The 115,343-nt window shown below is 65.8% G+C and carries 81 protein-coding genes, 1 tRNA gene and 4 pseudogenes (2 of these 86 only partly in view); 46 read left to right on the top strand and 40 right to left on the bottom strand.

The annotated features are described in order from the left end of the window. The 3 genes from ACCQ15_RS15745 to ACCQ15_RS15735 form a co-directional block, all read right to left on the bottom strand. Positions 1 to 303, bottom strand: partial view of a phosphocholine-specific phospholipase C gene (locus tag ACCQ15_RS15745; protein WP_122272446.1) — the start only. 1,845 nt of this gene lie to the left of the window's left edge; the window shows 303 of its 2,148 coding nt (coding positions 1–303); its start codon is at positions 301 to 303; its stop codon lies off the left edge, out of view. A 74-nt stretch (positions 304 to 377) separates the two neighbouring features. Further along, positions 378 to 2,834 (bottom strand): TonB-dependent receptor domain-containing protein, encoded by a 2,457-nt coding sequence (locus ACCQ15_RS15740; RefSeq protein ID WP_372380767.1) that lies wholly within the window; start codon positions 2,832 to 2,834, stop codon positions 378 to 380. 414 nt (positions 2,835 to 3,248) lie between these two features. Further along, positions 3,249 to 4,487: an MFS transporter gene (locus ACCQ15_RS15735; protein WP_303401156.1), complete on the bottom strand. Its 1,239-nt coding sequence runs from the start codon at positions 4,485 to 4,487 to the stop codon at positions 3,249 to 3,251. 475 nt (positions 4,488 to 4,962) lie between these two features. Here ACCQ15_RS15735 and ACCQ15_RS15730 point away from each other — a divergent pair, with 475 nt between their 5' ends. Continuing rightward, the gene (locus tag ACCQ15_RS15730) at positions 4,963 to 5,256 is read left to right on the top strand and encodes an FmdB family zinc ribbon protein (RefSeq protein WP_008578079.1); all 294 of its coding nucleotides are present in this window, start codon (positions 4,963 to 4,965) and stop codon (positions 5,254 to 5,256) included. Between the two features lie 469 nt (positions 5,257 to 5,725). Here the strand turns inward: ACCQ15_RS15730 and ACCQ15_RS15725 are convergent, their stop codons facing one another. After that, the gene (locus tag ACCQ15_RS15725; protein WP_046935335.1) at positions 5,726 to 6,493 is read right to left on the bottom strand and encodes a DUF3011 domain-containing protein; all 768 of its coding nucleotides are present in this window, start codon (positions 6,491 to 6,493) and stop codon (positions 5,726 to 5,728) included. Positions 6,494 to 6,650: 157 nt separating this feature from the next. Here ACCQ15_RS15725 and aspS point away from each other — a divergent pair, with 157 nt between their 5' ends. The 17 genes and pseudogenes from aspS to queE all read left to right on the top strand — a co-directional run bounded on the left by aspS (position 6,651) and on the right by queE (position 23,232). Further along, on the top strand, positions 6,651 to 8,417 hold the full coding sequence (gene aspS / locus ACCQ15_RS15720; RefSeq protein ID WP_014090809.1) for an aspartate--tRNA ligase: 1,767 nt from the start codon (positions 6,651 to 6,653) through the stop codon (positions 8,415 to 8,417). Positions 8,418 to 8,859: 442 nt separating this feature from the next. Beyond that, complete coding sequence (locus ACCQ15_RS15715) at positions 8,860 to 9,387, top strand: GNAT family N-acetyltransferase (RefSeq protein WP_122272452.1); 528 nt, start codon at positions 8,860 to 8,862, stop codon at positions 9,385 to 9,387. A 95-nt stretch (positions 9,388 to 9,482) separates the two neighbouring features. After that, positions 9,483 to 10,159, top strand: a pseudogene (locus tag ACCQ15_RS15710) (alpha/beta hydrolase). Between the two features lie 89 nt (positions 10,160 to 10,248). Then, on the top strand, positions 10,249 to 10,977 hold the full coding sequence (locus ACCQ15_RS15705; protein ID WP_372380766.1) for a YebC/PmpR family DNA-binding transcriptional regulator: 729 nt from the start codon (positions 10,249 to 10,251) through the stop codon (positions 10,975 to 10,977). A gap of 113 nt (positions 10,978 to 11,090) precedes the next feature. Further along, a complete protein-coding gene (ruvC, locus tag ACCQ15_RS15700) occupies positions 11,091 to 11,615 on the top strand; it encodes a crossover junction endodeoxyribonuclease RuvC (protein ID WP_011348275.1) in 525 nt (174 codons plus the stop codon). Between the two features lie 157 nt (positions 11,616 to 11,772). Continuing rightward, positions 11,773 to 12,357, top strand: a complete 585-nt coding sequence (ruvA, locus tag ACCQ15_RS15695) for a Holliday junction branch migration protein RuvA (protein WP_008578070.1) — start codon at positions 11,773 to 11,775, stop codon at positions 12,355 to 12,357. 196 nt (positions 12,358 to 12,553) lie between these two features. Then, positions 12,554 to 14,458 carry a potassium transporter Kup gene (locus ACCQ15_RS15690; protein WP_372380765.1) on the top strand — a complete coding sequence of 635 codons (1,905 nt, stop codon included), beginning with the start codon at positions 12,554 to 12,556 and terminating at the stop codon, positions 14,456 to 14,458. 2 nt (positions 14,459 to 14,460) lie between these two features. Next, on the top strand, positions 14,461 to 15,579 hold the full coding sequence (locus ACCQ15_RS15685) for an SMI1/KNR4 family protein (RefSeq protein ID WP_122272453.1): 1,119 nt from the start codon (positions 14,461 to 14,463) through the stop codon (positions 15,577 to 15,579). Positions 15,580 to 15,618: 39 nt separating this feature from the next. Continuing rightward, entirely contained in the window at positions 15,619 to 16,659 is a 1,041-nt protein-coding gene (ruvB, locus tag ACCQ15_RS15680; protein ID WP_031423772.1) for a Holliday junction branch migration DNA helicase RuvB, read from the top strand. Between the two features lie 52 nt (positions 16,660 to 16,711). Next, positions 16,712 to 17,170 (top strand): tol-pal system-associated acyl-CoA thioesterase, encoded by a 459-nt coding sequence (gene ybgC / locus ACCQ15_RS15675; protein ID WP_372380764.1) that lies wholly within the window; start codon positions 16,712 to 16,714, stop codon positions 17,168 to 17,170. 11 nt (positions 17,171 to 17,181) lie between these two features. Continuing rightward, a complete protein-coding gene (gene tolQ, locus ACCQ15_RS15670) occupies positions 17,182 to 17,961 on the top strand; it encodes a protein TolQ (RefSeq protein WP_008578063.1) in 780 nt (259 codons plus the stop codon). 157 nt (positions 17,962 to 18,118) lie between these two features. Then, positions 18,119 to 18,568 (top strand): protein TolR, encoded by a 450-nt coding sequence (gene tolR, locus ACCQ15_RS15665; RefSeq protein WP_005913652.1) that lies wholly within the window; start codon positions 18,119 to 18,121, stop codon positions 18,566 to 18,568. Continuing rightward, complete coding sequence (gene tolA, locus ACCQ15_RS15660; protein WP_218557174.1) at positions 18,558 to 19,598, top strand: cell envelope integrity protein TolA; 1,041 nt, start codon at positions 18,558 to 18,560, stop codon at positions 19,596 to 19,598. Before tolR ends, tolA begins: the two co-directional genes overlap by 11 nt. 188 nt (positions 19,599 to 19,786) lie before the next feature. Beyond that, positions 19,787 to 21,106, top strand: coding sequence for a Tol-Pal system beta propeller repeat protein TolB (gene tolB, locus ACCQ15_RS15655; RefSeq protein ID WP_280300573.1), 1,320 nt, complete (start codon positions 19,787 to 19,789; stop codon positions 21,104 to 21,106). 57 nt (positions 21,107 to 21,163) lie between these two features. Next, a complete protein-coding gene (pal, locus tag ACCQ15_RS15650; RefSeq protein WP_003482562.1) occupies positions 21,164 to 21,682 on the top strand; it encodes a peptidoglycan-associated lipoprotein Pal in 519 nt (172 codons plus the stop codon). A 6-nt stretch (positions 21,683 to 21,688) separates the two neighbouring features. Next, positions 21,689 to 22,507, top strand: coding sequence for a tol-pal system protein YbgF (gene ybgF, locus ACCQ15_RS15645; RefSeq protein ID WP_007971751.1), 819 nt, complete (start codon positions 21,689 to 21,691; stop codon positions 22,505 to 22,507). 41 nt (positions 22,508 to 22,548) lie between these two features. After that, a complete protein-coding gene (gene queE, locus ACCQ15_RS15640; protein WP_218491572.1) occupies positions 22,549 to 23,232 on the top strand; it encodes a 7-carboxy-7-deazaguanine synthase QueE in 684 nt (227 codons plus the stop codon). A gap of 250 nt (positions 23,233 to 23,482) precedes the next feature. On the opposite strand, the gene ACCQ15_RS15635 is transcribed toward queE, so the two are convergent. Together ACCQ15_RS15635 and queC are read right to left on the bottom strand one after the other, a co-directional pair. Next, positions 23,483 to 23,558 (bottom strand) — tRNA-Lys (locus ACCQ15_RS15635). Positions 23,559 to 23,606: 48 nt separating this feature from the next. Then, complete coding sequence (gene queC / locus ACCQ15_RS15630; protein ID WP_280300553.1) at positions 23,607 to 24,281, bottom strand: 7-cyano-7-deazaguanine synthase QueC; 675 nt, start codon at positions 24,279 to 24,281, stop codon at positions 23,607 to 23,609. Between the two features lie 276 nt (positions 24,282 to 24,557). Here queC and ACCQ15_RS15625 point away from each other — a divergent pair, with 276 nt between their 5' ends. Together ACCQ15_RS15625 and ACCQ15_RS15620 are read left to right on the top strand one after the other, a co-directional pair. Beyond that, complete coding sequence (locus ACCQ15_RS15625; RefSeq protein ID WP_280300550.1) at positions 24,558 to 25,565, top strand: sensor histidine kinase; 1,008 nt, start codon at positions 24,558 to 24,560, stop codon at positions 25,563 to 25,565. Next, the gene (locus ACCQ15_RS15620) at positions 25,562 to 25,921 is read left to right on the top strand and encodes a response regulator (protein ID WP_008578055.1); all 360 of its coding nucleotides are present in this window, start codon (positions 25,562 to 25,564) and stop codon (positions 25,919 to 25,921) included. Before ACCQ15_RS15625 ends, ACCQ15_RS15620 begins: the two co-directional genes overlap by 4 nt. Before the next feature lie 269 nt (positions 25,922 to 26,190). Here the strand turns inward: ACCQ15_RS15620 and ACCQ15_RS15615 are convergent, their stop codons facing one another. Next, positions 26,191 to 27,093, bottom strand: a complete 903-nt coding sequence (locus ACCQ15_RS15615; RefSeq protein WP_338334214.1) for a LysR family transcriptional regulator ArgP — start codon at positions 27,091 to 27,093, stop codon at positions 26,191 to 26,193. A gap of 101 nt (positions 27,094 to 27,194) precedes the next feature. On the opposite strand from ACCQ15_RS15615, the gene ACCQ15_RS15610 reads away from it, so the two are divergent. Beyond that, on the top strand, positions 27,195 to 27,821 hold the full coding sequence (locus ACCQ15_RS15610; RefSeq protein ID WP_372380763.1) for a LysE/ArgO family amino acid transporter: 627 nt from the start codon (positions 27,195 to 27,197) through the stop codon (positions 27,819 to 27,821). 359 nt (positions 27,822 to 28,180) lie between these two features. On the opposite strand, the gene ACCQ15_RS15605 is transcribed toward ACCQ15_RS15610, so the two are convergent. Together ACCQ15_RS15605 and ACCQ15_RS15600 are read right to left on the bottom strand one after the other, a co-directional pair. After that, the gene (locus ACCQ15_RS15605) at positions 28,181 to 30,349 is read right to left on the bottom strand and encodes a methyl-accepting chemotaxis protein (protein ID WP_372380762.1); all 2,169 of its coding nucleotides are present in this window, start codon (positions 30,347 to 30,349) and stop codon (positions 28,181 to 28,183) included. A gap of 514 nt (positions 30,350 to 30,863) precedes the next feature. After that, positions 30,864 to 31,070 carry a hypothetical protein gene (locus tag ACCQ15_RS15600; RefSeq protein ID WP_008578051.1) on the bottom strand — a complete coding sequence of 69 codons (207 nt, stop codon included), beginning with the start codon at positions 31,068 to 31,070 and terminating at the stop codon, positions 30,864 to 30,866. 232 nt (positions 31,071 to 31,302) lie between these two features. Here ACCQ15_RS15600 and ACCQ15_RS15595 point away from each other — a divergent pair, with 232 nt between their 5' ends. Beyond that, entirely contained in the window at positions 31,303 to 32,013 is a 711-nt protein-coding gene (locus ACCQ15_RS15595) for an rRNA pseudouridine synthase (protein ID WP_372380761.1), read from the top strand. Positions 32,014 to 32,908: 895 nt separating this feature from the next. Here the strand turns inward: ACCQ15_RS15595 and ACCQ15_RS15590 are convergent. The 4 genes from ACCQ15_RS15590 to recQ form a co-directional block, all read right to left on the bottom strand. Then, on the bottom strand, positions 32,909 to 33,619 hold the full coding sequence (locus tag ACCQ15_RS15590) for a hypothetical protein (protein ID WP_372380760.1): 711 nt from the start codon (positions 33,617 to 33,619) through the stop codon (positions 32,909 to 32,911). A gap of 218 nt (positions 33,620 to 33,837) precedes the next feature. Beyond that, entirely contained in the window at positions 33,838 to 34,242 is a 405-nt protein-coding gene (locus ACCQ15_RS15585; RefSeq protein WP_008578047.1) for a response regulator, read from the bottom strand. A 78-nt stretch (positions 34,243 to 34,320) separates the two neighbouring features. Continuing rightward, positions 34,321 to 34,818 (bottom strand): hypothetical protein, encoded by a 498-nt coding sequence (locus ACCQ15_RS15580; RefSeq protein ID WP_372380759.1) that lies wholly within the window; start codon positions 34,816 to 34,818, stop codon positions 34,321 to 34,323. Positions 34,819 to 34,956: 138 nt separating this feature from the next. After that, positions 34,957 to 36,753 carry a DNA helicase RecQ gene (gene recQ, locus ACCQ15_RS15575; RefSeq protein ID WP_071118513.1) on the bottom strand — a complete coding sequence of 599 codons (1,797 nt, stop codon included), beginning with the start codon at positions 36,751 to 36,753 and terminating at the stop codon, positions 34,957 to 34,959. A gap of 408 nt (positions 36,754 to 37,161) precedes the next feature. On the opposite strand from recQ, the gene ACCQ15_RS15570 reads away from it, so the two are divergent. Together ACCQ15_RS15570 and ACCQ15_RS15565 are read left to right on the top strand one after the other, a co-directional pair. Next, on the top strand, positions 37,162 to 37,395 hold the full coding sequence (locus tag ACCQ15_RS15570; RefSeq protein ID WP_218491579.1) for a hypothetical protein: 234 nt from the start codon (positions 37,162 to 37,164) through the stop codon (positions 37,393 to 37,395). Between the two features lie 257 nt (positions 37,396 to 37,652). Beyond that, positions 37,653 to 38,015: a hypothetical protein gene (locus tag ACCQ15_RS15565; RefSeq protein ID WP_277574669.1), complete on the top strand. Its 363-nt coding sequence runs from the start codon at positions 37,653 to 37,655 to the stop codon at positions 38,013 to 38,015. Between the two features lie 305 nt (positions 38,016 to 38,320). On the opposite strand, the gene ACCQ15_RS15560 is transcribed toward ACCQ15_RS15565, so the two are convergent. After that, on the bottom strand, positions 38,321 to 38,869 hold the full coding sequence (locus ACCQ15_RS15560; protein ID WP_003482535.1) for a Dps family protein: 549 nt from the start codon (positions 38,867 to 38,869) through the stop codon (positions 38,321 to 38,323). 102 nt (positions 38,870 to 38,971) lie between these two features. Between ACCQ15_RS15560 and hrpA the strand changes: the two genes are divergently transcribed. Beyond that, the gene (gene hrpA, locus ACCQ15_RS15555) at positions 38,972 to 43,081 is read left to right on the top strand and encodes an ATP-dependent RNA helicase HrpA (protein WP_372380758.1); all 4,110 of its coding nucleotides are present in this window, start codon (positions 38,972 to 38,974) and stop codon (positions 43,079 to 43,081) included. Between the two features lie 215 nt (positions 43,082 to 43,296). Here hrpA and ACCQ15_RS15550 read toward each other — a convergent pair whose 3' ends face one another. The 9 genes from ACCQ15_RS15550 to pqqA form a co-directional block, all read right to left on the bottom strand. Beyond that, positions 43,297 to 45,933, bottom strand: coding sequence for a TonB-dependent receptor (locus ACCQ15_RS15550; RefSeq protein WP_014090794.1), 2,637 nt, complete (start codon positions 45,931 to 45,933; stop codon positions 43,297 to 43,299). A 102-nt stretch (positions 45,934 to 46,035) separates the two neighbouring features. Beyond that, positions 46,036 to 47,070 carry a glucokinase family protein gene (locus tag ACCQ15_RS15545; protein ID WP_372380757.1) on the bottom strand — a complete coding sequence of 345 codons (1,035 nt, stop codon included), beginning with the start codon at positions 47,068 to 47,070 and terminating at the stop codon, positions 46,036 to 46,038. A 292-nt stretch (positions 47,071 to 47,362) separates the two neighbouring features. Further along, positions 47,363 to 48,877: a PhoPQ-activated pathogenicity-related family protein gene (locus tag ACCQ15_RS15540; RefSeq protein WP_372380756.1), complete on the bottom strand. Its 1,515-nt coding sequence runs from the start codon at positions 48,875 to 48,877 to the stop codon at positions 47,363 to 47,365. A 428-nt stretch (positions 48,878 to 49,305) separates the two neighbouring features. Beyond that, positions 49,306 to 49,818, bottom strand: coding sequence for a hypothetical protein (locus tag ACCQ15_RS15535; RefSeq protein WP_014090790.1), 513 nt, complete (start codon positions 49,816 to 49,818; stop codon positions 49,306 to 49,308). Positions 49,819 to 49,880: 62 nt separating this feature from the next. Next, the gene (gene pqqE, locus ACCQ15_RS15530; protein ID WP_008575225.1) at positions 49,881 to 50,999 is read right to left on the bottom strand and encodes a pyrroloquinoline quinone biosynthesis protein PqqE; all 1,119 of its coding nucleotides are present in this window, start codon (positions 50,997 to 50,999) and stop codon (positions 49,881 to 49,883) included. Continuing rightward, positions 50,996 to 51,274 carry a pyrroloquinoline quinone biosynthesis peptide chaperone PqqD gene (gene pqqD, locus ACCQ15_RS15525; RefSeq protein ID WP_372380755.1) on the bottom strand — a complete coding sequence of 93 codons (279 nt, stop codon included), beginning with the start codon at positions 51,272 to 51,274 and terminating at the stop codon, positions 50,996 to 50,998. The genes pqqE and pqqD overlap by 4 nt, the downstream gene beginning before the upstream one ends. After that, positions 51,271 to 52,023, bottom strand: coding sequence for a pyrroloquinoline-quinone synthase PqqC (gene pqqC, locus ACCQ15_RS15520; RefSeq protein WP_014090788.1), 753 nt, complete (start codon positions 52,021 to 52,023; stop codon positions 51,271 to 51,273). Before pqqC ends, pqqD begins: the two co-directional genes overlap by 4 nt. Then, positions 52,020 to 52,919: a pyrroloquinoline quinone biosynthesis protein PqqB gene (pqqB, locus tag ACCQ15_RS15515; RefSeq protein WP_014090787.1), complete on the bottom strand. Its 900-nt coding sequence runs from the start codon at positions 52,917 to 52,919 to the stop codon at positions 52,020 to 52,022. Before pqqB ends, pqqC begins: the two co-directional genes overlap by 4 nt. A gap of 82 nt (positions 52,920 to 53,001) precedes the next feature. Continuing rightward, positions 53,002 to 53,082, bottom strand: a complete 81-nt coding sequence (gene pqqA / locus ACCQ15_RS15510; protein ID WP_002812057.1) for a pyrroloquinoline quinone precursor peptide PqqA — start codon at positions 53,080 to 53,082, stop codon at positions 53,002 to 53,004. Positions 53,083 to 53,373: 291 nt separating this feature from the next. Between pqqA and ACCQ15_RS15505 the strand changes: the two genes are divergently transcribed. Next, positions 53,374 to 55,560, top strand: a complete 2,187-nt coding sequence (locus tag ACCQ15_RS15505) for a RelA/SpoT family protein (protein WP_014090786.1) — start codon at positions 53,374 to 53,376, stop codon at positions 55,558 to 55,560. Positions 55,561 to 55,848: 288 nt separating this feature from the next. After that, positions 55,849 to 57,293, top strand: a pseudogene (locus ACCQ15_RS15500) (hypothetical protein). Positions 57,294 to 57,648: 355 nt separating this feature from the next. Here the strand turns inward: ACCQ15_RS15500 and ACCQ15_RS15495 are convergent. Continuing rightward, complete coding sequence (locus tag ACCQ15_RS15495; protein ID WP_372380754.1) at positions 57,649 to 59,733, bottom strand: glycosyltransferase; 2,085 nt, start codon at positions 59,731 to 59,733, stop codon at positions 57,649 to 57,651. A gap of 237 nt (positions 59,734 to 59,970) precedes the next feature. On the opposite strand from ACCQ15_RS15495, the gene mrcB reads away from it, so the two are divergent. The 6 genes and pseudogenes from mrcB to ACCQ15_RS15465 all read left to right on the top strand — a co-directional run. Next, positions 59,971 to 62,415: a penicillin-binding protein 1B gene (gene mrcB / locus ACCQ15_RS15490; protein ID WP_372380753.1), complete on the top strand. Its 2,445-nt coding sequence runs from the start codon at positions 59,971 to 59,973 to the stop codon at positions 62,413 to 62,415. Positions 62,416 to 62,428: 13 nt separating this feature from the next. Beyond that, positions 62,429 to 62,953, top strand: coding sequence for a hypothetical protein (locus ACCQ15_RS15485; RefSeq protein ID WP_008575203.1), 525 nt, complete (start codon positions 62,429 to 62,431; stop codon positions 62,951 to 62,953). A 270-nt stretch (positions 62,954 to 63,223) separates the two neighbouring features. Next, positions 63,224 to 65,212, top strand: coding sequence for a DNA repair helicase YoaA (yoaA, locus tag ACCQ15_RS15480; RefSeq protein WP_372380752.1), 1,989 nt, complete (start codon positions 63,224 to 63,226; stop codon positions 65,210 to 65,212). A 164-nt stretch (positions 65,213 to 65,376) separates the two neighbouring features. Beyond that, complete coding sequence (gene tsaB / locus ACCQ15_RS15475) at positions 65,377 to 66,096, top strand: tRNA (adenosine(37)-N6)-threonylcarbamoyltransferase complex dimerization subunit type 1 TsaB (RefSeq protein WP_372380751.1); 720 nt, start codon at positions 65,377 to 65,379, stop codon at positions 66,094 to 66,096. Continuing rightward, a pseudogene (locus ACCQ15_RS15470) lies at positions 66,093 to 66,449 on the top strand (ADP-ribosylglycohydrolase family protein); the annotation flags it as partial. The gene tsaB and the pseudogene ACCQ15_RS15470, both read left to right, overlap by 4 nt. Before the next feature lie 270 nt (positions 66,450 to 66,719). Further along, positions 66,720 to 67,277, top strand: a pseudogene (locus ACCQ15_RS15465) (ADP-ribosylglycohydrolase family protein); the annotation flags it as partial. Between the two features lie 341 nt (positions 67,278 to 67,618). Here the strand turns inward: ACCQ15_RS15465 and ACCQ15_RS15460 are convergent. Next, a complete protein-coding gene (locus ACCQ15_RS15460) occupies positions 67,619 to 68,494 on the bottom strand; it encodes an energy transducer TonB (protein ID WP_008575185.1) in 876 nt (291 codons plus the stop codon). Beyond that, positions 68,491 to 69,441, bottom strand: coding sequence for a glutathione synthase (gene gshB / locus ACCQ15_RS15455; RefSeq protein ID WP_008575184.1), 951 nt, complete (start codon positions 69,439 to 69,441; stop codon positions 68,491 to 68,493). Before gshB ends, ACCQ15_RS15460 begins: the two co-directional genes overlap by 4 nt. A gap of 236 nt (positions 69,442 to 69,677) precedes the next feature. On the opposite strand from gshB, the gene pilG reads away from it, so the two are divergent. The 8 genes from pilG to ACCQ15_RS15415 all read left to right on the top strand — a co-directional run bounded on the left by pilG (position 69,678) and on the right by ACCQ15_RS15415 (position 82,954). Then, positions 69,678 to 70,079: a twitching motility response regulator PilG gene (gene pilG, locus ACCQ15_RS15450; protein ID WP_005913706.1), complete on the top strand. Its 402-nt coding sequence runs from the start codon at positions 69,678 to 69,680 to the stop codon at positions 70,077 to 70,079. Between the two features lie 17 nt (positions 70,080 to 70,096). Then, positions 70,097 to 70,459, top strand: a complete 363-nt coding sequence (locus ACCQ15_RS15445; protein WP_005913708.1) for a response regulator — start codon at positions 70,097 to 70,099, stop codon at positions 70,457 to 70,459. Next, entirely contained in the window at positions 70,459 to 70,989 is a 531-nt protein-coding gene (locus ACCQ15_RS15440; RefSeq protein WP_003482487.1) for a chemotaxis protein CheW, read from the top strand. Before ACCQ15_RS15445 ends, ACCQ15_RS15440 begins: the two co-directional genes overlap by 1 nt. Positions 70,990 to 71,028: 39 nt before the next feature. Next, positions 71,029 to 73,065, top strand: a complete 2,037-nt coding sequence (locus ACCQ15_RS15435) for a methyl-accepting chemotaxis protein (protein WP_008575181.1) — start codon at positions 71,029 to 71,031, stop codon at positions 73,063 to 73,065. Positions 73,066 to 73,178: 113 nt separating this feature from the next. Further along, positions 73,179 to 80,396, top strand: coding sequence for a hybrid sensor histidine kinase/response regulator (locus tag ACCQ15_RS15430; RefSeq protein ID WP_372380750.1), 7,218 nt, complete (start codon positions 73,179 to 73,181; stop codon positions 80,394 to 80,396). A 7-nt stretch (positions 80,397 to 80,403) separates the two neighbouring features. Continuing rightward, a complete protein-coding gene (locus ACCQ15_RS15425; protein ID WP_031423728.1) occupies positions 80,404 to 81,591 on the top strand; it encodes a chemotaxis protein CheB in 1,188 nt (395 codons plus the stop codon). A 33-nt stretch (positions 81,592 to 81,624) separates the two neighbouring features. Continuing rightward, a complete protein-coding gene (locus ACCQ15_RS15420; RefSeq protein WP_008575177.1) occupies positions 81,625 to 82,101 on the top strand; it encodes a chemotaxis protein CheW in 477 nt (158 codons plus the stop codon). A 229-nt stretch (positions 82,102 to 82,330) separates the two neighbouring features. Next, positions 82,331 to 82,954 carry a GNAT family N-acetyltransferase gene (locus ACCQ15_RS15415; protein WP_372380749.1) on the top strand — a complete coding sequence of 208 codons (624 nt, stop codon included), beginning with the start codon at positions 82,331 to 82,333 and terminating at the stop codon, positions 82,952 to 82,954. Here ACCQ15_RS15415 and ACCQ15_RS15410 read toward each other — a convergent pair. After that, positions 82,922 to 83,080: a hypothetical protein gene (locus tag ACCQ15_RS15410; RefSeq protein ID WP_372380748.1), complete on the bottom strand. Its 159-nt coding sequence runs from the start codon at positions 83,078 to 83,080 to the stop codon at positions 82,922 to 82,924. The genes ACCQ15_RS15415 and ACCQ15_RS15410 overlap by 33 nt on opposite strands. Positions 83,081 to 83,406: 326 nt before the next feature. Here ACCQ15_RS15410 and ACCQ15_RS15405 point away from each other — a divergent pair, with 326 nt between their 5' ends. Beyond that, positions 83,407 to 84,471: a glycosylasparaginase gene (locus ACCQ15_RS15405; protein WP_011348236.1), complete on the top strand. Its 1,065-nt coding sequence runs from the start codon at positions 83,407 to 83,409 to the stop codon at positions 84,469 to 84,471. Beyond that, on the top strand, positions 84,468 to 85,199 hold the full coding sequence (locus ACCQ15_RS15400; RefSeq protein ID WP_372380747.1) for a copper homeostasis protein CutC: 732 nt from the start codon (positions 84,468 to 84,470) through the stop codon (positions 85,197 to 85,199). Before ACCQ15_RS15405 ends, ACCQ15_RS15400 begins: the two co-directional genes overlap by 4 nt. Positions 85,200 to 85,300: 101 nt before the next feature. On the opposite strand, the gene xopL is transcribed toward ACCQ15_RS15400, so the two are convergent. Next, entirely contained in the window at positions 85,301 to 87,013 is a 1,713-nt protein-coding gene (gene xopL / locus ACCQ15_RS15395; RefSeq protein WP_372381571.1) for a type III secretion system leucine-rich repeat domain-containing effector XopL, read from the bottom strand. Between the two features lie 355 nt (positions 87,014 to 87,368). Next, complete coding sequence (locus ACCQ15_RS15390; RefSeq protein WP_014090770.1) at positions 87,369 to 88,529, bottom strand: sialidase family protein; 1,161 nt, start codon at positions 88,527 to 88,529, stop codon at positions 87,369 to 87,371. A 394-nt stretch (positions 88,530 to 88,923) separates the two neighbouring features. Here ACCQ15_RS15390 and ACCQ15_RS15385 point away from each other — a divergent pair, with 394 nt between their 5' ends. Beyond that, entirely contained in the window at positions 88,924 to 89,253 is a 330-nt protein-coding gene (locus ACCQ15_RS15385) for a RebB family R body protein (protein ID WP_372380746.1), read from the top strand. A gap of 57 nt (positions 89,254 to 89,310) precedes the next feature. Here the strand turns inward: ACCQ15_RS15385 and ACCQ15_RS15380 are convergent, their stop codons facing one another. Next, positions 89,311 to 89,511, bottom strand: a complete 201-nt coding sequence (locus tag ACCQ15_RS15380) for a hypothetical protein (RefSeq protein WP_008572048.1) — start codon at positions 89,509 to 89,511, stop codon at positions 89,311 to 89,313. Positions 89,512 to 90,017: 506 nt separating this feature from the next. Here ACCQ15_RS15380 and xopK point away from each other — a divergent pair. Then, positions 90,018 to 92,687: a type III secretion system effector XopK gene (gene xopK, locus ACCQ15_RS15375; RefSeq protein WP_372381570.1), complete on the top strand. Its 2,670-nt coding sequence runs from the start codon at positions 90,018 to 90,020 to the stop codon at positions 92,685 to 92,687. A gap of 46 nt (positions 92,688 to 92,733) precedes the next feature. Here the strand turns inward: xopK and ACCQ15_RS15370 are convergent, their stop codons facing one another. The 9 genes from ACCQ15_RS15370 to ACCQ15_RS15330 form a co-directional block, all read right to left on the bottom strand. Next, positions 92,734 to 94,569 carry a glycoside hydrolase family 35 protein gene (locus tag ACCQ15_RS15370; RefSeq protein WP_372380745.1) on the bottom strand — a complete coding sequence of 612 codons (1,836 nt, stop codon included), beginning with the start codon at positions 94,567 to 94,569 and terminating at the stop codon, positions 92,734 to 92,736. Positions 94,570 to 94,880: 311 nt separating this feature from the next. Then, positions 94,881 to 97,223 carry a GH92 family glycosyl hydrolase gene (locus ACCQ15_RS15365; protein WP_372380744.1) on the bottom strand — a complete coding sequence of 781 codons (2,343 nt, stop codon included), beginning with the start codon at positions 97,221 to 97,223 and terminating at the stop codon, positions 94,881 to 94,883. A 106-nt stretch (positions 97,224 to 97,329) separates the two neighbouring features. Beyond that, entirely contained in the window at positions 97,330 to 98,793 is a 1,464-nt protein-coding gene (locus ACCQ15_RS15360) for a glycoside hydrolase family 125 protein (RefSeq protein WP_008572053.1), read from the bottom strand. A gap of 476 nt (positions 98,794 to 99,269) precedes the next feature. Continuing rightward, positions 99,270 to 101,939: a glycoside hydrolase family 3 C-terminal domain-containing protein gene (locus ACCQ15_RS15355; protein WP_122272477.1), complete on the bottom strand. Its 2,670-nt coding sequence runs from the start codon at positions 101,937 to 101,939 to the stop codon at positions 99,270 to 99,272. A gap of 209 nt (positions 101,940 to 102,148) precedes the next feature. After that, a complete protein-coding gene (locus ACCQ15_RS15350) occupies positions 102,149 to 104,830 on the bottom strand; it encodes a beta-mannosidase (RefSeq protein ID WP_372380743.1) in 2,682 nt (893 codons plus the stop codon). 21 nt (positions 104,831 to 104,851) lie between these two features. Further along, positions 104,852 to 107,302, bottom strand: coding sequence for a family 20 glycosylhydrolase (locus ACCQ15_RS15345; protein ID WP_031423703.1), 2,451 nt, complete (start codon positions 107,300 to 107,302; stop codon positions 104,852 to 104,854). 257 nt (positions 107,303 to 107,559) lie between these two features. Beyond that, positions 107,560 to 108,627: a glycosyl hydrolase family 18 protein gene (locus ACCQ15_RS15340; protein ID WP_017155577.1), complete on the bottom strand. Its 1,068-nt coding sequence runs from the start codon at positions 108,625 to 108,627 to the stop codon at positions 107,560 to 107,562. 3 nt (positions 108,628 to 108,630) lie between these two features. Next, positions 108,631 to 110,316 carry an alpha-L-fucosidase gene (locus tag ACCQ15_RS15335; protein WP_372380742.1) on the bottom strand — a complete coding sequence of 562 codons (1,686 nt, stop codon included), beginning with the start codon at positions 110,314 to 110,316 and terminating at the stop codon, positions 108,631 to 108,633. A 208-nt stretch (positions 110,317 to 110,524) separates the two neighbouring features. Beyond that, positions 110,525 to 113,197, bottom strand: coding sequence for a TonB-dependent receptor (locus tag ACCQ15_RS15330; protein ID WP_014090757.1), 2,673 nt, complete (start codon positions 113,195 to 113,197; stop codon positions 110,525 to 110,527). 720 nt (positions 113,198 to 113,917) lie between these two features. Here ACCQ15_RS15330 and ACCQ15_RS15325 point away from each other — a divergent pair. Then, a complete protein-coding gene (locus ACCQ15_RS15325; protein WP_372381569.1) occupies positions 113,918 to 114,916 on the top strand; it encodes a glucokinase family protein in 999 nt (332 codons plus the stop codon). A gap of 142 nt (positions 114,917 to 115,058) precedes the next feature. Here the strand turns inward: ACCQ15_RS15325 and ACCQ15_RS15320 are convergent, their stop codons facing one another. Beyond that, positions 115,059 to 115,343, bottom strand: partial view of a 16S rRNA (uracil(1498)-N(3))-methyltransferase gene (locus ACCQ15_RS15320; RefSeq protein WP_008572062.1) — the final stretch only. It continues 450 nt past the right edge of the window; 285 of the gene's 735 nt are visible here — the last part of the coding sequence; its start codon lies off the right edge, out of view; its stop codon occupies positions 115,059 to 115,061.

Raw genomic sequence — 115,343 nt, 5'->3', positions numbered from 1 at the left:
CGTCAACCACTGGCGGCCGTCCTCGCTGGGTTGCAGCCACACCGTGCGCGCCGGTGCGCCCGGCAAGGGGGGCGCAGGGATCGGGAAACGGTCGCCGAAACCCCGCACGCCGGGCAGCGCGCCGAAGTAATGATCGAACGCGCGGTTTTCCTGCATCAGGATCACCACATGCCGAAGGTCCTCCAGCGTGCCGCTGCGCCGGTCCGGCGCGATGGCTGCGGCGCGCGCGATGCTGGGCAGCAACGCGGCCGCGCCGCTGGTGAGGCCGGCTTGCAGCAGGCGGCGTCGGGGCAGATCGATCATGTGGGCTCATCGCATCGGAAGGACTGCCCGCGCCGGTGCCTGGTGCGGGCATCGCATAGCATGGCAGTTCGCCGTTACAGGTCCAGCGTCAGGGTCAGGCCGACGGTGCGCGGGGCGGCAATGAAGGCACTGTCGCTACCGTCCACACCTTCCAGATAGCGCTTGTCGGTGAGGTTGCTGACGTTGAGCGCGAGCTGCAGGCCTTTGAGCTGCGAGGTCAGTTGCGAAAGTTCCACACCCAGATTGGCATCGAAGGTGGTCACGCCATCGAGTGCGGCGCGGTTGGATGCGTCTAGGTAGCGCTTGCCCAGGTAGCGTCCGGACACACCGAAGCGCCATGCCTGGCCGCGCCAGTCGGCCGACACCACCAGCGTATTGCGCGGTTGGCCGATCACCTGCGCACCGGGCGTGATCTCCAAGGCGGTATCGCGCGCGGCATCGCCGCTGCCGAGATAATCGGCCTTGTTGTAGGTGTAGGCGCCATTGATGCGCCAGCCGTTGTCCCAGCCGTAGCCCAGCGCTGCTTCCACGCCGCGCGCATGCACACCGCCGAAGTTTTCGTACACGCCATCGGTTTCGCCCAGGTAGTCGATACCGGTGACGAAGTTGGCCGGCACGTACACGATGCGGTTGTCGAAGCGGATGTCGTACAGCGTGACGCTGCCGGTCAACGGCCAGCGGCTGACACGCAGGCCGAGTTCGATGTTGTCGGCGGTTTCCGGTTTCACCCTACTCAGCGCCACCGGGTCGGTTTCGCCCAGCACGCCGGACGCAATCGCGGCGAAGTTCTGCGAGTAGCCGGCAAAGGCCTCCAGGCCCTGCACCGGTGTGGTCCAGGTCAGGCCGGCCGACAGCAGCGGGTCGGACCGCGAATCCGATTGCACATGCTGCGCATCGCCGATGCGGCGGTCGCGGGTCTGGTCGACAAAGAACTGCTTGACGCCCACGCGCCATGCGAATGCGCCGTAACGCATCACGTCTTCGACGTAATACATCTGCTCGTCGGTCTGGTAGTTGTCCTTGAACTGCACCCAGTACGGCTGATGATCGAAGCTGATGTTGGTGCCGACGTTGAGCAGGCGGTGCCAGTCGCGGGTGACGCTGCGTTCAACGCGTTCCAGCCAGGCACCGGCACGCACGGTGTTGTCGATGGCGCCGAGATCGGTGCGCCATTCCACATCGGCCATCGCGCCGGCGCGGTGATTGTCGTAGTGGCTATGTCGATACGATTGCACCGGCACCGAACCGGCCGGATAGCAGGCCGGATTGGATTCGGCCGGCACCGCGTCGCTGCCGGCGCAACCGGCCAACATGGTGGTAGCCGCGCCGCCGGGGGTGAGGTAATACAGTTTGCCCAGATCGCTGCCGCCATACACGGTGTTGCCGCCACGCGCTTCGGATTCGGGTGCGCCGGCGCCATCGTTGCTGACATCCACCAGATACGGCGGAATCCAGTCGCCGCGCCCCTGCATGCGGTGCGCATAGCCGGTCAGCGTGGTCTTGAAACCATTGCCGCCATCCAAGGCGCCACGCAGGTAGCCGAACGTATTCTTGCGCAAGGCACGCGAGCCGGAGCGGTAGTTCTGGTCCAGGTACGGAATGCCGGTGAGCGTGCCGGTCAACAGGTCGTGCTCCGGGTCGCGCGCGAATTGCTCCGGGGTCACGCTGGTGTATTCGGATTCGTCGGCATCGTCGTAGGATGCGTATCCGCTGAGCGTCCACTGATTCAGCACGCTGACGAATTTGCCGGCCAGGTGATCGCGGCTGGTGTGCCCGCTGCCGTCGATCCAGTCGTCATTGCGTGCCGACGAGCCACTGACCCAGGCACGCGTATTGCCGCCGATTAGGCCGGTGTCGTAGCGCGCGTAGTACTTGCGCGCCTGGTTATCGCCAATGCCGCCGATCACGCGCACACGCTGCGTTTCCAGCGGTTCGCTGGTGAGGTAATTCAAGGTGCCGCCCAGGGCTTCGTTGGAGCGCGAGGCGATGTCGGCGGTGCCCTGGCTCACTTCCACCGTTTCCAGATCCGGCATGTCGATAAAGCGATTGGCCTTGGAGCCGCCGCCGTATGCCGAGCCGCCATTGGGTACGCCGTCGATGGTGGTGCCGATCTGCTGCGTGTCGCGATTGCTGACGAAGCCGCGCATGCTGATCTGCGTGCCCCAATCCGAGGAGCCGAAGGCATCGCCTTCGGTCACCACCACGCCGGGCAGTTCGTTGAGCGCATCGTTGACGCTGCCGAGCACGAACTGGCGGTCCAGCATCTCCTTGCTGACGGTGGTCTTGGAATAGGTCATTGCCTGGCCGACCACCTGCACCTGATCCAGCGTCGATACTTGCTCGTCGGTGACGGCCGGGTCGGACGTTGCGCCGTCGGGAACCTGCTGTGCATACGCCGGTAGGGTGAGCGGAACCAGCAGTAACGCCAGCGTGGCAGGACGGCGCACGCGCAAGGAGGACATCGAATCCATTGAAATCCACAGCGGGGTAGGGGGTCTGGAAAGACTGCCGCGCTTGCGTTGCGTGATCATGACCGCGCTACAGGCGAGGTCGCGATCACGCGCCGGATGTATGCAGCCTCATAGCCAGAGCGAAGACTTGGTTAGCTTGTTTAGCTTGGTTAGCGGCGTTCGGATGCTTCCAGCCGAGCTGACGAGATCTTGGGCCAAGCGGGATGTGGGTTGGTCAACGGGCTGGGTCAAACGCGGAGTCGGTCGATAGCGCGATGCCTCACCGCTTCTGGACACGCCGTGAGCCCATCCCTTGGGGACTCGATGGCGGCATCCATGCCGCCATCGGTCCCGCAATCGGCGAAGCCACCGCACCAGGCAGCGAGCGAAGTTTCGAGATCCAGCACAACCGCGCTGGCCGCAGTCGCAGGTGTGCAGTCCGCTGATCGAATTGTTCGACCATCCTAAAGCCAGCGCGAGAGAGCACGGTCAGCGTTACTTGGTTCGCGGTGGCGTTTCGGTCTGCTGTGTTTCCGGCATCAACTCCAGTGCCGACGGCGTGGTGCGCAGCATCGGGCGGAAGGCGATCGGATGGGGGCGGCGGCGGGTGAAGCGCAGCAGCCGCGACAACGTGAAGCCCGCCAGGGCCAACAACATCACCGCGAAATACACCGGCAACGCGGCCGGGCCGAACTTCTGCATTGCGCCGCCGGCCAATGCAGGGCCGATCGCCGCACCCACGCCATGCACCAGCAACAAGCTGCTGCTGCCGGAAAGCAGGTCTTCGCGCGGCAGGTAATCGAGCATGTGCGCCACCGCGAACGGGTACAGCGAAAACGCCAACCCGCCATAGACGAAGAACAGCACGAACAACACGGTGGTCTGTGTCTGCACCATCGGCAACGCGGCAGCGGTCGCGATGCCGGCGGCCAGCACGCTCACGGTCACCAGGCCGATGCGGCGGTCATGCCCGTCGCTGATGCGCCCGATCGGCCACTGCAGCACCGCACCGCCCACGATGGCGGTGAGCATGAACATCGCCACGCCGTCGGAATCCAGCCCGATGCGGTTGGCATATACCGGCAGCAAGCCCCAGAACGCACCCATCGCCAGGCCGGAAAGGCCGGCGCCAATCGTGGCCACCGGCGCCAGGGCATACAGCGTGACCAACCGCAGGCGCGATACATGCGGCACCTCGGGCGGGATCAGCCGCGTGGTCATCACCGGCATCACCGCTGCACAGAACAGGATCGCCGTCAGCGTGAACATCGCCGGTGCGCCTGCATCGCCGATGGTGAGCAGGACCTGGCCCAGTGCCAGCGCCGACAGATTGATCGCCATGTAGACCGAAAACACCCGGCTGCGCCGGCGCGCGTCGGGCTCGGCGTTGAGCCAGCTTTCGATCACGGTGTACAGGCCGACCAACGCCACGCCGGTCACCAGGCGCAGCACGCCCCAGCCCCAGGCGTTCAACCAGATCGGATGCAGCAACACCGCAATGGCTGCCAGCGCCGCATAAAACGCAAACGCGCGGATATGCCCGATGCGGCGAATCAGCGGCGGTGCAAAGAAGGTGCCCAGAAAGAAGCCGGCGAAGTAGCCGGACATGATCAACCCCAACGCCCGCGCATCGAAGCCGGCCTGATCGCCACGCACGGCGAGCAGCGTGCCGAGCAACCCGCTACCGGTGAGTAGCAGGGCAACGCCCAGCAATAAGGCAGTCAACCGCAACATGGATGCGGCCCTCGTGGGGGAAAAGGCGCGTCGATCACGTGTTCGAGTGTAACAGCCTGGTCGGTGCGGCTCGATCGGCGCCGTTGGCGCGTGCGCGTTTTTCGGCGATTGTGCGTGAGGATGTGATTGCCGCGGGGGGTGTTTTGCGATTGCTCGCGCGTTGCGTTGCTTGGATACGCAACCCATGCATGTGTCGATCGCATGGCGTGCACGCAGAGGTGTTGTGCGCTGCGCTCGCCCCACGCTGCCGACAGCCACGCCTGCGCAGGGTGGGGCGGCATTGCGTCGGTGCGCGCAGCCCATCGGCATGTGCCGGGCGTCGAAGCGGCCACTGCACATTGCCGCCGTCGCCTGGCGCCGGCCATGTAGACGCATCACCGGCCGCCTGCTGCCCGCGCAGGCGGCGCGCTGCCCTTGCCAGCCCGCATGCGTCTAGAATTTGCGCCCCTTGCGACGTCTTCAGCTGATCCCTGCCATGCCCATCTACGGTTTCCAGTGCACTACCTGCGGCCACGCATTCGACCGCCTGCAGAAAATGGCCGACCCCGATCCGCAAACCTGCCCGGCCTGCGCCGCTGCCACGATCAAGCGCCAGGTCACCGCGCCGTCGTTCCGCCTGTCCGGCAGCGGCTGGTACGAGACCGACTTCAAGTCGGCCGGCGAGAAAAAGAAGAACCTCACCGAAAGCAGCAGCGCCGGCGGCGATGCCAAACCGGCGGCAACCGCGGAGAGCAAGCCGGCCGCCAAGCCCGCGTCCGATCCGGCATAAGTGGCCGCGGCGTGCAGGTTGCGCCGCACAGCGCGGTTGCGCGTTGCAACGACTCCACGTCGAGCACCGTGCTGCCGGCTGTGTCGCGGAGGATTGCATGGGTGCTTGCCGCCAACCCGGACGGCTGTGCCATCCCACCGCCGTTCGCCGCGGCCAGGACTGCGTTCCCCGGTAGCGCCCGGCATGCGCGGTGGACGATCTCGCTGGCCGGGCCGGTGTCGATACACCCACGTCAGCCGGGCCAAGTGCAGTCCCGGCAAACTGTGGTGAAGCATGGCGGGTAGCCGCGAGGCTGCAAGGCTAAGACGCACGCGTTGCGCGTGCGGTTTGCCGCCCTTCTATGGATCGCCCCGACTGAAGTTGACAGCCGCATCCGCCTGGATGCGTGCCGTGGTCCAGAACGCTGGCGCCGGTGTCTCGCCGACGCGCGCAGGCCAATCTCACCCAGCCAGCCTGCGCGGCCAGTGCATCAACGCGCCTCGAAACGCGCCCGGCAGCCGTCGTTGACCCACACCGTGGCGCGACGATCGTCGTAGCCCCAGGTGCGACCTTCCGCACAGCGGGTGTCCGACAGCTGGCGGGTCAGCACCGGGCGGCCATAGCGGCCATCCCAGGCGCAGGTGCGCAGGCGCCGGTCGTCGCTGGCGCAGGTGATCGCATAGCCGTTGCCGGGGCGGTCATCGCGGCCGCCATAGCCGCCGTCCCAGCCACCGCCACCGCGGGCCTGCGCGAATTCGCCCCGGCAGCCGTCGTCCACCCAGATCCGGCCGCCTTCCTGGCGCCAGTTGCGGCCTTCCACGCAGGGCGTGTTGGAGAGTTGGCGCACCAAATTGGCGCGGCGCCAGCCGGTATCGCAGATGTTCTGGCGCTGATCGTTGCTCTCGCAGCGCACCGTTCCAGCGATCCCGCCAACGCCGCCGGGGCCATAGCCGCCGCCCCAGCCGCCACCGCTGCGGGCGTCGACGAAACGGCCGCGACAGCCATTGTCCACCCAGATCCGGCCGCGCTCGCTGCCCCAGTTGCGGCCTTCGATGCAGCGCGTGCCGGAGATGTTTTCCACCAGCACCGCGCGGCCGCGGAACGGCGTATCGCACTCGCGGCGGCGGTTGTCGTTGCTGGAACAGGTGATGCTGGGGCCATTCCAGCCACGCTCCTGGGCGCTGGCAGTGACGCTGGCAAATGCGCCGGTGAGGGTGATCAGGCCGAAGCCCGAGAGCAGCAGGGCAGTGCGCAGCATCGTGTCGTCCTTGGTGCAGGAGGGGCGTGGCGCCTATTCAGCCGGGCACCGACTTAAGCGCCCATGAGCGCCCGCGCATTTGCTCCTGCCGCTCGCCGGCCCCAGAATATCCGGCTTTCCGGCGCTGTCCTGCGTCGGGTTTTCAGCGGAGCTTTCGATGCGTACCCACTTCTGCGGCCTGGTCGACGAGACCTTGATCGGCCAAACCGTCACTCTCGCCGGCTGGACCGACGTGGCCCGCAACCTGGGCGGGGTGTGCTTCATCGACCTGCGCGACCACGAAGGCATCGTGCAGGTGACGGTGGAGCCGGTGGCCGGCGACGACGCCAGCGCAGAGCTGTTCAAGGTGGCCGCCAGCCTGGGCTACGAGGACGTGTTGCAGGTGGAAGGTGTGGTGCGCGCGCGTCATGCGGTCAACGACAAGCTGCGCAGCGGCAAGGTGGAAGTGATCGCCACGCGCATCAGCATCCTCAACAAGGCCGCGCCACTGCCGTTCCACGCGCACGAAAACCCGGGCGAAGAAACCCGCCTGAAGTACCGCTACCTGGACCTGCGCCGGCCGGAAATGCAGCGCATGCAGCGCACCCGCATCAAGCTGGTGCAGGCGCTGCGCCGGCATCTGGATGCGCGCGATTTCCAGGACATCGAAACCCCGATCCTGACCAAGGCCACCCCGGAAGGCGCGCGCGACTTCCTGGTGCCTGCGCGCATGCATCCGGGCGAGTTCTACGCCTTGCCGCAGAGCCCGCAGCTGTTCAAGCAGATCCTGATGGTGGCCGGCTTCGACCGTTACTACCAGATCGCGCGCTGCTTCCGCGACGAAGCGCTGCGTGCCGACCGCCAGCTGGAATTCACCCAGCTCGACATGGAATTCGCCTTCGTGCGCGAGCGCGACGTGCAGGATTTCGTCGAAGACATGATCCGCGCCATTTTCAAGGAAGTGGTGGATGTCGACCTAGCGGCGCAGTTCCCACGCATGACCTGGGCCGAGGCGATGCGCCGCTTTGGGTCGGACAAGCCGGACCTGCGTATCGCGCTGGAACTGGTCGACGTGGCCGAGCTGGTCAAGGCCAGCCAATTCCCGGTGTTCACCGCTGCCGCCGACGATGCCGATGGCCGCGTTGCCGCGCTGCGCATTCCCGGTGGCGCCAGCCTGTCGCGCAAGCAGATCGACGAATACGCAGCGCACGCCGCCAAATACGGCGCCAAGGGTCTGGCCTACATCAAGCTGTCGGAGACCGGCGAGGTCAGTTCGCCGATCGCCAAGTTCTTCAGCGAAGAATCCTTCGCCGCGCTGCTCAAGCATGTCGGCGCCAGCAATGGCGACATCGTGTTCTTCGGTGCCGGCGGCTACACCAGGGTGTCCGACTTCATGGGCGCGCTGCGCCTGAAGGCCGGCAAGGACTTCAACCTGGTCGCCGACGGCTGGGCGCCGCTGTGGGTCACCGACTTCCCGATGTTCGAATGGGACGAGGAGGCGCAGCGTTACGTCGCGTTGCATCACCCCTTCACCGCACCGGCGGTGGACGATATTGCCGACCTGCGCGCCAACGCCCGCACCGCGGTCTCGCGCGGTTACGACATGGTGCTCAACGGCAACGAAATCGGCGGCGGCTCGATCCGTATCCACCGCCCGGACATGCAGAGCGCCGTGTTCGAACTGCTCGGCATCGGCGCCGAAGAAGCGCGCGCCAAGTTCGGCTTCCTGCTGGACGCGTTGAACTACGGCGCGCCGCCGCATGGCGGCATTGCCTTCGGTATCGACCGCATCGCCGCGCTGATGGCCGGTACCGAGTCGATTCGCGACGTGATCCCGTTCCCCAAGACCACCGGCGCGCAGGATCTGATGACCGACGCCCCGTCACCGATCGCTGCCGACCAGCTCGCCGAAGTGCACGTGCAGGTGCGCCCGAAGCAGGTCTGACCCGTCATCGAACACACGGCCACGCCCATTGCGTGGCCGTGCTGTTCATGCGCAGCGGGCAGCTGGCGCAAGGCGTTGCTGGCCGATCTGCGCTGACGCAACGCGCGTATCGAACAGCTGCATGCGCAGCATGGCGTGCGTAACTAACTGCCAAGCAATCGCGCACCGCGACTTTCCGTCACCCTGAGTGCTTGTCAGCAACTGCACCCAAGCTCTAGCGGGTGACGCAGCGCGTTTTTTGCATGCCGCTCCGATACGCGCGGCAATTCCAACGCACGCGGCAACCAGGCCTCTGGGTGGTAAGACCACCAGCCGGGCAGACGCATCTGATGCCCGACCCGCAGGCGCTCGACAACTCCCCATTCCCCATTTCCGATTCCCCACTTGCAGCAACGCCGCAGCATGCGAGAAGCTGCCGCGTCGACTTGCCAGAGGGACCCGCATGACCCGCATTCGCCGCGCCACGCCGGACGATGCCGAAGCGCTGTCGCTTCTGGCCGCGCAGACCTTTACCGAAACCTTCGGGCACCTGTATCCGGAAGAGGACCTGCGCGGTTTTCTGGAAGAGACCTATGCCGTGGGGCGCGCGCGCACCGTGCTGTCGCATCCGGATTACGCGATCTGGCTGCTGGAGATGGACAACCTGCTGGTCGGCCACGCGGCCGCCGGCCCCTGCGGGCTGCCGCACGATCAGGTGCGTCCCGGCGATGGGGAGCTGAAGCGGCTGTATCTGCTGAAGGACTATCAGAACAGCGGCTGGGGCAGCCGATTGTTCGAAACTGCGCTGCAATGGTTGGAGCGCGATGGCCCACGCACCTTGTGGATCGGCGTGTGGTCGGAGAATTTCGGCGCGCAACGCTTCTACGCCCGCTATGGTTTCGAAAAGGTGGGCGAATACGATTTTCCGGTGGGCAAGATCGTCGACCGCGAATACATCCTGCGGCGCAGCCCGGTGCTGGCAGCGGACTGATCGCACCCGTGCTGCCGCCCGTTGCGGTTGCGCGTTCGCTTGGCGTCAGCGCGCAACGGACACGCAGTTGATGCCCTCTGCAGGTAACCATCTCAGTGTCCAGCGCATCCTCCATCGGCCCGGCGGCGCCGCGGCGCAGTCCGCGCGACGGTACGCGCGCTGCGACCGCCGACGTGCTGCTGGTGCACGGCATCTGGAACACCGCGCACTGGCTGCTGCCATTGGCGCGGCGGATGCGTGCCAACGGGCTGGCGCCTGCGCTGTTCGGTTACGCCAGCGTGCTCGGCGGCCCCGCGCATGCGGTGCCGCGTCTGATCGAGCGCCTGCGCGCCAGCCGCGCGCAGCTGGTGATCTGTCATAGCCTGGGTGGGCTGATGGCCCTGCAGGCATTGCAGGATGCCCCCGACCTGCCGGTGCGTCGCGTGGTCTGCCTGGGCTCGCCGTTGTGCGGCAGCGCCGCCGCGCGCGGGCTGGCGCAACGTGGCGGGCTATGGGCGCTGGGCCGCAGCGCCGCGATCTGCAACAGGGCTTTGTGCGCTGGGACGGCCAGGCCGAGATCGGTCAGGTGGCCGGGAACGTGGCGCGTGGGATCGGCCGCTGGCTCGCCCCGCTCGACGGCGGCTCGGACGGCACCGTGGCGCTGGCCGAAACCCGCCTGCCCGGGCTGCGCGATCATTGCGTGGTGCAGGCAAGCCACAGCGGCCTGTTGCGCTCGCCCGAAGCCGCCGCACAGGCGCTGGCCTTTCTGCGCACCGGCCGCTTCAAGTCGTAAACATGCGCAGGCGGATGTCGCTGCCCCGGTGAGGGCGGGCAATCAGGTAAAATCCGCGCCCTGTCATTGAAGCCAGTCTGGAACCACCCATGGGTAGAGGTCCCTCGATCGAAGGCCGCAAGAACGCCTCCGACGCCAAGCGCGGCAAGATGTTTACCAAGATCATCCGCGAGATCAGCGTGGCGGCCCGCGCCGGCGGCGGCGACCCGTCCAATAATCCGCGGCTGCGGACGGCCATGGACAAGGGCCTGTCGTCGAACATGTCCAAGGACGTGATGGAGCGCGCCATCAAGAAGTCCACCGGCGAGCTGGAAGGGGTGGAATACGAAGAAGTGCGCTACGAGGGCTACGCGCCTGGTGGCGTGGCGGTGATCGTGGACTGCCTGACCGACAACCGCGTGCGCACCGTGGCCGACGTGCGCCATGCCTTCAGCAAATGCGGCGGCAACATGGGCACCGAGGGCTCGGTGGCCTTCATGTTCAAGCGCCTGGGCGTGCTGAGCTTCGCTGCCGGCATCGATGAAGACACCCTCACCGATGCCGCCATCGAAGCCGGCGCCGACGATGTGGTGGTGTATCCGGAAGACGGCGCCATCGATGTGCTGACCGCCCCGGACGCCTTCGCCCAGGTCAGGGACGCCCTGGTCGCTGCCGGGCTGGAACCGGCGCACGCCGAAATCACCTTCCGCGCCGACAACGACATCGCCGTGGACGGCGAGACCGCCGTGCAGGTCCGCAAGCTGCTGGACATGCTCGAAGACCTGGACGACGTACAGGACGTGTATTCGAACGTCGAACAAGCGGCGCTTGGCGCGTAAATGAAGATGGGGATGGCGGGATTGGGCATTCGGGATTCGCAACAGCGAAGCGACCGCTGCATTGTGTGCGTTGCGCCAATCCCCAATCCCCAATCCCCAATCCCGGCTTCCAGATGACCCGCATCCTGGGCATCGATCCCGGTTCGCAGCGCACCGGCATCGGCATCATCGATATCGACGAGGACGGTCGCAGCCGGCATGTGCACCACGCGCCGCTGATGCTGCTGGGGGAGGGTGATTTCTCCCAACGGCTCAAGCGGCTGCTGCAGGGGCTGGGCGAGCTGATCGAGACCTACCGGCCGGATGAGGTGGCGATCGAAAGGGTGTTCATGGGCAAGAGCGCCGCTTCGGCGCTCAAGCTCGGCCACGCGCGCGGCGCGGCGATCTGCGCGGTGGTCATGCGCGACCTGCCGGTGCACGAGTACGCTGCCACCGAAGTCAAGCTGGCGTTGGTCGGCAAGGGCGGCGCGGACAAGGTGCAGGTCCAGCACATGGTCGGCATCATGCTCAACCTGAAAGGCAAGCTGCAGCCCGACGCCGCCGACGCATTGGCGGTCGCCATCACTCACGCCCACGTGCGCGCCACCGCGCAACGCCTGGGCGTCAATACCCAACAGGCCTGGAGCCGCAAGAAATGATAATCGGGATTCGGGATTTGGGATTGGGGATTCGCAACCGCGAGTCCGCGCGCGCTGTGCCGCTTCGTCGGGCTGGGACCGTTGTTGACGGCAGCGAGGGTTCTTGCCAATCCCCAATCTCGAATCCCCAATCCCGGCACCACAACGGCGGTGCCCAATGATCGGCCGTCTGCGCGGGATCCTGGCCTACAAGCAGCCGCCGTGGCTGGTGATCGACGTGGGCGGGGTGGGGTATGAGCTGGAGGCGCCGATGAGCACCTTCTACGATCTGCCCGATGTCGGTCGCGACGTGATCCTGTTCACCCATTACGCGCAGAAGGAAGACAGCGTCGCGCTGTACGGTTTCCTGCGCGAAGGCGAGCGGCGGTTGTTCCGCGATGTGCAGAAGGTCACCGGTATCGGCGCCAAGATTGCGCTGGCGGTGTTGTCCGGGGTCAGCGTGGACGAGTTCGCCCGCCTGATCACCAGTGGCGACATCACCGCGCTGACGCGCATTCCCGGGATCGGCAAGAAGACCGCCGAGCGCATGGTGGTGGAACTGCGCGACCGCGCGGCCGATTTCAGCAGCGGCGCCCCGATCACCGGCCAGTTGGGGCCCGACGCCGTTTCCGAAGCCACCGTGGCCTTGCAACAGCTGGGCTACAAGCCGGCCGAGGCCGCCCGCATGGCGCGCGACGCCGGTGCAGAAGGTGACGAGGTCGCCACGGTCATCCGCAAGGCACTGCAAGCCGCGCTGCGCTGAGCGCGGCCACGAACCATCGCCTGGCCGCAAAGCGGGCGCGGCCGGCACTCGGCATCGACAGGGGCGGCCCGTACACTGCGCATCCTTGCCCGCGGCCAGCCCGTACCTTGGGTGTCTGTGACGTCAGTGCAGGCACCTTCGACAGGTGCTGGCTCCCTCATCATCTTCACGCTGTCTGGCGAAAACTGCCCACCTCATGTCCCACACCCCCAAATCAGCCGGCTCCAGCCACGCGCCCGCCAACAGCCAGGCCGCCCTGGTCATCGGCGCGATCGGCGTCGTCTTCGGCGATATCGGTACCAGCCCGCTGTATACGCTTAAGGAAGCGTTTTCGCCGCACTACGGGCTGACCCCGGACCACGACACCGTGCTGGGCATCCTGTCGCTGGTGTTCTGGGCGCTGATGCTGGTGGTCACGCTCAAGTACGTCACCGTGATCATGCGCGCCGACAACGACGGCGAGGGCGGCATCATGGCGCTGACCGCGCTGGCGCAACGCACCCTGCCGGGCGGTTCGCGCTCGATGTACGTGGTCGGCATCCTCGGCATCTTCGGTGCCTCGCTGTTCTTTGGCGACGGCGTCATCACCCCGGCGATTTCGGTGCTGTCGGCGGTGGAGGGCCTGGAGGTGGCTGCGCCCAGGCTGGAGCCGTTCGTGGTGCCGATCACCTTGGTGGTACTGGGCATGCTGTTCCTTGCGCAGCGCTTCGGTACCGAACGTGTCGGCAAGGCATTCGGGCCGATCACACTGCTCTGGTTCTTCGCGTTGGGCGCGATCGGCGTCTACAACATGGCCCGCGCACCGGAAGTGCTGCATGCGCTGAATCCGTGGTGGGGCGTGCGCTTCTTCGCGCAACACAACTGGCATGCGGTGTTCGTGCTGGGCGCAGTGGTGCTGGCAGTGACCGGTGGCGAAGCGCTGTACGCGGACATGGGCCATTTCGGCGCCAAGGCGATCCGCCGCTCGTGGCAGTTCGTGGTCCTGCCGATGCTGACCTTGACCTACCTAGGGCAGGGCGCGCTGATGCTGCGCAATCCGGCCGCGGTCAGCAACCCGTTCTACGAGGCGGTGCCCGAGTGGGCGCTGTACCCCATGATCGTGCTCGCCACTGCAGCCACGGTGATTGCCTCGCAGGCGCTGATCACCGGCGCCTATTCGGTGGCCAGCCAGGCCATGCAGCTCGGCTACATCCCGCGCATGCACATTCGCCATACCTCGCACTCCACCATCGGCCAGATCTATGTGCCGGCGGTGAACTGGTGCCTGCTGGCGCTGGTGGCGGTGGCCGTGATCGGTTTCGGCGACTCGGCCTCGTTGGCCACCGCGTACGGCGTTTCGGTGACCGGCACCATGCTGATCACCACCGTGTTGATGATCATCTACGCGCGTGCCAACCCGCGCGTGCCGGCGCCGCTGCTGTGGTTGTTCGCGCTGGTGTTCCTGGCCGTGGACTGCGCGTTCTTCTACGCCAACATCATCAAGTTCCTGGACGGCGCCTGGTTCCCGTTGTTGCTGGGTCTGATCCTGTTCACCCTGATGCGTACCTGGCGCCGCGGCCGCAAGCTGCTGCACGACGAGATCCGCAAGGACGGTATCAAGCTGGACACCTTCCTGCCCGGGTTGATGCTGGCGCCGCCGGTGCGCGTGCCCGGCACGGCGGTGTTCCTGACCGCCGACCCGATGGTGGTGCCGCACGCGCTGATGCATAACCTCAAGCACAACAAGGTGCTGCACGAGCGCAACGTGTTCCTGACCGTGGAAACCCTGCAGGTGCCGTACGCGGCCGCCGGGAAACGGCTCAAGATCGACGCGATCGGCGACGAGTTCTACCGCGTGCATGTGCGCTTCGGTTTCATGGAGACCCCGGACGTGCCGCTGGCGCTGATGCGCTCCTGCGATCAGGGCGGGATCTATTTCGATCCGATGGACACCACCTATTTCGCCAGCCGCGAAACCATCGTGGCCAGCGCCAATCGCGGCATGCCGATCTGGCGCGACAAGTTGTTCGCCCTGATGCATCGCAATGCCGCCCCGGCCACCGGATTCTTCCGCATCCCCGGTAACCGCCTGGTCGAGTTGGGCGCGCAAGTGGAAATCTGAGCGTGGCCGCGCTCAAGTGGATGGTCTACGGGCGCTCACCGAGCCTGGACACCTTCTGGGATGACGCACTCAACCTCGGGCGCGTGCCGGCCACCGAGGCCGCGATCGCGGCGGCGCAAACGCGGCTCGGTGTCCGCCTGCCGGCCTGGCTGCGTGAGTTGTACGCACGCTACGACGGCGGCGCGGTGCAGATGGCGCGTGGTCAGTCCCTGGATGAGCCTGGCAACTGGCTCAAGGCCGAATGGCTGTTCCCGCGCGCGCGCCTGCTCGGCAGTGCGGAGCTGTTTTCCTTTGCGCAAGTGCGTGCCCGCGAGGAGTACCGCGACGACGCGTTTGCCGGGCTTGCTGCCGGTGGCGATGATCGCCATCTGATCGTCATCGCGGCCGATGACCGTTCGCCGAGCCGGGCGCTGTGCCTGGACTACTCCGCATCCGGTGCCGAGCCTACCCTGGTCTACGTCGATGCGGGCGACAAGCGCCGGTTGGCGGTGTTCGCCAACGTGGAGGACCTGCTGGCGCAGTTGGTCGATGTCCACTATTGGTCCCCCGCGTTGCAGGCCAAGCACGACGCAGATGTGGTGCAGTGGCAGCCGCAGCCGCCGGCATTGACCACGTTCTGGAGCGGCGCCGATGGGCGGAACGACGGCGGAGCCGCAGCGGACGCCGATGCCTTCGCTGAGGCCGAAGCACGCCTGGGCGTGCGCCTGCCGGCATTGTTCAAGCGTCTCTACAGTGTCCAGGACGGGGGCGATACCGGCTGGTGCTGGGTGCCGCGTACCCGTTTTCCGTCCGATCACTACGTGGATTGGGAATGCGTGCTGGTGGATCGCGATCTATCGCCGCTGGCGCAGATCCGCAGCGTGCTGGATTTTGCCGACGCCTTCGAAGACCGGAGTGACTTCCGCGCTGCGGCCTGCCTGCACGCCGGCCTGGATCAGGTGCTGGTGCTGTCTTGCCATAACGTCGATAGCCTGCTGTGCCTGGACTACCGCGCGCGCGGCCCGCAATGCGAGCCGGAGGTCGTCTATTTCGAAAACTGGGAAGGGCTGGTGCCGACCTGGCGCGCCGCGCGCTTCGATGCCTTCTTCGCAGTGCTGCGCCAGGCCGAGCTTGATGTCTAGATGTTGGGCCATCCGCGCGCGGCATGAGAAGATGGCCGGATGACTGAGCAGCGCATCATCGCCAGCAGCTCCACCCGCGAAGACGACGCCGCCGATGCGAGCATTCGTCCCAAGCGCCTGGCCGATTATCTCGGTCAGCAGCCGGTGCGCGAGCAGATGGAGATCTACATCCAGGCCGCCAAGGCGCGTGGCGAGGCGATGGATCATGTGCTGATCTTCGGGCCGCCCGGGCTCGGCAAGACCACGCTGAGTCACGTCATCGCCAACGAGCTGGGCGTGAGCCTGCGCGTGACCTCTGGCCCGGTGATCGAAAAGGCCGGCGATCTGGCGGCGTTGCTCACCAACCTGCAGCCGCACGATGTGTTGTTCATCGACGAAATCCATCGCCTTTCGCCGGTGGTGGAAGAAGTGCTGTACCCGGCGATGGAAGATTTTCAGATCGACATCATGATCGGCGACGGCCCGGCCGCGCGCTCGATCAAGATCGACCTGCCGCCGTTCACCCTGATCGGTGCCACCACCCGTGCCGGCCTGCTCACCGCGCCCTTGCGCGACCGCTTCGGCATCGTGCAGCGGCTGGAATTCTATTCCCCGCAGGAATTGACCCGCATCGTGATTCGCTCGGCGGCCATTCTGGGCATCGACTGCACGCCCGAAGGCGCGGCGGAAATCGCACGCCGCGCGCGCGGCACCCCGCGTATCGCCAACCGGCTGCTGCGTCGCGTGCGCGACTACGCCCAGGTCAAGGCGGCCGGGCATATCGATCTGCCGGTGGCGCAGGCGGCCATGCAGATGCTGAAAGTGGATCCGGAAGGCTTTGACGAGCTCGACCGTCGCATGTTGCGCACCATCGTCGAACACTTCGATGGCGGCCCGGTCGGCGTGGAATCGCTGGCCGCCTCGCTGTCGGAGGAGCGCGGCACGCTGGAAGACGTCATCGAGCCGTACCTGATCCAGCAGGGCTTTCTGATCCGCACTGCGCGCGGCCGCATGGTTACGCCCAAGGCCTATCTGCATCTGGGCCTGAAGGTGCCGCGCGAGCGCACCCCGGGCATCGGCGAACCGGGAGACCTGTTTTGACGACGCTCTGCTGGTCGCCAACCTGGGCCGTCACGACCGAAATTCCGTGCCCATGACCATCGAATCCCCATTCTCCAATCCCCAATCCCTGCCGGTATTCAGTTGGCCGACACGCGTCTACTGGGAAGATACCGACGCCGGCGGGGTGGTCTACCACGCGCGCTACGTGGCCTTCATGGAACGCGCGCGCACGGAGTGGATGCGCGCGCTCGGCTACGGGCAGGAGCGTATGCGCCAGGAGCACGACCTGGTGTTTGCGGTCCGCGCGATGCAACTGGATTTCCTCAAGCCGGCCCGGCTCGACGACGCGCTGTCAGTGTCGGCGGTGTTGCTGCGATGCAGACGGGCCAGCCTGCTGTTCGCGCAATCGGTCCGTCGCGAAGGCGAAGTGCTGCTGACCGCCGAGGTGCGTATTGCCGCGCTCGGTACCAGCGACTTCCGTCCGCGTGGCATGGACGATGCGCTGTATGACGTGTTGAAAGCTCTAGAAACCCCAGAATTCGATTACTGAGGAACGAACGGATGTCGATTGCATTGCTCCTGGCCCTGCAGGACACGGTAGTGGAAGCACTGCCGCAGGACGTCGCCGCTGCCGCGGCGCAGACCGCCAGCGTGGCGCACAACAGCAGCATCAACTATGTAGACCTGATCCTGCGCGCCAGTATCCCGGTCAAGATCATCGTGCTGCTGCTGCTGATCGGCTCGTTCATCAGCTGGGTGATCATTTTCCGCAAGGCGCGTGCGTTCAAGCTGGCCAATCGCGAGGCCGACGAGTTCGAGAACCGCTTCTGGTCCGGTGCGGACCTGGCCAAGCTGTACGCCTCGGCCACCGACCGCAACCGCACCGTAGGCGGTCTGGAATCGATGTTCGAAAGCGGCTTCCGCGAGTTCTCGCGTCTACGCGACCGCCGCCGTCTGGATGCGCGCGTGCAGCTGGAAGGCGCGCAGCGTGCCATGCGTACCGCGTTCACGCGCGAAGTCGACCAGCTCGAGCGCAACCTCGAACTGCTGGCCAACATCGGCTCCACTGCGCCGTACGTCGGCCTGGTCGGCACCGTGTTCGGCATCATGGTGACCATGCACGACATGGTCAGCAGCGGCGAGCAGGCCGGTATCGCCGCGGTGGCGCCGGGTATCTCCGAAGCGTTGTTCGCCACCGCCATCGGTCTGTTCGTGGCGATTCCGGCCGTGTGGGCCTACAACCGCTTCACCACCCGCGTGGAACGGCTGTCGGTGCGCTATGAGACCTTCGCCGACGAGTTCAGCTCCATCCTGCAGCGCCAGGCCGGCGCGGACGAGTGATGCGCGCTGCCGGCATGCCCCCGCATGGCGTGACGCGGGAAGTGTCCGGCAGGGCCAGTCGCGTCGGTGCGCAGTGCCACGTGCAGGTGTCCCTTTTCGGGGCATCGTGCAAGCGCACTACCAGCCGGCGCCGAGGACTAATTAGGAACGTTTCGCGATGATCTCCGGTATTTCCCGTCGTAAGAAGCGCAAGCTCAAATCCGACATCAACGTCGTGCCGTATATCGACGTGATGCTGGTGCTGCTGATCATCTTCATGGTCACCGCACCGTTGCTGACCCTGAGTACCGACGTCAGCCTGCCCAGCTCGCGCGCCAAGGCGCTGGAAAGCAAGCAGGACCCGGTCGTGGTGGTGGTCGCTGCCGATGGCAAATTGGCGCTGCAGCTGCCCAAGGGCAAGCCGCAGGCGATGGACGTGGCTGCGCTGCAGGCACAGCTTGCTGCCATCGTGGCGCAGGACAAGGACGCACGTGTGGTGGTGGCCGGCGATCGCGCCGCGCCGTACCAGAAGATCATGGATGCCATCGACGTGCTCAAGCAGGCCAAGGTCGAGAAAGTGGGCCTGATTTCCGACTCCGGCGGCACCGCAGGCAGCGATGCACGCTGACGCACTCCCCACGCAGACGGCGCGCGATGACGGCTGGTTTCGACCGGTCGTCCTGGCATTGGTCGTGCACGTCCTGGTCGCGCTGGTGTTTATCGCCGGCTGGCTGTGGTCGCCCGAACGCTCGGTGGAGCCGGCGGCCGGCGACCCCAGCATGGAGGCCTCGCTGGACGTGTCGGCTGCCGAGGCGCGGGTTGCGCGCCAGGCACTGAAGGCCACGCCGGTCGAAACGCCGCCCCCGCCTGCGCCGTTGCCCGAGCCCGCGCCGGAAGACAGCGTGCCACCGCCGCAGCCGATCCCCGAGCCGCGCCCGCAGGATGCGCCCACGCCGCAGCAGGCGCAGGCACAGGAGCGCATAGCCCAGCCCGACAAGGTCGACCAGGAGCGGGTGGATGCACTGGCCATTTCCGCCGAAAAGGCCAAGCAGGAACAGGAAGCCAAGCGTCGCCAGGAGCAGATCGACCTGACCGAGCGGAAACGCCAGGAAGAGGCCGAGCAGAAACTGCGCCTTGCCAAGCAGCAGGAAGAGGCCGACGCCAAGAAGAAACAGGCGGCCGCACAGCAGGCGGCGGAAGAAGCCGAACGCCAGAAGAAGATCGCCGATATCCGTCGTCAGCGCGCGCAAGCCGATAAGGAGATGGCGCTGGCCGAACAGAAGTTGCGCCAGGTCGCCGCCGCACGTGCGCAGCAGGCCTCCGCGGCCGCGGCGAGCAGCGCGCAACCGACCGCAGGGCAGGGCGGTACCAGTACCGACCTGTCGGCCAAATACGCCGCGGCGATTCAACAGAAAGTGTTGGCGCAGTGGGTGCGTCCGCCGTCGGTGCCGCCAGGCCAGAAATGCACCATCAACATCCGCCAGTTGCCGGGCGGCAGCGTGATGGAGGCCAAGGTGGCGCCGGGCTGCCCCTACGACGAGGCTGGCCAGCGTTCGATCGAAGCGGCCGTGTTGAGCGCCCAGCCCTTGCCTTACCGCGGGTTCGAGTCGGTGTTCCAGCGCAACCTGACCTTTGTGTTCACTGCGCAGGATCAGTAATCGTTGTCTGGCTGCGGCGGCCACTGGCGCCGCAGCCTGGTGCCACCCCGCGTGATCGCCCATGGGGCTGTCCATGTCGCTACACCATCGCTCGCTCCGTTTTCACGTCAACTCATTCACGATTGCGAGTATGTTCACTCGTTGATTGCTATCCCTTGCACACTTTTCCTGCCCGATCCGAGCCGTCCATGAAAAAACCGCTGCGTTGGCTAGCCGCCTTGACCGCCCTGTTGTTGCCGCTGAGCGCACTCGCGCAGCAGCAAGGTCTCACCATCGATATCGTCGGCGGTAGCGCGTCTGCCACGCCGATCGCTGTCATTCCGATGCCGTATCAGGGCTCGGGCACCGCGCCGCAGACCGACGTGTCCGCCGTGGTCGGCGCCGACCTGGATCGTTCCGGGCAGTTCCGCACGTTGCCGGCCGCGCAGATCGTCGAAAAGCCGACCCGTGGCACCGAGGTGCAGTTCCAGACCTGGCGCGCCCTCAAGCAGAACTACATCGTGGTCGGCCGCGTCATGGACGCCGGCGAAGGCGCATACCGGGTCGAATACGAGTTGTTCGACGTGGCCAAGGGCGAGCGCATGCTGGGCCTGGCGATGACGGCGCGTGCCAATGCAATGCGCGATGTTTCGCACCAGATGGCCGATGCCATCTACGAGAAAATCACAGGCGTGCGCGGTGCCTTCTGGACCCGCATTGCCTATGTGACTGCCAGCGGCAAGGGCGGCGCCATGCGTTATGCGCTGATGGTGGCCGACTCGGACGGCTACAACCCGCAGACCATCGTGCGTTCGGCCGAGCCGCTGCTGTCGCCCAACTGGAGCCCGGACGGCAAGAAGCTGGCATATGTGAGCTTCGAGCGCGGCAACTCGTCGATCTACCTGCAGGACATCGCCACCGGTGCACGCGAACTGGTGTCCAGCTTCCGTGGCATCAACGGCGCGCCGTCGTTCTCGCCGGACGGGCGTCGCCTGGCGCTGGCGCTGTCGCGCAGCGGTAACCCGGAAATCTACGTGATGGACCTGGGGAGCAAGCAGCTCACCCAGCTCACCAACCACTTCGGCATCGACACCGAGCCGACCTGGGCACCGGATGGCGGCAGCATCTACTTCACCTCCGATCGCGGTGGTCGTCCGCAGATCTACCAGGTGGCAGCCAGCGGCGGCAGCGCCAACCGCGTCACCTTCCAGGGCAACTACAACGCCACCGCCAGCGTGTCGTTCGACGGCAAGAAGATTGCCGTGGCTCAGGGCAGCGGCAACACCTACCGCATCGCGATGATGGACCGTAGCCTGGGTTCGCCTAGCTGGAGCACCCTGTCGCCGGGGTCGCTGGACGAATCGCCGAGCTTTGCGCCTAACGCCAGCATGGTGTTGTACGCCGCACGCGAAGGCGGCCGTGGCGTGCTGTACGCGGTCTCCTCCGACGCTCGGGTCCGCCAGCGCCTGGTGCTGGCCGACGGCGATGTGAGAGAACCCGCATGGGGGCCTTACCGAACCGCGCATTAATGTTAATATTTCGCTGCGTTAAACCACTCATTGGCCCAGAGCCTCCATAGGTACCCCATGAACAAGTCCACCCGCGTCTTGCTTGTCTCCCTGCTGTCCGTTGCTGTGCTGGCTGGTTGCTCGAAGAAGGTGAAGGAAACTCCGCCTCCTGCGACCGATACCACCGCTGGTTCCTCGGTTCCCACCGGCCCGTCCACCTCTGGCCTGTACGGCCCGGGCGACCTGGATACCGATGCCTGCCTGCGTCAGCGCGTTGTTTACTTCGATCTGGATCAGGACTCCCTGAAGCCGGAATTCCAGGCCATCATGGCTTGCCACGCCAAGTACCTGCGTGACCGTCCTTCCTCGCGCATCACCCTGCAGGGCAATGCGGACGAGCGTGGTTCGCGTGAGTACAACATGGGCCTGGGCGAGCGTCGCGGCAATGCCGTGTCGTCCTCGCTGCAGGCTGCCGGCGGCTCGGCCAGCCAGCTGACCGTCGTCAGCTACGGCGAAGAGCGTCCGGTCTGCACCGAGTCGAACGAGTCCTGCTGGTCGCAGAACCGCCGCGTCGAAATCGTGTACACGGCTCAGTAAGAAGCGATGCGCTTTCGAGTGACATCCCTGTTCGTCGCGGCGGCCCTCGTGGTCGCCGCGCCGGCATACGCCCAGCGAGCCAGTCTCGCTGATCGTGTGGCCGTGCTCGAGCAGCAGCAGGCCAATAGTCAGGCCAACAACGATCTCCTCAATCAGCTGCAGCAGGCGCGTTCGGACCTGCAGGCATTGCGGTCGACCGTCGAACAGCTGCAGCACGACAATGAGCAACTCAAGCAGCAGTCCAAGGACCAATATCTGGACCTGGATGGACGCTTGAACCGGTTGGAAGGCGCAGGTGGCGCAACACCGCCATTGCCCCCAGCGACCGGCAGCGTGACCCCGGCCCCGGCACCTGCCGCGCGGCCCGCAGCGGCGGCAACTTCCGAGAAGCCGCCCACCGTCCATGGCGACCCAGGCACCCTGGCCGTCAGCAACGACGAACGTACGGCCTACAACGTGGCCTTCGATGCATTGAAGAACGGCAAGTACGACGATGCGTCGCAGCTGTTCCTGAGCTTTCTGGAGCTCTATCCCAACGGCGTGTATACCCCCAATGCCTTGTATTGGCTGGGCGAGAGCTATTACGCCACCCGTAATTTCCAGCTTGCCGAGGCGCAGTTCCGTGATCTCGTCAGCCGCTATCCCACGCATGACAAGGCCGCCGGCGGCTTGTTGAAGCTTGGCCTGTCGCAGTACGGCGAAGGCAAGAACAACGAGGCCCAGCAGACCTTGCAGCAGGTTGCTTCGCAGTACCCCGGCTCCGACGCGGCACGCGTTGCGCAGGAGCGCCTGCAGTCCATCCGTCTCGGCCAGCAACTGCGCTGAGCCTCGCGTTCGTGCCTGCCGGCACGGCGCATACTTTGCCCATGAATGCCGCCGCCGTCCCCAGCGAGATCGTCCAGTCGCCATTGCCGCGATTGAAGATCACCGAAATCTTTTTGTCCCTGCAAGGCGAGGCCGAAGCGGCTGGCTGGCCCACGGTATTCGTGCGCCTGACCGGCTGCCCGTTGCGCTGCCTGTACTGCGACACCGCCTACGCGTTCCATGGCGGGCAGTGGCATGACATTGACGCAATCGTCGCCGAAGTCGCCAGTCATGGCGTGCGCCATGTCTGCGTGACCGGCGGCGAGCCGTTGGCGCAGAAGCGTTGCTTGGGTCTGCTGGAGAAGCTCTGCGACGCCGGTTACGACGTCTCGTTGGAGACCTCAGGTGCGCTGGACGTGTCTGCCGTCGATCCGCGCGTCTCGCGCGTGGTCGACATCAAGACGCCCGCATCCGGCGAGGAGGCACGCAATCGCTGGGAAAACCTGCCGCTGCTGACCGCGCGTGACCAGATCAAGTTCGTGATCTGCAGCCGCGCCGACTATGAATGGTCGCGCGAGATCGTCGCCGCGCATGCACTGGATCGCCGCTGCACGGTGTGGTTTTCGCCCAGCAAAAGCGAGGTGAGCCCGCGGCAACTGGCCGACTGGATCGTGGCAGACCGCTTGCCGGTGCGCTTCCAGATGCAGCTGCACAAGCTGCTGTGGAACGACGAGCCTGGGCGGTGAGGATCAGGCGCGTAGCGCAGTGCATCAGGCGACTGCCTTGCGCTGGCAAAAAGTCCGGACGGTGTTTTGATTTGCTCAGGCAGCCGGTGATCCCACAAAGTGGCAAAGACCTGTAAGCCGCTATGCGGTGATGCGTTAGCGTAACGGCGCGCCGGTGTCCGCGCGCTTGTACGGGCGAGCGAATACTGCGCAATTGCGGAGCGGATGCCTTCTGCGGAGCGATGAAGTTCGCTGAAAGCCTTGCTGGAGATGGTGGGCCGTGATGGATTCGAACCATCGACCAAAAGATTAAAAGTCTTCTGCTCTACCGACTGAGCTAACGGCCCACTGACCCCGACATTGCGTCGGGGTGCGCATTCTACCCTACGCGGGCGTCAAGACAAAATGGCGTAGTGCGTGGGGTCGGGAACGCCGGCATCGGCAAAGCCGGCCGCGCGCAGGCGGCAGGCGTCGCAGTGGCCGCAGGCGCGTCCATCGGCATCGGCGCGGTAGCAGGAGACGGTGAGGCCGAAGTCCACACCCAGGCGCACGCCTTCACGGACGATGTCGGCCTTGCTGAGGAACTGCAGCGGTGCGTGCACGCGCAGCCCTGCACCTTCCACGCCTGCCTTGGTGGCCAAGTTGGCCAGCACCTCGAAAGCGCGCACGAACTCGGGACGGCAATCGGGGTAGCCGGAGTAGTCCACCGCATTGACGCCACAGAACAGGTCGTTGGCGCCGACGACCTCGGCCCAACCGAGCGCCAGCGACAGCATGATGGTGTTGCGCGCGGGCACGTAGGTGACGGGGATGCCGCCGCCGCCAGCGTCGGGAACGTCGATGTCGTCGGTCAATGCCGAGCCGCCGATGCTGCGCAGGTCCACGTCGACCACCTTGTGCGCAACGACGCCCTGCGCGGCAGCGACGCGCGCTGCGGCTTCCAGTTCGGACGTATGGCGTTGGCCATAGCGCACGCTCAGCGCGTAGACAGCAAAGCCCTGCTCCTGCGCGAGTGCGATGACGGCGGCGGAATCCATGCCACCGGACAACAGAACAACGGCTTTTTTCATGGCGAATCGGCGATCACTGCGGAATAAGCCCGAAGGCTATCAGGGACGATGGCGCAGGGCGACCAGGGACCGGTCTTCGATCCGGCTCCGGTTGGCGCGGGGTTGGCCGGTGCAGGCACGAAACAGTGGAATGCGCTTGCGGCGTTGGTCGATTGCAACCGCTTTGTCTGGCGACGGCGCGCGTTTTTGTTGAGCTGGATTCGACGTCAAATACGCATGATCAGGCGTTCACGTAAGTCCATTTATCGTTCGCTTCAATTTTGGAACCATGACGCAATGGCCGAGCATCAGGAAGACGCAGCGAAATCGCGCATTTACGAGGCCCTGCTACAGGCAACACCGGATCTTTTGTATGTGTTCGATATCCAGCATCGCTTCGTCTACGCCAATCAGGCGTTGTTGACGATGTGGGGCATGCGCTGGGAAGACGCCTGCGGCAAAACCTGCCTGGAACTGGGCTACGAGCCCTGGCATGCGGCCATGCACGATGAAGAGATCGAACAGGTGATCGCAACAGGCCAGCCGGTGCGCGGCGAAGTGCCATTCCCGCATACGACCAAGGGCCTGCGCATCTACGACTACATTTTTACCCCGGTGTTCGGACCCGACGGCAACGTCGAGGCGATCGCCGGCGCCACGCGCGACATCACCGAACACAAGCAGCATGAGCAGCATCTGCAGCTGTTGATCAACGAGCTCAACCACCGGGTCAAGAACTCGTTGGTGATGGTGCAATCGTTGGCGCGGCAGTCGTTCACCAACGCCGGTGGCCTGGCCGACGCACAGGAAAAGCTCGACGCGCGCTTGCTGGCGCTGTCGCGGGCACACGACACGCTGACGCGCGAAAACTGGGTCAGCGCCGACATCCTGGAACTGACCCGCGACGCTGCCGCGCTGTATGAGTCGCACGACAGCCAGCGCTTCACGTTGCAGGGTGATTCCTGTCGGCTTGATCCGCGGCGGGCATTGGCGCTGTCGATGGCGCTGCATGAGCTGTGCACCAACGCGCTCAAGCACGGCGCCTTATCCTTGCCAGCTGGCAATGTGCTGGTTTCGTGGGAGCGCAGCACGCGTGGCGAGCAGGAGCTGCTTGAATTGATCTGGCGGGAAACCGGGGGGCCGCCCGTGCAGCCACCCACGCGCAAGGGGTTCGGCACGCGTCTTCTGGAGCGTGGCTTGAAGCACGACCTCAAGGGCGACGTTGAGCTGTGCTTCGATCCGGCTGGCGTGTGCTTCCGCGTTTCCATCCCGTTGCCGCCCGAGCATGCCGAGGCACGGCCATGACCATGCGCGTGCTTTTGGTCGAAGACGAATCGTTGGTGGCGATGCTCTTGGAGGATTGCCTGGCGGAACTGGGCTACGAGGTGGTGGCAACCGTGGCCGACGTGGACGCTGCGTTGCAAGCGGTGCAGGCAGGCAACCTCGACCTGGCACTGCTGGACATCAATCTTGGCGGCACCTTGTCGTTTCCGATTGCGGAAGAACTGGATGCGCGCGGTGTTCCGTATATCTTCGTGACCGGCTATGCGCAGGGTGGGATTCCCGAAAAGTACCGGCACCGGCATGGCCTGCAGAAACCCTTCCATTTTCGTGATCTAAAACATGCGCTATCGCTGTTGCAGCAGCGCAGCGCCGAGTGATCAGCGCGGGTCTTGTTGCAGTTGAACGACATGGGGGCGCTGAGAAGTTCGATATCGCCGACCGCCGCAATGCTCCGGCGTGCATGGCACCGCAGGCATTCAACCGGTTCGGACAGTGACTGGGATCGGTACTTGCGCGTGCATGCGCAGCGATTACCCGGCTAGCGTGGCAGGTGCAGCCAATGTGGCGATGGGTGCGGAATTCGCAGCGTATGCAGATGCATGGCAGCCCGGCGACGGGCAGGCGGTGAGAACGGTGGCCGTGGTGTCTATCTGCTGCCACGCAAGCTGGTGGCAGCGGCCTCGCGCAGTGCCTGGTTGAGTTGCTGCAAAACGTTCGAGCGCACAGCGGCGTACTGCCAGTACAGCGGAACATCGAGCCAGCGGGTGGGGTCGACGATGACGACCTGCTTGTTGCGCACCGCAGGCAGCACCATCGCTTCGGGCGCCAGGCACCAGCCCAGCCCGCGTGCAGCGGCTTCGACAAAACCGGTGGAGGTGGGCAGGTAATGCGTGGGCGGGCTCAGCGGGCTACGCGTGATCCGCCTGACGAAACGCGCCTGCAAGGTGTCCTTGCGATTGAACACCAGCATCGGCGCCTTTCCCAGCGCGTCGGCAGTGAAGCCACCCTGGAAATGCGCAGCGACGAACGCCGCCGATGCGATCGCGTGGTAACGCATCACGCCCAACGCCTGGACATTGCAACCCTGCAGTGGCGCGCGCTCGGAGGTGACTGCGCCCAGCACGCTGCCAGCGCGCAGCAACTCCAGGGTGTGGTCCTGGTCGTCCATCTGCACATCGAACAAGAAGCCGTGCGCCTGGTACAGCGAAGACAGCGCCTGCAGGAACCAGGTCTGCAACGAGTCGTCATTGACCGCGATGGCGAGGGTACGTGGATGCCCGGCGATGCCATCGCCAGGCAGCAAGTCGGCGATCGCTTCGGCTTCGAGGACCTGCATGGGCTTGAGCCGGCGCAGCAGCCGTTCGCCGGCCGGCGTGGGCCGGCAAGGCGCCGTGCGCATGACCAGTACCTGCCCGAGTCGGTCTTCGAGCGCCTTGATGCGTTGCGAGATCGCCGAGGGCGTCAGTGCAAGACGCTGCGCGGCGGCGTCGAAGCTGCCTTCGTCCAGCACGGCTGCGAAGGCGGCCAATTGCGGATGCAGAAGATCCATGCGTTCACCCGCATTAGAAATGCTAATCAGCATACAGATTATTTAGTTTTCCTAATTCGATGTAAGGGCACACGATGCGCGCCTGCCTCGGAGACACCACCATGATCGTTCAAGCAACAGTGGCCGGTTTTCTTGCCGGTGCCGGTCTCATCGTCGCGATCGGCGCGCAGAATGCGTTCGTGCTGCGGCAAGGGCTCAAGCGCCAGCACGTGGGATTGGTGGTGACGATCTGTGCACTTGGCGATATCGCGCTGATCCTGCTCGGCGTCGCTGGAATCGGCGCGTTGGCGCAGCAATACGCGGGCCTGCTGCAGCTGTTGCGCTACGCGGGCGCCGCATTTCTGGCGGTGTATGGGTGGATGGCCGCCTGCCGTGCCTGGCGCGGAGATGGCGCGATGTCGCCGGCAGAACACGGCGAAGACCGCTGGCAACGCGCCATGCTCACCTGCCTGGGGTTTACCTTCCTCAACCCGCACGTCTATCTCGATACGATGCTCTTGCTCGGCAGCCTGGCCACGCATTACCCCGGCGCGTTGCGCTGGGCATTTGCACTGGGTGCGTGTATCGCCAGCGTGAGCTGGTTCTCTGGCCTGGGCTATGAAGCCCGCTTGTTGCAGCCGGTGTTCCGGCATCCGCGTGCGTGGCGAATACTGGATGGACTGATCGCGGTCTTCATGCTGCTGCTGTGTGTGCTGTTGCTGCTACCCGAGCACGCGGCGCTGCGCTGATCGCTCTGGCTGGACGGTGTGATGCAGTCATTGCGCATGACTTTCGACACATCGGAGCTGGGTATCCCGATCCATCGTGATCTGCTGCCGTACACCGCCAGGCCAGGGCCACCGGATCGTCGCTGATGCTGCGATTGCGCGCCACTTCGCGGTGTTTGGGCCGTTTCGTTGGCAGCGAACAGGCGGCATTGCCGTGGATGGTGTCCCTGGGATGTGGACGGCGCCGTTGCAAGATCCAGGCGCGCCTCTCAGGGCGCGCTTGGGACGAGGTCAGTGGCGTGTTGCGATTGCCGCCGGCAACGGCTTCGGTGCGCTCAGGCCAGCTGCGCCTCTGCAGGGCAGCCAGCGGGCCACGCCACTCAGGCGTGGCGTACCTTGTCCAACAGATGCGCGACCGGCGCGGTAGCGCGGGTGTCTGCGCGGCGCGCGTGCCGTGCATCGATCTTGAAGATGGCGACCGCGTCGGTGAGGTGCACGGCTTGTTCTTCCATGGAGCGGGCCGCGGCAGTGGCTTCTTCCACCAGCGCCGCATTCTGTTGCGTGGTCTCGTCCATGTGCGTGATGGTGTGATTGACCTGTTCGATGCCGGCAGATTGCTCCTGCGAGGCCGCCGAAATTTCGCCCATGATGTCGGTGACGCGCTGGACGCTGGCCACAACCTCGCCCATGGTCTTGCCGGCGCTGTGCACCAGTGCCGAGCCTTCGGCCACGCGTTGGACGGAATCGTCGATCAGGTCCTTGATTTCCTTGGCTGCGCCGGAGGAGCGTTGCGCCAGCGTGCGCACTTCCGAGGCGACAACCGCAAAACCACGGCCCTGCTCGCCTGCCCGGGCAGCTTCCACTGCGGCGTTCAGCGCCAGGATGTTGGTCTGGAAGGCAATGCCGTCGATGACGGAGATGATGTCGGCGATCTTCTTGGACGAGGCTTCGATACCACTCATCGTGTCTACGACCTTGCCGACCACATTGCCCCCCTCCGAGGCCACGCGCGCGGCGCCGATCGCCAGTTGATTGGCCTGGCGCGCACTCTCGGCATTCTGCTTGACGGTAGAGGTCAGCTCTTCCATCGAAGCGGCGGTCTCTTCCAGGTTGGCGGCCTGCTGCTCGGTCCGCTGCGACAGATCCTGATTGCCCGCGGCGATCTCGCTGGCAGCCGCGTTGATCGACACGGCCGACTGCTGGATGTTGCCGACGATCTGCGCCAGCTGGCTCGCCGTCGCGTTGGCGTCATCGCGCATCTGTGCGAACACGCCGCGGAAGTCGCCGCTCATGCGTGCGGTGAGGTCGCCCGCTGCGATCGACTGCAGCAGTGCCGACAGCGATTGCAGATTTCCGTCCGCGGTGGACATCAATTGGTTCAGGCTCTCCACCATGATGCGGAAATCGAACTGGAAGCGTTCGACATCGCCACGGGCGCTGAAGTCGCCATTGGCAGCCGCCTGTGCAAGGTGCCTGATTTGGTGATTCATCGCCGACAGGTTGAGCTTGACCTGCGACATGGTGTTGCTGAAGGCGGCTTTTTCGCCCGGCAGGGGCTGCATGTCTTCGGAGAGTTCGCCGATGGCATAGCGCCCCATGATGCGCGCCAGATCGTTTTGCACGGCCACGTGCGAGGCCACCAACGCGTTGGTGTCGTTGGCCATGCGGCCGTAGTCGCCCGGGAACACGGTTGCGTCGATGCGGAAGCTGATCTGGCCGTTGTCGTGATGCTTGGCCATGTCGGTCTGCGCCGCGATGAGGTTGCGCAGCTGCAGTTGCATCTTGTCCATGGCCTGCAACAGGCGACCGGTTTCATCCGTTGCGGTGGTGTGCACATCGTTGCGCAGATTGCCTGCGGCGATGGCTTCGGCAGTGCGCGTGGCCTGGCTCAACGGCGTGGTGAGGCTGCGCGTGATCAACCATGCGAGCAGCGCACTGATCACCAGCGCAGCGATACCGCCGCTGGCCAGGATGATCTTGCCGTTGTGCATCGATGCAACCGCTGCCGCGTATGCGTCTTTGCTGAGGCGGCGCTCCAAGGCCGCATTTGCAGCAATTGCGGCTTGTTGCTCGTCCATCGCCGCAGCGGCAGCGCCTTGCAACAAGGCCTGCGCTTGCTGATTCTGGTCGCGCATGCCGTAGTCGAGAATCTGGTTGTTGAACTTGACCGAGACGTCGCGCTTTTCCTGCACCAGTGCGAGCGCGTTTTTCTCGAGTTCGCTGCTTGGCATCGCAGCCAAGGCATCGTGGGCTTGCTTGTAGCGCGCACGACTCTTTTCGATGATGTGCAGCGCGCGCCGGTTGGCCGCATCGCCGGACACCATCACCACGTCGCGCAAGCCGATCGCCACGTTGGTGTTGGCGTCGAGCATATCGGAGGACAGCCGGATCCTTTCCATGTTGTTGTTGACGATGGTGTCCAGCTCATAACGCGCATTGGACATGGTGATCAGGCCGGTCGCCACCAGCAGGCCCGACAGCAGAATTAAGATGCCGAAGGCCATTCCGAGGCGACGGCCGACATTGAGGCGTTGCAGAAAGTCATTCATGACCGCTTCCAGGTAGTACAGCTGAGCAGCTCGGTGGATGCGGGGTGCATCGACTCAAGCGTCTTGCCCAGCTAGCGGCCGGATTTGAGGGAGCTAAAGACCGTCGATCGAAAATACTTACCGCTGATTCATTACAGATCGGAAGTTTCCTGACAGCAGTTTCCCGCGTCCTGACACGGGCGCCCCAGGGCGCGAATTCAGATGTGTCTGGCCGGATCGAAGCGTGCCAGGAATGCAGCGATTTTCCGACGTCTTGCCGACATGTGCGCTGACTAACAGACGCGTATGACCGGCCACCGGATTGCATGCAGGGCCAGTGCTGCATCGAACGCTGGGCAACGATCTGCCGCGAGCCCGTGAGCGGATAGGTCGTGCGAGCCACCTCATTGGAGGTGTGCCACGCCGTACGCCGAGCGGATTGCCGCGCCGCAGCATGCATGCCAGTAAGCACCGCGTGCTGCAGCGTGAGCCATCGCGTGCGCAGCGGCGCGACGCGATGGCGATCACTCTTTGCTCAGGCTTCCAGCGCAGCGACCACGTCTGCGTGCAGTTGCTTGGCGCCACTCTCGCTGTTGAAGCGCGCAAAGACTTCTTCGCCGGAGATCAGCCCGACCCGAACCGAGTGGCAATACGACCCGAAGCTTTCGCCAGCATTGAATGGGTCGCTGATGACAGAGATATGGTTGAGGCGGACCCGGGCGGTGCCGAACTGGATAAACATCTGCGATCTCCTGTGTGAGCTTCGAGTTTCCCACGTTGTCGTGCGGTGCAGAAGCGTTTGCCGGTGCCTGCGTGCACACTGCGTTTGCCGTTGCGTTGGTGGCGGGCAATGCGCAACTTGCGCAGGCGCACCGTCCAATGCATTGGGCAACGCTCCATCGCTGCCGTGCAACGACTCACGCGGGCGAGCAGCCAGCACGTACACTGCCGTCCCCTGATGCTGAGCTCGCCCGATGTCTGATCCGATCCGTCTCGATAAATGTATAGCTGCCGCGTTCGGCTGCTCGCGTGGCGAGGCCCAGCAGTACATCGAGGGTGGGTGGGTCAGCGTGGACGGCGTGGTGGTCGAAGAACCGCAGACGCTGGCTACCGCGGCGCAGGTTGCCCTGGCCGAAAATGCGGTACTGGCGCCTGCCGAGCCCGCCAGCTTGTTGCTGCACAAGCCGGCAGGCATCTGCGTCGATGCCGCGCTGGCGCTGGCCACGCCGGCAACGCGCAGCGCACTGGATCAGGCGGACGTACGTGTGCTGAAACGGCACTTCCTACGCTTGCACGCACCGCTGCCGCTGGAAGACGCCGCAAGCGGCCTGCTGATTCTGAGCCAGGATGGCCGCGTGCTGCGCCGGTTGAGCGCTGACGCCAGCGCGATCGAGCAGGAGTTTCTGGTCGAAGTGCGCGGTGAATTGCGCCCTTACGGCATGGCGCGGCTGGCGCATGGCTTGGTCTATCAGCAGCGCAGTCTGTCGCCTTGCAAGGTGAGCTGGCAAAACGAAGACCGCCTGCGGTTTGCGATCAAGCACGTGCAGCCGGGCCAATTGCGCTACATGTGCGGCGAAGTGGGCCTGGAGGTCGTGAGCATTCGCCGCCTGCGCGTGGGCCGGGTGTCGCTGGGCAAGCTGGCGATCGGCGAATGGCGCTACCTGCCGGCAGGTGAGCGGTTCTGACTGCAGCACGGAGTATGCGGCTGCAGCCGCTGGAATCACGTCGCGCTGTGTGCAAGCGTACTCAGTCACGGCCAGCAGCGCATGCAGCGATTATTTCTTATTGCGCTTTTTCTTGGCACGCGTGACCAGAAACAGCACAACGGCAATCACACCGATGACCAGGATGATGAAGGCCGGAGATAAAAACGAATTGTCGCCCATGCGGAACTCCTGACAGTCTTGCGCAGCACAGCGCTGCGATGACGTTAGCCTAGCGAGCGGCCTGCTTGATCGCGTGAAATGCATGGCTTGCCGCAGAAGCAAGTACATATTTCTGCCGCATCGATGATCAGCGCATCGACGTAAGTGGCGCGGAAGCTGGCGTTGCCTTGCATCGATCCATGCAGCAATCAATCAGCCACCTGGCACGTGTGGGAGCGTGCCTGTGCAGCGTGATTCGGGAAAGGATGGCCCGGTGCATGAGCGGGTAGCCAAGCAGGCGCTTGCGCGATGATGCGCTCATCGGCATGCCGCGCGGATTGAGTGCCATGAAAGTGATGCGCAATCGCAACGACGGTAGAGCTGCGGTCAATCGCAGGACGGGGCAGGTCTTCCAGGCATCGAACCTGGCGCCAATTCTTTGGTGCTAAGCGACTGCACGGACGAACGCACGCGCAGATCGCAGGGAAGGCTCGGCCGTTCTGTCGCGCCTTTTCATCCGTGTCCCGGCAGGGGCGTGCTCTGCGCCCCGCGAGTTGAGCGGCCCAACAGGCCTCGCGTCCGGTAGCTGCAGTTTAAATGCGACATCTATCACGTAAATCGGGAGCGAGCCGACACGCTGTCGGGGCGTACCCGACAGCCGTCGCGACGATCTGCGCATGACCGTGGGCTTGTGCCCACAGCCCAGCTCACTGCATCACTGAAACGTAGAGGTGCAGCGGAAGCCGGAACAATCGATCTGCACCGTATTGCCGCTGCTGCAGACCGCGCTGAAGCGCGTGGCGCTGGTGGCCTGCATGGTGCCGCATTGCAGGCCATTGCTGATGCCCTGGGCGCGACTTGCCGCCGACGCGGTCGACATCGCCGGGCTTGCAGGCCCAGCGTTGCCCCCGACACTGGCAGACGCTGCCGCAACTTCTGCCTGCTCGGCGGCTGCCGGTTCGCTCGCCAATGGCAGGGTGACCGCCGACCCGTGCGCGGAGTTGCCTGAACTGGGATTGCCTGCAACCACCACACCGTGCGCGTTCTCGCCCTGCAACGGTTGGCCCCGGTCTTCACGATGGCGGTCGAAGCTCAGCGTCTGCCCGAACACCAACTGGATCCAGCTCGGGTAGGTATAGCCGGTGCCCTTGCTGTGATCGACGATGGCGCCAATCGCCCCGCCGATCAGAATGTTGCCCCAAATGCCCATGTTGGCGCGCGAGATGGAACGGCCGGCGGCATCACGTTGGCCGGGCAGCACACAGGTCACCTCCAGATCGCGCGCGGAACGATGCACTTGTGCGGTCTGGCCGGACTTCACCGTGACGCGGCCCTTGTCGTTGCTGATGGCGCAGTCGGCGCCGGAAATCAGTTGCCCATCGGCCGTCTTGGTGTCGATGCGAATTGGCTGGGTCGCGTCGTTCATGACCGTGGCGCAACCGCTTAGCGCAACCATGGCAATGGCTGCGGTCACTAGATGTCTCATGTTTTCCCCTGGCGTAGGACACGGTACGGCCAGCCGGGCGTTACGCCGCGTCTGTGGTACTACCGTGGTGTGGTCGATCCCCGTTGCCGCCGCATCGCGCGAGGGCTGGCATTTAATACCGGGATTGTGGGCGGCCGTCCAGTCGCGGCCGCTCGTGTTTACGCGACCGGGGTGGCCAGCACGCGGTGCTTGGCCATCACGCTGCGGATCGCACTGAGCAGTTGCTCAGGGGTATACGGCTTTTCCAGAAATGCCACGCCGTCGGGCAGGATCTCTTCCACGTATTCGACCGCCAGGCCCGAAGTCAGCAGCACCGGCAGGTTGTACGGCGCATGTGCAGTCTTGAGCGCCAGATCCACACCGGTCAGGCCGCCCGGGAAATGGATATCGGAAAACAGCACGTCCACCCGCGGGTCGCTTTCGATCAAGGCCAAAGCTTCTTCGACCGAGCCGGCGCTACGGCAGGTGAACCCATAGCTCTCCAGCACAAGGCAGCTGAGCTGTCGGGTTCCGTCGCCGTCTTCGACAACGAAGACAACCGGCCGTTCCTTGTTCTGTGGCATGAGCTGGTCTCGTAAGGCAGGCCACATTCTCAGCGATGCGGCAGTGAACCCTCTGTCAACGCACACCTCGCCGTATGGTTACCAGCCGAACGGGCCCGGACCATAGCCGCCGGGTGCATAACGCGGGCCAAAGATGGAGCCCTCACCACGTCCGACGCTGATGCTGACGCCAATCTGGTGCGCCTTACCGTCGTCGTCATAATAGGTCTTGCAGGAATTCAAATTCACCGCCTGCCAGTTGCTGTTGCCGCCGCGGCTGGAGTAGCCCAGGCCGGTTTCGACAGCACCATGCAGCTTGCCCTGGCATTGCTCGGCGCGCTCGGCAGCGATGGAAGCGGCACTTGGCCGGGCTAGCGCCGGCTTGGGGCCGCTCTTGTCGCCGTAGAAGGTGCCCGGCGGGTCGTTGCTGTATTCCGGGTCGGAGCGGAGCTGCACCGGGGCTTGCGGAATGCTCAGGTCCAGCGAACGTGCGCTCGCCGTTCCGGGATTGCCGTCGCTGGCTTGGGCCAACGCACTTCCAGCGGCGACGCTGCCGGTGGCAAACAGAGTGACCAGAACAAGCAGGCTGCGTTTCATCGGTTGGACTCTACGAAGAGGGGCTGGCAACGCGTGCCAGCTCGCCATGTGAAACTAGCAACGGCTGATTGAATGCGCGCTGTCGATCCTGCGGATTTTTGTGCCGTCTGCGGTGTTGTGTTGACACATGCTGCTGCATCAGCCCTGTTCGCGCACGATCTCGATCAATTGCGCGCCATAACGCGCCAGCTTGCCGCCGCCGATGCCGCCCACCCGCGACAGCGCATCGATGCTGGTTGGCCGTTGTTCGGCGATGTTGCGCAAGGTGCTGTCGTGGAAGATCACGAAAGCCGGCACGTTCTGTTCCTTGGCCAGATCCGCGCGCAGGCCACGCAAGGCGTTGAACAGCGCCAGATCCTGCGGCTGCACCGGCAGGCCGGTGCGCTGCGCGCTGCGCTCGCGCCCGGCAGCCGGGTTTTCGCGGCGCATCATGACCTGGCGCTCGCCCTTGAGCACCTGGCGGCTGGCATCGGTGAGGCGCAGGCCGCCATGACCTTCGCTATCCACCTCCAGCAGGCTGGCGGCCACCAGCTGGCGAAATACGCCGCGCCAGGTGCGTTCGTCCAGGTCGCGGCCGATGCCGTAGGTGCTCAGCTGGTCGTGGCCCAGCTGTTTGATACGTTCGTTTTCGCTACCACGCAGGATGTCGATCAGATGGCCCACGCCAAAGCGCTGCCCGCTGCGATACACGCAACTGAGCGCCTTCTGCGAGGCCACCGTGGCGTCCCAGGCGGCGGCCGGGGTCAGGCAGTTGTCGCAGTTGCCGCAGGGTTTGGGATAGGTCTCGCCGAAGCCGGCCAGCAGCACCTGGCGGCGGCATTGCATGGATTCGCAATAGCCCAGCAGGTGGTCGAGCTTGGCGCGCTCCAGACGCTTGCGCTCTTCGGCGGCTTCGCCTTGCTCGATCATCTGCTTGAGCAGCACCACATCGCCCAGGCCGTAACACAGCCAGGCGTCGGCGGGGTCGCCGTCGCGGCCGGCGCGTCCGGTTTCCTGGTAATAGCCCTCCAGCGATTTGGGCAGATCCACGTGCGCCACAAAGCGCACGTCCGGCTTGTCGATGCCCATGCCGAAAGCGATCGTGGCGGCCATGATGATGCCGTCCTCGCGCAGGAAGCGGCGCTGGTTTTCTGCACGCACCTCTGCCGGCAGGCCAGCGTGATAGGGCAGTGCATTGAAGCCTTGCGCGCACAGTTGCTGCGCGGTTTCTTCCACCTTGCGCCGCGACATCGCATACACGATGCCGGCCGAGCCACGATGACGGCCCAGGAATTCCTGCAGCTGTTTGCGCGCGTTGTCCTTCTGCACCACCGTATAGCGGATGTTGGGGCGGTCGAAGGAACTGACGAAGTGGCGCGCGTCCACCAGATCCAGGCGCTCTGCGATTTCGCGCTGGGTCGGCGGGTCGGCGGTGGCCGTCAGCGCCATGCGCGGAATATGCGGCCAGCGCTCGTGCAGCACGGTGAGCTGGCGGTATTCCGGGCGGAAATCGTGGCCCCATTGCGAGACGCAATGGGCTTCGTCGATGGCGAACAGCGCAATGCGGCTACGTTCCAGCAACGAGAGGAAGCGCTGGGTCAGCAAGCGCTCGGGCGCAACGTAGAGCAGATCCAGGTCGCCGGACAACAGGGCGCGTTCCACGCGCTGGGCGTTTTCTGCATCCAGGGTGGAATTGAGGAACTCGGCGCGTACGCCGAGCTGGCGCAGGGCCTCGACCTGATCCTGCATCAGCGCGATCAGCGGCGAGACCACGATGCCGATGCCGTCGCGTAGCAGCGCCGGCACCTGGTAGCACAGCGACTTGCCGCCACCGGTGGGCATCAGGACCAGGGCATCGTTGCCGGCAGCGACGTGTTCGACAATGGCCTGCTGCGGGCCGCGGAAGTCGTCGTAGCCGAAGACGCGGCTGAGCAGTTCGTGAGCGGGGGAAGACATCGACCTAGGATACCGTGCGGGTCAAGCCCTGGCCGGGTCGCCGGTGCGGTGTCGCGCGCAGGTGGGCGTCGGGATTTACCGCGCGTACGGTGCCGCAGCGGGAGACGCGGCGCCGCGGCGCCCGCCGCACCACTAGACGCAGGTCCCGATGCGTGATCCGGTCCGGTATCGATCAGGTCGACTCGTCGTGCTGTGTCGCTTCCATACGACAGGGTGCGTGCCGCATGTCGTTTGTCGCACAGCAATCGTCTTGTCAGGCAAAGGGGGCTGGCGTTTTATGTGCCCATGAGGAGTCGGCAGCATGGCGCGACCGGTCTGCAGTCCTCACCCAATCGGTGGTGGCGATCATTCTCTACCGATGCTTGGGCAGGAGCACACTGCCGCCAATAGATGAAAGGAATGTCGAAGATGTTCGTTCTATCAGAGTCAGAAGTCATGCAGGTCTCCGGTGCCGGCGTGATTGCCGATGCAGCAACTGGCGCAGGTGGTGCAGGTGGTTGGCTGGCCGGCGCGCGCGCCGGTGCTGCAGTCGGCGCCGAGGTCAGTTGGATCGGTGGTCCGGCTGGCGAAGTCGCCGGCATCATCATCGGGGCTGCCGCAGGGGCGGCGATCGGTGGCTTGGTGGGACGGGCGCTTGAGTAAGCGCAGCTAGCACACGGGCCAATACACCGGCCCGGCGGTGGGGGGGCGGTGTATTGGGTCGGTAGGTGTGCGCTTGCCGTCCCAACCCCCTGCCACGTCGCCTGGCGACTACCGTGACGATTTTAATATCAGTTGAAGCCTACTCCAGCCTGGCACTGGGACGGCTCGGGACGACGGAGATGCGCGGAACAATGGGCGTACGCAGACAGTGGCGAGTCGTTTCCTGCAATCCCTTCGGATCTTGGCGGGATGCAGGGATGTGGCTGGCGCTGGTGGTCGGCAGCGTGGGCTGTGTCGCCTGGCTGATCCGGTTCATCTTCCACGACGCGGGTATGGCCCATGCAGCCGTCGTTGGCGCGCTGATTGCGGCGATTGCCATGCGCGTGCTCAATCTGCCTGTCGTCACCTGTCTGCCGGCCGCCCATGCGCCGCTGATCGCGAATCAACTGCGCAGGTTGGGATACGCCGAACGTCCGTCCGCCAAAGGCCAGCATTTCGAATCGGCCGCGCCGCGCTGGCTGCGGTGGGACTCCAATACGGTGCTCATGCGCCGTGCGGAAACAGGCATTCAGCTCACCTGTCCGCTATTTCTCGTCTCCAAATTGCGGCAGAGCGCCTAGCACTGGGCCTGAACGTCTGTGGTGGGCATTCCCTCGCCGCGGGGCCGGCCTTTTCGATCCCAGAGCCCTTATGTCTGCTCGCTGTCTGTCCCGATGGCGCAGCGGCAAGCCCGTTCTGAGTAGGCAGCGGCGCCCAGTCTGTGGGCTGCTATCGGCCACATCATCTGACCCCGGCGCTTGTTCCGTGGTGACAAAGGCGGCAGTTCCAATGCGTCCCGACCGCGGCCCCGAACTCGATCCGATCGTGCTCGAATCCGGGGCGCCATTGCGTCAGCGTGCAATGGCCATTTCCATGCGCCCTGTGCTTACTGCAGCAGCGAGCGCAGCATCCAGGCGTACTTTTCGTGGGTCTGCAGACGCTGGGTCAGCAGGTCCACGGTCGGGTCGTCGCCGGCGTCGTCGGCGGTGCCCAGCACCTTGCGTGCGGTGCGGCAGACTGCTTCGTTGCCGCTGACCAGCTGACGCACCATTTCACGCCAGTCGGCGCTGTCGCTCAGGCCCGGCTCTTCCGGGATCGAGGTCAACGCAACGAATTCGCGGTACGAGCCCGGCGCGTTGTAGCCCAGGGCGCGGATGCGCTCGGCCACCTCGTCCAGCGCCGCCCACTGCTCAGTGTACTGGGTTTCGAACATGGTGTGCAGCGAGTTGAACATCGACCCGGTGACGTTCCAGTGGAAGTTGTGGGTCTTCAGATACAAGGTGAAGGCGTCAGCCATGTAGCGGGCCAGACCGTCGGAGATCTGCTTGCGATCGCTGTCCTTGATCCCGATATCGATATGCGGTGCCGACGCAGCAGCGACCGGCAGGGCATCACTGACGACGACGGGCTTATTGGCGTTTTTTTTCTTGGACATGGGATGGTCCTTGCAGGGTGGATGTCTTGGGGAACTGATATGGCGTCACAATAGACAGGCTAAAGGATCAAACGTCATTCAATTTTTCACATTTTTCCATCAATGAGCGCTATCGACTCCACCCTTGCCGACACCTTGCGTGAGCGCCGCCGTGCCGTGGATGGTGCGATGAGCCGCGACCGTGGCCGCTTGCTGGGCCTATGGTCGCGCTGGCAGGGCAAGCCGGGCAACCCGCAGGTGCGCGATGCGTTCGAGCAGGCGCTGGCGGCATCGCAGGCGCAACGCCAGGCGCGGGCCGAGCAGCAGCCGGCCATCACGCTGGACGACCAGTTGCCGATCGCGCGCGAGGCCGAGCGCATCATCGCGCTGATCCGGAACCATCAGGTGGTGGTCATCGCCGGCGAAACCGGCTCGGGCAAGACCACCCAGCTGCCCAAGCTGTGCCTGGCGGCCGGACGCGGAGCCGCCGGGATGATCGGCTGCACCCAACCACGCCGGATCGCCGCGCGTGCAGTGGCCGCGCGCGTGGCCGACGAGCTGAAGACGCCATTGGGCACGACGGTGGGCTTCCAGGTGCGCTTCACCGATCGCGTCAGCGATCAGTCGCGCATCAAGTTCATGACCGACGGCATCCTGCTGGCGGAAATCGCCAGCGATCGTTGGCTGTCGTCCTACGACACCATCATCGTGGACGAGGCGCACGAGCGCAGCCTCAACATCGATTTCCTGCTCGGCTATCTCAAGCAGTTGCTGCGCAAGCGCTCCGACCTCAAGTTGATCGTCACCTCGGCCACCATCGATACCGAGCGCTTTGCCCAGCATTTCGACAACGCGCCGGTGATCAGCGTGGAAGGCCGCACCTTCCCAGTCGAGGTGCGTTATCGCCCGCTGGAAGGCGATACGGGCGACAGCGACGATGGCGAACACGGCAGCTGCCGCGACGGCGAGCGCAGTGTCAACGATGCGATCGTGGCGGCCATCGACGAAATTACCCGCATCGACCCGCGCGGCGATGTGCTGATGTTCCTGCCGGGCGAACGCGAGATTCGTGATGCGCACCAGTCGCTGGAACGGCGCAAATACCGCGAAACCGAAGTGGTGCCGCTGTACGCGCGGCTGTCGGCGGCTGATCAGGACCGCGTGTTCAACCCGGGCCCGCGCCGGCGCCTGGTACTGGCCACCAACGTGGCCGAGACCTCGCTGACGGTGCCGCGCATCCGCTATGTGGTGGATCCGGGGCTTGCCCGCGTCAAGCGCTACAGCCCGCGCCAGAAGCTGGACCGGCTGCATATCGAGCCGATCTCGCAGGCCAGCGCCAACCAGCGCATGGGCCGTTGCGGGCGCATTGCAGAGGGTATCTGCTACCGGCTGTATGCCGAAGCGGATTTTGCCGCGCGTCCGGCGTTCACCGATCCGGAAATCCGACGTTCCTCGTTGTCCGGGGTGATCTTGCGCATGCTGCAGTTGGGGCTGGGCAGGATCGAAGACTTCCCGTTCCTGGAGGCACCCGACGAACGTGCGGTGGCCGATGGCTGGCAACAGCTGCTGGAGCTGGGCGCCATCGATGCGCAGCGGCGTCTGACCGCCACCGGGCGCCAGATGGCGCGCCTGCCAGTGGACGTCAAGCTGGCGCGCATGCTGGTGGCCGCGCAGCAACATGGGTGCCTGCGCGAGATGATCATCATCGCCGCATTCCTGGGCATCCAGGATCCGCGCGAGCGCCCGCCGGAAGCGCGCGAGGCCGCCGATAACGCGCATGCGCTGTTTGCCGACGCGCGCTCTGAATTCGTCGGCATCCTGCGCTTGTGGGATGCGTATCGGCAGGTGCATGAAGATCTCACCCAATCCAAGCTGCGCGACTGGTGCAACCGGCATTTCCTCGGTTTCCTGCGCATGCGCGAGTGGCGCGAGCTGCACCGGCAGCTGCGGTTGCTGTGCGAAGAACTGGGTTGGAGCGAAGAGCCGGCCAATGTGATGCTGGCCGGTGCCAGCGCGCCCGCCCGCGAGGACGGCCACAACGTCAACCGGCCTACGCGTGGCCAACTGCACCGTGCTGCGCGGCTGGCGCGCGAAGGCAAGCCGGATCCGAATGCAGCACCTGCGCAACCTGCGCCTGCTGCGACGAACAAGCAGGCCGAGGCTGCCGAAGCCTCGGCGCGGACCACCGAGCGCGAGCGTGCGGCGGCGTATCAGGCGCTGCATCGCGCGCTGCTGGCGGGCCTGCCGACGCAGATCGGTCATCGCACCGAAAAAGGCGACTATCTGGCCGCGCGGCAACGCCGCTTCGTGCCGTTTCCGGGTTCCGCATTGGCGCGCAAACCGCCGCCGTGGATTCTGGCGGCCATGCTGCTGGACACGCAGAAAGTGTGGGGCATGACCAATGCCGCGATCGAGCCGGATTGGGCGATTGCCGAGCTGCCGCATCTGCTGGCGCGCAAGCATTTCGATGCGCACTGGTCGCGTGCGCAGGGGCAGGTGGTCGCTTCGGAACAGATCAGCCTGTTCGGGCTGGTGCTGGCGCCGAAAAAGCCCGTGCATTTCGGCAAGATCGATCCGGCCGCAGCGCATGACCTGTTCGTGCGCCAAGGCCTGGTGACGGGCGAAATCAATACGCGGGCCGCATTCGTGGGCGACAATCTCAAGGTGCTCGAGCAGGCGCGCGAAGAAGAGGCCAAGCTGCGTCGTGCCGGTATCGTTGCCGACGAAGGCTGGCAGGCGCGCTGGTATCTGGATCGCATTCCGGCCGAGCTGCATTCGGCCAGCGGTCTGGATGCGTGGTGGAAGACCTTGCCGCCGGACAAGCGCCGCAGCCTGCATTGGTCGTTGAACGATCTGCTGCCGGGCGAAGGCAGCGAAGCCGATCGCTTTCCGAAATATTTCCCACTCGGCGATGCGCGCCTGCCGTTGCATTACCGCTTCGAGCCGGGGGCCATCGACGACGGCGTGACGCTGGAGGTGCCGTTGCACCTGCTCAATGCGCTGGATCCGGCGCGCCTGTCGTGGCTGGCGCCGGGCTTCGTCGCCGACAAGGCGTCTGCGTTGATTCGTAGCCTGCCCAAGGCGCAACGCCGCAACTATGTGCCGGCACCGGATTTCGGACGTGCGTTTTACGAGGCATTTAGCATTGCCTCGGCCGACGATATCCGCGGCGAACTGGCGCGCTTTCTGACCAAGGCCACCGGGACGCAAGTGGCAGCGCTGGATTTCGATGAGCAGGCGCTGGACACGCATTTGCTGATGAACCTGCGCCTGCGCGATGACGACGGCAAGGTGCTGGCCGAGTCGCGCGATCTGGACGGGCTGCGTGCGCGCTTCGGCGAGCGCGCGGGGCAGGCATTCGCCGCACGGGCGGGGCGCGCGCTGGCCGCCGAAGGCCTGCGCGACTTTCCGAGTGCGCCGATTCCCGAACAGGTGGCCGGCGAGGCCGGCGTGCCGGCATACCCGGCGCTGGTGGATCAGGGCGACAATGCGGCGCTGCGTATCTTTGCAGACCGCAACGACGCTGCGCGGGCGCATCCGCGCGGCGTGCGGCGCTTGCTGGAAATCGCATTGGCCGACAAGATCAAGCAGGCGCGCAAGCAACTGCCGGTATCGCCCAAGACCGGTCTGCTGTATGCGGCGATTGAATCGCAGGAACGCCTGCGTGGCGATCTGGTCGATGCGGCGCTCAATGCCGTGCTGGCCGATGGCCTGGGCGCCATTCGCGACCCCGGCGCGTTTGCGCAGCGCCGCGACGATGCGGGCAAGCGGCTGTTCGGCGAAGCGATGGAGCGTTTGAAGTTGGCCGAAAGCATCCTGGGCGCCGTGGCCGAACTCAAGCCACTGCTGGAGGCGCCGTTGATGGGCTGGGCACGCGGCAATCTGGACGACATGGAGCAGCAACTGCGCGCGCTGGTGCATGCAGGCTTCCTGCGCGACACGCCGGCCGATGCATTGGCCAATTATCCGCGCTACCTCAGGGCGATGATCCTGCGTACCGAGCGCGCAAAGCGCGATCCTGCGCGCGACCAGGCGCGCATGCTCGAGCTCAAACCGTTCGTGGATGCAGTGGAAGCCGCCGCTGCGCACGGTTTGCAAGACCGCCAAGAGTGGCAGGCGCTGCGTTGGGATCTGGAAGAACTGCGCGTGTCGGTCTTTGCGCAGGAGCTGGGTGCCAAATCCGGCGTTTCGGCGAAGAAACTGTCGCAACGGGTCGCTGCACTGCGCAGTTGAGCCTTCGGTCGGGCATGTATCCGAACAAAGCCGCGTGCGTCTTTATAAGGCACGCGGCGTGCGCCTCCGATGCTGAGAACGGCCCGTATATCGTCGCGAGCAGTCGGCAGATCGGCGCAGACGGTGCGCTCGAAGCCGGGGCGTACAAGCGGTACGCCCGGCTACGAGCACCGACCGCGCCCGCCTGGCGGTGAGCGCAGTCGTTGCTAGCTGCGCTAGAACTTCAGGTGCAGGCTGGCCATGTAGCGGCGTCCGCTCTTGTAGCGTCCGGCCAGGTGGTCCTTGTCGCCCAGATACTGCAGGTATTGCTCGTCCAGCAGGTTCTGCGCATCGACCTGCAGCGACCAGTTCGGGCTGAAGGCATAGCCGATACTGGCGCCGAGTTCGGCGTAATCGTCCACGCTTGCCGGTGCCGCACCGGCCACATAACCGCCGGCCAGATAGCTGTCGCGCCAGTTGTAGGTCAGCCGGGCATTGAGTGGGCCTTTTTCGTAGTAGGGGCTGAAGGCGAGGCTGTTGCGCGATTGGTAGGGCAGGGCATCGCCGGTGTTGTTTTCGCCGGCGGCATAGGTGTAGTTGGCGGTCAGGCCGAAGCCGCTGTCGCCGAACGGTTGCTGGAAGGAGATGTTGAAGCCCTTGACCTTGCCATCGCCGGCGTTGCGCGGCCGCTGGATGCTGTAGTCGCAATAGCCATCGGCGGTACAGCCGTTGCTGCCGAGCAATTGCGCCCAGCTCTGCGGCGCAGTGTCGCGCAGTGCGTTGTACTGGCGCTCCACGCTGGCGCTGGTGTCGATGTAGTTGTCGATCTTCTTGTAGAACACCGACCACGCCACCACCGCTTGCTGCGCGAAATAATATTCGGCAGAGAGATTGAAGTTCCAGGATTCATACGGCGACAGGTCTGCATTGCCGCCGCTGCCGGTCAAGGTGGTGTCGTTGAGGAAGGTGTTGTTGACCATCTGGTTGTACGGTGCCCAGGCGATGACCTTGGCCGCAGCGAAGCGGAATACCCAGTCGTCGCTGGTGTCGTACGACAGCGTCAGCGAAGGCAGCAGAAAGTCTTCCTTGCGGGTGCGGGTCTGCCACAGGCTGCCGGCCTCGGCGAGGGAGGGCGTGCCGCTGTAGACGAAGCCACTGCCTTCGGTCTTGGAATCCACGTAGCGCACGCCGAGATTGCCGCGCAGACCGCCGCCGGAAAAATTCAGCTGCGCGTAGGCCGCATTGTTGGTCTGCTCCAGCGCCCAGCTGTTGTTGAGGTAGCTGGCCGGATCCGGCGCGCTGTAATCGACCGGGCTGTTGCGGATCCAGTTCAGCACGTTGTTGCGACCTGCCTGTATATGTCGGCCGTGATCGGGATAGAACCCCTGCAGATCGGTGAGCCCGATCGTGCCCACGTCGGCCAGGGTGCCGGGGGTGACACCACCATAGACATTGAGCTCGAAGCGCTCGTCATGCTTGCCGTGGCGCACGCCCAACAGCAGTTGATTGAACACGCCATCGAACTGCAGATTGAAATCCAGCTGGCCGTAGGTGTCCTTGCTTTCGGTAGAGAAGATGCCGTTGTTGCCGAACCAGCCGCCGGCCGAACCCCAGTTGGCGGGATTACGTGCCGCTGCGGAATCGTCGAAGCGGATGCCGCGGCGGGTGTCCCAGCTGAAGCCGCCGTTGTAGAACGGCTCGATGAAGTATTGCGAGAGATCGTTGTTCTCGGACTTGCTCTGGCCCACCTGTCCGTTCAAGCCCCAACCCTCGCCGCGGAAGGCGCCGCGCAGGTCCAGTCCTTTGGTGGTCACCTCCGATTCGCGCACGTTGTTGTCGTAGATCACCGTGCCGCCGAGCGGGATCGCATTGGCGCTGGAGTGGCCACTGGTGACCACGCCGTTACGGACGCCGCCAAGTTGGTCCACCGCCGCCACGGTGCCGGCATTCCAGGTCAAAAAGCTGTACATCGACTGGTTGTAGTTGTCGAAGTTCTCATTGATGTACAGGCCGCTCAGATTGAACTCCAGCGCCTCGCTGGGCTTGAGTTGCAGGTTGACCACGGCGCTGTCGCGCTCGCGATCCTGCTGGAACCAGGCCGCGTTGATCGAGTTGGGTACATCCGCATCGGCAGGCACGCCGCCTGCGGCATTGGCGAAAGTGCTGGCCGGTGCGTAGCCGAACACTTCCATGCCGCGGCGGTCGACGCGTTCTTCGTAGTGCTGCGCCGACACCGCAATGCCGAAGGTCTGCGCCGCGTTCTTCCAGCTGTAGAGCAGTGCCGCGTTGGGTTTGCCCTGGCTGGCCTGGTCGCTGTAGCTATAGCCGATGGACGCAGCCACTTCGTTGGCCTTCAGATCCAGCGGCTGCCGCGTGTGCATTAGCACCGTGCCGCCCAGGCTGCCTTCGGTCAGGCGCGCTTCGGAGGATTTGAGAATTTCCGCACGGCCCAGGATCTGCGGGGCCAGCAGGGTGTAATCGAACCCGCGGCTGGGCTGTTCGCCATAAAGCCAGATCGCCTGCGCAACCGGATGCCCGTCCAGGAACGACAGATTGAGGCTGGGGTCGGTGCCGTCGATACTCACGCGCTCGCCTTGTCCGAAGCGCCGGTCCAGGGTGACGCCGGGAATCTGCGAGAGCGCTTCGGCCACGTTGGTGCTTGGGAATTTACCGATGTCTTCGGCGGTGATCGCCTCGGAGATGCCGGTGTTGTTGCGTTTGGTATCGAGCGATTTTTCCAGGCTGGCGCGGATGCCGACCACCTGGACGGCATCCAGGTCGGTGGCTTGCGTGCCAGCGCCGTCCTGGGCTTGCGCAGCGAATGCCAGCGATAGTGCAATGGCGCTGGACAGCAGGGTGGTGCTGTATTTCATGATGTCTCTCCTCATCACGCACAGGGATGGACGGCGGGCTGCCGCTCGCCGGATGCGGGGTCTTGCAGACGCGCGCTCGGGGTGGAACGCGTGGTAGATCGCTTACGACAGCTCGGTGTGGTGTTGCAGATACCAGTTGGCCGCGCCGAGCACGCCCAGTTGCCCGTGCTCGACCAATTTGACCGGGATGCGTTCGAGCACCGCGCGCATGTTTCCCTTGTCCAGGAAGCGCTCGGCGAATGTGCTGCCAGCCAGGAACTGGCCGATCGTCGGCAGGAAGCCCCCGGCCAGATAGATGCCACCGGCAGCGCCGTAGGCCAGTGCCATGTCGCCGACCGCGCTCCCCAGCAGGCCGCAAAAAATTTGCAGACACTCGCGCGCAAGCGCATCGTTTTCGTGCAGCGCTGCGTGCGTCACGGCGGCGGGCAGGCGATGGAGCGGCGTTGCGTCATGCAGCTCGCACACCGCGTCGTAGAGATGCAGTAAGCCCGGGCCGGAAAGCACGTGCTCGAGCGGCAGATAGTGCCGGCCACGCAACAGGCGTTGCAGCAAGGCGTATTCGTGCGGGTGGGTGCTGGCCAGCGCGACCTGGCCGGCTTCGGTAGCCAGCACGATTGCGCGTGGCTTGGCATCGATCCACAGTGCTGCACCCAGACCGGTGCCGGGGCCGACCACCAGAATCGGCCCGTTGGCGCGCGCATGGCGCGGCGTGGGTCCGCTCAGCTGCAGCACGGCGCGTTGTTCCATCTGCGGCGCTGCGTAGGCCACCGCCTCGAAATCGTTGACCAGGTGCACGTTGCGCACCGCCAGTGCGGTACCGATGCGGTTGGGCGAAATCGTCCAGGGCAGGTTGTTGCTGATGAAGCTGCCATCGTCCAGCGCTACGCCGGCACTGGCGATGACCACCGCATCGACGCGGCGCCGCTGTTGCAGGAAGTCCTCGAGGATGGCCTGGAGACTGGCGTGTTCGGCGCAGCGATAGGTGCGGTAATGCGAAAGCTCGATGGCTGCATCGCGCTTCTGCAGCATGTGCCCGACACGCACATGCGTGCCACCGACATCGGCAGCGACGAAGCTGGTGGCAACGGGGACATCGGGCGAGGCAGAGGCGTAAGCGGAACGCGAAATCGCAGCCACATTCAGTCCTTTGGTCCGTCTGACCGGCCGATGCCGTCAGCGAGTAGGGGCCTGTGTAGGAGTTGGTGACAACGATGTCAATGGATCAGTCGGGTTGGATCGATCTTGGTGGCGTGCTCAAGTGCAAAACCGTGCCATTTGGCATTGTCTGTGCGGACTTCATTGCGCAACGTGGACAAATGCGTCCAACGTGGCGCGGTGGTTGCCGAAAAGCCGACCCGGCAACTGGCGCATGGCGCTCAATTGCCCGCGAGGTGCTTCAGCCGGCGATCGCCATCGTTCAAGAACTGCGTCAGCGCACGGCGGCAGCGGTGGGCACGCCGGGCAATGTGCTGCAGGCCGCGTTATCGGTGGGCGGTGCCTGGGTGGGGTAACGCTGCTTGCCGACTACATAGGTCTGGCTGGTGGCAACGAATCCGTCCGCGTAAGTGGCTTCGACGAAATACGCGCTCCAGCCGTTCTCCGGAATCTGCACCGGTACCCGGACCGGGCCGCCGCCGGCAAGCGCAATGGGCGTGGCGCTGTAGCGTATGCCGCAGGCGTAGCGGAAATCGCGCGCGTGCGGATTATGTGCACTCCATAGCTGCACCTGCGTTGGCCGCTCGGAGGAGCGGAAGCGGATCTGCGGCGCTTGGCCCATACGCAACACATCGCTTACCTGCGGTAACGGGCGCTGCTGCTGCAGGCGCGTGATAAACGGCACCAGGGTATCGACGACGGAGGCGCGGATATTGTGCGCACTGTTGGGCAGGACGCGCAGCGCCTTGCTGCCGGGTAGTGCGTCATAGAAGAACTGGGTGTTGTCCGGCAAAAAGAAGTCGTCGCCGCTGGCGTTGACGATGTACTTGGGCACCGCCAGCCGCGTGCGGTACGGCGTGTGCAAATAGCTCAGCGGATCTTGCAGCTGCACCAACTGCGCGAAGGCGGGGGTCTGCAGTTGTGAGGTGATGCCCTGCTTTGCATAGGCGTTGAAGGCGATCGGCCAGTTGCCGCCATAGGTGCGGGACATATGCTCCAGCACGGCCGGCATGTTGAGGATGTCGATCACCAATGGCGCCACCGCCTCCACGCGCCGGTCTGCGATGGTGGCGTGCCAGCTGGCCCATCCGCGTTTGGAGGCGCCGGCAAGGACGAAGCGATGGATTCGCAGTGGGGCCAGTTCGCGCTCGGCCAGGCTCATGGTGCGCGCAATCGCGGCCGCCATCGGCACATGCAGCGGCAATGTCTTGCGCTGCTGCGGCGCCTTGAGAAACAGCGACCAGCTATAGGCCACGCTGTCGTCTTCGCGGCGCGGGGTGGCATCGCCCTGGTAGATCAGCGCCTGGTTGGGGATGTCGCTGAGCGCGATCACCACCGTGCGGGTGCGTTGCGCCAAGGCGGCCAGCGCTTCGGGCGCCAACTCGCTGGCCGGCTGCGCCGCACTGCCATCCGCCGGGTGACGCGTGCCATTGGTTGAGATCAACACCGCGCGCGTGGGCAAGGCCTCTGTCGGCACGTAAATCGCCACGTCATGCTGCCAGCGCGCCGGCATGACCAGTCCCTCGGGCGACCAGTCCTGCGAGGTCAGTAGGTAATCGCGCCGCTCGACACCGGCCACGCTGCTGGTGCCAACGCGCGTATAGGTCAGCGGTTGCTGTTCGATGGCATCGTGGTAACACACCAGGGCTTGCCCGAAGCCAACGTCCGGTGCATTGGCGCAGCGCTCCGCCGGCGACGCAGCGGACGCGATGGGATCAGCGGGCGCGACGCCTGCAAAGAGTGTCAGGGACGATAGCAGTGCAAGGCTGCAATAGGTCTTCGAGTGCATGCAGGTTCTCCAGAGTCCGTGCGTGTGGCCAGCGATTGCTGCGACCAATTGCGTGGGAAAAACGCGGTTAGCAGTGGCGTCAGCGACGGGTGGGGGGCGCGGTGTGTGCAGGAGTGTACGCGTGGTCGGAATCGGTCAGTAGGACGGCACCTATCGCTACCGCCAATGGCTGCGTGTGCGCGATGCTGAGTACGATGATTCGGCGCGCCAACGTTGGCTGCGCCTGGGCATGGCGGGTGCGCACTGACGCTTGCGCTCTGTCTGCCGCACCGGCGCCGCCTTGCGCATGCGTTGCTCTACGGCGAGCACATTGCAGCGGCTGGTTGCAATGTCGCATGCGCAACGCGCAGCGGCGGGATACGCGCGGCGCATGCCGATGCCGTGGGTGGCAACCGCTTTCGGCAGCCGCGCAAGCTCGGCGGAGGCGCTTACTTGATCCGCCGCACCTTGGCCGGGGTGTTGTAACCCTCGATCTGCAGATACCACACGCCGACCAGACCCGGCTTGATCTTGACCTTGGGTGCGTCCTTGCGCACGCCAGACAGGCTGGCGGCATCGGTCTGTTCCCACTCCTGACCGTTGGCCAGCGTGTAAACGCGGCCCTTGGCGAAGCCCTTGAATTCGCCAACCATGGTGCTCTCGATCGGCTCCTTGCTGCCGAAGTCGAAGAAGCCGCGGTTCTTGACGATCACTTCCTGGCGGCCGGCTTCCTTGGCCTGTTCGACCACCACTGCGGCCTCCTTGGCGACCTTGCCCTGCAGCCAATCGTTGAGCGCAGCCAGTTCGCTCGCATTGAGTTTGTCCAGGCCGGCGGCCTTGAACTGTTCGGCACTCATCTGCGACTGCAGGTCGCCTTGCACCGCGCGTTGCGCCAGGGCAGGGGCGGCATGCAGCGCCAAGGTCAGGCAAACCAGCAAGGGAATGCGGCGCGCGAGCGACATGGAAGCCATCCGAAGAAGAAGAGAGGGCTAGTGTAGACGCTGTTGGCGCATGCCGGCGCTGCCTATTCCAGCGGGTCTGCGGTGGCTGCTGCGGGGCGTTCTGGGCGGCGATAGATGAAGGCCGGTGCCGGCGATGCCGACTCCTGCTCGGCGGTTGCGCGCACCTGCGCATGGATGGGCGAACGTTCGCAGACCGGGTCCAGCGTGGCGGCATCGCCGCTGAGCGCCAGCGCCTGGCAGCGGCAGCCACCCCAATCGATCTCGCGCTTGGGGCAGCCCTGGCACACCTCCGGCATCCATGCGGTGCCGCGAAAGCGCACGAATGCCTCGCCGTTGTTCCAGATATCGGCCAGCGAGCGCTCGCGCAGATTGTCAAAGCGCAGGCCATCGATGGTTTCGGCGGCATGGCAGGGCAGCACGTCGCCGCGCGGGGAGATATTGACGAAGCGTTGGCCCCAGCCGCCCATGCAGGGTTTGGGCTGGCGCGCGTAGTAATCGGGCGTGACGAAATCGATCGCCAGGCGGTCGCCGAGTTGGCGTCGCGCGGTTTCCACCGCGTCGATGGTGGCCAGCAGTTGCTCGCGGCTGGGCATCAGCGCAGCGCGGTTGCGCAGGCCCCAGCCGTAGTATTGGGTGTGCGCCACCTCGATGCGCTCGGCCTGCCATTCCAGCGCCAGCGCGATCATCCCGGGCACGCGTTCGGCGTTATGGCGGTGCAGTACCGCGTTGATCGTCAGCGGCAGGCCGCGGGCGCGGACCGCGGCGGCGAATTCGCGCTTTTTGGACAAGCTGTTGCGGTAGCCGGCGATGCGGTCGGCGCCGGCCGCATCCACGTCCTGCACGCTCAACTGCACATGTTCCAGCCCGGCCGCCTGCAGTTGGTCCAGCATTGGCTCGCCGCCGGCGACGCCGGAGGTGATCAGGTTGCTGTACAGCCCGAGTGCGCGCGCATGTGCGACCAGTTCGGGCAGGTCTTTGCGCAACATGGGCTCGCCGCCGGAAAAATGCGCCTGCAGCACGCCCATGTCGGCGGCCTGCTGCAGCAGCGAGCGCCAGCCTGCGGTGTCCATTTCCTCGCGCAGCGCTGCCAGCGCGATCGGGTTGGAGCAATACGGGCACGCCAACGGGCAGCGGTGGGTCAATTCCAACAACACCGATAGCGGTGGCGGCGCGATGCTCATAGCCGCAGCAAACGCTTCTGATGCAGGGTATCGGTGAGTTCGATCACGTCCGCTTCGATTTGGGCCGCGTCCGCATCGAATTCTGCAGCCAGCTCCTGCGCGATCTGCGCCAGCGAGCGCGTGCCGTCGTAGCGCTGCGCGACCACCAAGGCGATGTCGTCCAGCTCGACCACGCGTTCGGGCGCCAGCAATACCCACTGGTCGCGCGCACGGTCATGTTGCAGGCGCACGCCTGCACGCAGGGCCGGCTGGCTATGGTGGGTAATGCCGCTCATGCCGCGACCCGGCTGGCGTCGCGGTCCGGCACGAAGGCGTCCGGCCACACGATGCCTGGGCTCACGTAGGCCACATGCAATGCATCCAGCTGTGCCCAGAGCACCGAGCACTTGAAATGCAGGGCGGCCTTGACCAGTGCCTGCTTTTCGACCGTATCGGCATGCTGCTTGACGTAATCCAGCGCGAAATCCGAATCGCGTGGCGCCTCGGTCAGGCGATGCTCGAAATAGGCCAACGCTTCGGACGACACGAAGTCGTAATGCTTGAGCATGCCGGCCACGCGCTGGCCGATGATGTTGGGCGCGAACAATTCGGTCAGCGACGAGGCGATCGCTTCGAGCAGGCTTTTTTCGCGCACGAAGTGCAGGTACGCCTGCACCGCAAAGCGCGTGCCGGGCAGCAGCGCGCGCCCGGACTCCACCAGCGTGCGGTCCAGGCCCAGCGCGTCGGTGAGATGCAGCCAGCGTGCGATACCCCCGTCGCTGGCGCTATTGCCGTCGTGGTCGAGGATGCGTTGCCGCCAGATCCGCCGCAGCGCGGGGTCTTCCATGCGCGCCAGAATCGCCGCGTCCTTCAGCGGAATGCAGCGCTGGTACTCGAAGCGATTCAACGCCCAGGCCTGCACCTGGCCTCGGTCGAGCTTGCCGTGGTGCAACAGCGCATGAAACGGATGCTGGTCGTGATACAGGCGCGCGCCGATGGCACGCAGGTCTGCTTCCAGTTGGTCGGGGCTGAGCAGCGCAGTCACAGGGCGATCTCCAGGCCGTCGTGGGCAACTTCCCAACCGCTGGCGCGCGCGCTGGCGAACTCGGGTGAGAGGGTGTTGAGCACGGGATTGGTGGTGTTGAGATGGATGAAGATCTTGCGCGCCACGTTCAACGGCGCGAACGCGGCAATGGTGCCATCGGGGCCATCGATGCTCATGTGGCCCATGCGTTGGCCGGTCTTCTGGCTGACGCCCAGCTGCACCATCTCGTCATCGCGCCACAACGTGCCGTCGAAGAACACCAGTTCGGCGTCCTGCAGGCGCGCACGCAAGGCGTCGGTCATCGCAGCGCAGCCGGGAATGTAATGCATGCGGTGGCGGCCATCGCCGATGGTGAGCCCGAGGGTTTCTTCATCGGACCCCGCCAGGTCGCCGCCGCTGCGCGACTCCATGAACAAGGGCACCTTGCCGGGCACCGAGAAGGGCGTGAGCTGTAATCCGCACAGCACCAGCGGAGTGTCCAGCGCGAACGGCTGCCGGCTCACGTACTGCGGATTGACGGCGTCGAAAATGGGGTTCTGCGCGAGCAGGCCCAACACGCGGCTGCTGGCATGCAACGAGAACCGCTGGCTTTCGCGCATCGAGAGCAGGCCGGCGATGTGGTCGATCTCGCCGCTGGTCAGCAGCACCGCCTCGATCGGCGAATGTCGCAGCCCGTGCTGCGGCCACAAGGCCGGTGTCGCAAGAATTTGTTGGCGGAAATCTGGCGAGGCATTGATCAGCACCCAGCGCTCGCCATCGGCGCTGACTGCGATGCTGGCCTGGGTACGACGCTGGGCACCGTCTGTTTGCTGCCACGCCCGCAGGCTCGCGGGGGTGTGGCAATTCCACTGCGGGTGCCCACCGCCGGCCGCCGATCCCAAGACGATGATACGCATGGAGAACTGGACCTAATCTGCCGGCAACTGCCGGTCATGCATCAAGAGGAAAGGCGGCAAGGTAAGCATGAAACGTGCAGGATCAAAACTCGCCGGAGACGTAGCAGTTGATTTCGGCGCCACAATTGACTTCACGAACGACAGGCTTCTTCCAGGTCTTCATACGGCTACCTCAGCAGTTGGGAAAAACGTCGCTGGCTGCAGGATGCAACGCACGACGTGCCCCGAGCATAGGCAGGCGGTCTGGCGCAGTTGTAAAGGGCACGTAAAAAGGTGCGTAGGTTCCGATTCCCGTGCGCAGCGCCGTGCCGCTTTTCGCGCCCGGCGGTTACGAATCAAGACGTTGCGGGGTGAACCTGGCCTAAGCACGCGCGTCCTCCCGCACGGCGAGCGCCGCGGTAAAACGCGTTGTGGAGAAGGTGACGCGCACGTTACCGTAGTCGTCAGCCTCCCGTTGTTGCCCGCCGCCGTGTCCACCGCTGTGACCAGTTCCTCATTTGATCGTCTGCAGGCGCTGCTGCAGCGGCCTGCCGTGGCCTCGATCGCGCCGGCAGTGCGCGACGCGCTGGCGCAGGCCTGGCAGGACCTGCCGCCTACGCAGACCGATCGCGTGCCGTGGGCATTGCTCGGCGACACCCTGGATGCATTGGCGCTGCTGGCCGCCGACGAAGCCACCTTGATTGCGGCGTTGCTGTTCGACTTGCCTGCCTTGCGCGGCGCGATCGCGGGCCTGCCGTGGCAACCGGCGGAGCGGCGGGTGGCGGTGGAAGGCCTGTTGGACGGCCTGGATGCAGCCGATCAGGTCTGGGCGCTGCATGCCGGACGCGAGGCCGGGCGCAACAGCGAAGGGTTGCGGCGTCTGCTGCTTTCCATCATCCACGACCTGCGCGTGGTGCCGATCCTGCTGGCACGGCAGCTGGCGCGCATGCGCGTGGCCGATCGTCTGAGCGAAGATGAGCGCCGCGCGCTGGCCCAGCTCACGCGCGACATCCACGCGCCGCTGGCCAACCGGCTGGGCATCTGGCAGGTGAAGTGGGAGTTGGAGGACCTGGCATTCCGGCATCTGGAGCCGGAGACCTATCGCCGCATCGCCCGCGAAGTGGACGAAACCCGCGTGGCGCGCGAGCGCTACCTGGAAGCGGTCAAGCGCACCCTGTCGGCAGCGCTTGCCCAGCAGGGCCTGCGCGCAGAGGTGAGCGGACGGCCGAAGCACATCTACAGCATCTGGCGAAAGATGCAGAAGAAGCGGCTGTCGTTCGATCAGCTGTACGACATCCGCGCGGTGCGGGTAATGGTCGAGGACGTGGCGGCGTGCTATGCCGCGCTGGGGGCGGTGCATTCGTTGTGGGCGCCGGTGCCGAGCGAGTTCGACGATTACATCGCCCGGCCCAAGGCCAACGACTACCGCTCGTTGCATACCGCGGTGGTCGGCCCGGAAGGGCGCACGATCGAAATCCAGATCCGTACCTTCGAAATGCACGCCCAGGCCGAACTCGGCGTGGCTGCGCACTGGAAATACAAGGAAGGCGGCAAGGGCGGCGAAAAAGCGTTCGATCGCAAGATTTTGTGGATGCGCCAGCTGCTGGAGCAGGTGCAGGAGGGCGAGCATGGCGAACTGGCCGGCGCGCTGGATGCCGAGCTGATCGAAGACCGCGTGTATGCGCTCACCCCCAAGGGCGAGGTGATCGATCTGCCGCAAGGTGCCACGCCGCTGGATTTTGCGTATCACGTGCACACCATGGTCGGGCATCGCTGCCGTGGCGCACGCGTCAACGACCGCATCGTGCCGCTGACCTACCGGCTGCGCAGCGGCGACCGCGTGGAAATCATGACCGCCAAGGAAGCGGACCCGCGCCGCGATTGGCTGCTGGCCTCCAACGGCTTTCTGGCCAGCGGGCGCTCGCGCGACAAGGTACGCGCCTGGTTCCACAAGCTGGACCGCGCGCGCAATGTGCAGGCGGGCAAGGACTTGCTCGATCGCGAGCTCAAGCGCCTGGGCCTGCAGCATGCGGATCTGAGCGTGGCCGCGCGCAAATTCCACGCCGAAAACGTCGACGAGCTGTATATCCAGGTCGCCCTGGGCGATACCGGCCCGAACCAGGTCAGCCGTGCGTTGCTGGAAGCCGAACGTGCCGCGTCCCAGCCGGCGGTACCGGCGCCCCCGCGGCCGACCGCGCGGCGCGATGGATTGGGGAAATCCAAATTCACCGTCGAGGGAGTGGGCAATTTGCTGGTGCAGTTGGCGCGTTGCTGCCAGCCGGTGGCCGGCGAACCGATTGCCGGCTATCTCACCCGCGGTCGCGGCATCACCGTGCACCGCACCGACTGTGCGGCACTGGCGCGCCTGGCCGCCGCCCACCCGCAGCGCGTGTTGCCGGTGGAGTGGGGCAAGGCCGGCAGCGGCTACGAAGTGGATGTGCAGGTGCGCGCGGTGGACCGCCGCTGGCTGCTCAAGGACATCACCAACCTGATCGCCCAGGAAGACGCGCACGTGCTGGAAATCAACAGCGACAACGTGCGCGATACCGGCAGGGCGCAGCTACGGCTGCGCTTGAAGGTCAGCGATTACGACCAGCTGTCCGGCCTGCTCGGCAAGCTGGATGCGCTGCCCGGCGTGAGCGAGGTGCGGCGGCTGGGCTGAGGACGCCGCGCACCTGGCAAGAGCACGCGGTTGAAAACAGACAGCACATGAAAGAGGTGAGCTGTGCTTGCCTGACGATTCCCGATTCCCGATTCCCGATTCCCGATTCCCGATTCCCGATTCCCGAAGAGCCCACACCGCCTTCGCAGCCTCCACCGCTACCATAATGCGGTGAACGCGTCCCCGTCAGGTCGCGCCAAGGATGGACGCCACCGTATGTCTCCGCTCCCGCGCTGGGCCAGATCGCCCCGCCTCTGGGCGCCACTGCGCAGCCGTGCGCTCTGGCGCATGGTGTTGGCGCTGTGCGCCTGCTTGCTGCTCACCGTGATCGTGCTGCGCAAGCCGCTGGCCGATTGGCTGTGGCCGGACACGCGCATCCAGCAATTGTTGCAGCGGGGCGATGCGGCCCTGGCACGCGGCCAGCTCAGCGCCGCCAACGGCAACGGTGCGCGCGAACTGTTCGCCGCCGCGCTTGCACTGGACAGCGACCGTGGGGAAGCCCGTACCGGGCTGGCGCGGACCGGCGCTGCTGCGGTAGCGCAGGCGCGTGCAGCGGTTGCGGCAGGCGATGCCGCAGCAGCGCAGCGCGCGCTGGCGCTGGCCACCGCCCTGGAGACGCCGCAGGCGCAGATCGCCCCGGTTGCGGCGCGGCTGCGCGCGCGCTGCAGGCGCGTCGGGTGGGGCTGGATGCCTTGCTGGCGCAGGCCGCGCTCGCGCAGCAGCAGGGTCGCCTGGACGGCACGCCGGAGAGTGCGTTGCCGCTCTATCAACGCATCCTGACCCTGGCGCCCGACCGCACCGACGCACTGGAAGGCCGCGAGGACGCCCTGACCGATCTGTTGGCGCAGGCACGCCACGCACTGGCGCGCGATGCGCTCGGCGAGGCGTCGGCGTTGCTGGCCGCGGCCAAGCGTTACGACCCCGGGCATGTCGACATGCCGCTGACCGAAGGCCAGTACCACCGCCTGCTGGAACAGCGACGTCAGCGCGCGCAGGCCTTGCTGCGACGTGGCCGCCTGGCCCCGGCTGCGCGCGATTTCAACGCGGTGCTGGCCGCCGAACCGGACGATGCAATCGCCCAGCGCGGCCGCGATCAGGTCGCGGACGAGTACGCCGCACAGGCCAGCCGGCAGGCGGCGGATTTCCACTTCGACGATGCGCTGCAATCCCTGCGTCAGGCACAGCTCCTGGTGCCTGGCGCCGCATCGATCGTGCAGGCCGAGCAAGCGATTGCGCGCGCGCGCGACGCCCAGCGCGGCCCGGACGCGAGCCTGTCGCGGGGCACGCGCGAGCGCCGCCTGCGGGCATTGCTGCAGCGCGTTGCCGATGCCGAAGCGCAGCAACGCTGGATGACACCGCCTGGCGCCAGCGCCTATGACGCCGTGCGTGCCGCGCAGGCGCTGGCGCCACGCGATCCGCGTGTGCTGCAGGCCGCGGCGCGCGTGGTACCGGCCAGCCAACGTTGTTTCGAGGACGAACTGCGCAACAACCGCCTGCGCGCCGCGCGCGGGTGCCTGGATGCCTGGCAGGCGCTGACGCCCAATGCCGATGCATTGGCCGGTGCGCGACGCCGCCTTGCACAGCGCTGGGTGGCGGTCGGGAGCGAACGGCTGGGCCAGGAGGACGCAGCCTTCGCCCGCCGTGCGCAGGACGAGGCGCATCAGCTGGATCCGGGTTTGCCGGAACTTGCCGAATTCACGCGACGGGTCAAGGCGGTGGCCGAACAGCGGTGAGCAGTTGCTGGTGATGTGGGTAACGTGGAAGCCCGCCGAGCGTGTGTCGTCCCAAGGTCTCAGGCCCGTGTTGCATCAGGTACAGGCACAGTCCCACGCTCCAAGCCCCCCTATTTGCATCAGATGCAATGCGTGCTGCAGACGCAGGTGAACCAAGCTGTGCAGCCTTTCAACCGGTACGCGATCAAGCTGCGATGCACACTCCCTTCTCCACCGGGAGAAGATGCCGCGAGGGGCAGATGAGGGTGCGAGCGCAGCAGCGTGATGCGGCGCGAGCGGATCAATCGCCCATCATTGCGTGTACTGCGGCGTTTGGTGATGCAAACGATTCAGACGCCAATCCCTAGCCACCTGCTCACCCCGCAATGAACAACTCGCGCACCGTCGCCCGTGCTGCGTCCAGCGAAAAATGTTCGGCCACGTTGCGCAAGCCGTTGTCGGCCAGGCGTTGCCACAGTGCTGCGTCCTGATACAGCCGCACGATTGCAGCGGCGAAGGCGTCCGCATCGTCGGCGACGCACACATCCTCGCCGTCGCGCAAGTGCATGCCTTCCACCGCGCAGGTGGTGCCGACCACCGGCTGGCCGTGCGCCATGCTCAGATTGATCTTGCCTTTCACGCCCGCGCCAAAACGCAGCGGTGCCACTGCGATACGCGCACTGTCCATGAACGGAACCAGATCCGGGACATGACCATGCAACTGCACGCCGGGGCACTCATCGGCCAGCAATTTCAGGGCGTCAGGCAGGTCGGCACCGATGCAGTGGAAGAGCACCTCGGGCAGCTGCGCACGGACCTGCGGAAAGATGGCGCTGATGAACCATTGCACCGCATCCACATTCGGCGGATGACGAAAGCCGCCGACGAAGACCAGGTCGCGGCGTTGCGCAAAGCGATGGCCGCTGCCGGCGACTTCATGCAGGTTGGACAGCAGCGCGGTGCGGATGTGCGGCGCATCTGCGCGCAGTTGCGCCTGTTCTGCGGCCGACACCAGCACGGTGACATCGGTGGCCGCCATGATCTCCAGCTCGCGCAGGCGGGTGCGTTCTGCGCTGCGCAGCAGATTGGCATCGCGGGCCAGCTCGGCACCGCGGCGTTCGCGCAGGTAATGCAGGTCGACGGTGTCGAACAAGGTGCGCGCCTGAGGCGCGTATTGCCTGAGCAATGGCAGGCAGGCATGCGCCACGTGGTGGCGTACCAGCAGCACCACCGCAAACCGCGCACCATGGCTGCGCAGCCAGCTGCCGATGCCTTCGAGAAACGGCGCGTACCAGACTTCGACACCGAGTTGCTGCAATGCCTGGGTGTGGCGCCCGGCGTGTTCGCGGCGTGTCGGCACGAAGACGACATGCGCGCCTTCCTCGCGCAGCAGGCGGATCAGGTTGAACTGCCGCAGCGAGCCTGAGTCGCGGTCCGGCTGCGGCACGCACTCGTCCAGGATCAAGACCTGTCGCTGGTGGCGGTGCAGCAGCGCAGGCCCGGGCAGCACCGGCTGCTGAATTTGTTCGCTGAGTTGCGGTGACCATTTTTCAGCAAATTGCCTTTGATGCTCCGCAACCACTGATTCTTTCTTCGTGTCATGGGTTTGGTTATGCACCACTACGCTGGCCGGCTGCACCAGCACCTGATATCCGGCCGCGCGGACGGCAAACGCCAGATCGGTGTCTTCGTAATACGCCGGCATGTAGCGCCGGTCCAGCCCGCCCAGTGTCTGCAACAGCGCGCGCGGCAGCGCGATGGCCGCGCCCGAGCAGTAGTCCATCGCGCGGACATATGCATAGCGCGGGTCCTCGGACGATTCGAAGCGGCCGTAGCTCCAGGCGCTGCCATCGGCGAAGACCACGCCGCCGGATTCCTGCAGGCGCCCGTCCGGATACACCAGTTGCGCGCCGACCAGACCGGCGGCCGGATACCGGGCAAAGGTGTCGATCAACCGGTCCAGCCAGCCAGGTTGCGGAATGGTGTCATTGTTGAGCAGCACCACGAACTCGCCGCGCGCCAGCGCGATGCCGTCGTTGCAGGCCGCGATGAAACCGCCGTTGCTCGCACGCACGTGGTAGTGCAGGCCGGCGATCTGCGGCAACTGTTCAGCGGTGGCGTCGCTGCTGCCGTCGTCCACGACGATGATGTCCACACTCAGCAGCGGCGGATGCGCCGCCAGCGCGCGCAGGCAGGCCAGGGTGTGCGCAATGTGGTTGTAGACCGGAATCACCACCGTCACCCGCGGGGTCGCGCTGTGCGGCAGTGCGAACGCCGCAAATGGGGCGGCCTGCGGCAGCCACAGCGGCGTGCCCAGGGCGACCGGAGGCGCCTGTGTGTGTACGCGAATGCGCTGCCAGGTGGCGCGCCAGCCGCGCGTGCGCATGCTGGCCACGCTGCGGTGGATCAGGCCGAGGACGCGATTGAACAGATAGCGCGTATCGGCCAAAGACATCGACATTGCGTTGGAACTCCAGCGTGGTATGGCAGTGAACGGTGCGAGCAGCGCGCGGGTCGAGGCAATCGTTGCATCTGCCCGCGCAGTGTACGAACCATGCCTGCTGCTGCCGAGAACACGTCGCGCTTGGCGAAGCGGCGTCGGGCGTTTTGTTAGCCGCTCTTAACGGCCGACGGGGCCGGCAGGTCACAGCCATGACAGCGCTGCTAGACTCGCCGGACTCTACATTCTCGCATTCCTGTGCCCCGACGCCACGACAACGACGCTCCCGACGATTTCGAGGACGACACCAACGCGCAAGGCTCCCGCTGGCAACGCAGACTCATCGTCTGGGGATTTGCCGCGTTCGCGCTGGCGCTCGGTTTCCTGATTCCCTATACGATGTATCTCAACAAGCAGGTCACCCAGCGCTTTGGCGAACTGCGTTGGCAGATCCCGACCCGCGTATACGGCCGGCCGCTGGTGCTCGTGCCGGGCAACGCACTGGATGCGGCCACCCTGAAGACCGAGCTGGACGCGGCGTCGTACCGCGACGACGGTCAGGCGAAGCTGGCCGGCACCTACCAGCAGGACGGCAGCCGCTTCACCATCGCCAGCCGCGGCTACATCGATGTGGATGGACGCGTGTCGCCGCGCCGGGTCGAAGTCAGCCTGGCCGGTGGGCGCGTGGCCAGCCTGCGCGACGCCGGCGACCGCAAGGCGCTCAAAAGCGCACGCCTGGACCCGGCGCGCATTGCCACCCTGTACGGCCAGAAGCAGGAAGAGCGCCGCCTGGTGCGCATGGAAGAAGTGCCCGAGCTGCTGGTCACCGGCCTGCAGGCAGTGGAAGACCGCGACTTCAACAGCCACCACGGCATCGACTTGAGCGGCATGGTGCGCGCGGCCTGGATCATGGCGCGCTCCGGCGGCCAGGTCCGCCAGGGCGCCAGCACCCTGACCCAGCAGCTGGCCCGCAGCGGCCTGCTCGGCATCGGCAAGGAACAGACGCTCACGCGCAAGTTCAACGAGATCCTGTATGCGCTGATCATGGAGGCGCGCTACGACAAGCGCACCATCCTGGAGGCCTATCTCAACCAGGTCTATCTGGGCCAGCGCGGCGGCCAGGCGATCCACGGCGTGTCCTCGGGCGCAGAGCTGTGGTTCGGCCGCGAACTCAATTCGATGACCACCGAGCAGATCGCATTGTTGATCGGGCTGGTCAAGGGGCCCTCGTACTACGACCCGCGGCGTAACCCGGAACGCGCGCTGGACCGGCGCAATTTCGTGCTCGGCAAGCTGCACGAAAACAACCTGATCAACGACGCCGAATACAAGCGCGCACTGGCTGCGCCGTTGGGCGTGCCGACCGAGCCCGGCCTGGTCGCCGCCAACCGCTTCCCGGCGTATGTGGACCTGGTGCGACGCCAGCTGGCGCACGACTATCCGGAAGGCGTGCTGCAGGGCGCCGGCATGAGCGTGCTCACCGGCATGTCGCCGTCTGCGCAGGCGTATGCCGAAGGTGCAGTGACCGGCACCATCAAGCGGCTGGACAACAAGAAGCGACCGCCGCTGCAGGCGGGATTGGTGCTCACCGACGTGCACAACGGCGATGTGCTGGCCGTGGTCGGCAGCCGCGATGTGGCCAAGCCGGGTTTCAATCGTGCGGTGGAAGCGCAGCGGCAGGTGGGCTCGTTGCTCAAGCCGTTCGTCTACATGCTGGCCTTGGCCTCGCCGGACCGCTGGGCGCTGTCCAGCTGGGTCGACGACTCGCCGGTGACCGTGCAGCTCAGCCGCGGCAAGACCTGGTCGCCGGGCAATTCCGACAACCGCAGCCACGGCACGGTGCGCCTGGTCGATGCGCTGGCGCATTCCTACAACCAGGCCACGGTGCGGGTGGGCATGCAGGTCGGCGCGGACCGCATCGCGCAGCTGATCCAGGTCTTGGCCGGTATCAAGGCCGAGCCCAATCCGGCGCTGATCCTGGGTACCACCGACCAGAGCCCGTATGGCATGGCGCAGCTGTACCAATTCCTGGCAGCCGGCGGCGAGATCCAGCCACTGCATGCGGTGCGCGGTGTGCTCGACCCGCAAGGCAAGCTGCTCAAGCGCTACGACAAGACCCCGGCCCCGGCCCAGGAAGGCGACTCGGTGGCCGCCAACCTCATCAGCATCGGCCTGCAGCAGGTGGTCAGCGGCGGCACCGCGCGGCAGTTGCTGAGCGATGGCCTGGGGCGCCTGGCGTCGGCCGGCAAGACCGGCACCTCCAACGACGGTCGCGACAGCTGGTATGCCGGCTACACCGGCGACCATCTGGCGGTGATCTGGATGGGCAACGACCAGAACGCAGAGACCGGCCTGTATGGCGCCACCGGTGCGATGCGGGTGTGGTCGAGCATCTTTGCCCGCCTGCCGAGTGCGCCATTGAAGGTCAGTGGGAAAGGCCTGGATTGGCAGTGGGTGGACGCCAGCGGCACCGGCGTGACCGACCCGGGCTGCCCGGGCGCGCGCCAGTTCCCGTTCGTGGTCGGCTTCACACCGGCCTACGCGCCGTGCGCGGGCAATGCGCCGTCGATCGAAGCTGCGCCCGGCGAAGCGGCCGCTCCTGCCGAACAATCCAGCGGCGGCGGCTGGCGCCGCTTCTTCGGTCTGGAAAAGAAGCCCGAAGACCCTGCCGCCGCCCCCGCAGCGGCCCAACCCACGCGTTGATTGGAATGACCCCATGAACCGACTGCACCGTTTGCTCGCCCTGATCGGCGTCCTGGCCGCACTCACTGCCTGCATCAGCGCACCGCCCGCGCCGCCGCCGACCCCGGTGGACCCGACCACTCCGACCCAGCGGCTGTTGCTGATCGAACGCGAGGCCGGCGCAGACGACACCGAACTGTCGGTGCAGCCGCTGCGCGACCCGCAGGTGGATGACTTGCGCGACACCGCCAAGAGCAAACGCCAGGCCGGCGATCTGGCCGGCGCCGCTGCGGCCCTGGATCAGGCGCTGGGCCTGGTGTCGGGCGACCCGGCGATTCTGCAGGAACGTGCCGAAGTGTCCGTGCTGCAGGCCGACTGGCCGGCGGCCGAACGCTTCGCCAAGCAGGCGATCGACCTGGGGTCCAGGACCGGGCCGTTGTGCCGTCGGCATTGGGCGACCATCGAGCAGTCGCGTCTGGCGCGTGGCGAAAAGGAAAACGCGGCCTCTGCCAAGGCGCAGATTGCCGGTTGCACCGTGCCAGGCGTGAAGCGTTACTGAGGCCGGCGATCGGAGCGACTGCGCACGCCGCAAGGCGGGCGCGGTGGATGCCTGGTGTGGCCGTGTCGTCGCGCGCTTTGGATGCCCGAGCACGTCGCGGCCAAGCTGACGAGGTACTCCTGGCTGCGTGGTGCGGTTTCAGCAAGCACAGGCAGGGCGCCCGACGGTTGCTGGCGCAGCCGTAGGGATGTGCGCACAAGCCCAACCCAGGCAGCGTCATCGCGCACGCGCTAGGCTGTCGTGCTTCCTGCCCGCTTTTCGTTCGCTCCCATGTCCCAACTTGCCACTGCCAGCATCGAAGCGCTCAGCGAGGGCGGAGCGCTTGCGCGCCAGCTCGACGCGTTCGCGCCACGCGCTGCGCAGTTGCGGCTGACTGGAGCCATCGCCGAAGCGTTCGAACAACGCGATGTGCTGCTGGCAGAGGCCGGCACCGGCACCGGCAAGACTTACGCCTACCTGGTGCCGGCCTTGCTGTCCGGGCTCAAGACCATCGTCTCCACCGGCACGCGCGCGCTGCAGGATCAGCTGTTCCATCGCGACCTGCCGCGCGTGCGCGCAGCGCTGGGCGTGGGGCTGCGCAGTGCGTTGTTGAAGGGGCGCGCCAACTACCTGTGCAAGTACCGCACCCAGCAGGCGCGTGGCGAACCGCGCTTTGCCGCGCCCGAACAGGTCTCGCAGTTCCAGCGCATCGTGGCCTGGAGCGGGCGCACCCAGTTCGGCGACATGGCCGAGCTGGAAGCCTTGCCCGACGACTCGCCGCTGCTGCCGATGGTGACCTCCACCGTCGACAACTGCCTGGGCACCGACTGCCCGTTCTACGGCGAATGCTTCGTGGTGCAGGCGCGCCAGCGTGCCCAGGCGGCCGATCTGGTGGTGGTCAATCACCACCTGCTGCTGGCCGATCTGGCGCTCAAACAGGAAGGTTTCGGCGAAATCCTGCCCGGTGCGCAGGCCTTCGTCATCGACGAGGCACATCAGTTGCCGGAACTGGCGGCCAATTTCTTCGGCGAAAGTTTCGGCATGCGGCCATGGCAGGAGCTGGCGCGCGACTGCATGGTCGAAGCGCGCCTGGTGGCCGGCGCGCAGGCCAGCCTGCAGGCACCGATCCTGGCGCTGGACGAAGCCTTGCGCAGCCTGCGTGCCGGCATGGAAGGGCTGCCGCCGCGCGGCACGCAATGGCGTGCGCTGGCCAAGCCGCAGGTGCGCGAAGGGTTCGACGCCGTGCTGTCGTCGCTGGCACGGCTGGGTGAATCCCTGCTGCCGTTGCGTGAGGCCTCACCGGGTTTCGACGGCTGCACGGCACGTGCGCAGGAAGCGTTGAACCGCCTGTCGCGCTGGCTCGGCGAAGACCAGCCGGTGGCCGATTTCGCGCAGGACCCGCCGGAAGAGGTGGTCGACAACGATGTGCTCTGGTACGAACTCAGCCCGCGCGGCTTCCGTTGCCAGCGCACGCCGCTGGATGTGTCCGGCCCGCTGCGCGAACACCGCGAAAAATCGCAGGCGGCCTGGGTATTCACCTCGGCCACGCTGGCGGTGGGCGGCGAGTTCGACCACATCGCGCAGCGGCTGGGCTTGAGCGATCCGGTGACATTGCTGCAACCCAGCCCCTTCGATTGGGCACGCCAGGCCTTGTGCTACCTGCCGCCGAACCTGCCCGATCCGGCCGCACGCGGGTTCGGCACTGCCTTGATCGGCGCGCTGACGCCGGTGCTGGAAGCCTCCAACGGCCGTGCGTTCTTGCTGTTCGCCTCGCACCGCGCGCTGCGTGAAGCCGCCGAAGCCTTGCGCGGCGCGCCGTGGCCGTTGTTCGTGCAGGGCGAGGCGCCGCGCGCGACCTTGCTGCAGCGCTTCCGCGATTCCGGCAATGGCGTGCTGCTGGGCTCGGCCAGTTTCCGCGAGGGCGTGGACGTGGTGGGCGATGCCTTGAGCGTGGTCGTAATCGACAAGCTGCCATTCGCCGCACCCGACGACCCGGTGTTCGAAGCGCGCCTGGATGCGATCCGTCGCGAGGGTGGCAACCCATTCCGCGACGAGCAGTTGCCGCAGGCGGTGATCGCGCTCAAGCAGGGCGTGGGCCGGCTGATTCGCAGCGAAACCGACCGCGGCGTGCTGGTGCTGTGCGACCCACGGCTGGTGAACAAGAGCTACGGCCGCACCTTCATGAAATCGCTGCCGCCGTTTGCGCGCACGCATGCCATTGCCGATGTGCAGGCGTTTTTCGCGCCGGAACCGGAGGGCCGGGAGCGGGCACCCGGGTAGACGCGTGCGTACCGCTTCCGGCACCCGGGTGGGCGTCGTTGCCGGTTGGTTGGCGGGTGTGCAGCGGTTGTCATCCCAGGTCCGTGCCGGCCACTCGGATCGATCAGTTAAACTTTGCGCCCTCCCGGGTCCCCAGTCCCGGGTCCCCGGTCCCGGCTCCCCCAATGAACGTCCTCGCCTTCGAGACATCCACCGAAGCCTGTTCCGTCGCCTTGCAGGTCGACGGGCGCGTGATCGAGCGCTTCGAACTGGCGCCGCGCCGCCACGCCGAACTGGCGCTACCGTGGGCCGAACAATTGCTGGCCGAGGCAGGCATCACCCGTCGCCAGCTCGATGCGATTGCGGTCGGCCGCGGCCCCGGCGCGTTCACCGGCGTGCGTCTGGCGATCGGCATTGCGCAGGGCATCGCGCTGGCGCTGGATCTGCCGGTGCTGGCCGTTTCCACGCTGCAGGTGCTGGCCTTGCGTGCGCCTGCCGAGGCGAGCCAGGTGCTGGCCTGCATCGATGCACGCATGGGCGAGGTCTACGCCGGGGTATTCGCGCGTAACGAGAATGGGTTGCTGGAACTTGCCCCGGAGCGCGTGTGCACGCCCGATGCGGTGGTCATGCCCGAGACGGTGCAGCGCGTGGCTGGGGTGGGAACCGGATTTGCGGCCGCCGACGGACTGCTGCAGCAGCGCCTAGCCGCGCAGCTGAGCAGCGTCGATGCCCGTGCCTTGCCGCATGCCGCCGATCTGCTCACGCTTGCGGTGCCCGCGCTGCAGCGGGGCGAAGGGCTGGCGCCAGAGCGCGTGGAACCGGCGTACCTGCGCGACAACGTTGCACTCACCCTGGTCGAGCAACAGGCCGCCCGCGCAGCGAAGGCGGCCACCGCCGCGCCATGACACACGGCGATCTCGAACGCGCGCGGTTTCGCGGCTGTCTGCTCGGTCTGGCGGTCGGCGATGCGCTGGGCACCACGCTGGAATTCCAGGCGCCCGGCAGCTTCACGCTGATCGACGACATGCACGGCGGTGGTCCGTTCGCCCTGCGTGCAGGGCAGTGGACCGACGACACCTCGATGGCGCTGTGCCTGGCGCACAGCCTGCTGCATCGGCAAGGCTTCGACCCCGCCGACCAGATGAATCGCTATTGCAACTGGTATCAGCACGGCTACCTCAGCAGCACCGGCCACTGTTTCGATATCGGCAACACCGTCCGCCAGGCGCTGGAGCGCTATCTCGATGGCGGCCCCGCCTAGAGCGTGTCATCCACTTTGAGATGAGTGCGAAGCGGCCTGTGGCGCGTTGAAACAAGGCGTGCGCTGCGGCCCAGGCTGGCTGCCTGGGCAAAGCGCGCAACGCAGTATCGGCGCGCCACAGGCCACTTCCCGGAGGGTTGGCCGTCAGCGGCACGGAGCGGGCGCCGCGCGGCTTGCCTTGGCGGCCAGCCAAGCCGGCGCCACGCAACACCCGCTCCGCACCGCTGACGACCAACGCACCTCATCTCAAAGTGGATGACGTGCTCTAGCGGCAGCGCCGATCCGCGCGCGGCCGGCAATGGATCCCTGATGCGGTTGGCGCCGGTGGCGATGTACTACGCGCATCGCCCCGACGAGTTGGGCGATCGTGCCGCCGACAGCTCGCGCACCACCCATGCCGCCGCCGAGGCGCTGGACGCCTGCCGGTTGTTCGCGGCCCAGGTGCGGGCCGCCTTGCTCGGCGCAACGCGCGAGCAGGTGCTGCGCACGTCTTGCGACGGAATGGTCTCCCCGGCGGTGCATGTCCTGGCCGCGCGCGACCATGCAGCGGTGCCGGCAGTGCAGATTCGCGGCACCGGCTACGTGGTCGACGCGCTGTCGGCCGCACTGTGGTGCTTCGCCACCACCGAAACATTCGCCGATGCGGTGTTGCGCGCGGCCAACCTGGGCGACGATGCCGACACCACCGCGGCGATCTGCGGCCAGCTTGCTGGCGCGTTCTACGGTGTCCAGGGCATTCCCGCCGCCTGGCGCGAACGCGTGCAGGATGCAGCCGAGATCATGGCGTTGGCCGACCGGTTGCACGCCGCGGCGCAGGTGGCCTGAGACACTGGCCACCGCGGACCTGCCGCCCCGTCTGCTGCACGCTGCAGATGGCGAACCGGCCATGTCGTCGCGCGGTCCAGGTTTGTGCGCCAGCCGATCGCAGGTCGTCATTGCCGGCTTGCTGTATGTGCGCGCCGCTATGGCGGGTTGGTGTCGCGCAGGCGTACAAGAGGATGACCAGGCTGCGCAGGAGTACCCGCCTGGCGTCCACGCTCAGGCCGCTGGCATCACGGCACGAGGCGCGCGCGCCGCAGCGCCGCTGATCCTGCGCGTCTGTCTTCTTTCAGGCCTGCGCCGCTCGGCTGTGGCGCAGTGCATGGGGCAGTACACGCCTAGGGGGCTCAGCGATCGTCGTGCAGCTCGCCGCCGGGCAGGAACAGCCAGGTGCGCGTGACCTGCAGGATGTCCACGTCGTCCTTGGTCCTGGGCAGTGGCGGAAACGGCTGCGCCAGTTGCACCACGCGCAACGCGGCATCGTCCAGCAACGGAACCCCGCTGGAGACCAGCACGCGGCTGCTTTCCACGCTGCCGTCGCGGCGCACGCCCACGCTGATGACCACCTTGCCGCCCAGCCGGCGGCGGCGCGCGTCGTCCGGGTAGTTCAGGTTGCCCACGCGCTCGGCGCGGTCCACCCAGGCACGCAGATAGTTCGCGTACGCGTATTCGCGGGTACTGGCGGAGACGAACTTGCGGTTCGGGCGCTTGGCGTACTGCTCCGAGCGCAGATGCACTTCGGCGGCGAGCCGGGCCATTTCGGCATCGCGCTGGATGCGCTGCGCCTCGGCCGGGGTGAGCGGGTCGGTCTGTGGATTCGGCTGCGGCGTCGGCACGGCCTGCTCGCCACGGCGGCTGGTCACCACGCGGGTCTGGGTGGGCTCGGGTGCGTTCACGCTGGTGGCGCGTTGCGCCTGTGGCGCCAGCCCGGTGCGGTCCTGCGGCACCACGCCCGGCTGGCTGTCCCGGGGGCGTTGCGCGGTGGCGTGATCGCCGCCGCCCTGCTGGTTGGCCTGGGCCAGGAAGTCGGCCTGCTTGGGCGTCAACGGCGTGCTGGTCTGGCTGAAGATCACATCCAGCGTCGGCACCAACGGTGCGTCCTCGCTGACCGCAAAGCCCACCCCCAGGATCAGCACGCCATGCAGCAGCAGCGAGATCACCAGCGTCATCATCAGCCGGCGACCGTCGTCCATCGGTGCCGGCAGGGCCGCGGCCGTGCTCATTGCGCGGTGCCGGCCTCGATCGCGTCGAACAGCAGCCCGGCGATGTTCAGGCCGAACTGCGCATCCAGCTCGCGCACGCAGGTGGGGCTGGTGACGTTGACCTCGGTCAGGTAATCGCCGATCACGTCCAGGCCGACGAAGCGCATGCCGCGCCGGCGCATTTCCGGACCCACCTGCGCGGCGATCCAGCGGTCGCGTTCGGACAATGGTCGGCCTTCGCCGCGTCCGCCGGCGGCCAGGTTGCCGCGGAATTCGTCGCCCTGCGGAATCCGCGCCAGGCAGTAATCGACCGGCTCGCCGTCCACCAGCAGGATGCGCTTGTCGCCGGCCGTGATGTCGGGGATGAAGCGCTGCGCCAGGGTCAGCTTGCGGTTGCCGTCGGTCAGCGTTTCCAGGATCACGTTGAGGTTGGGGTCGCCGCTGCCGCTACGGAAGATCGAGCGTCCGCCCATGCCGTCCAGCGGCTTGAGTACCGCCTGGCCATGCTCCAGCACGAAGGCCTTGAGCGCGGCGGCATCGCGGCTGACCAGGGTCGGCGGGCAGCATTGCGGAAACAGCAGTGCGGCCAGCTTCTCGTTGTAGTCGCGCAGGCCCTGCGGGTCGTTGACGATCTGCGCGCCGGCGCGCTGCGCCACGCTCAGCACCTGGGTGTCGTAGACGAACTCCGCATCCACCGGCGGGTCCTTGCGCATCAGCACCACCTGGCCGGGCCCGAACGCCCGTTCGGCGAACTCGCCCAGCGTGAACCAGCCGGTCTTGTCCTCGCGCACGCTCAGCGGCGCCACCTGCGCCACCGCGCGCCCTTCGCGCAGGCTGAGCCCGCCGGGGCGCACGTAGTGCAGTCGGTGACCACGGCGCTGGGCTTCCAGCAACATGGCAAACGTAGTGTCTTTGGCGATCTTGATGGAGGCGATGGGATCCATCACCACAACGACGTCGAGCGACATGGGGCTAAACCTTTCGAACAAGCTGCCGATGGTAACTTCAAGCGATGGGCGATGGCGCGCCCGGTGGGTCGTAGTGCGCGACTTGCCGGCCGGGACGCACCCAGACGTGGTCGGAACGTCCGCCTGGCGGGGCCCCGGCAATGCACCCTTGACAGTCGATGCGGGTCTTGGGATATACATGCAGTTTCGTAGCGACGTCGGAAGGGATGAAGCGTCGCGCGCCCGGGGATATTTGCATGAGTGAAAACATTGCTGCGGGTGGGGAACTCGCAGGACTGAAGGTGATGGTGATCGATGATTCGAAAACCATTCGCCGCACCGCCGAAACGCTGCTGAAGCGGGAAGGTTGTGAAGTAGTGACAGCAACGGATGGTTTCGAGGCACTGGCCAAAATTGCGGACCAGCAACCTCAGATCATTTTCGTCGACATCATGATGCCGCGCCTGGATGGGTACCAGACGTGCGCGTTGATCAAGGGCAACCAGCTCTTCAAATCGACGCCGGTGATCATGTTGTCGTCCAAGGACGGCCTGTTCGACAAGGCTCGCGGCCGCATCGTCGGTTCCGAGCAATATCTGACCAAGCCGTTCACCCGTGAAGAACTACTGAGCGCGATCCGCACGTACGTCCACGCCTGACCAGGGGGAAAGGCAACATGGCTCGAATTATATTGATCGAGGACTCGCCCACCGACAGGGCAGTCTTCAGTCAATGGCTGGAAAAAGCAGGCCATACGGTCGTCGCCACCGATAATGCAGAAGAGGGGCTTGAGCTGGTTCGCAGCCAGGCGCCTGATCTTGTGTTGATGGATGTGGTGTTGCCCGGCATGAGCGGCTTCCAGGCAACCCGTGCTCTCGCACGCGACCAGGCAACCAAGGACATTCCCGTGCTGCTGGTCAGCACCAAGGGCATGGAAACCGACAGGGCCTGGGGTCTGCGACAAGGTGCCAGCGACTACATCGTCAAGCCGCCGCGCGAAGACGATCTGATCGCGCGCATCAGACAATTGGTGCGTTGATGCGCTCTCCATTCGACATTCTCGAAGACTACGAGCGTCGTAGTCTGGCGCACGCCACGCCGCTGCCGGAACGCCAGTTCTCGGCCGATATCTGGCGCGGCGTGGGGTATCGCGTCGGGACCCGGCGACTGGTCTCGGACTTCCGCGAAGTTGCGGAAATCGTGCCGATGCCGCCGGTCACTCCAGTGCCGGGCGCACAGCCCTGGCTGCTGGGCGTGGGCAACCTGCGCGGCAATCTGTTCCCGGTGATCGATCTGAAGCAGTTCCTGGAGGGCCGTCGCACGGTGCTGCAGGAAGGCCAACGAGTGCTGATCATGCGTCAGAGCGGCGGCGACGTCGCGCTGACCATCGATGAGCTGTACGGCCAACGCAGCTTCGAGCAGGTCCAGGCGGTGGAACCCGGCGAGCTGGCGCAAGGCCGCTACGCCCATTTCATCGACCGTGCCTTCCGCAACGAGACGCAGGACTGGGGTGTGTTTTCCCTGGCGTTGCTGTCGCGCACTCCTGAATTCCGGCAGGCCGCGGCCTAATCCGCGACCCCGCCACGTCATACAGATCGAGGTCGAACCATGAGTACCGCCCCGGACGCCCGCAAGACCAACAAGCTCGGCAGCGTCAGCACCAGCTTCTGGCTTGGCTTGCTGGTGTTGTCGATGATCGTGTTTGGCGCCAATACCGGCGTCGCGACCTGGCAGGGCAGTCGTCTTGCCGGTGCCGGCACCGGCGCGGCCGACTTGCAGGTGCTCTCGCAGCAGCTGGCCAACCAGGGCCGCGAAGCGGTGTCCGGCGACGCCAAGGCGTTTGCCGCATTCAAGGAAACCAAGGGCCGTATCGACAGCACGGTCAGCGAGCTGGATGGCCGTTACGGCCAGGAAAGCTCGATCGCAAGCTCGATGGCGCAACTCAAGGCGACCTGGGTACCGCTGAGCAAAAACGCCGATCAGGTCATCGCCAGCGAACCGGCGGTGCTCGGTCTGGCCGGCAACGCCGAACGCTTCTCCGGCAGCGTGCCGCAGCTGCAGGCGCAGTTGAACGAAGTGGTGCGCGCGATGACGGTCAGCGGCGCGCCTGCCTCGCAGATCTACAACACGCTGCAGCAGGTGGTGGTCGCCGGCACCATGGCACGCCGGGTCACGGAAATGCGCGCCGGTGGCGCCAATGCGGCCGCCTCGGGCGACGCACTGGCACGCGACTCGGTGGTGTTCACGCAGATGCTGGAAGGCCTGCGCACGGGCAACGAAGAACTCGGCATCGCCGCGGTGCGCAACCCGGCCGCGTTGTCGGCGCTGGAGCAGTCGCAGGCGCAGTGGACGACGATGAAGAAAGACGTCGACGCCATCCTCGCCAGCTCGCGCAACCTGTTCGCCGCACAGTCCTCGGCCGCCGCGCTGACGGCTGGCTCCGGCAAGATGCTCGAAGACAGCAAGAAGCTGTTCGATGCGTTTTCGGCGTTCGGTTCGGTGCGCGACACGCGCCTGTTCCCGAACTTCTGGCTGGGCGTGGTGTCCGGCCTGGTCGCGCTGCTGGCGATCATCGGCTTCGTGTGGAGCTCGGTGCGCGTGCGGACCCGCGAGCAGGACGTGCGCTACCAGTCGCAGGTGGAATTCAACAGCCGCAACCAGCAGGCGATTATGCGATTGCTGGACGAAATCAGCTCGCTCGGTGAGGGCGACCTGACCGTGAAGGCCTCGGTGACCGAGGACATGACCGGCGCCATCGCGGACGCGATCAATTACGCCGTGGACGAACTGCGCCACCTGGTGACCACCATCAACGACACCTCCGCGAAGGTGGCCGTGTCGACCCAGGAAACCCAGGCCACGGCCATGCAACTGGCCGAAGCGGCCGGCCAGCAGGCCAACCAGATCACCACTGCCTCCGAGCGCATCAGCGAAATCGCGGCCAGCATCGAACAGGTGTCGCGCAACTCCACCGAGTCGGCCGAAGTGGCGCAGCGCTCGGTGGTCATCGCCGCCGAGGGTGCCGGCGTGGTGCGCGAGACGATTCAGGGCATGGACCAGATCCGCGACCAGATCCAGGAAACCTCCAAGCGCATCAAGCGACTGGGCGAATCCTCCCAGGAAATCGGCTCGATCGTGGAACTGATCAACGACATTTCCGAGCAGACCAACATCCTGGCGCTCAACGCCGCGGTGCAGGCAGCGTCGGCCGGCGAAGCCGGTCGCGGTTTCGCTGTGGTGGCCGACGAAGTGCAGCGCCTGGCAGAACGCACCTCCAGTGCGACCCGACGCATCGAAGGTCTGGTGCAAACCATTCAGGCCGATACCAACGAAGCGGTCAGTTCGATGGAACAGACCACCTCTGAAGTGGTGTCCGGTGCGCGCCTGGCCGAAGACGCCGGCACCGCGCTGACCGAAATCGAGCGCGTGTCCAACGCCTTGAACAACCTGATCAAGAACATCTCCATCGCTGCGCACCAGCAGTCGGCCGCGGCGACGGATATCACACAGACCATGGGCGTGATCCGTCAGATCACCAGCCAGACATCGCAGGGTGCGGAACAGACGGCCGAATCGATCGGCAACCTGGCTCAGCTCGCTGCCGATCTGCGCCGTTCGGTCGCCGACTTCAAGCTGCCGGCGTGACCACGACGCGGAACGGGAAAGGATCAGCAGATGGCGCGTAGTAGCGTTACGTCGATGCAGGAAGTGACCGGTTGCCGCGCTGGCGGCGAGTCGGTCGTAGTCAGGGGGCTGCAATGAGCGCGCTTCGCGATGCGATGAGTCACGCCGCACTGGGCTGGGTCAAGCCAGAGCTGGACGAGACGTTGCGCCAGGCGCGCAACGAGATCGAGTACTTTGCCGAAGAACCGTCCGACACCAGTCGGATGCGGTTCTGCGCCGGCTACCTGCACCAGGTGCAGGGCACGCTGCGCATGGTCGAGTTGTATGCGCCGGCGATGGTGGCCGAAGAGCTCGAGCTGCTGGCCCAGGCCGTGCAGGCAGGGGAGGTCGCCGACCGCGATGAGGCCTGCGCGATGCTGATGCGCGGCACCGTGCTGCTGCCCGATTACCTGGAGCGCTTGCAGAACGGGCATCGCGACATTCCGATCGTGTTGCTGCCGCTGCTCAATGAAATCCGTGCCACCCGTGGCCAGCCGGTTCTGAGCGAAAGCGTGCTGTTCGCGTTCGACCCGCAGGCCGGTGTTGCCACCGAGGCCGAGCTGGATCATGCGCGCGGCAGTCTGAGCGGACGCAATCGCGAGTTGCTCGACACCGTCGGCAACGCGGTCAAGGAAGAATTGCTGCGCGTGAAAGACGCGCTGGACCTGCATCTGCGCACCGGCGGCGAGATCGCCGAGCTGCAGACCCAGGTCAACGATCTGGGCAGCGTTGCCGACACCCTCGGCATGATGGGCCTGGGCGTGGCGCGCAGCGTCGTCGTGCAGCAGCGCGATGCGTTGGCGCGTGTGGTCGATGGCCAGACCCAGATGGACGAAAGCGTGCTGCTGGATATTGCCGGCGCGCTGCTGTACGTGGATGCCTCGCTGGACGATCAGGTCGCCAGCCTCGGCGCCGACCCGGGCGACGGTACCGAAGTCAGCAACAGTGCCAACTCCTCGGAAGTACGCCGCACGGTCGATGTGCTGGCGCAAGAGGCGATCGCCAACTTCGGTGCGGCGCGCGAACATTTCGTCGCCTTCATCGAAACCAACTGGGACCACGCGCGTCTGGCCGAGGTGCCGCACCTGCTCGGCGAAGTCGGCGGTGCGTTGCGCATTCTCGAGCTGCCGCAGGCCGCCGATTATCTGGAAGGCGTGCGTCGCTACGTCGATCTGGAATTGATCGGCAAGCAGCGCGTGCCCAGCGGACGCCAGCTGGATACCCTGGCCGATGCGATGGCCAGCCTGGAGTACTACCTGGAAGCCCTGCGCGAGCGCCGTCCCGGCCGCGAAGAGATTCTGGATATCACCCGCAACAGCCTGGAAACGTTGCGTTACTGGCCGCTGCCGTCGGGCCAGCCGTCCGATTTGCCGGTCGGCACGGACCAGCCGGGCAGCGCGGCCGAGCCGCAGCCGGTGGCCGCCCCGTCGTTGCAGCACGCCGACACGCCGCAGGCCGCCAACGATGCGTCTTTGCCGTCGCTGGAATGGGCGAACGAAACCGTCGTCGAGACGCCGTTCGCTGCCAGCGTGGTGCACGACACCGGCGCTGCCGCGACCGATACGGTGTTCTCCTTCGACCCGGTCGCCGCCGAAGAAACCGTGTCCGGCCAATCGCATGTGCCGTTCACCGTGGCGCCGCTGGATCTTTCGGACGACGGCGCGCAGGCGCCTGGCGACTGGCATCTGGAAACCACGGAGCAGGCCGCGCCGATCGCCACCTCTGCGTTCGACCCGGTGTCTGCCGAGCAGGATGGCAACGAGGTCGCGCAGGTCAGCTACACGGTGGATCTGAGCGCGCTGGAGCAGGAGCACGCCGCCGAGCCGGTGCCTGCCGAGGACGCGCCGCTGCAGATCGAGCAGATCGACCTGCCGGGCGACGCCGATCAGACCGAAGCGCCGTTGGAGTTCATCGCCGAGAACGCAACGCGTCGCGCGCAGACCAGCATCGAAGACGCCTTCTCGCCGCCGCCGAGTCCGCCGCAGGAATTGGACGACCCGTTCGTCGAGCCGGTGCAGGAGCCGCAGGACGTCCCGTCCGAAGCGGCATCCGGGCCGGTTGCCCCGCGCGTGCAACAGGCAGTGGTCAGCGAATTCGAGCTGGACGACGCCTCCGCTGCGTTTCTGGCCCAGCTCGATGCAGCAGCCGCGCAGTTCGACGTGGAGCGCCCGCAGGCGCCGGCACCGGCCGCCGATGCGCACACCGCGCAGGCAAGCTCTGAACCGGTGTCCAGCGAACGCGCTCAGGAGGCTGCCGATGCCGGCATTTTCGGCGGCTTCGGCGACAGCGATATCGACGACGATATCCGCGACGTGTTCCTGGAAGAATTCGACGAAGAGTTGGTCAACCTGGGGCAGCTGTTGCCGGTGTGGCGCGCCGCGCCCACCAACCCGGAAGCCCTGCGCCCGATCCGCCGCGTCTTCCACACCCTGAAGGGCAGTGGGCGTCTGGTTGGCGCCAGCGTGCTCGGCGAGTTCAGCTGGAAGATCGAGAGCATGCTTAACCGCGTGCTCGATAATTCGCGGCCGGCCAGCCCGGCGGTCGTGTCGATGGTCGAACTGGCTTACGAGGTGTTGCCGCAATTCAACGCCGCGCTGCGCGACCAGGGCCGCATCAGCGCCGATCTGCCTGAAATCCAGGGCATTGCCGAGCGCGTTGCTGCTGGCGAAGAGGTCTATTACGTGCCCGCAGCCGCGGCACCGGTGGCCGACGCCGTGGCGATTCCGGCGGCAGCCGCAGGCGTGTTCGTCGCCAGCGGCGGAACGCCGGCTTCGGTGGACAGCGTGCTGCGCGAGATCCTGGAAGCCGAGGTCGCCACGCATCTGGACACGGTGAACGGGTGGCTGCAGGCCAGCCAGGCCGAGCCGCAGTTGGCGACCGAAGACGTGCTGCGCGCCGTGCACACGATGAGTGGCGCGTTCGCGATGACCGACGTGCCGGAAATCACCTTGGTGACGACGCCGGCCGAAAGCTACGTCAAGCGCTTGCTGGCCGCCTCGGTCACGCCGTCGGCGGAAGGGCTCGAAGCACTCACCGCCACCGCTGCTGCGATTGCCACCACGGTGACCGCGCTGCGTGCCGATGCGCCGTTGATTCCGTCGTTCGCACCGTTGACCGAGCGCTTGCGCACGCTGGTGGACAGCTTGCCGGAAGCGCAGTGGCCGCCGCAGGTGTTCCTGGACGAGCTGGACGATGTCGACGCCCCGAGCGCCACGGTAGACGGCAGCGATGCCTCGATCGAACTGACCGGTGCGCAGGATCTGTCGCAGTACCTGGATGCCGGCGCGCTACCGTCTGACGCCCCCGCATCGGCGCGAGATGCCGAAGACGCGCAGCCGCAGCCGGACGATGCGCCGATTGCCGTGGACGAGCTGGCCGAAGCCGAAGCCGAGCATGAGTCGGCACTCGCACTGGACGCGCCTGCACCGCATGCGGTCGACGATGCCGGTCATGCCGCCGTGCACGAAGATGTCCACGCCTCTGCCGAGTCCGTGCCTGCATCGAGCGACGACGCGCTGGTACCGGTTGGTGATTCCGAGCTTGCCGATGCGCTGCACGACGATGCTGCGCCAGCCGAAGAGGCAGACCGGGCCGCATCGCAGGGCATCGACGCACACGACCTGCCGGCCGACGAGCCGCTGGTTGAAGCCGAGGCCTGGGATGCCACTGAACTGCAGCATGCGCAGACCGCACCGCACGATCACGCTTCCGGCGAGCACGCGGCAGAGGTGCCCAGTGAGGCATCTGCTGAGCGTGTGTCCGGCGAGCACGACGCCGACGCCACCAGCACGCACGCCGACAGCATTGCGGTAGATGAGCTGGCCGATGCGGAAGCTGCCTTGGGCGATGCGCAGACGCTGGCTGCAGCCGATGCCGAGCAGGCAGTGGACGGGCAGGCACAGCAGGCGCCCGCGCACGACGAGCAAGTTGCAGCAGGCGCTGACGAGGCGGTCGAGAGCATCGAAGCGCTGGAGGCAGTGCACGCCGACGCAGCGTTGGCTGATGACGCCAATGCAACGACCGCGGAAGACTGGACCCCGGAAACCGCAGCGCTGGACAGCGTGTCGTCCGATCAGTCTGGCCATGCCGACACGCAGGAATACGCGGGCGAGCAGTCGGTAGACCAGGCGGCGCAGCACGGCGAGGCAGCGTTGCCGCATGCCGGCGAGCCGTATGCGGGCGAACAGCAACCGCTGGAAGAAGCCGCGCAGCTGGGCGAGCATGCAGAGCTGGAAGCGCAACCATCTTCGAATCAGCAGATGGATTCGGGCGACGACGCGCCTGCCGATGCGCAGCCGCACGTCCACGAGCAGGTGCCGTCTGACCAGTACGTCGACGCCGGTGAACAGCTGCAAACGTACGCGCGTCCCGACGAACATGCCAGCGACGCAGAGCACGCGGCCGAACACCTGGACGCCGAAGCCACGCATACCGAAGCGCAGCATTCCGACGCCGAGCATGTGGCTGCCGAGCAGACCGAAGCGGCGCATTCCGACGCCGAGCATGCAGACGCCGACCGAGTTGACGCCGCACAGGCCGATGCCGACGTCCTGCCCGATCACACCGTCGAATCGGTGCAGGCATTCGAAATGGCGCATCCGGCCGATCAGGTGGAAGAGGCCGGCGATCCGCAATCGGATACCGCGCCGGAGCTGCACGACACGCAGGCTGTCACCTCCGACGACGCGGCGCAGGCCGATGAGCAGGCCGCAGGCGATGCGTTTGCCGTGGCCGATCACGCCGATCATGCCGCGCGCGCAGAACAGTTCGAAAGCGCAGGACACGCCGCGCACGCGGAACCAACGCAAGCCAGCGACCACGCCGGTGCCGATCAGCATGCCGACGACTCCGCAGATCAGCACGCAACCGACCGCAGCGCCGACGAGCCGGAAGACACCACCACCGCTGCGTTCAGCGCCCCGGTCGAAGATGCGACGCGTGCCGGTGCGGCCAGCAACGATATCGGCGCGGCATTCGATGCCGGCCCGCTGAACTTCGATCAACTCGACGGCGAACTAGTCGACATCTTCGTCGAAGAAGGGCGCGACCTGCTGGACCATTGCGACGGCCTGATCGCCCGCATGCGCGAAGTGCCGGGAGACCGCGATGTCCTCAATGGACTGCAGCGCGATCTGCACACGCTCAAGGGCGGTGCGCGCATGGCCGGCATCAACGCCATCGGCGATCTGGGGCATGCAATCGAATCGCTGCTCGAAGCCGTGGCGGCCAACCGCACCGACATCGATCGCGACGACGTGCGTCTGTTCGAGCGTGGCTTCGACCGCCTGCATCAGTTGCTGACCCGCACCGGCATGCACCGTGCGGTGACGATGCCGACCGATCTGGTGGAAGCCTTCGAAACCCGTACCCGTGGCCGCAATGCCGCACCGCCTAGCGACGCAGATGTCCGCGCGATCGCCAAGGCGTCGGTGGAACCGGCGCCGCTGTCCGCCCCGGTTCCGGTGGAAGGCCAGGCCGAAGAAGACTTCCTGCCGCGCGTGCAGCAGGAGCAGGTGCGCGTGCGCGCCGACCTGCTCGACCGCCTGGTCAACCACGCCGGCGAAGTGGCGATCTACCGCTCGCGCCTGGAGCAGCAGCTGGGCGCGTTCCGCGGCGCCATGGGCGAACTGGATCGCACCAACGCCCGTCTGCGCGACCAGTTGCGACGTCTGGATCTGGAAACCGAAGCGCAGATCGTGGCGCGTTATCAGCGCGAACAGGACCAGGGCGATCGCACCTTCGATCCGCTGGAACTGGACCGCTTCTCCACCTTGCAGCAGCTCAGCCGTGCGCTGAACGAATCGGCAGCCGACTTGGGCGGCTTGCAGGGTGTGCTGGAAGATCTGTCGCGTCAGTACGACGGCTTGCTGCAACAGCAGTCGCGCGTCAGTTCGGAGCTGCAGGATGGCCTGATGCGCGCGCGCATGGTGCCGTTCGACGGTCTGGTGCCGCGTTTGCGTCGTGTGGTGCGTCAGGCAGCCAGCGACACCGGCAAGCAGGTGCACCTGGTGCTGGAAGGCACCCAGGGCGAACTGGATCGCAACGTGCTCGATCGCATGGTCGCGCCGCTGGAACACATGCTGCGCAACTCGGTGGCGCACGGGCTGGAAACGCCCGAGCAACGCCGCGACGCAGGCAAGCCGGAAGAAGGCAGCATTGCGATCCGTCTGCGCCGCGAAGGCTCGGAAATCGTGCTGGAAGTGGCCGACGACGGCGCCGGGCTGGACCGCGAGGCGATCCGTCGCCGCGGCGAGGAGCGCGGCCTGATCGAACCGGGCCAGGAGCTGAGCGAGGCCGAACTCGATAACCTGATTTTCGCTTCCGGCTTCAGCACCTCCGAGCAGGTCAGCCAGTTGGCCGGCCGTGGCGTGGGCATGGACGTGGTGCGCAACGAAGTGCGTCAGCTCGGCGGCTCGGTGGATATCCACTCGGTACGCGGGCAGGGCGCCACCTTCACCTTGCGTCTGCCGCAAACGCTTGCGGTCACCCAGGCGGTGTTCGTGCGCATCGGCGAAACGACGTTCGCGGTGCCGGTGGGCTCGGTCAGCGGTATCGGCCGCATCTCGCGCACCCGTTACGAGTCGGGCGAGGGCGGGTATCACTACGCCGGCGAAGAGTACGTGCTGCACGACCTCGGCTCGTTGGTCGGCCAGGCCGCCGCGCGTGCCGATGGCCAGGCGCAGGTGCCGTTGCTGTTGGTGCGGGCGGGCGACCTGCGTGCCGCAGTGGCTATCGATCAGGTGCTGGGCAATCGCGAAGTCGTGGTCAAGCCGGTGGGCCTGCAGATCGCCTCGGTGCCGGGCATCTACGGCGCCACCATCACCGGCGATGGCCGCGTGGTGGTGATCCTGGACGTCGCCCCGCTGGTGCGTCGTTTCCTGGCCCAGCCGGCGCGGCCGTCGCTGGAAACACAGGCCGAAGCACAGCGCCAGGTGCCTTTGGTGATGGTAGTCGACGATTCGCTGACCATGCGCAAGGTCACCAGCCGTGTGCTGGAACGCCACAACCTGGACGTCACGACCGCACGCGACGGTGTCGAGGCGCTGGAACTGCTCGAAGAGCGCGTGCCCGACCTGATGCTGCTGGATATCGAAATGCCGCGCATGGACGGCTACGAGCTGGCCACCGCGATGCGGGCCGACCCGCGCTTCAAGGCGGTGCCGATCGTGATGATCACCTCGCGCAGTGGCGAGAAGCATCGCCAGCGCGCCTTCGAGATCGGCGTGCAGCGTTACCTGGGCAAGCCTTACCAAGAGTTGGATCTGATGCGAAACGTGTATGACCTGCTGGGGATCGCCCGTGTCCGAGACTAATGGCGCAATGGGAACTCCGGTTGCTTTGCTGGGTCGTCCCGGTCAGGCGCGCGAGCGCCTGCGCGAGGCGCTTGGCCTGGCCGGCGCGCAGGTGGTGCTGGAAGACGAGCCAGCGGCGGTCGACGTGCAGATGCTGCGCGACGCCGAGCCGGTGGCCGTGCTGGTCGCACTCGAACCGTCGATCGAAGACGCGCTCGAAGCGCTGGAGCCGGCCTTCAACATGCCCGGCGTCACCGTGATCTTCGACGAGGCCGAACTGACGGTGCGCCGCGAGGGCTGGGAAGCGCAGCGCTGGGTGCGCCATCTGGCCGCCAAGCTACACGGCCACGCCGACGTGCTGCCGCCGGGCACCGAAAGCGAGCCCTCGCTGCAGCCCGAGCCCGGCCTGACGCTGGCACCGCAGCAGCATTCGGACCTGCAACTGGATCAACACCTGGAAGCGGCCGCGCACGCGTTCGACAGCGTGCCCGGCGATGCCTTGTTCGCGCATGCCTCCATGCAGGAGGCGGCACCGGCCGCTGTGGAAAAGCCGGGGCTGGCGCTGGGCGATTCCAGCACCTGGGGCCTGGTGGACGAGGTGGCCGTGGTGGTGCGCCCGCGCGCCGAACCCGATGTGGCGGCCCTGTCCACCGGCGGCTTGTCGCTGGTGGATCTGGAGCACAGCGGCAGCGTCACCGGCGCTGTGCTGGTCGTCGCTGGCATCGGTGGGCCGGATGCGATCCGTCGCCTGCTGGCCGCCCTGCCGCCGGAATTCCCGCGTGCGGTGCTGGTGCGCATGACCCTGGATGGCGGCCAGTACGGCAACCTGGTGCGGCAGATGGGGCGCGTGTCTGCGTTGCCGGTCGAACTGGGTGAAGCGGGGCAGGTGGTCGCACCAGGCAAGGTGTATGTGCTCTCCGACGAGGTCGGCGTGCAACAGCATGCCGGCGCGCTGGCGTTCGTGGCACCGGCCGATCCGGCCGGGCTGATCGGCGCGCTGCCGCCGGCCGACAGTGCGGTGCTGATGCTCAGCGGTGCCAACGAGGCGCTGGTGGAGGCATCGCTGGCATTGGCCGAGCAAGGCGGCTGGTTGGCCGGGCAATCCACCGACGGCTGTTACGACCCGGCCGCCGCCGCGCGTCTGGCGCGGCAAGGCATTCTGACCGGCGACCCTGCGCAGTTGGCGCAGGCGCTGGCGCAGCGTTGGCCGGCATAAGCCGGGCGCTCCCATTCGAATCGGAATCATGCGATGAGCTACGCCAATAACGACGAAATCCGCGGCGTCCTGATCCAGGCCGGTAGCGAGCGCGTGCTGCTGCCGAACGCAACGGTGGCCGAGGTGATGTCGCGGGTGGCGGTCGAGCCGCTGCCCGACATGCCGCGCTGGGTGGTCGGGCGCATCGACTGGTACGGCTGGAAGGTGCCGCTGCTGTCGTTCGCGCGCCTCAGCGGCATGGGCGATGAACCCACCGCGGTCAACAACAAGGTCATCGTGTTGAAGGCGCTGGGTGGCAACCCGGCATTGCCGTATTTCGCGCTGCTGACCGCCTCGTTCCCGCAGCTGATTTCGGTGCCGCGCGATGGCCTGCTGGCCGATGCCTCGGAAGATGCGCTGCCCGACGGTGTGCACATGCGCGTGCTGCTGGGCGAGCAAAGCGCGCTGTTGCCGAACCTGGACGCCATCGAAGCGCAGGTCGGCCAGGCGCTTGCGGTCGCTGCCGCCTGAGAGCGGGAGGCCGCCTGCTGCGCTTGCCGTCAGGCGGGTGCAGTGGCCCCGTGCAGCGTGCTGCCGCGCACTGAGCGATGCACAGGGAGGATGTTGCTGACTGTCGGGCGTTCCATCTCACGCACTGGATGACGCCCTGCTTTGGAGACGGCTTGCGGAGCATGATCGGTATGCATCAGCCGGATGCACCTGGCAGCAAGATGACACGCGTGGTTGAGGCGTGGCTGCCATGAGTCCTCCGCTGTTTGCGCCGATCCGCCGCGCCGACGGCGTGGTGCTGTGCGATCTGGCCGTGGTCGATCCGGCTGCAATGGCCGACTACCACACGCGCAACCGCGCTCATCTGGCCGATGCGATGCCACTGCGGCCGCCCGCGTTCTACACCGTCGAAGGCTGGCGCCGCCTGTGCATGGCATACCGCGGCGCGATCCCTGGCGAGCGCGAGTTGCAACTGGTCTTGTTGCAGGGCGAGCAGGTGATCTGCACCACCGGGTTCACGCAGATCCAGCGCGGCGCCTTCCAGGCGTGCCACATGGGCTATGGCCTGGACGCGGCGCAGCAGGGACGGGGTTTGATCCAGTGGGCAGCCACGCAAGGGATCGCTTTTGCCTTCGGCCAGCTCGGCCTGCACCGGGTGATGGCGCAATACGTTCCGGAGAATCTGCGCAGTGCGCGCGTGCTGCGGCGGCTGGGTTTTCAGATCGAAGGCTATGCGCGGCGCTATCTGCAGTTGAATGGCCACTGGCGCGATCATGTGCTCACCAGCAGATTGCGCGACGACGGCACGCCTGGTGAAGGCGCGGTGGATGATGAGCCGGGTTCAGGGCGCAGCGCCCGAGAGCTCAAGCCGTAATTCATCGGCGGCTAGCGTGCTGTCTTGCGCAAGCTCGATCTGCGTTGGCCGGCCACGTTGTTTGAATTGCTTGCGCAACTGCGCCGCCCAGGTCTGCACGGCCGATGCACTCGGCGTGGCAGCCATGATGCGGATCGTTATCTCGCTCCGACGGAGCTGGCGCGAAGCGCGGATGCTGGGCGACGAAGGGGAAGGCCCAGGCTGGCTCGTCCGTTGGTCCAGCCCCGAGCCAAGCGTGGCTGCGCACCACATCGTCCGTCGCTTGCCGCCAGCCACATCCATGCATCGGATGCGCAGCGGCCGAGACAGGGTTAGCGCAGCCAAGCAAGGGTTGTGCACGGATCCGCATGCGACAACACCGCAAGAAGGTTTATCCGCACGTCATGCTGTCGCATGATGGAAGGCTGGTACCGCACTGCGCGGCCGCCCGTTTCCGTCATGGAGTCATCCGCATGCTTCAACGTCGTCACTTCCTCAAGAGCGCCACGCTGGGCGCGATTGCGTCCGGGTTGGCCGGCTGGGGCGCCCGCGCGCAAGCCGCGGCAGGCGCCACGCCGGGCGCGCGGCCGACGGCGCTGCCGCGTGGAGCGGCGCGGGTGATTTCCACCTGGGATTTTGGCGTTGCCGCCAATCAGGAAGCCTGGAAGATTCTCAGCAGCGGCGGTCTTGCGCTGGATGCGGTGGAGGCCGGCGTGCGAGTGCCGGAAGCGGACCCGAGCAATCCCACCGTCGGCCTGGGCGGTTATCCGGACCGCGATGGCCGGGTCACCCTGGACGCCTGCATCATGGACCACCTGGGCAATTGCGGCGCGGTGGCATCGCTGGAAGACGTGGTGCACGCCATTTCGGTGGCGCGTGCGGTGATGGAGAAAACGCCGCACGTGATGTTGGTAGGCGATGGTGCGCGTCAATTCGCCTTCGAACAGGGGTTTCCGAAAACCAAGCTGTTGACCCCAAGCTCCGAAGCGGCCTGGAAAGAGTGGTTGAAGACTTCCAAGTATTCGCCAGAAGCCAATGTCGAAAATCGTGCCTGGCGCGATGCCAAGTTGCCCGGCGGCAAGGACAATCACGACACCATCGGCATGCTGGCGCTGGATACGCACGGCAACCTATCCGGTGCATGCACCACCAGCGGCATGGCGTGGAAAATGCACGGCCGCGTGGGCGACAGCCCGATCATTGGTGCGGGCCTGTACGTGGACAACGAAGTGGGCGGTGCGACCTCGACTGGTGTGGGCGAGGAGGTGATCCGCAACGTCGGCAGTTTTGCGGTGGTGGAAATGATGCGGCAGGGCAAGTCGCCGGCCGATGCCTGCCGCGAGGTGGTGATGCGGCTGATCCGTCGCAAGCCGGAGCTGACGCGCACATTGCAGGTCGGCTTTCTGGCAATGAACAAGCGCGGCGAAGTGGGTGCGTTCGCGATCCAGAAGGGCTTCAGTTACGCGGTGTGCGACGCGCAGCGGCAGGATCTGCTGGTGCCTGGGCAGAGCCATTACACCAGCGAGCCGGCGGCATGAGCGCGTTAGGGTTGGAGGTGGCTGCCGATTCGGTGGCCTCGGCATTTGCCGCGCAAGCAGGCGGTGCAATGCGCGTGGAGCTGTGCGGCGGGCTGGATGGCGGTGGGCTGACACCATCGTTCGGCACGTTGGCGGTGGTGCGCGAGCGTTTGCGGATTCCGTTGTATGTGCTGATTCGTCCGCGCGTGGGCGACTTCGTGTTCGACGCCGCAGAAGTCGAGGTGATGCGCCGCGATGTGGAGCAGTGCGTGCGGCTTGGTTGCGATGGCGTGGTCCTTGGCGCGCTGGACCGGCATGGGCAGGTCGATCTGGCGACAATGCGCGTGTTGATGCAGGCAGCAGGGCCGTTGGGGGTGACGTTTCATCGTGCGATCGATGTCAGTGCCGATCCGTCGCGTGTGCTGGAGGATGCGATCGCGCTGGGGTGCGAGCGGGTGCTGACCTCGGGTGCACGTGCGAGTGCGCTGGAGGGAATCGACACCATTGCCGCGTTGGTGCGGCAGGCAGCCGGGCGCATCGGCATCATGCCCGGTGCCGGGCTTTCCGAGCACAACATCCGCACCCTGCGGCAGCACACCGGCGCCCACGAATTCCATGCGTCGGCGCGTGGCGTGATCGCCGCCCAGGTGCCGTCGCCGCACCCGTATATCCGCGATCTGGGCGGCGACTACCAACGGACCGATACCGCGCGGGTACAACGGATGGTAGACGCGTTGCAACAGGCGTGAAACGCGCGCAACGCCCCGTTCGCCAGGGAGGCGCTGCCCGCGTTGCGCAGGCACGCTGAGGGCGATGCTCGATGGGCTGCTGCGCCTGTCGCGTTGGCTCTCTACTGATGGCCTGAAGGTTCCGGGCTTGTCTGCTGTTCGCTATCAGAGTCGTCGCTGACCTGCTCGGGAATGTGCACAGCGAGCTCGGGAAAGCGCGCGCGGTCTTGCGGGTGTGCGTGGACGATCAGCTCACGGGTCTTCCACATCTGCACTGCCTTGGCCAATGTCGCTACGTCGAGCGGGCTTCCTTCGTGATAAACGAACTGCCCGAGATGATCGACGATGCCCAGGTGTGCGCTCTTCTGCGCCTTCCAGTTGCTGACGTTCGTGTAGTGGCGGGCGAGGCCTTCCTCGCTCGGGTCTTCGATTCTGGGGGATGGGCCTGCCATGTCGCTTACCCGTTGCAGGAACTCAAGATCCCTGCTTTCTGCCAGCATGTCCCGCAATGCCGGAACTTGGCCGAAGGTGGTGACATCGGTAGGGCGTTTTCCTGGGAGATAGGATGGAGCACCTTCCAGAAAGGGATTTCTTTCTTCATCGATGACCGTGCTCAGCATGGCCTGTGCGGTGTCTTCGATGCGTTCGAGCGCAGCGGTACGAAGCAGTTCGCTGGCGGTCGCCGAAGAGGATGGCCCGGCGCGGTCGCCGGCAGCAGAGGGCGAAAGAGCCGGGGTGGTCGGTCCGGTCCGCCCTGGTTCGGCGGGGCGCGCAACTGGACGATGCTGGTCGAGCTGCGCTTGGAGATGCGGCGGCACCAGGATGATGCAATTGGCAGGTAATTGGGCGATCAACGAGGGCAGTCTGGAAAGGTTGACGCAACCTCGCAGATCGAGTTTTTCCAGCTGCGTCAGGCGGTGAATGTCCAGTGGCAGCGTGAGCAGGTTGCTGCAGTCTTTCAGAATCAGTCGCTTCAGTGGCGCACGGCCGCCGAAAATCGGCGGATAGTTGCGCAGCGCGGTACAGCCCCGCAAATCAAGCTCCTCCAACTTTGGCAGGTGATGGATGGCCGGGCCAAGGGCGGACAGCGGGCAGTTGCGTATCTTCAGGCTTTTCAGATTTTGCAGGTTGGCGATGGACGCCGGAAGCGATCTGATCCCGGTCCATTCCAGCCGTAGGCTCTGCAGGTTGACCAAGCCCTGGTGCTCGCCGGATGCATCGGTGCTTGCCAGGGGTTCGGGAAGTTCCGTCAATTCCGGGCAGGCGCGGATGGAGAGCTCGCGTAATCGGTTGAGGCTTGCGATGGATGCCGGTAGCGCGCGAAGCGGATTGCGTGCGAGCGTGAGTGTTTCCAGGCCCGCAAATTGCTGCATGGCGTCCGGGAGCTCCATCAACCCTGCCGCGTCGATCGTCATGTGCTGCAGATGCGAAAGACGGAATGCCTGGTCGGGAAATTGCGGCAGCGGAACTGAGCGCAGCTCCAGCGCGACCCGACCCGGTTGGGTTGCGTCCTCCAGCAGGTCGGCTGTCGCCTTCAGCGCCCGGCCTGTGCGTGTCTCGATCTGCGGGTTGTTGCTGTTGGCCTGGCGCCATGCGCTGTGCCAGCGATTGCGATCTGCGTTGTAGTGGCGTTGCCATTGCGACAGCACGTCGCGGTACGGGCGAAGCGCTGTGGAGCGCCGTAAGGGTGACGCGCCCTCGGTTGGTGGCATACGGGGGCGCACCGGCCGCAAGTGTTGCGAGTCGGTGGTGACGGAGTGGAAGCGAGCGCGTTCTATGTCGCTGAGCTGTGGCAACTGAGGCGTCCGCAAAGGATGTAAAGCCGCCTCGTTCATCCGCGCGGCGCTGCCGGATCCGCCGTAGGGAAGCGGGCGGGCGGAGGTGGTTGGCCGGCGAGAGGTCTCGGCAGCGGCAGGCATTGCTGGCGGTCGCCCGGACCGGTCGCCAGGCACATATCTGGTCAGGCCGCCGAGCATGCCGGTAGGGCGCTCGGGCGCGGGGTGTGCGGGTGGGGCAGTGCGCGCGGGCGCATCCGCATCGGACGTAGTCTGCTCCCGCAGTCCGAAAGGCGCGCCCGGCGGGCGTGGTTGATCGACGCGTCGCATCGCATTCCTCGTCTTGGCTGTCGCTCGATGACGATGATTGGCACGCAACGCGATGGGCGAATCGCCAGGGGCGAAGCCATCGTCATCATGGCGAAGGATCAGCCGCGTGGCCGCATGCCGTTGTGCAGCGCTCAGACAGCGTTGCGGGCGCGGGCGCCTGGCAGGGGCTGCATGCGCCGAACCGCGTGGGATCGAGCACCACATGCTTGATCCGTCGCCGCTTCCAGGTGTAGCTGACATGCACCAACCCATCGCGGGTCTGGATCACAGCCGGATAAGAAAATTCATCATGGGCGCTGTCTTCCAGCGTCAGCACGCGTTGCCAGTGCACGCCATCGTTGGAGACGGCAACGGCCAGCGTACCGCGGCCGTCCCACCAATCCTTGCCGGCAATGGCGGGGTTGTAGACCAGTAACGCACGGCCGTCGCGCAGCATCACCGCGTCGGTGCCCGAGTTCGGGTTTTCCACGTCCAGCAAGTGCATGGGCTGCCAATGCAGGCCGCCATCGAGCGAGAACGTGCTGAAAAGCTTGTTTTGCTGGCTGCGGCCCAACGCCTGCAGACGGCCATCCGGATATAGCAGCAGACTGGGCTGGATCGCACCGATCGCCTTCGCATCGTTGAGCGGCATGCCGCGTTGCCAGTGCGCGCCGTCGTCGTCGCTCCATTCCAGGTGCGCGCGCCAGCCGCGGTCTTCGCTGCTGCTGGGCGCCAGGATGCGGCCGTTCGGCAATTGCACCGGCTTGTTCTTGATCGGCCCGAGAATGCCGTCGGGCAACCGCTGCGGTGGCGACCAGTGCGCGCCATCGTCGGTGGAAAGCAGACGCAGCCCCCACCATTGGCGCGGAGTGGGTCCGAGCTTGTAGTACAGCTGCACCGGCCCGGTGGTCGATTGGAACAACACCGGATTCCATGCCGGCACTGCAACGCCATCCACGCCTGCGTGCGCGCCATCGGCAATGCGGCGTGGTGTCTGCCATTGCTGCGGGCCGCGCTGAGCCAGCCAGATGCCGACATCGGCCGCACCTTCGTGCTCGCCGCCGAACCAGGCGGCCAACAGGCGACCATCGCGCGTTTCCAGCAAGGTGGACGCGTGTGCTTGCGGGGTAGGAGCCGGGTCGGCGATGAACTCGCTGAGCACGATCGGCGAGGGCGGCGACGCAGGCGATTGGGCTTGGGCAGCAACTACACCCAGGCTTGCAGCAAGGCTCGCAACGAGGCGGCTCAGCAGGCGTGGCGGATGCATCGTGGTCCGGTCCTGTGCGAAGTTTGAAAGACCTTTTTATTATCTCTTAAATACCACGTGGTCCGTCCTTCGGGCGGCTTGGTCGAATTGCACTGCCAGACGTACAGCGATGTGGCCGCTCTGCGTCGGCCTCTACTGGCTGGTGGCGCTTGGCCTGGCTGGACGCGACTGTGCGCACGCGCGCACGATCACACTGATGTTGCGACGTGCGCTGAAGCGTGGCGATGCGAGGGTCGAGTTGCGCGCGGGCCGGCCGCTATCGGGATGGCATCGCGAGCGTGGTGTAGCGGTTTGTCAGCGGGGCGTTGCGGTGACATGACCGCGATGCGTTGTTAGCGCCGCTGGGCCGGTACAACGCAGACCGCCGTGCATCCATTCACTCAGGAGTGCATTGATGGCTTTTCCAACCGCAGTCAATCCGCAGATCACCGATGCCGTCACCCAGGCCAACGTCAAGGTCGTTGGCGAAGCGCCAGCGTTTGCGATGGGTTCGATTTACCAAAGCGTGGCCCATTCGGCCGGCATCCTGTTTCAGAATGCCCTCGCTGCACAACAGCAGCAACCCCCCTTGGCGCAGGCGGCCAACAACCAAGGCGTGATGCAGACCTACGGTGTCGATACCGGGGCTTGCGCGGCAGATGTCGAGAACGTTGCGCAAGGCGGTGCCGCAGACACTCTGAACAGTCTGCTCACCGTGCTCGCCTCGTTCGACACTGCAAAGTAACCGCCCATGGTGACAGCGTCACAGCTGTCGCCATTCTTGCCTGCGCAAATACCTCGCTCAGGCCGCGTTCTCGTCGCGCGCTTGCGGCGGCAGCAGCGTTTGCGGCTTCTTGGCCGATTCGGTCTGGCACAGGAACGTCATCAGGTGTGCGGCTTCGGCACTGCCCATGGGCTTGCTGTGGATCTGCTCGGCGAAGGCGTTCTGGGTGTGCTCGGCAACGGCGGGAACGGACTCTTGTGCAACGGTGGACGACGACATGCAACGCTCCTGGAACCTGCAATCAAGCCGTCTACGTCGCAAGCAAGCGCATCCGTAACGGAGTCAGCCGGTGATATTGCCTGGAATCTGTGCCGTCCGATACCTCGACGGTATGCGGGCGGCGCAGCGGCACCGGACGTTCTGATAACGGCGGCTGCGGCCAGGTCTAAAGCACGATCGGCAGAAAACTGTTCCGGCGGTTATTTCTGATTACGCAACAGGGCCCAAGGCGATGGGGGCGTTGTGCAAGAACGCGGCGGCTCGACAGCAGGATCCGTGCCCGCGCCTGTATGGCGCAGTGCCAACTCCGCCAGGCCATCGGTGCGACGTCTTGCATCTTGCCCATCCGGCGTGGAGGTACCCAATGGCCGGCTTTCTCCGGGATAAATCGCGCGACGCGTGGTTGGGCCGGAGAGTTCGTTTACGGAATCGCGTGTTCGTCGCAACAAGACTGGCTGGAGAGGACAGGCGCACCATCGCCGCTTCGCACCGGTTGGAGTTTGCTCATGCGTGTCCAACGATCCACTGCACAGCACCTTGTCACAGGCGATTCTGCTGCGGCCGTTGAAACGCCGCCCGCAGCGGAATCGCCGCAAGATCGACAGGGTTGGCCACTTGGGTTGAAAGTGCTGCAGACCCGGCCACTGCCCAGACGCACACACCGCGATGAGAGCGAGCGACGAGCGCACCACGGAGACGCCAATGCCCGGGTTGCCGAAGCGGAGACCGCCTATGACGTCTTCGTGGTCGCCAAGTACGTGGCCGACCCCTTGCATGGAACCGCGGACAAAACGGCCGAATTGATCAACGACATTCCCCGCCGCGGCGAACCTGAGCAGTCCGCGGACGCTGGGGACTCGGCGCATCCACCCGAGCACTCACCGGCCGAGCATGCAGCGGCACCGGATGGCCACCACCTGCCACACCCACCGCAGAGCGCACATCCCGCACAGCCGCACGCTGCAGATGCCCCGCATGCGCCGACGCCTGAAGGGCACCATGGGCCACACGCCGACGCCGGGCATCCGGCGGATCCGCACGTGGTTGGGCATGCAGCGGAGGACGGCGTCCTGCACGCCCTTGCCGAGGAAGGCGCGCCGGCAGGCGCATTCGATCTGGCGATGAGCCTGGGTATCAGCGGCGCGATGCTGCCGCTGTCGAGTCTTGCGATCTATGCCGCGTACAAGGAAACCCGCGAAGTTGCCGAGCAGCGCACGCACTTGCGGCAGCAGGAACGCCGCCTGCGCGCGGAGCAGGCGACACTGCAATCCGCCTTGGGCACGACAGCGCCTGCAGGCGCTGCCAATGCTTACGCGCATGCACTGAGCGAGGCGATCGAGACCAACGCCTACCTGCAGCGGCGAAATACGCGGGACGGCGCCATTGCCGCAACCTCCATGGCCTCGGCCGGGGTGATCTTCACCAAGGCAGCGAGCGAACTCGGCATCCAGGGCGGGCTGGCAATCGCCAGCAAGAGCGCAAATGCGGCGGGCCTGGTGGGCCACAGTGCCGCGGCCGCAGGTGCGGCCTCTGCGGCGGGCATCGCCGGCAGCTTCGTCCTCGCGCCGTTGGCGAGCGTGGCGGCCACCGCATTGGGGGGCACCTTCCTGCACCAGTCGCGTCGGGAAAGGACGCGTGTTGCCGTGGATGTCGGCAGGGTCCAGCGCTTCCTGCAAGATCTCGAACCTGGCGAACTCAGTCCTGGCGCACAGCGCTACCAGCACTTTGTGAACACCAAGTTGGGCAAGTACGACCGCTTTGCGCATCGGTTCAACCAGTGGAACAAGGGCTTTGTCGTGGGTGGAGTCACCTACACCGCCAGTACGTTGACCAAGGTCGGCGTCAGCGCGGCCGTCGTTGCCGGCGCCACGGTGGCCGCCCCGGTGGGCACCGGCCTGATCATCGGCGCAGGCCTGCTCGGTGCGGCCACGATGGGGGTCGGCAGCCATCAGTTCCTGCTGGCGCACGGCAAGCAGAAGCGCTATCGCAGGTACCAGACCGAGGACATGCCCGGCGTCGATCGCGCGCTGCTGGCGGTGGCGGATCTGTTGCCTGCACGCGAGGCGGAGGGTGCGCCATCCCGGGAGGTGCCCAACGTCGCCGACCAGTTGCCGCCAACTGCGGTGGACGTTGGACTGACGCCAGTGGCGGAGGAAGCGGAGGGGAGCGATGAAGACGATATCGTTGCAGAACCCGATCCCGGCCTGGAGCCGAAGCATCGCCAAGGCGCCTCTGCCGCAGGTGATGCGCAACCGGCGATGCCGGAACCCGCCGCTTCGACTGCCGACAGGTCGGGCGCAACAGCAGCAGATGACGTGGTGCCCCACCATGGATTCGAGTTGCGGAGCGCTCTCTACGCCTGCATCGACGGGCAGGAAAAGGCGCTGGACGCGTTTGTGCAGGCCGGTGCCGACGACCTGCAGAAATTGCATCCGGCCAAGCCGCGCTCGACGGATCAGGGCAAGGGCTCGGGTCGACCGGCACCTGCGGCGCCGCTGGGTCGGCGCATCAATGCAGCCCTGCGCGCTGCAGCGAACTATGGACGCGCGGTATTGACCGGTAAGCCGCAGGAGGCGCGAGGCAAGGCGATGCGCAGCCATGCCAAGCACAGCGCGGTGCTGACCGAAACTGCGCTTGCGCAGTGGCTGCAAACGCCCGGCTCGGTGAAGTCGCAGATTGCCTACATGCAATGCTGCCTCGAACTGCAAAAGAAGTATCTCGACGCCAAGCTCAGCGCGCAGGCGGACCTTCCGCAGCCCGACGTGCACGATGATCCGCATTCTCATGACCAAACGCCGGTGGCGACGGTCGATCAGGCTTCGGAACGTTTACTGGCGCAACTGCATCAGGTGCGCACGCGCGACGACACCCAGCAGCGCGCGATCAGCCTGATGCTGCAGGAACTGGAGATGGCCGAGCAGGAACTGGCGAGCCCAGATGTGCGAAGCCAAGCGCGCGCCGCCGCCAGGATGCCCGGTTTGCAGCAGCGCCTGATCCGGGTGCTGACCTCGAACGCGATCGTGCCGCAAGAAGGTGTTGCAGGGTTCGCCCGGTTCTGCATGAAACAGGCCCGTCAGCACACCACCCATGTGCGCGGCACGCTGCTGGCGACCGAAGTCCAGGCAGCACGCATCCGCGAACAGGCGGCTGCCGTAGCCCCTGCGTCCACCACCTGATGGCGGCTGTGCGAGCGAGCACGCGTCTGCAGCCGCCTTGCAAGACTCACTCTTTCGGCGTGAGCCACACCTGCTGCTTCAGGCCGCGCACGCTGGGGGTGGTGACATCGTCCAGGTCGAAGACCACCACCGTGTTGTCACCCTTGCGCTGGAACGGCGCGGGGAAATACAGCGCGGTCTGCGGGCCGATGTTCCAGTGGCGGCCCAGGTTGACGCCGTTGGCCCAGGCAAAGCCCTTGCCGAAGGCGCGCATGTCCAGATAGGTGTCGGTCGGCGTGCCGATGCGCAGGGCGCCGCGGTGAAACGCCGGGCCTTGCACTGCCTTGCGGGTCCAGCCGCGGATGCTGTCGGGCGTGCGCATCGGCAGCGGGAAGGCCTGCCAGCCGGTGAGCTGCTGGTTGTCCAGTAGCACCGGGTCCACCAGCCCGGCGCGGCCGTCGGCCATGCGCGTGCCGTAGTTGATGCGGCCGCTGTTTTCGACCAGCACATCCAGGGTGTGCTGGCCTGCAGGAATCTCTACCTCAAGCGACACCTGCTGCAAACGCCGCTCAACGCTGCCGACCGGCCGTTGATCCACGTACACGCGTGCCACATCGCGCACGTCGCCCAGATACAGCGGGCCCTTGCGCGGGCCAGTGACCGTGGTGCGGTAGAGGATGTAGCCATAATCCTGGCCGAACTGTTCCATCGGCTGCGGGGTGTCGATGGCGATCGGCGCGGGCAGGTTGTCCCAGAGCGAGGCCGATTCGCGCAGCGGCGTGGCCGGCAGCGTGGCGGTGGCGATCGGTGCCGGTAATGCGGGCGGTTGCACGCCGGTCACGCGGGCGATGGCATCGCGCATCAACGCGAGTTTGGGCGTGGGGTGGCCGGCTTCGTCGAGGATGGCGTCGTAGTCGTAACTGGTGGTCTGCGGCGCGTAGTGGTCGCTGGGATTGTTCTGGAAATTGGCGCCATTCATGAAGCCGAAACTGGTGCCGCCGATGAACATGTAGAGATTGGCCGAGTGGCCCTGGCGCAGGATCCACTCGAACTCCTCGGCCTGTTGCCTGGCATCGGTTGCGGCATGCGGCTTGCCCCAATGGTCGAACCACCCGGCCCAGTATTCGCCGACCATGCGCGGTTGATCGGGGCGGAACTTGATCAGTTTGTCGAATGCGCTCTTGGCCTCGCCGGGTGCGAAGTTCACCACCGCCAGGGTGTCGGGCAAGGTGCCGTTGGCGAGCATGTCGGCGCCATCGGAGGTGAACAGCAAGGCCTTGTCGAAGCCAGCCTTGACGTACATGGCGCGGTTGTCGGCCATGTAGGCGTGATCGTCGGCGTAGGAGCCGTATTCGTTCTCGACCTGCACGGCGATGATCGGCCCGCCGTTATGGTTGAGCAGCGGCTGCACCTGTTTGGCCAACGCATCCAGATAGGACTGGCTGGCGGCGAGAAAGCGCGGATCGCGGCTGCGGACGCGAATATTGCCCTTGCCGAACAACCAGGCCGGGTAGCCGCCGGCTTCCCACTCCGCACAGGCGTAAGGGCCGGGCCGCAGGATGACGTTGAGGCCCTGCGCGGCGGCTTCGCGCACGAACGCGGCCACATCGTTGTTGCCGGAAAAATCGAACTGGCCTTGCTGCGGTTCCACCAGATTCCAGAACACGTAGGTTTCTACGGTGTTCAAGCCCAGGGCACGCGCTTTTTGCAGGCGGTCTTTCCAGTAGGCGCGCGGAATGCGCTGGAAATGGATGGCGCCGGAGAGCAGCTGGTACGGCTTGCCGGCGCGCACGAATTGCGTGCCCTGCGTGCCGAAGGCGGGCCAGGGCTCGGGTGTGGCAGCGGCGGCGGGTAGCGCGAGCGCCAGGGCCAGAACCAGGGGAGCAAGAGTGGTACGCAGCATGGAGGTCTCGATGTAGGTGGGGCCGGTGGTGCGGGTGGATGGCAGGCGGCGGTGTTTGCGTTCTGCCCTCATCCGCCCTGCGGGCACCTTCTCCCGCTTGCGGGAGAAGGAAGAGCAATACCCGCTTGCGGGAGAAGGAAGAGCAATACCCGCTTGCGGGAGAAGGGAAGAGCAATCCCCGCTTGCGGAATGAGAAAGCAACTTCCACTGGCAAATGAACAAGCGATCCCTGTTTGCGTACACGGGAAAGGGCGTTCCCCATTCGCGCAGCAAGCACCGAACGCGCCGCTTGTGCAAGCGACGTACTGGCATTACGCGAACGACGGTGGCAGATCCTTCTTGTCTGCGCCGAAGGCCGGGTTAGGCTTGGGCCCCATCGCAAACTCCAGCGTGCCGCCGGCGGCCAGCTCGGTGTGACGTAGCCAGGCGCGGGTGAGCGATTTGCCGTTGAAGGTCAGCGACTGCACGTAAACGTTCTGCGCGCTGTTGTCCTTGGCCACGATGCGCAGCGTGCGGCCATTGCCCACGTCCAGCGTGGCACGCTTGAACAAGGGGCTGCCCACGATGTAGTTGCCGCTGACCGGATCCACCGCATACAGCCCCAGTGCACTGAGCACGAACCAGGCGCTCATCTGCCCGCAGTCTTCGTTGCCGGACAGGCCGTTGCGCGCGTCGTGATACTGCTCGCGCAGCAACCGGCGCACCATCGCTTGGGTCTTGTACGGCTGGCCGGCATAGGCGAACAGATACGCCACATGGTGGCTGGGCTCGTTGCCATGCGCGTACTGGCCGACCATGCCGTCGATATCCGGCGGTGCATCGGCGGGCAGTTCGGAACTGGTGGAAAACAGCTCGTCCAGCTTGGCGACGAAACCGTCGCGGCCGCCGTACAAATCCATGTAGCCGTACAGATCGTGCTGGTTGAGGAAGGTGGCCTGCCAGGCGTTGGATTCGGTGAAATCGCGCCACTTGGCGATGTGGCCCATGCCGCGCGGGTCGAACGATGTGGCCCAGCTGCCGTCGGCAAGCCGTGCCTGCACGAAGCCGCTGTCGCGATTGAACACGTTGCGGTAGTTGCGCGAGCGTATGCGCAATGCGCGTGCATCGGCGCTGGCGCCGGCGGCCTGCGCCAGGTGTGCGCAGGCCCAGTCGTCGTAGGCGTATTCGAGCGTGCGGCTGACCGATTCGTCCACTTTGTCTGCGGGGATGTAACCGAGCCTGCGGTACTCGCCCAGGCCGTGGGTGGTGTCGTCCATCGCACGCTTGCGGTACGCCGGCCAGGCGGCCTTGTAGTCGATCCCGGTAAAGCCCTTGGCATGCGCCTCGGCCAGCACCACGGCGGAGTGATAGCCGATCATGCAGCCGGTCTCCACGCCCTGCAGCGGCCAGATGCCCACGCCGTCCGGGCATTCGTTGGCGCCGCGCACCAGGCATTGCACCAGGTCCGGCACGCGCTCGGGCTGGACCAGCGTGAGCAGTGGATGGGCGGCGCGGTAGGTGTCCCACAGCGAGTAGGTGCTGTAGTTGTTGTAGCCCTTCGGCGCGGTGTGGATCTGCAGGTCCATGCCGCGGTAGCGGTTGTCCACATCGGAGAACAGCGTGGGCGCCAGCAGGCTGTGATACAGGCCGGTGTAGAAGATGCGCCGTTGCGCGTCGTCATCGCTGTCGATGCGCACGCGGGCTAGTTCCTTTTCCCAGGCAGCGACCGCTTGCGCATGCACGCGCGCGAAGTCGAAGTCCGGCAATTCGGCGTCCAGGTTGGCCAGTGCATTGTCGGCGCTGACGGCCGAGATGCCGACCTTGATCAGCAGCGGGGCATCGGCGGCATCGGGGTAATGCAACGCGGCCTTGAGGTGGGTGCCGTCGGTGCTGCGCGTGCCGGCGGCCAGCGGTTGGTCTTCGTTGTACAGCTGCACGTGCTTGAACGGGCGCGACAGGCGCATGGCGAAATAGATGTAGCGGCCCTTGGCCCATTGGTAGACGCGGCGTCCGCCGGTGAGGGTGCGTTCATCGACCACGCGCAGCTGCGCATCGCTCACGCGGGTGGCAATTTCCGGCTTGTCCTGCATGCCGTGGCACAGGTCGAGCAACACGTGCGCGGATTTGCCCTTGGGGAAGTGATAGCGGTGCAGGCCGGCCCGCGCGGTGGCGGTGAGTTCGGCATGCACGCCGCTGTCCTTGAGGCGCACGCGGTAGTAACCGGGCGATGCGGCTTCGTCGGCGTGGTCGTAGCGCGAGCGGTAGCCGGCATCCGGGGTGTCGAGCGGGCCGGGCACCAGTTTGACCTCGCCGGTGGCGGGCACCAGCAGGACGTCCAGCATGTCGCCGATGCCGGTGCCGGACAGGTGCGTGTGCGAGAAGCCCATGATCGAGCCATCGGACTCGTGATACCCCGAGCACGAATCCCACACCGCGTTATAGGTGTCCGGGCTGAGCTGCACCATGCCGAATGGCAGCGTGGCGCCGGGGAAGGTATGACCGTGGCCGCCGGTGCCGATGAACACATCCACATGCCGGGTGAGGTCGGCGCGGGCACGCGCGTCGGCCGGAAGCGCGTAATTGCCGGCGCGCGCGCGCGCCAGGCCGGGCAGACCGACGCTGCCAAACAGGGCTGCGGCGATGGCGCCTTGGAGAAAACCGCGTCGTGTTGCCATGTGTGTGATCTCTGATGTCGCGAGGTGGGTGCGCCGTACCCTCATCCGCCCTTCGGGCACTTTCTCCCAATGAAGGAGACCGAGGTCCCGATGGGAGAGGGGAAGGTCAGGCGCTACGCAGCAGCTGGGGTTTGCGTTGATGCAGGTCGATGATCAGTTCGCCGAACAAGGTATTGGCCCAGGCGAACCAGTCGCGGGTGAAGGTGCTCGGGTTGTCCTTGTCGAAGGCCTCGTGCATGAAGCCGGTGCCGGCGTGGGTGGTTTTCAACCATTGCAGGCATTGGCGCAGTTGCGCGTCGTCGTCGCTGACCAGCGCGTACTGAATGATCGACATCGGCCAGATCGTGCCCATGCCGCTGTGCGGGCTGCCGACGCCTTCGGCCGCTTTGCCGCGCGAGAAATACGGGTTGCGTTCGCTCCAGGCCAGCTGGCGCGTGCGCAGGAACACCGGGTCGGCGCGATCGCAGCAGCCCAGGTAGGCCAGGCTGAGCAGACCGGGTGCATTGGCGTCGTCAATGAATAACTGGTTACCGAAGCCGTCCACTTCAAACGCCCAGTACGCCTGCCCGTCGGCATCGCGCTGCTGGCCGAACCGGCGGGTGGCGGTTTCCACTTCGTCGGCCAGCGCGGTGCACTCGGCGGCGAAGGCGGTGTCGCGATGCAAGGCCGTGCTCATCGTGGCCAGCTGCCGCAGCGAGGTGACTGCGAACAGGTTGGCCGGCACGAACAATGGAAACACGCAGGCATCGTCGGAGGGGCGGAACATCGAGTGGATCATGCCGTTGGGCTTGGTCGGCTGGCCGTAGCCTTCCAGCACCAGGGTTTCGGTGGCCAGTGGCGAGGGCCGCTGGAACACGTACGGGCCGCGGTTGTCCTTGCGCTGCTGCTCGCGGAAGGTCTTGACCACCACGTGCATTGCCGCGCGCCAGTCGTCGTCGAACGGTGCGGTGTCGCCGGTGGCGCGCCAGTATTCGTGCGCAATGCGGATGGGGTAGCACAACGAATCCACTTCCCACTTGCGCTCGCCCACGCCCGGCTTCATTTCGGTGATGTCGTTGAGCGACCACTTCAGGCGCTGGGTCTGGCCGTCGGGCAGGAACGCGTTGGCATAGGGGTCGAGCGTGATGCACGCAGCCTGGCGCTGGATCAGGCCATGGAACATGCGCCGCAACGCCGGGTCGCGCCTGGCCAGCGGCACGTACGGGTGCACCTGTGCGGACGAGTCGCGCAGCCACATCGCGTGGATGTCGCCGGTGATGACGAAGGTGTCCGGCTTGCCGTTGCGGGTGCCGGTTTCCACGGTGGTGTCGAGCGTGTTGGGGTAGCAGTTCTCGAACAGCCAGGCCAGTTCGGGGTCGGCGATGCGCGCCTTGATCTGCGCGATCTGCTGCTCGACCGCCTTGCTGACGAAGCGGCGCTGCGCCCTGGGCGGACGCTTGCTGACAAAGCGGCCGGTTGCACTGGACGCGCCGGTGGCGGGCGCGGCCGCGAACGCGGGCAGGGCGCTGGCCAGCAAGCCGGCACCGGCGCTAGCGCCGAGCAACTGAAGGATGTCGCGGCGGGTATGCATGACCTGGAACTCCTTGGATGTCGACAGCAGGCCCGCACGCCAGTGCCGCTCCAGAGCCGCGCGACCTGCCGGCTGAGGATGAGACCTATGCATGACCAATTCCCGATGACCATACAACGTGTGCGCCGAATGTGCATAGTGCGGTCGCACAATTCGTTGCCGCATGTGGACTATTCGATGGCGCAGTCGCGGGCCGGTCCGCGGTCTGCCCTTCTGGATGCGGGCCGCAAACCGCCTTCGACAACGCCACGCTGGGCACCACGACCTCCGGCCTGCAGCCCGCACGTCGGCACTCGTCCGGCCGCCCTCCAGCGGCATCGTCAGTGCCGATCAACACGCCGACAAGGGCGCGTAGGCATGCACGTCGCTGCCTCCGGCAGCATGGTGCCTCGTCGACACGCCATCGACACCCGCGCCGCTGTTGTCCACCTGCTCCGGCATGGCCGGCGACTGCGTGCGTCAGCGCGATGCGGCGCCTACTTCGGCAACGGCGAACGCCCCTGGATCGAAAACGGCGCGGTATTGCCGGCCGCGCCGGTACCCGGCTGCCCGCCGCCGACGAACAACGTGTAGTTGCCGGCTTCCACCGCGCGCTGCCCGCTGCGATCCACGTCGCTCAACGCGCGTGCATCCAGGTTGAAGGTCAGCGTGCGTTGCTCGCCCGCTGCAAGATGCACGCGCTGAAAACCGACCAGGCTGCGCAACGGGGACTGCGGACGGTCCGGATATTGCAGATACACCTGCGCCACTTCGTCGCCGGCACGTGCACCGGTATTGCGCACGGTCGTGGTTACCTGCAGCGAACTGCCGGCTTGCAGCGTGGTGGTGGACAGCTGCGGCGCGTCATAGGCAAAGCGGGTGTAGCTCAGGCCATAGCCGAACGCAAACAGCGGCTCGCCCTTGAAGTAACGGTAGGTGCGGCCCTTCATGTCGTAGCTGACGTAGGCCGGCAGGTCCTTGGTGGAGCGGTAGAAGGTCACCGGCAGGCGACCGCCGGGATTGTCGTCGCCGGCCAGCATGCGCGCGATCGCGGTGCCGCCGGACTGGCCCGGGTACCACGCGGCCACGATCGCATCGGCATGCGTCTTGGCCCAGTTCAAGGCCACCGCGCTGCCGCTCATCAGCACCACCACCAGCGGTTTGCCGGACGCCTTTGCCCGTTCGAGCAGCGCTTGCTGCGGGGCGGGCAGGGCGATGTCGTTGCGGTCGCCACCGTCGAAGCCGGGAACATCGATCCGCAACTCTTCGCCTTCCACATCCGGCGACAGGCCAACGAAGGCGACCACAGCGTCTGCCTGTGCCACGGCCTGCTCGGCTTCGGCCAGTTGCGCGGCGGCAGGAGCCAGCCATTCCAGGCGCACGCCCTGATCCTGGCCGCGATGCTCCATTTCCAGGCGAATCTTGCGTGGGCGGGTGTCGTCGAAATGCAGCACGGTTTCCACGCTCCGGCCGTCGGCGTTGTGCATGCCGGCCGGCACGTGCTTGTCTTCGGCGTTGCCGGCAACCACCAGCTTGTCGTCGATATACAGGCGTACCGGGTCGTGCCCGCTGCAGTCGAAGCAACGCGCCACGCGCACTGCCAGGGTGTAATCGCCAGCGCTGGGTGGCAGCAGCTCGCCGCTCCAGCGCACGGCATAGCGGTCGGCCGGTACGCCCTTTGCCGGGGCGACCTGATCCCAGTTGAAGCTCACCGTGCGGTCCTGCCGCACCACGCGTGCAGCACCGCTCATGTCGACGTTGTCGAAATATTCGCCACGCAGTCCCGGCTTGCCATCGCTGCGCAGTGCCGTCTCCGGGATCATGCCGGGCACGCCGGCAGCCAACGGTGCGCCTTGTGCGTAGCTCACCTGCTGCGCACCGAAGCGCTGACGCAGGCCCAGCAGCGGCGTCACCGGCGCGGACGAGGTGCCCTGGTAGTTGGCCTCCAATGCAGCCAGTGCATCCGCATTCGGGCCGATCACCGCCAGCCGCGTGCCGGCCTTGAGCGGCAACGTGTTGGCATCGTTCTTCAGCAGCACGATCGACTCGGCGGCCGCCTGCAAGGCCAGCGCACGATGCGCCGCGTTGTCCACGTCCTTCGCGCCGAGCCGCGCGTACGGGTCCTTGCGCGGGGCCTCCAGCTCGCCCAGGCGGTAGCGGGCGGCAAACAGGCGCACCAGCGATTGATCCAGCAAGGCTTCGTCCACTTCACCGCGCGCGATCGCCGTGCCGAGTTCGCGATAGGCATGCCCGCAGTTGAGATCGTGCCCGGCCTTCAGCGCGGCGGCCGACGAGCCGGCGTTGTCCGGGCGGAAATAATGGAACTGGGTCATGTCGTCGACCGCATCGCAATCGGACACCACAAAGCCCTTGAAGCCCCAGTCGCCGCGCACGCGGCCGTTGAGCAACCAGTCGGCGGCGCACGCCGGGGTGCCGTGCAGCGAGTTGTACGCACACATCACCGAGCCGGCCTGGCCTTCGACGATGGCAGCGCGGAAGGCCGGCGTATAGGTCGCTTCCACATCGCGTGGCGAGACATCCACATCGAAGCCATGCCGGCCCGGCTCGGGGCCGCTGTGCACCGCGATGTGCTTGGGCGTGGCGATCGTGCGTGGATGGTTGAGGTCCTCGCCCTGCAGGCCGCGGATAAAGCCCACCGCCATCTGCCCGGTGAGAAACGGATCTTCGCCGTAGGTTTCCATGCCACGGCCCCAGCGCGGGTCGCGGAAGATGTTGATGTTGGGCGACCAGATGGTAAGACCGGCGTAGCGTTTATGGTCCTTGCCCGGACCACCGGCCTGGTTAAACTTGGCGCGCGCTTCGGTGGACACCACCGTGCCCACCTGCTGCATCAGGCGGGTATTCCAGCTCGCCGCCAGGCCAATCGACTGCGGAAACACCGTGGCGTAGCCGTTGCGCGCGATGCCGTGCAGGCCTTCGCTCCACCACTCGTAGGCGGGGATGCCCAGGCGCGGAATCGCCGGTGCATCGTTCATGGCCTGGGCCACTTTTTCTTCGCGGCTCATTTGCGCGACCAGGGCGGCGGCGCGCTGTTCGGGCGTTGCATCGGTGTTTTTTGCGGCCACTGCCGGTGCAGCGATGAGCGGCAGGGCCAGGCTCACACTGAGTGCAGCGGCAAGACGGCACGGAAAGACGGACAACGACATCGGTTCACTCCTGCGCGGCGGCCATGGCCGTCACGCGTTGCGCTTGGGTCGCCCGCAGTGATGCTGCGGGCAGTGGTCATTACAAATCGCTGACTGCCTTGCGTGCGATGCATTGCATGGAGCCGTCAGCGCTACATGCGGTCTTCGCGGATAAAGCAGCGTGCTTACGCGCGTGCTGCGTCGTCTGCTGAGACCTGTTGCTGGCGGTTTTACTTTGCTTCGGCAGGCTCCGGCGGCGCGCCAGCCAGCGTGGCGGCCAGGTCGCGCACCTGCAGCGTGGATTGCAACTGCGCCAGTGCCGCCTTGCTGCTCACCCGCACGGTCAGTGGCTCACCCGGCAGCAGGTCGAAGGCGTTGTCCGACAGCGTGGCATCCACATCGCCGAACGACAGCCACACCTCGCGCGCCAGCGTGTTGCTGGTCAGGGTGAGTGCGTAGCCATCGCCATCGGCACGCCACTGGCTGTCGATCTTCGCGGTAGGCAATGCAAGCTGCTTGGCCGGCGCGAAGAACACCACCTCGCGCGAGAGTAATGTGTCGCCGTCGAGCAGCTCGAACACCGCGTAGGTGCGCTTGGGATCGGCGCTGCCCAGCAATTGCTTGTCGCTGAAGTTGCCCACCTGCAGGCTGCTCAGCGGTTTGACGCTGGCTTTTTCTTCGCGCTTGCTCAGCACCTTGCCATCCATGCCCATCACCCGCATGCGCCAGCGCGCTGCCAGCGGGGTGGTGCGGTCGGAGACCAGCGACACCTCGGTCTGGCCCTTGTCGCTGCGCAATGCGGCGATCATTTCCGGCGCGTAGAAGCGCCGTGCGTGGTAATGCAGCGCCTTCCAGCGGCCGTAGTAATCCACGCTGGACCACGACGCGCCCGGCCACACATCGTTGAGCTGCCAGTACAGCGAACCCATCGACTGCGGGCGAGAGGCACGCAGATGCGAAGCGGCGATGTTGATGCCTTCGGCCTGCATCAGCTGGCTCAGGTAGACGAAACTGTCGAAATCCTTGGGCTCGCCGAATTCGCGGCGGATGTACAGCATCAGCCGCTTGTTGCCGTTGCCCTTGTCAAACTTCTGATGCACGCGCATCACCGGCGATTCCGGATCCATGTCGCCGGGCTCGGCAAACGCCCGCACGGTGCGCATATCGGGGAACGACTGCAGGCCGTACTCGGACATGAAGCGCGGGGTGACGTTGAGGTATTCGGTGACCGGCAGGGCAGGGCCGCCCCACACCTTCCAGTAATGCATGTCGCCATCGTTGGTCTGGTCGGCCGCGCCATCGAAATCGGTGCCCGGCGAGGTGGCCCAGTACGGCACGTCGTTATCGTAGGTGGCCACCACTTCACGGAATACGGTGCCGAACAAGGTGGTCATGCCGCGTTCGATGCGGGCGCGTTCTTCCGGGTCCACCGACTGCTTGAACTTGACCCGGTCGCCCCAGTTTTCCCAGCCGGTCTGCACTTCGTTGTTGCCGCACCACAACACGATGCTGGGGTGATCGCGCAGCCGCTTGACCTGTTCGATCGCCTCCTGCCGGGTGTTCTCGCGGAACTCCACGTCGTACGGCGGCACCGCGCCGCCGAACATGAAGTCCTGCCAGATCATGATGCCAAGCTCGTCGGCGACGTCGTAAAAATAGTCGTCCTGGTAATGCCCGCCGCCCCACATGCGCAGCATGTTCATGTTGGCATCGCGCGCGTCCTGCAAGGTGCTGCGCATGCGCGCGTGCGTGACACGTGCGGGGAAGGCATCCAGCGGAATCAGGTTGGCCCCCTTGGCGAAGATCGGGATGCCGTTGATCACGATCTCCATGCTCTTGCCGTACTGGTCTTTTTCGCGGCGCAGCTCCACCGAGCGCAGGCCGGTGACCCGCTTGATCTGCTGGCTGTCGCCATCGGCATCGCGTACGTTGGCCACGAAGGTGTAGCGGTCCTGCGCGCCGTAGCCGGCCGGGAACCAGCGCTTGGGCTTGGCGATGCGCACCGCCAGCTCGATGCGGTTCTGGCCGGGATCGACCACCGCGTCCTGGGTGAACTGGCCGACGTTTTGCCCATCCGGGCCCAGTACATCCAGCGTCACCTGCACCGGCCCGCTGCGGCCGGCCTGCAGTTCCAGCTGCGCCTGCAATTGCGCGCTATCGGCATCCACGCGTTGCTGGGCGATATGCAGCCCATCCACCCGCACGGCGTCCCACGCTTCCACGCGCACATCCTTCCAGATGCCGGCATTGACCATGCGCGGGCCCCAATCCCAACCGAAGTTGTACGGCGCCTTGCGCACGTAGGTAGAGCTGTGGCGTGCCTCCGGCTCGTCCCCGAACGCCGAATCGTAGGCGCCCGGCAGCGCATACGGTTGCTTGGCCAGCCACGGCTGGATCTTCTTGATCGGCGAATACAGCTTGACCTCGAGCACGTTATCGCCACGCTTGAGCAAGGATTTCGCATCCACGCGCCACTGCCGGAACATGTTGTCGGCGCTGAGCAGCTGCTTGCCATTGAGGGTGACCTCGGCAAACGTGTCCAGGCCGTCGAACACCAGCTCGACATGTTCGCGCTTGAGTGTGGCCGCATCGACATTGAAACGGGTCTGGTACTGCCAATCGCTCAGGCCCGCCCACTGGATCTTGCCTTCGTTATCGCGATAGAACGGGTCGGGCACGATCTTGGCGGCGATCAGGTCGGTCTGCACCGCACCGGGCACCTGCGCCGGCAGCCACGCCGCTGCCTTCGGATACGTCTTGCCCTGCTCCTGACCCGGCACCAGCCGCACCTGCCAGCCGCTGTCCAGCGTCACTGCCGTCGGCGGTGCTGCCCAGGCCTGCGAGATGGCCAAGGCCAGGGCAAGCCCGAGACGGGCGGGGGCGGGAACAAAACGATGACGTGACAGGGGCATGCGTGACTCTCCTAGGGTGGCTCAGCGCGTGGCGGCGGGGGGCGCCTGCGCAGTGGTTTCAATCAGTTGGACGGCGCCGATGGCATACAGGGGGCCGCGGATCGGCGCGGTGAAGCGCAGGCAGAGATCGTGGATGCCGGTGCGTGCAGGCAGTGCGGTTTCCAGGGTGAATTGTTCGCCCAGGGTGTCGCTGCGCGGCAGCTGCACGCTGGCGATCAGATCGCCGTCGCAGCCCAGACGCACTTCCAGCTCACCGCCGCGGGTTTTGGCCGGGTATTGCACGACCTTGGATTGCTCGTGCGCCAGGCCGAAATTGTTGGGCAGGCGTGCGGCGTCGATGCGGATTGCGCCGATACCGTCCAGCCGTGCCTGCGGATACAGGCGGCAGGCATGGAACAGGTCGACGTTGTACACCGGCGTGTCGGCGCCGGTCATCTCCGGCAGCAGCGGCAGCCGCAAGCCGAGCGCGCCGGTTTCGACGCAGTGCTGCAGTCCCTGCGTATCCACCCGCAACAAACTGGCGCGATCGAAGGTACGGCTGCGCGTGGCCGCCAGCGGCGTGCCGTTCGCATCGAACGCCGTGGCCTTGACCGTGGTCGGCAATCGAATCGTCAACGGCGCGCTGTAGCGCGGCGATGCCGGCGTGGGCTCGCTGCCGTCGATGGTGTAGTGCAGCGTGCCCGCGCCGGCTTGCGTGCTCAGTGTCACCTTGGCCGGCCCGCCGGCGAGCACCGGATTGGGTCCGCCTTCCAGCGCGATATCGGCAGCGAAGGCGCCGTCGCTGTAATCGATGCCCAGCGCCTTGTAGCGCTGCAGCTGCGCCGGCATGCGGGCCAGAAAGCTGTTCCAGTTGCGCGCTGCCGGCGGCGACCAGGTCACTTCCGCTATTGCAGATAACCGCGGGAACAAGGCGTGATCCACATGCCACTGCGAGGGGATGTATTCGGACCACAACGCGCCTTGTGCGCCCAGTACATGCCTGGCCTGTTCGGCGCTGAGCTCGGCCGGTACCGGGTCGAATGCGTAGACCTTCGACAGCGGCAACACCGTGAGGCGACCGTTCGGTTCGTCACTGCGCGTGGTCTGCAGGTTGTCCAGATACAGCCAGTCGCCCGGCGCCAGCACCACATCATGGCCTTGCTGTGCTGCAATCACCGCGCCTTCGATGCCGCGCCACGACATCACCGACGCACTGGCCGGCACGCCGCCTTCCAGAATTTCATCCCAGCCGATCATGCGCCGGCCGTGCTGGGTGAGGTAGGCCGCCAGCTGTTCGTTGAACCAGCCCTGCATCGCATGCGCGTCCTTGACCCCGAGCTTGCGCATCTGCGCGCGCACCGCCGGCGAGGCTTCCCATTGATCCTTCACCGCCTCATCGCCACCGATGTGGATGTAGGTCGATGGGAACAAGGTCAGCACTTCGTCCAGCACGTTGGTGATGAAGGTCAGGCTACGTTCGCTGGTGTTGAACAGGTACGGGTTGACGCCCCAGTCCACGCCCACCTGCGTGCGTGCGCCGGGTACGCCCACTTCTTCGGGGTAGGCGGCAACGGCTGCCTGTGCATGGCCGGGCATGTCCAGTTCCGGCAGCACGGTGATATGCAGGCGCGCCGCATAGGCGACGATCTCGCTGATCTGTTCCTGGGTGTAGAAGCCGCCATAACGCTGCGGCGTGCCGTGCTGGCCGGCGCCGGGCGGTGTGCGCCATGCGCCTACCTCGGTGAGCTTGGGATAGCGCTTGATCTCGATGCGCCAGCCCTGGTCATCGGTGAGATGCCAATGCAGCACGTTGAGCTTGTGCAGGGCCATCGTATCGAGCACATGCTTGACCGTGTCCACATCATGGAAATGCCGGGCCACATCCAGGTGCTGGCCGCGCCAGCTGAAACGCGGCCAGTCGCGAATCGTCACCGCCGGCAGCCGGACCTCGCCCTTGCGTGCATCCGGTGTCATCAATTGCCAGGCGCTGATTGCGCCGTACAACAAGCCGGCGCCATCGCGCGCGGCGATGCGCACGCCCCTGGCGTCGGCCTCCAGGCTGTAGCCTTCCTTGTGCGCTACCGGCGCCTGCGCGCTGCGCTCCAGGCGGATGCTGCCCGGCGATGCGCTGGTTTCGGCGCGCACTTCCAACCGCAGCCCGCGTGTGCGTTGCAGCAAATCGGCCAGATGTTCGGCACTGCGGCGTGCATCGGCATCGCCGGGTACGATCGAGATCACCGTGCCGGCGCCCACCGTGAAGCTGCCGCTACCGCGTTTGACCTCGACTGCTGCGGGAATCAGTGGCAACGGGGTACCCGCAGTGTCTGCGGTTGCGGCAGCAGGTGCGCCCGCGGTGGCAGCGGCCGGCGAGGTGCCTGGCGCACGTTGACCGCAGCCGGCCAGCGACACTGCTGCGAACGCAAGCGCAAGCAGGCGCGAGGAGAACGGCGCGACGGCTGTCAGGCGTGCGGTGGGTGCGGAGTTCGACGTCATGCAATCACATCCCGGTATGGCGGCGGTACACGGCAGCCACGCACAGTAGCAAAGCCGTGTCGGAAGACGCAGTGACTGGCGCACGCTTGGTCCCGCTGCGCAGCGTGGGCACCGCGTGGTCATGCGATCACGTCAGGGGCGTCGGTCGCTGCAAAACGGGCGCGGGCAACGCTGGAATCGGAATGCAGCCACGCAGTCCGATTCCTTGCACCAGCCGCGCCCGCCTAATCACTGTGCCATCGTAGCGTCGGCTGCGCTTAGCGCTGCGCGGTCGGTAGCTCGTCCCAGACCTTCGGGTCTTCGGCGCCCAGCACCCAGCAGCTGAAGCCTTCCAGGCCGTATTGCTTGGTCAGCTCGTAACGTGCCTTGAAGCTGCGCGCGTCCGGGCGGAACACCCACTCGCGCATGTCGTCGCGATAGAAGTAGAACCACGATTCCTGCTCGACCGGATCCCACTGCACGGTGGCGTTCTGTTCCTGCGCCAGCGGGAACGACTCGTCTGCATCGATATACGTTGCAGAAATGTTCGATGCCTCGGTGCCGTCTTCCTTCACCGGGTTGCCGGTGTACCAGCGGTAGCCGTAGGTGGCGATGCCCAGCGACAGCTTGTCCTTCGGCACCTGGGTGATGGCGTAATCCAGGTGCTTCTTCATCCACACCATGCCATCGACCGGGCCCGGCGTGGTCCAGCGCGTGTGCTGGTCGTAGGTCATCAGGCTGACCAGATCCACCGCCTGGCCCAGCGCCTTGAGGTCGTACGCACCGCGCCAGTATTCCCACATCCACTTGGAGAACTGGCCGCCTTCGGCATAACCCGGTGCATTCGGCACCACGGCGACCGACATCTTGAAACCGGCCTTGTGCAGCGCATCTGCGGTCTGCTTGACCATCAGCGTGTAGGCGTCGCGGTCGGTCCAGGCGATGTTTTCGAAATCGAACTGGAAGCCGTAGTACTTGTGCTGCTTGCCGTGGATGAGCAGCGATTCGATCATGCGCTTCTTGGCGGCTTCGTCATGCATCAGCTTGTGGAAGCCTTCGCGACCGGTCGTCATCGACAGGATCGGCATCACCCGCAGCTTGTGCTGCTTGGCGATGTCGTACAGGTACATGTTGGGGGTGCCGTTGACCAGGCCGTTCTGGTCCACGCCGTACCAGGTGGGCACCACCACATCGATCTTGTCGACGTTGGCAATGAACGAGTTGGTCGATTTCTGCGTGTTCATCAGATAGAACAACGCCGTGGGGTTTTTGGCCAAGGCCGGGGCGCAGGCAAATGCCAGCGCGAGCAACATCCAGGTCAATCGCTTGCTCATGAAAGACAACATCCGTCAGGGAGTGGGGGAGGAGAGGTCGATGCGGAAGACGTAGGCACTCTCGCCAACCGGCTTGACCGGCAGGCGCAGATGCAGGCCGTCGGCCCGTTGTTCGAACGGGATCTTCTTGCCGTTTGCCAGCAAGGTCACCGCGCGCACGCCGTCGGCGGCCTTGAGCGAGCGGATCACCGCCTCGCCATTGCTGGGCCAGCCGAGTTCGATCGCATACAGCGCGCCATCGCGCGTGGTGAAGCGGAAATCCTCGGCCGTGTACGGCTTGGTCTTGATGTCCTGGAAAGTGCCGCCCACCACTTCGGTGGGGCCTTCGCCATACACGCGCCACGGCTTGCTGTCGTAGATCGCGCCGCCGTTGGTCTTGAGCCACTTGCCGATCGCCAGCAGGATGCCGCGCTCGGTCTCCGGAATCGAACCATCGGCGCGCGGGCCGATGTTGAGCATCAGGTTGCCGTTTTTGGCCACCACGTCGGCCAGCATGTGGATGATGAAGGTGGGCGACTTGTAGGTGTCGTTTTCGATATAGCCCCACGAGGCGTTGCTTACCGAGGTATCGGTCTGCCAATGCGTGGGGTGGATGCCGGTGAGCTGGCCGCGCTCGATATCCAGCGTGCCTGCACCTTCGGGGAAGGCGCCCAGCTTGTAGTTCACCACCACGCCGCGGTCTGCTTCGGTACGCGCCGCGCCCTGATTGTAGTAATACGCCAGCATCGTCGGCAGGCTGCGGCGGAAGGTGGGGTGGGCGATCCACCAATCGAAATAGATCAGGTCCGGTTGATAGGTGTCGATCAACTCGGTGGTGCGCGCCAGCCAATCGTCCAGCCAGGCCTGCGAGACCGGTGTCCAGTCGTTGGCCACATCGGCATCGTCCTTGCCCGGCAGGCGCACCTGCGCCGGACCATACAGCGCGGCGTAACGCGGATCGTTGACGTCCGAATCGAAGGTGCGCCCGCCATCGAAGAACCAGTTGTGTTCGGCACGGTGCGATGACAGCCCGAAATGCAGCCCTTGTGCGCGGATGGCCTTGGACAACTCGCCCAGCAGGTCGCGCTTGGGCCCCATCTTCATTGCGGTCCAGTCGGACAACTTGGAGTCGTACAGCGCAAAACCGTCGTGGTGCTCGGCCACCGGCACTACATAGCGCGCGCCGGATTGCCGGAACAGCTTGGCCCAGCCATTCGGGTCGAACTTGGGCGCGGTGAACTTGGGAATCAGATCCTTGTAGCCGGAACTCGCCTGCGGCCCGTAGGTCGCCACGTGATGGGCAAATTCCTTGGAGCCTTGCAGATACATGTTGCGCGAATACCACTCGCTGCCGAACGCCGGCACCGAGAACACGCCCCAGTGGATGAAGATGCCGAACTTGGCGTTGTCGTACCACGACGGCGATTGATAGGCCTTCAGTGCGGCCCAGTCGGGACGGAACGGGCCCTTGCGTGCGCCGGCTTCGGCTTCGCGCACCAGACGCTCGCGTTCGGGCGCATAGGCAGCGGTGGCATCGAGCCACTGCTGGTCGATCGCCTCGGGGCTGAGCGTAGTGGCGGTAGGGGCGGTGGGCGATTGCGCCGCGTTGACGTGCAGCGCGGGCAGCGCGAGCAACAGAGCGAACGCGAGCATTCGGCTCCTGGGTGCAGCTCCGGCGTGGCGGCGGGATGGAGCCGCGAACTGGCGGCTATCGGTCGTCATGGGAACTGCACTCCTGTAAGCGAAACGCGTCGGTCATGCTGCGGCCGCGCGTAGATGGCGAAAGCGGGCCTGGCCACGCCCCCTCGGCGGCGAAGGGGCGTGGCCAGTACCACTCCTTGTTGCGACATCGACCTGCCGCTGCGGACAGCGACAGGTCCAAAAAAAAAAGCGCGCCACCGTGGAGGGTCGGTGGCGCGCCGGGACTACATCAGAACTTGAAGTTCAGCTGGGCCTGGTAGCCGCGGCCGTTCTTGTAGAACGCTGTCGGGGTGTCCCTGGTTCCGCTGTACAAGCGGTAGGTGGAATCCAGCAGGTTGGTGGCGCCGAAGGTGAGGCCCATGTAGTCGGTGATCTGATACGAGGCGGTCAAATCCAGCTGCTTGTAGCTGTCTGCGAAGTCTTCCGAGCCCAGGCGTCCGATCTGGGTGAAGTACTTCGAGCGGTAGCTGTAGTTCACACGTACCGTCCAGTCGCCGTGTTCCCAATACGGGATCACGTTGTAGGTGTCGCGCGACAGGTAGGGCAGGTTCAAGCCGGTGCTCGCATCGGATTTGGCAAACGTGTAGTTCGCCTGCAATCCGAAGCCGAGGCCGAACGCCTGCTGATAGTTGATCGATGCGCCCTTGACCTTTGCATCGGAAACGTTGACCGGCGTGGTCACCTGGTAGACGCCCGCCACCGCCGGCGGCGCCGGATTGAGCTGCTGGCTGACCGTGGTATTGACGATGTAGGAGCTGATATCGCGATAGAAGACTTCACCGGACAACATGCTGGACGGCGCGAAATACCATTCGGCAGCCAGATCGTAGTTGGTGGATTCGTACGGTTTCAGATCCGGGTTGCCACCGTTGGCGGTCAGGTTGCCGTTGCCGCTGTTGATGGTGAACGAACCGGCCAGATCGGCATAACGCGGACGTGCGATGACCTTGGCAGCCGAGAAGCGCAGCACGGTGTCGTCGGTGACGTCATAGGCGATGTTGAAGCTCGGCAGCGCCTTGCGGTAGTCGTTGGTTTCGGCAACACGGCTGAAGGTGGTGCCACCGTCCTGGCTCTGCCAGTACTCGGACTTGTCGGTGGTGTCGACCAGGCGCACGCCAACGTTACCGCGCCACTTGCCGGTCTCGTAGTTCAACTGCGTGTAGAAGTTCTGCGTGATTTCCTTCACGTCGAACGAGGAACCGAAGTCGGTACGGTACGGTCCCTGCGGCTGCGACAGCAGATAGTTGCGGACCGAGCTCAGGCTGGCGGTTGGCCAGGTGGTCAGATCGCCACTTGCACCCAAACCGTCATACAGACCGCTCGGGGTGGTGCCCGGGTTGAACTGGGTCAGCGACACCGGATCGGTGGTGTTGATGCGGTTGCCGCGTGCGTCTACACCATTGTTATGGTTGATGTACTTGTAGCCGAACAGCAGTTTGGTGAACGGGCCAACCGCCAGGTCACGTGCTGCATCCCACTGGAAATATTTCTCTTCATCCTTGCTCTTCTGATAGAAGATGCCGCCAGCCTGCGTGGCGCTGGCATCCTGCGAACCCGGAGCAAGGCCTGCCGGCGAGCCGGGCAGCGTCCAGTTCGATGCACCGCCATTGGCGTAATTGACTGCGGTGTGCGAACCGTCGAAGTCGTAGTTATAGCCGCCATCGGTCATCAGGAACTTCATCAGGTATTCGGGGTTCTTGCCGCCCGTTGCCTGGGTGTCGCCAACCTGGGTGGTGAACACCCACTTTTCACCCGACCAGTCGTGACGCAGGTTCAGGCTCTTGGTCGTGACGGTGCTCTCGCGATAGTTTGCATCGAGCTGCGCGTATGGCTGATCGTTGACGCCACCGCGGGTGTTGTCCGATACCGTGGCCGAGGAGACCACGCCGTTCTCGACGTTGGCGCTGGTGATCTTCTGGATGTCGTTGTTACAGGCCGGGCAGACGTAACGCGATTCGCTGAAGTTGTTGTACTTGCCCTTGATGTACAGACCGGTCAGGTTGAACTCGTTCTGCTCGTCAGGCTTCCACTGCAACGCACCTTGCACGCCGCTGCGTTCGCGGGTCTGCTGGAAGAATGCGCTGTTGATACCGGCCGGCACGCGCGCGGTGGCCACATCGCTGCCGTCGCCGGTGATGGTGGCGGTCGGCGGAATGTTGGCACCGGTGGTGTAGCCGAAGTATTCGATACCGGCGCGCGCCAGGTCCTGCTTGTCGTGCGTGGCGGAGATCAACGCGCCGAAGGTTTCGTCGTCGTTCTTCCAGCTCCACAGCGCCGAACCGCGCGGATTGCCCTCTTCGGAGCGGTCGTTGTAGTTGTAGCCGACCGAGCCGCGGATGGTGTTCTTGGGCAGGTCCAGCGGCTTGCGGGTGTGCACGATCACCGTGCCGCCGATCGAGCCTTCGTCGATGCGCGCTTCAGGGGTCTTGTAGACCTCCATCAGGCCGATGATTTCCGGCGACAGCAGCGTGTAGTTGAAGGTACGGCCGCTGGTATCGGTCGGGTTGCCGCCCCAGTCGCCCGAGGCGATGGTCTGGCCATTGAGCAGCACGCGGTTCAAGGCCGGGTCGGTGCCGTTGATGCTGACCTTTTCGCCTTCGCCGAACTGGCGGTCGACGCTGATACCCGGGAGATGCGACAGCGATTCGGCCGCATTGACGTCCGGGAACTTGCCGATGTCTTCGGCGCTGATCGCATCGACGATGGAGTTGGCCGAGCGCTTGACCGCCTGGCTCTTCTCCAGCGACGCGCGGTAGCCGGTGACGGTGATGGTATCCAGCTCGGTGGTGGCCGATGGCGTGCTGGCCGGGGCTTGTTGTTCTTGTCCGGCAGCCATTGCAGAGCCGGAGCAGTACAGAGCGGCGGTGATACAGAGTGCTAACGTCGTGGTGCGGCTGTGCATGGCTAAACCTCATTGGTTAGTGCTGTAAGCGTGCTGCCCTGCAATAGGACGCAACGCGCTCGGCGTGGCCGGCAAAACAACACGCCCTGACCGATCGCGATGATTGCGCTGGCACGCTTGTTTCGAAGCAGGGTGCAGGCGATTCGCGCGGTGAAGGAGGTGTCCCCCGTGTGGTGAAGCGGTGGAGCTAAACGCACATCAGCGAGCGGGAACGTCGGGCGACGCACGACTCGCGAATCTGGAATGCCAGGCGAGGGAATGCCCGTTCTTCAGTACCGAACAGTCCATGGCCCCTCCTGCCAGAACTCCGATTTGAATCGAGTCTCGCGTAGCCCTGACAGCGTTGTCAACACGTCGTCACAGATCTCTGATGTGGCTGCGATTGCGCTGCAATGCAGCATTTTCAGGCGAAAGCCGACTTTGCCTCGCAGCAGTTTGCGCAATACGCTTTGCGAGCGCGACTGCTACCATCGGCGCGTACGATCGAAAATGTCGCAGCTGCCCCGGTTCGCCCTGGGGTTGTGCAGGAATCGCCGTTGCGCCTGCGTATTTTTGGCGAATGACGCGCGCCGTCCCGTCCGGGACGCGTCGCGGTTGCCACGGTTGCGTTACAGGGCGATTGCTGACAACGTTGTCTACCCGTTGGCCGTTCGTCGGACAACGCGCGACGACGCCAGCCGCCGCCACTGATCAGGAGAATGCGTGAGCGCAAGCAGTCCAATGGAAGCGGTGGCCTTTCCGCGCCACGAAACCTTCGTTGCCGCCGATGTGGGCGGGACGCACGTGCGCCTGGCGCTGGTGTGCGAAAGCGATGACGCAGGCAAGCCGGTCACGGTGCTGGACTACCGCAAGTACCGCTGCGCCGAGTATCCGGGCCTGGCCGACATCATGACCACGTTCTTCGCGGAACTGGGATGTGCACCAGTCCGCCGGGGCGTGATCGCCAGCGCCGGCTACGCGCTGGAAGACGGCAGCGTGATCACCACCAATCTGCCCTGGGTGCTGGCACCCGAGCAGATCCGCCGCCAGCTCGGCATGCAGGCCCTGCATGTGGTCAATGATTTCGAAGCGGTCGCCTACGCGGCCAATTACATGATCGGCAACCAGGTCATGCAGTTGTCTGGCCCGGCGCAAGGTGCCGCGGGCCCGGCCTTGGTGCTTGGTCCGGGCACGGGCCTGGGCGCGGCGCTGTGGATCCCCAACGGTGCCCATCCGGTGGTGCTGCCCACCGAAGCCGGCCACGCGGCACTGGCGCCGGCCAGCGATCTGGAAATGGCGTTGCTGCAGGAACTGCGGCGCACGCGCACTCACGTGGCTACCGAAACGCTGTTGTCCGGCCCGGGCCTGTTGAATCTGTACACCGCGCTGGCCGCCTTGCGCGGCGACAGCGTGTTGCATGCCACCCCGGCCGACATCACCGCGGCCGCAATGGCCGGCAACGATGGATTGGCGCACGACGCGCTGCAGGCGTTTTGCGGATTTATGGGCAGCGTGGTCGGCGACCTGATGTTGCTGTATGGCGTGCGCAGTGGCGTCTATCTGGCCGGCGGTTTCCTGCCGCAAATCGCCAGCTTCATCGCCGAGAGCGATTTTGTCGCGCGCCTGCTCGACAAGGGCGCCTTGCGTCCTGCGTTGGAGCAGGTGCCGGTGAGCATCGTCGAGCACGGCCAGCTCGGCGTCATTGGTGCTGCCAGCTGGTTCCTGCAGCACGGCCGCTGAGCGCTCGCACATCGGCAGGTGCAGCAATCCGGCTGCACCAGATCAATCACCTCCGCATCCCGTAGGAGCGCACCCGGGCGCGATGAGGCGTTACCGATAAACGTCCTGTCGCGCACCGGTGCGCTCCTACAAGGTCCCGGCGCTATAAGTCCCCGAACCGCGACTGCAGCGCCGCAATCGCCGCCAGTCCCGCCGTTTCGGTGCGCAGGATGCGTGGCCCCAGCTGCAGGCCGCTGAAGCCCGCCTCGGCAAGTAGCGCGCGATCGCGCGGCGACCAGCCGCCTTCCGGCCCGATCGCCACGACGACGTGTTGCTGGATGCTCGATGCCAACGTGCCCAGGCGATGCTCGCCCTGTGGGTCCAGCGTCAGCCGGAGCGCATGCGCGTCGCTAGCCTGCGCCGCGTCCTGCAGACCCTGCGGCACGGC

The organism is Xanthomonas sp. NCPPB 1754, assembly GCF_041475725.2.
Classification (GTDB): Bacteria; Pseudomonadota; Gammaproteobacteria; order Xanthomonadales; family Xanthomonadaceae; genus Xanthomonas; species Xanthomonas euvesicatoria.
The sequence above is the reverse complement of the archived record's forward strand: the minus strand, read 5'-3'. Positions and strand labels throughout refer to the sequence as shown.

What these genes read in the sequence shown, in the direction of transcription:
- ACCQ15_RS15740 (WP_372380767.1), bottom strand. Translation starts at nt 2,834, where the DNA reads ATGATCACGCAACGCAAGCGCGGCAGTCTTTCCAGACCCCCTACCCCG.
- ACCQ15_RS15735 (WP_303401156.1), bottom strand. Translation starts at nt 4,487, where the DNA reads ATGTTGCGGTTGACTGCCTTATTGCTGGGCGTTGCCCTGCTACTCACC.
- ACCQ15_RS15730 (WP_008578079.1), top strand. Translation starts at nt 4,963, where the DNA reads ATGCCCATCTACGGTTTCCAGTGCACTACCTGCGGCCACGCATTCGAC.
- ACCQ15_RS15725 (WP_046935335.1), bottom strand. Translation starts at nt 6,493, where the DNA reads ATGCTGCGCACTGCCCTGCTGCTCTCGGGCTTCGGCCTGATCACCCTC.
- aspS (WP_014090809.1), top strand. Translation starts at nt 6,651, where the DNA reads ATGCGTACCCACTTCTGCGGCCTGGTCGACGAGACCTTGATCGGCCAA.
- ACCQ15_RS15715 (WP_122272452.1), top strand. Translation starts at nt 8,860, where the DNA reads ATGACCCGCATTCGCCGCGCCACGCCGGACGATGCCGAAGCGCTGTCG.
- ACCQ15_RS15705 (WP_372380766.1), top strand. Translation starts at nt 10,249, where the DNA reads ATGGGTAGAGGTCCCTCGATCGAAGGCCGCAAGAACGCCTCCGACGCC.
- ruvC (WP_011348275.1), top strand. Translation starts at nt 11,091, where the DNA reads ATGACCCGCATCCTGGGCATCGATCCCGGTTCGCAGCGCACCGGCATC.
- ruvA (WP_008578070.1), top strand. Translation starts at nt 11,773, where the DNA reads ATGATCGGCCGTCTGCGCGGGATCCTGGCCTACAAGCAGCCGCCGTGG.
- ACCQ15_RS15690 (WP_372380765.1), top strand. Translation starts at nt 12,554, where the DNA reads ATGTCCCACACCCCCAAATCAGCCGGCTCCAGCCACGCGCCCGCCAAC.
- ruvB (WP_031423772.1), top strand. Translation starts at nt 15,619, where the DNA reads ATGACTGAGCAGCGCATCATCGCCAGCAGCTCCACCCGCGAAGACGAC.
- ybgC (WP_372380764.1), top strand. Translation starts at nt 16,712, where the DNA reads ATGACCATCGAATCCCCATTCTCCAATCCCCAATCCCTGCCGGTATTC.
- tolQ (WP_008578063.1), top strand. Translation starts at nt 17,182, where the DNA reads ATGTCGATTGCATTGCTCCTGGCCCTGCAGGACACGGTAGTGGAAGCA.
- tolR (WP_005913652.1), top strand. Translation starts at nt 18,119, where the DNA reads ATGATCTCCGGTATTTCCCGTCGTAAGAAGCGCAAGCTCAAATCCGAC.
- tolA (WP_218557174.1), top strand. Translation starts at nt 18,558, where the DNA reads ATGCACGCTGACGCACTCCCCACGCAGACGGCGCGCGATGACGGCTGG.
- tolB (WP_280300573.1), top strand. Translation starts at nt 19,787, where the DNA reads ATGAAAAAACCGCTGCGTTGGCTAGCCGCCTTGACCGCCCTGTTGTTG.
- pal (WP_003482562.1), top strand. Translation starts at nt 21,164, where the DNA reads ATGAACAAGTCCACCCGCGTCTTGCTTGTCTCCCTGCTGTCCGTTGCT.
- ybgF (WP_007971751.1), top strand. Translation starts at nt 21,689, where the DNA reads ATGCGCTTTCGAGTGACATCCCTGTTCGTCGCGGCGGCCCTCGTGGTC.
- queE (WP_218491572.1), top strand. Translation starts at nt 22,549, where the DNA reads ATGAATGCCGCCGCCGTCCCCAGCGAGATCGTCCAGTCGCCATTGCCG.
- queC (WP_280300553.1), bottom strand. Translation starts at nt 24,281, where the DNA reads ATGAAAAAAGCCGTTGTTCTGTTGTCCGGTGGCATGGATTCCGCCGCC.
- ACCQ15_RS15625 (WP_280300550.1), top strand. Translation starts at nt 24,558, where the DNA reads ATGGCCGAGCATCAGGAAGACGCAGCGAAATCGCGCATTTACGAGGCC.
- ACCQ15_RS15620 (WP_008578055.1), top strand. Translation starts at nt 25,562, where the DNA reads ATGACCATGCGCGTGCTTTTGGTCGAAGACGAATCGTTGGTGGCGATG.
- ACCQ15_RS15615 (WP_338334214.1), bottom strand. Translation starts at nt 27,093, where the DNA reads ATGGATCTTCTGCATCCGCAATTGGCCGCCTTCGCAGCCGTGCTGGAC.
- ACCQ15_RS15610 (WP_372380763.1), top strand. Translation starts at nt 27,195, where the DNA reads ATGATCGTTCAAGCAACAGTGGCCGGTTTTCTTGCCGGTGCCGGTCTC.
- ACCQ15_RS15605 (WP_372380762.1), bottom strand. Translation starts at nt 30,349, where the DNA reads ATGAATGACTTTCTGCAACGCCTCAATGTCGGCCGTCGCCTCGGAATG.
- ACCQ15_RS15600 (WP_008578051.1), bottom strand. Translation starts at nt 31,070, where the DNA reads ATGTTTATCCAGTTCGGCACCGCCCGGGTCCGCCTCAACCATATCTCT.
- ACCQ15_RS15595 (WP_372380761.1), top strand. Translation starts at nt 31,303, where the DNA reads ATGTCTGATCCGATCCGTCTCGATAAATGTATAGCTGCCGCGTTCGGC.
- ACCQ15_RS15590 (WP_372380760.1), bottom strand. Translation starts at nt 33,619, where the DNA reads ATGAACGACGCGACCCAGCCAATTCGCATCGACACCAAGACGGCCGAT.
- ACCQ15_RS15585 (WP_008578047.1), bottom strand. Translation starts at nt 34,242, where the DNA reads ATGCCACAGAACAAGGAACGGCCGGTTGTCTTCGTTGTCGAAGACGGC.
- ACCQ15_RS15580 (WP_372380759.1), bottom strand. Translation starts at nt 34,818, where the DNA reads ATGAAACGCAGCCTGCTTGTTCTGGTCACTCTGTTTGCCACCGGCAGC.
- recQ (WP_071118513.1), bottom strand. Translation starts at nt 36,753, where the DNA reads ATGTCTTCCCCCGCTCACGAACTGCTCAGCCGCGTCTTCGGCTACGAC.
- ACCQ15_RS15570 (WP_218491579.1), top strand. Translation starts at nt 37,162, where the DNA reads ATGTTCGTTCTATCAGAGTCAGAAGTCATGCAGGTCTCCGGTGCCGGC.
- ACCQ15_RS15565 (WP_277574669.1), top strand. Translation starts at nt 37,653, where the DNA reads ATGTGGCTGGCGCTGGTGGTCGGCAGCGTGGGCTGTGTCGCCTGGCTG.
- ACCQ15_RS15560 (WP_003482535.1), bottom strand. Translation starts at nt 38,869, where the DNA reads ATGTCCAAGAAAAAAAACGCCAATAAGCCCGTCGTCGTCAGTGATGCC.
- hrpA (WP_372380758.1), top strand. Translation starts at nt 38,972, where the DNA reads ATGAGCGCTATCGACTCCACCCTTGCCGACACCTTGCGTGAGCGCCGC.
- ACCQ15_RS15550 (WP_014090794.1), bottom strand. Translation starts at nt 45,933, where the DNA reads ATGAAATACAGCACCACCCTGCTGTCCAGCGCCATTGCACTATCGCTG.
- ACCQ15_RS15540 (WP_372380756.1), bottom strand. Translation starts at nt 48,877, where the DNA reads ATGCACTCGAAGACCTATTGCAGCCTTGCACTGCTATCGTCCCTGACA.
- ACCQ15_RS15535 (WP_014090790.1), bottom strand. Translation starts at nt 49,818, where the DNA reads ATGTCGCTCGCGCGCCGCATTCCCTTGCTGGTTTGCCTGACCTTGGCG.
- pqqE (WP_008575225.1), bottom strand. Translation starts at nt 50,999, where the DNA reads ATGAGCATCGCGCCGCCACCGCTATCGGTGTTGTTGGAATTGACCCAC.
- pqqD (WP_372380755.1), bottom strand. Translation starts at nt 51,274, where the DNA reads ATGAGCGGCATTACCCACCATAGCCAGCCGGCCCTGCGTGCAGGCGTG.
- pqqB (WP_014090787.1), bottom strand. Translation starts at nt 52,919, where the DNA reads ATGCGTATCATCGTCTTGGGATCGGCGGCCGGCGGTGGGCACCCGCAG.
- pqqA (WP_002812057.1), bottom strand. Translation starts at nt 53,082, where the DNA reads ATGAAGACCTGGAAGAAGCCTGTCGTTCGTGAAGTCAATTGTGGCGCC.
- ACCQ15_RS15495 (WP_372380754.1), bottom strand. Translation starts at nt 59,733, where the DNA reads ATGTCGATGTCTTTGGCCGATACGCGCTATCTGTTCAATCGCGTCCTC.
- ACCQ15_RS15485 (WP_008575203.1), top strand. Translation starts at nt 62,429, where the DNA reads ATGAACCGACTGCACCGTTTGCTCGCCCTGATCGGCGTCCTGGCCGCA.
- yoaA (WP_372380752.1), top strand. Translation starts at nt 63,224, where the DNA reads ATGTCCCAACTTGCCACTGCCAGCATCGAAGCGCTCAGCGAGGGCGGA.
- tsaB (WP_372380751.1), top strand. Translation starts at nt 65,377, where the DNA reads ATGAACGTCCTCGCCTTCGAGACATCCACCGAAGCCTGTTCCGTCGCC.
- ACCQ15_RS15460 (WP_008575185.1), bottom strand. Translation starts at nt 68,494, where the DNA reads ATGAGCACGGCCGCGGCCCTGCCGGCACCGATGGACGACGGTCGCCGG.
- gshB (WP_008575184.1), bottom strand. Translation starts at nt 69,441, where the DNA reads ATGTCGCTCGACGTCGTTGTGGTGATGGATCCCATCGCCTCCATCAAG.
- pilG (WP_005913706.1), top strand. Translation starts at nt 69,678, where the DNA reads ATGAGTGAAAACATTGCTGCGGGTGGGGAACTCGCAGGACTGAAGGTG.
- ACCQ15_RS15445 (WP_005913708.1), top strand. Translation starts at nt 70,097, where the DNA reads ATGGCTCGAATTATATTGATCGAGGACTCGCCCACCGACAGGGCAGTC.
- ACCQ15_RS15440 (WP_003482487.1), top strand. Translation starts at nt 70,459, where the DNA reads ATGCGCTCTCCATTCGACATTCTCGAAGACTACGAGCGTCGTAGTCTG.
- ACCQ15_RS15435 (WP_008575181.1), top strand. Translation starts at nt 71,029, where the DNA reads ATGAGTACCGCCCCGGACGCCCGCAAGACCAACAAGCTCGGCAGCGTC.
- ACCQ15_RS15430 (WP_372380750.1), top strand. Translation starts at nt 73,179, where the DNA reads ATGAGCGCGCTTCGCGATGCGATGAGTCACGCCGCACTGGGCTGGGTC.
- ACCQ15_RS15425 (WP_031423728.1), top strand. Translation starts at nt 80,404, where the DNA reads ATGGGAACTCCGGTTGCTTTGCTGGGTCGTCCCGGTCAGGCGCGCGAG.
- ACCQ15_RS15420 (WP_008575177.1), top strand. Translation starts at nt 81,625, where the DNA reads ATGAGCTACGCCAATAACGACGAAATCCGCGGCGTCCTGATCCAGGCC.
- ACCQ15_RS15415 (WP_372380749.1), top strand. Translation starts at nt 82,331, where the DNA reads ATGAGTCCTCCGCTGTTTGCGCCGATCCGCCGCGCCGACGGCGTGGTG.
- ACCQ15_RS15410 (WP_372380748.1), bottom strand. Translation starts at nt 83,080, where the DNA reads ATGGCTGCCACGCCGAGTGCATCGGCCGTGCAGACCTGGGCGGCGCAG.
- ACCQ15_RS15405 (WP_011348236.1), top strand. Translation starts at nt 83,407, where the DNA reads ATGCTTCAACGTCGTCACTTCCTCAAGAGCGCCACGCTGGGCGCGATT.
- ACCQ15_RS15400 (WP_372380747.1), top strand. Translation starts at nt 84,468, where the DNA reads ATGAGCGCGTTAGGGTTGGAGGTGGCTGCCGATTCGGTGGCCTCGGCA.
- xopL (WP_372381571.1), bottom strand. Translation starts at nt 87,013, where the DNA reads ATGAACGAGGCGGCTTTACATCCTTTGCGGACGCCTCAGTTGCCACAG.
- ACCQ15_RS15390 (WP_014090770.1), bottom strand. Translation starts at nt 88,529, where the DNA reads ATGCATCCGCCACGCCTGCTGAGCCGCCTCGTTGCGAGCCTTGCTGCA.
- ACCQ15_RS15385 (WP_372380746.1), top strand. Translation starts at nt 88,924, where the DNA reads ATGGCTTTTCCAACCGCAGTCAATCCGCAGATCACCGATGCCGTCACC.
- ACCQ15_RS15380 (WP_008572048.1), bottom strand. Translation starts at nt 89,511, where the DNA reads ATGTCGTCGTCCACCGTTGCACAAGAGTCCGTTCCCGCCGTTGCCGAG.
- xopK (WP_372381570.1), top strand. Translation starts at nt 90,018, where the DNA reads ATGCGTGTCCAACGATCCACTGCACAGCACCTTGTCACAGGCGATTCT.
- ACCQ15_RS15370 (WP_372380745.1), bottom strand. Translation starts at nt 94,569, where the DNA reads ATGCTGCGTACCACTCTTGCTCCCCTGGTTCTGGCCCTGGCGCTCGCG.
- ACCQ15_RS15365 (WP_372380744.1), bottom strand. Translation starts at nt 97,223, where the DNA reads ATGGCAACACGACGCGGTTTTCTCCAAGGCGCCATCGCCGCAGCCCTG.
- ACCQ15_RS15360 (WP_008572053.1), bottom strand. Translation starts at nt 98,793, where the DNA reads ATGCATACCCGCCGCGACATCCTTCAGTTGCTCGGCGCTAGCGCCGGT.
- ACCQ15_RS15355 (WP_122272477.1), bottom strand. Translation starts at nt 101,939, where the DNA reads ATGTCGTTGTCCGTCTTTCCGTGCCGTCTTGCCGCTGCACTCAGTGTG.
- ACCQ15_RS15350 (WP_372380743.1), bottom strand. Translation starts at nt 104,830, where the DNA reads ATGCCCCTGTCACGTCATCGTTTTGTTCCCGCCCCCGCCCGTCTCGGG.
- ACCQ15_RS15345 (WP_031423703.1), bottom strand. Translation starts at nt 107,302, where the DNA reads ATGACGTCGAACTCCGCACCCACCGCACGCCTGACAGCCGTCGCGCCG.
- ACCQ15_RS15340 (WP_017155577.1), bottom strand. Translation starts at nt 108,627, where the DNA reads ATGTTGTCTTTCATGAGCAAGCGATTGACCTGGATGTTGCTCGCGCTG.
- ACCQ15_RS15335 (WP_372380742.1), bottom strand. Translation starts at nt 110,316, where the DNA reads ATGACGACCGATAGCCGCCAGTTCGCGGCTCCATCCCGCCGCCACGCC.
- ACCQ15_RS15330 (WP_014090757.1), bottom strand. Translation starts at nt 113,197, where the DNA reads ATGCACAGCCGCACCACGACGTTAGCACTCTGTATCACCGCCGCTCTG.
- ACCQ15_RS15325 (WP_372381569.1), top strand. Translation starts at nt 113,918, where the DNA reads ATGGAAGCGGTGGCCTTTCCGCGCCACGAAACCTTCGTTGCCGCCGAT.